Source organism: Streptomyces sp. NPDC006235, from assembly GCF_040613735.1.
Classification (GTDB): Bacteria; Actinomycetota; Actinomycetes; order Streptomycetales; family Streptomycetaceae; genus Streptomyces.
This window is the reverse complement of the sequence record NZ_JBEXSR010000003.1, coordinates 226497-340253: the sequence shown is the minus strand read 5'-3', so window position 1 is coordinate 340253 and position 113757 is coordinate 226497. Positions and strand designations below refer to the sequence as shown.

Genomic DNA, 113757 nt, shown 5'->3' with positions numbered 1-113757 from the left:
CGGTGTCGCCGCCGGCGACGGAGAAGGCGAACGGGAAGTTCGAGGCCGAGTAGACGGCGACGACACCCAGGGGCACCTTGTAGCGGCGCAGGTCCGGGATGGGCGGGGTCGCGGTGTCGTCGGGGTGGTTGATGACGACGTCGAGGAAGGCGCCCTCGTCGACGATGTCGGCGAAGGCCCGCAGCTGGTAGCAGGTGCGGGCGAGCTCGCCGGTCAGCCGGACCGGGCCGAGCGCGGTCTCGGCGTCGGCGGTCTCGACGAGACCGTCCTTGGCCGCCTGAAGCTCCTCGGCGGCGCTGCGCAGGAAGGCCGCGCGCACGGTACGGTCCGCGAGTGAGCCGCGCGCCTCGTGCGCGGCACGGACGGCGGCGTCCACCTCCTGGGCTGTGGCCTCCACCGCAACCTGTTCACGCTGCTTCCCGGTTCGGGGGTCGACACTCCAGACTGGTGCTGCTGCCACCGCGGGTCCCTCCACACATGTAATGCCGCAGTACTGGGTCATCCACCAGGGGCGTTCGATATACTGAACGCTGTCTCTGATGATGAATATGCTGTGGAGACTATTTCCCGTCGAACGAAGGGGTCAAGGGCGATGTCGGCTGGCGAGACGGGCGGCGGGGCGCAGGTCAAGTCCGCGGTACGAACGGTTGAACTGCTCGAATACTTCGCCGGGCGTCCCGGTATGCACTCGCTCGCGGCGGTCCAGGAGGCCGTCGGATACCCCAAGTCGAGTCTCTACATGCTGCTGCGCACGCTCGTCGAGCTGGGCTGGGTGGAGACGGACGCGACGGGCACGCGGTACGGCATCGGGGTGCGTGCCCTGCTGGTCGGCACGTCGTACATCGACGGCGACGAGGTCGTGGCGGCGGCCCGCCCGACGCTGGACCGGCTCTCGGACGACACGACCGAGACGATCCACCTGGCCCGCCTCGACGGCACGAACGTCGTCTATCTCGCCACCCGCCAGTCGCAGCACTACCTGCGTCCCTTCACCCGGGTCGGCCGCCGCCTGCCCGCGCACTCCACGTCCCTCGGCAAGGCGCTGCTGAGCACCTACTCCGACGAGCAGGTCCGCAAGATGCTCCCGGAGACGCTGCCCGCGCTGACCGAGAACACGATCACCGACCGCGAGAAGCTCATCGAGGAGCTGCACCAGGTCCGGGAGCAGGGCTTCGCCGTGGACCGCGAGGAGAACACGCTGGGGCTGCGTTGCTTCGGCGTGGCGATCCCGTACCGCACTCCGGCGCGGGACGCGATCAGCTGCTCGGTTCCGGTGGCCCGGCTGACCCCGGCGCACGAACAGCTGGTGAAGGACGCACTGTTCGACGCGCGGGACCGGCTGACACTGGCCACCCGTAGGCTCTGAGGCATGAACGTCGAGCTGCGCGCGGTCCACGACAGCGATCTGCCGGTCTTCTTCCGGCAGATGAACGACCCCGAGGCGCTCCACATGGCGGCCTTCGTCCCCAAGGATCCGGCCGACCGGGACGCCTTCGACGCCCACTGGGCCAAGATCCGGTCCTCGTCCGACGTGGTGCGGACCGTCCTGGCCGACGGCGACGTGGTCGGCAGCGCGGCGGTGTACGGCGTGGCGGGCGAACGCGAGGTGACGTACTGGGTCGACCGCGCGTACTGGGGGAAGGGCATCGCCACGGCGGCCCTGCGGTCGCTGCTGACGGCGGTGCCCGAGCGCCCCTTGTACGCACGGGCCGCGTCGGACAACGCGGGCTCGCTGCGCGTGCTGGAGAAGTGCGGGTTCCGTGCGGTCGCCTCGGCCCGGGGGTACGCGCAGGCCCGGGGCGCCGAGATCGACGAGACCGTGCTGATCCTGGAGGGCTGAGCCGCCCTCCCCCGTCCGGCGGAGACGGATCGTCATCGTGCAGGAGGTGGCGGGAGCCTGTCCTGCGGGAGCCTGATCGCATGCCTCAGTCGATCGCTTCCCGCCCCGCCGCCGGTCTCAGCCGCCCCCGGCGACTCCTCCGTGCCGTCGCCGTCCTCTCCTGCGTGCCGTACCTCGGGCTCAAGGCCGCCTGGATCGCCGGGAGTCACCTCGGCATTCCGGAGGGGAGCGGGCTGCTCGACGACCGGGTGGGCATGGCGGTGATCAACGGTCTCTCCGTCGTGCTGGACAGCGCGGTGATCGTGCTGGCGCTGGTACTGACCCGGCCGTGGGGGCTGCGGGTGCCCGCGTGGCTCCTGGCCTTCCCCGTCTGGGTCGCCACCGGGCTGCTCGCGCCGATCATGGCCGGGTTCCCGGCGCAGCTGGCGGTGAGGGCGTTCGGTGGAGGGGGCGGGGAGTCCCCGGGGCAGGACGCCTTCCTGGACGAGTGGGTGTTCTCCGTCGTGTACTCGGGTTTCATCCTCCAAGGGCTCGCCCTCGGCGGCCTCTTCGTGCTCTACGCCCGCGACCGCTGGGGGCATCTGTGGCGCGGACGCGTGTGGGAACTGCCCGTGGGGGTCGCGGGGCCGGCCCACCGGGCCCTCGCCGTCGCGGCCGGTGTGCTCGCCCTGCTGCCGCTCGCCCTCCACGCGCTGTGGGCCTGCGGCGGCACCACCGGGCTCAGCGAGGGCCGGGCGGCGGACCGGGGCGCGGACGTCCACGTCCTGAAAGCGGTGTTCGTGGTGTTCCTCCTCGCCGCCGTCGGCGGCGGCTTCCTGCTGGCCTTCCGGCGGGGCCGGGCGCTGCCCGTGGCGGTGCCGCTCGGCCTGGCCTGGGTCGGCTCGGGCGCCGTGGCCTGCTGGGGCGGCTGGCTGTCGCTCGCCTCCCTCGGCGGCGCCGAGGACATCGCCGACCGCCCGACGCCGCTGATGAGCCTCGCCTACGCTGGTCAGATGCTCGTCGGCTTCCTCGTCGCCGCCATCGGCGTCTACTACTTCGCGGAGCGCTCGGCCAGGGCCGCGCGGCCGACGGCGTGAGACGGGCCGCCCGGTCGCTGTTCGGCCCGCGGGCCCGCCTGCGCTGGGTGCATCTGATCCTCGGCGGCGCGCTCGCCATGCCGTACGTCCTGGTCGGGTCGGTGATCATCGGTCCGGCCACCGGCGGCACGGACGTCTTCGGGTCCTTTCCGCTCCAGCTCGCCTCCTTCGGCGTGGGCCTGCCGCTCGCCGCCGTGACGTCCCTGTTCCCGCTGACCCGGCCGCTGGAGGCCGCCGCCGTGCGCTGGCTGTGCGGTGTCGACACGGACCGGCTCGCCTTCGGGCCGGCCCGGACGCGGGGTGAGAAGGGCCGTACGGCGGGCTGGTTCACCCTGCATCTCGGGCTCGGCGGGATCATCGCCGGGATGTCGCTGGCCGTGCCGCCGTTCGCCGTCGTGCTGATCGTGCTGCCGGTCGTCGCGGGACTGCGCGGCAACCGGCTCGGGCTTCCCGAAGTCCTCGACCACACCTGGGCGTTGGCGCTCGCGCCGGTCGCGGGCGTGGCGATGCTCGTCGCCCTGGCGGGGTGCGCGGCCGGCGGCGGCGCGCTGCTGGCCCGCTGGGCGCCGACGTTGCTCGGCCCGTCTCCCGAGGGCCGGCTCGCGGCTGCCGAGGCACGCGCCGCCGATCTGGCCGTACGCAACCGGCTGGCGCGGGAGCTGCACGACTCCGTCGGCCACGCGCTCAGCGCGGTCGGCCTCCAGGCGAGCGCGGCGCGCCGCGTCCTCGACTCCGACCCGGAGTTCGTCCGCGAGGCCCTCGCCGCGATCGAGGACACGACCCGGCGCACCGTCGGCGAACTCGACGCCGTACTGGGCGTGCTGCGCGAGGGCGACGCCCCCGGTACGGCCCCGGCGCCGACGCTCGCGGCCGACCTCGACGGGCTGCTGCGTCGCACCCGGGCGGGCGGACAGCGCGTGACGGCCACGGTCGGCACCGACCTGGAGGTGCTGCCCGCGCTGCTGTCCCGGGAGGCCTACCGGATCGTGCAGGAGGGGCTGAGCAACGCCCTCAGGCACGCGGGCGACCGGGTCGCCGTGGACGTGCGGATCGCGGTGACGGGCGGAGCGCTGGAGATCACCGTGGAGAACCCGGTGGCCGGCCCCGCCACCCTCACCGATCCCGCGTCCTCCCGCCCCGGCGGCGGCCACGGGCTGCGCGGCATCGCGGACCGGGTCAGGCTGCTGGGCGGGACCATGACGGCCGGACCGGCCACCGGTTCCTCCGGACCGGCCGGGGAGAGCTGGTGGTTGCACGTACGTCTGCCGATGAAAGGACCCGTATGACCCTCCCCGCCCCCATCCGTGTCGTCCTCGCCGACGACGAGCGCATGGTCCGCACCGCGCTGCGCGCCATCCTCTCCGCCGAGCCGAACCTGGAGGTGGTGGGCGAGGCAGCCACCGGCGCGGAGGCGGTGTCCGTCGTCCGGGACCTGCGGCCGGACGTCGTCCTCATGGACGTCCGGATGCCGGAGGTCGACGGGATCCGCGCCACCGAGCAGATCCTCGCCACCCTGGACGAGCCGCCCCGGATCATCGTCGTGACGACCTTCGAGAACGACTCCTACGTCTACGACGCGCTGCGCGCCGGAGCCGCCGGGTTCCTGCTGAAGCGGGCGGACGCCGACGCGCTCGTGCAGGCGGTCCGGCTGGTGGCGCGCAGCGACAGCCTGCTGTTCCCGGCGGCCGTCCGCACGCTCGCCACGGAGCACGCACGCGCGCACCCGGCGCCGCCGGAGTGGGTGGCGAGGCTCACGGGACGCGAGCGGGAGGTACTGCGGCACATGGCGGAGGGGCTGACCAACGCGGAGATCGCCCGCCGCATGGGGGTCGGCCCCGCCACGGTGAAGTCGCACGTGGCGGCGGTGCTGGCCAAGACGGGCACCCGGGACCGCACGCAGGCGGTCATCGCGGCGTACGAGGCGCGCTTTCTGAACGCCGGATGAGAAATCGGGACGGGTGGGAACGATCCGCCCCACCTGGCTCGTCCTCCTGTTCGGGATGAACAAGACGATCAGGCGCGCGTCGGTCTTCACGCTGCTGCTGGTGTTCGCTCTGCTGGTCAGGGCGACCTGGGTGCAGTTCTACGAGGGCCAGGCGCTCGCAGACGACAAGGACAACCGGCGGAACGCGATCGAGACGTACTCGGCGCCGCTCGGGAACATCATCGTGGGCGGCCGGTCGGTCACCGGCTCGGCGCCGACGAAGACGGGCGACCTCAAGTACAAGCGCACGTACACGGACGGCGAGTTGTACGCGGCGGTGACGGGCTTCGCCTCACAGGCGTACGCGCCGACCCAGCTGGAGGGCATCTACACCGACCTCCTGAACGGCACGGACAGCCGTCTGAAGTCTGTGATGGACACCCTCACCAACCAGCGGGCCGACCCGGGCAACGTGGTCACGACGATCGACCCGGACGTGCAGAAGGCGGCGTACGACGCGCTCGGCGACAAGAAGGGCGGGGCCGTCGCCATCGACCCGAAGACGGGGAAGATCCTCGCGGTCGTGTCGACCCCCTCGTACGACCCCTCGTCACTGACCGACGCCAACACGGCGGGGGCGGCCTGGAAGAAGCTCACGGCCGACCCGGAGAAGCCGATGGTCAACCGGGCGCTGCGGCAGCCGCTGCCGCCGGGTTCGACGTTCAAGCTGGTCGTGGCGGCGGCGGCGCTGGAGGACGGGCTGTACTCGTCGGTGGACGAGAAGACGGCCAGCCCCGACCCGTACACGCTGCCGGGCACCACCCGGGACCTGTCGAACGAGAACCCGAACGCGCCCTGCACGAACGCCACGATCCGTACGGCGCTGGAGTACTCGTGCAACAACGTCTTCGCGAAGATGGCCGTCCAGCTGGGCCAGGACAAGGTGAAGGCGATGGCCGAGAAGTTCGGCTTCAACGACGACAAGCTGGATGTACCGGTGCGGGCCTACACGAGCGTGTACCCCTCGGACATGTACCCGTCGCAGACGGCCCTGACGGGCATCGGCCAGTTCGACGTCACGGCGACGCCCCTGCAGATGGCCATGGTGTCGGCGGCCATAGCCAACGGCGGCAAGCTGGTCTCGCCGCATATGGTTTCGCAGATCACCAACAGTGGTGGTGATGTGTTGCAGGACTACGACGACGACGCGGGCTCGAAGGAGATCGTCTCCTCCTCGACGGCCGAGCAGCTGCAGTCGGCGATGCAGACGGTCGTGGAGAAGGGCACGGGCACGAACGCCCAGGTGCCGGGCGCGACGGTCGGCGGCAAGACGGGTACGGCGCAGCACGGCGAGAACAACAGCCAGGTGCCGTACGCCTGGTTCACCTCGTACGGGAAGTCCGACTCGTCGGGCAAGGAGGTCGCCGTGGCGGTCGTCGTCGAGCAGTCGAACGCGGCCCGCTCGGAGGTCAGCGGCAACGGCCTGGCGGCGCCGGTCGCGAAGGCGATGATGGAAGCGGCGCTCAAGGACTGAACCCCAGGTGCCGACAATCCGTCTGTAGAGACGAGAAGGGCCGCCCCCCTCCCCCCGGGGGCGGCCCTTCTTGCTACTTGGCGCCCAGGAGCTGCTCGATCGGGTCGATCGCGAAATACACGAGGAACAGCGCCGAGGTCCCCCACAGCAGCCAGTGGACCTCCTTGGCCTTGCCGAGCACGGTCTTGATGACGACGTAGGCGAGGAAGCCGGCGCCGATGCCGTTGGTGATGGAGTAGGTGAACGGCATCACGGCGATGGTGAGGAACGCGGGGATGGCGATGTCGTAGCGGTCCCAGTCGATGTGCTTGACCTGGGTCATCATCAGGAAGCCGACGGCGACCAGGGCGGGGGCGGCCGCCTGGAGCGGGACGATGGTGAGCAGCGGGGTCAGGAACAGCGCGAGGCCGAACAGGCCGCCGGTGACGAGGTTGGAGAAGCCGGTGCGCGAGCCCTCGCCGACGCCGGCGGCGGACTCGATGTAGGAGGTCGCCGAGGAGGCCGAGGCCGCGCCGCCCGCGACGGCCGCGGCGCCGTCGATCAGCAGCACCCGGCCGAGGTTCGGGACCTTGCCCTCCTCGTCGAGCAGGCCCGCCTCGGCGCTGATGCCGACGACCGTGCCCATGGTGTCGAAGAAGTCCGACAGGATCAGCGTGAAGATCAGCAGGACGACGGTGATGACGCCGACGCCGGGGGCGCTGAAGGCGCCGAACAGGTCGAAGTCGCCGATGAGGCCGAAGTCGGGGGCGTCGACGAGCTGGTCGGGCCAAGAGGGTGTGGTCAGGCCCCAGGTCTTGATGTCGGCTATGGAGTTGATCACTATCGCCAGCGCCGTCATGGTGACGATGCTGATCAGGATGGCGCCCTTGACCTTGCGGGCGAGCAGGCCGATCGTCAGCAGAACGCCGAGGCAGAAGACGAGAATCGGCCAGCCGGTGAGCGTTCCCGTGCCGCCCAGCTGCACCGGCACGGTGGTGTTCGCGGCGTCCGGGATGCGGCTGACGAACCCGGCGTCGACGAAGCCGATGAAGGCGATGAACAGGCCGATGCCGACGCTGATCGCCTGCTTGAGCGGCTGGGGTATGGCGTGCATGACGGCCTCGCGCAGGCCGGTCACCACCAGCACGCAGATCAGCAGGCCTTCGAGGACGATGAGGCCCATCGCGTCGTCCCAGCTCATCAGCGGGGCGATCTGGAAGGCGACCACGGCGTTCAGGCCGAGTCCGGCGGCGAGGGCGAGGGGCAGATTGCCGCCGACGCCCATGATGATCGTCATGACGGCGGCCACCAGGGCGGTGGCGGTGGTGAGCTGGACGGCGTCCAGCTGATGCCCGAACTTGTCCTGCGCGCTGCCCAGGATGATGGGATTCAGGACAAGGATGTAGGCCATCGTGAAGAACGTGGCGAAGCCGCCGCGTATCTCACGGCCGAAGGTGGATCCCCGATCGGAGATCTTGAAGAACCGGTCGACGCTGTTCACCGCCGGTGGTGCGGCGTCGGGCCGGTCGGCCACCTTCTGCGATTCGGACATGGCGAGTGCTCCTTGATGCCTGGGTGATCGGTGTGCGGATGCTGGCTGGATTGTTCCCGCGTTGAACCACGTTCAGGTTTTCTTCGTGTTACGGAATCAGAGTCCGGCCTGCCATACGCCGTTCGAAGCTCCGTACGAACCGTCCTGAGAACGCTGCTACGCTTCCCGATCTCGTCCGGACCTCCCCCGGATGATCACATGTCATCTACATGACACTCACCGGCACCCCAGCCCGGAGTGCCCGAAGCCGCTGCGAGGAGAGGTCGCCCGTGGGCACAGTCGTCGACGACGCCGCCTCCGTGGAGTTCCACGCCTTCTTCGAGCGTCACTACGCCGAACTGTCCCGCCTGGCCTATCTGCTGACGGGCGAGTCGGACACCGCCGACGATCTGGCGGCGGACGCGTTGCTGGCGCTGTGGCACCGCTGGGACCGGGTGCGCGCGGCCGACCATCCGGCGGCGTACGCGCGCGGCGTGGTCACCAACCTGGCCCGCACCCGGATCCGCAGCGCCGTGCGCGAGCGGCGTCGCATCGCCCTGTTCTGGTCGCAGCGCGAGGAGAACACCGAGAACCCGGACGTCGCGGGCGTCGTCGACGTCCAGGAGGCGCTGCGCAGACTGCCGTTCCGCAAGCGGGCCTGTGTGGTGCTGCGGCACGCCTTCGACCTCTCGGAGAAGGACACCGCGCTCGCCCTCGGCGTCTCGGTGGGTACGGTGAAGAGCCAGACCTCCAAGGGAATGGCCGAACTCCAGCGGTTGCTGGGCACACAGGGACTACCGCAGCGGATGCACGCGGCGGTGGGCGCTCCCCGTTGCTCGCCGGTCGTGGAAGGCTTGCGGGCGCGCACCGGTGAGGGCGGAGGAAGGGACCGATGACGATGCGGCGGGACGTGCACGAGGAGCTGCGCGCCCGGCTGCACGAGGCGGCCGGGACGCACCAGCCCGACCGGGAGCAGATCCTGGCCCGGGTCGAGCGCGGCATGGCCGGTCCGGCCGGTGCCGGCCACCGGGCGACGCGTCCGCCGGTGTTCGGGTGGATGCGGGTGGCCGGTGCGACGGCCGCGGTGGCGGGTGTGCTGGCGGTGGGCGGCTACGCGGTCGCGTCCGCGGTGAAGGAGGAGACCACCGCCCCGCAGCAGCAGGACGTGGCGACCTCCCCGACGCCCACGCCGTCGCCGGAGGCGACGAGCCGGGCCCCCGCGCCGCCGGTGGACCCCACGCCGTCGGCCCCGCCGGAGCGCCGCGAGTCCGCTCCGCCGCCCTCGCGGACGCCGAGCACCTCCGTCACCGGGCGCCCGCCGGCCGCCACCGAGGACGGGCCGCTGTGGTCGGACGGCTCGGTCGACCCGCACAGCAACGACTTCTGGGCGCAGAGCAACGTCACGATCAAGACGCGCGAGGAACTGACCGCGCTGACCGTGCGGTTGAGCGTCGCCCAGACCGGCGGGGTCTCCGACGCGGGCGCCTGGCGGTCGCTGCCCGAGCAGGACTTCACGCTCACGGTCGGCGAGCGGGACGGCTTCCTGGTCTACACCTGGACCCTGAAGGAGGGCCGCAAGGTCCCGGCGGGCGAGTGGGTGTTCGCGGGCCAGTTCGACCACGAGCGCGGCGGCCGTGACGCCGGCGCCGACCGCTACGCGGTGGCGGCCTCCGCGGGTTCGGAGCGGCTGTCCGTGGGCGGCGGTTTCGCGGCCGTGGACGACGCCGACGACGACTCGTGAAAAAATTCTGAAGACGCGGCAACCCTTTCCTCGCGGGTGGCGACCACCAGGCGCAAGATTCACCCCCCCATGAGGAATCGGTACATGACTGCACCAGCAGAACAGCGCGTCCGCCACCGTCGCCGGGTCACCAAGCGGCGGGCGGCGATCGCCGGGTTAGCCGCCTTCGGCATCACGGGAGCGGCGGTCGTCACCACGTCGATGCTGTCCACGGCGGGCGCCGCGACCCCCTGGCCCACCGACAAGGGCAAGTCGCCCGTGTCCAAGACCATCCCCGTCTCCGGCGTCCACGACGGCGGGATGAAGATGTTCTACGGCACCGGCGCGCTCGGCGGCGACAGCCAGGACGAGGGCCAGGACCCCATCTTCGAGCTGGCCGACGGCGCGGTGCTCAAGAACGTCATCATCGGCACCCCGGCCGCGGACGGCGTGCACTGCAAGGGCAGTTGCACGCTGCAGAACGTGTGGTGGACGGACGTCGGCGAGGACGCGGCCAGCTTCAAGGGCAAGTCGTCCTCGGCCGTGTACAAGGTGATCGGCGGCGGCGCGAAGAACGCCGACGACAAGGTGCTGCAGTTCAACGGCGCCGGTACGCTGAACGTGTCGGGCTTCCAGGTGCAGAACGCCGGGAAGCTGGTGCGCTCCTGCGGCAACTGCAAGACGCAGTACAAGCGCACGGTCGTGCTGAACGACATCGACGTGACGGCGCCGATGAACTCGATCGTCGGCGTGAACGCCAACTACGGCGACACGGCCACGCTGTCGAAGATCCGCATCCACGGCGACAGCAAGAAGAAGATCAAGACGTGTGTGCGCTTCGAGGGCAACAACACGGGCAAGGAGCCCAAGGAGCTGACCCCGCCCGGCCCGGACGGCAAGACCTGCAAGTTCAAGGCCTCGGACATCAGCTACCAGTGATGCCGCAGCACGTGTGAACTCCGGCCGGCCCTGATCCCCCCTTGGGCCGGCCGGATGCCGGGTGTCCGGGCCCCCAGCCGGACGTCCCGGCACCCCCGGCCCTCCGGAGCCCCCCTCCGGACGGCCGACAGCCGCCCCCGCCGGTGCGAACCGGCGGGGGCGGCGTCGTACCTGCCTGGGCACCCTCTTGAATTGATGCGCCTATCGCATGGACAGATCTCGGTTTGATGCTGGACACGGATCCCGTGGTGCTCCGAAACTCTCGCGTAACACCTCGGCCCGCCCCCCCAGCACGATGACCGAGACGAGGACTCATGAGAGCGATCCCCAGACGTACGGTGCTCGCCGTCACCGCGGGCGCGGTCGCGGCGCCGGCCGTGAGCACATCGGCCACGGCAGCTCCGCTCGAAGTGCGGCAAGCCGTCTCAGGTCCCGACCCGGTCCTGCGGACGGACCTCCTCACGCAGGTGACGCCGAGGAACAACTGGCTGGTGACAGCGGTCTCCCTCCAGTACGCGCACCGCATCGACCTACGCGGCGGGACGGTACCGCCCACCGCCTTCCAGGTGCGGGCCACCGTGGGCGGACGGACAGCGGCCCGTACGGTGACCCGGGTTTACACCGACACCTCCGGCCGCCTCATCATCGAGCTCGATCCGAACGACGCCAACGCGAGGGCGGTCGGCACCACCGATCCCCTTCCGCTCGACCGCGCCTACTCCGTCAGACAGGTGGCGGACGTGCGTACCCCGGCGGGTGAAACGGTCCTTCAGGCCGGTCCGTTCGCGCACCGCAACGACGACGTCATCACGCCCGTGGCCGACGACTTCACCGCCGGTTCCTTCACCGACTCCGCGGGCTTCGAACTGGACTTCCGGCTGTACCAGCCCGCGGGATTCCTGCGGAACCCGCGGACCCGCACCCGGTACCCGCTCGTCGTCACCTTGCACGGCGGTGGCGAGGTCGCGGACAACAACATGACCCAGCTCACGTCCAACCGGGTCGCGGTCACGTTCGCCACACCGGAACGACAGCGCCGCAACCCCGCGTTCGTCCTCTCTCCGCAGATCCCCCTGCCGCGTCCCATGGACGGACCCGACGGCACGGACTGGACCGACGCGAAGGTGCAGGCCGCGCTGAGCGAACTCATCGACACCTTCGTGCGCGAGCACGCGGGCCACGTGGACACCGGCCGGCTCTATCTGGTCGGCCTGTCCTCGGGCGGTCGCGGCATCTACAGCCTGCTGGCCAAGCGGCCCGACGTGTTCGCGGCCGCCCTGCCCACGGCAGGCTGGGGCGAGGCGGCCGCCATGGAGAGGATCACGCACATCCCGATCTGGGCCGACCACTCGGTCGACGACCCGGTCGTCCCCTACCGGGAGGGCCGGTTCGGCAACCCCGGCACCTGGACCCTGATGAACGCACTGGAGACCGCCGGTGCGCGGGTCACCCGTGGGGAGTGGGCCAACGACCTGCCGAAGAGGGAGTTCGAGGCCCGGTCGCGGGCCCTCCTGCGGCAGGCCCGGGCCACGCGCAGCCATGTGCTGTTCACGAGCTACACAGCCGGAACGACACCGGTGAACCCGCACCTGTCATGGGCCCAGACGTACGAGAACGACGTGGTCATCGACTGGCTCTTCGCACAGTCCCGCTAGCCGGCGGCTCTCATCGACCCCGGAGGTAGAGCAATGCGTCCCCGCAGTCGTTCCACCCGCACCAGCGCGCCGCTACGGACCCGCTCCCGTCCCATGACGGCGCTGATCGCGCTGGCGACCACGATCGGCTTGGCGCTGACCCTGCTGACGGCCACCGCCGCTCCGGCCACCGCCGCTCCGGCGACCGCCGCCGACATCCCGTCCCCGACGACCGCCGCCCTGGAGGCCGCCGACGGGCCGCTGGCCACCGCCACCTACACCGTTCCCCGCCCGAGCGGGTACGGCTCGGGCATGGTCACGTATCCCAGGGCCAGGGGCTCGTACCCGGGCGTCGTGCTGATGCCGGGCTACCAGGGCACCCAGGAGAACCTGCGGTGGCTTGCACCCCGCCTCGCTTCCTGGGGCTTCGTGGTCATCAACGTCGGAACGAAGACACTCACCGACGATCCCGAATCGCGCGGGCGCCAGATCAGCGCCGCCGGCACCCAGTTGCTCGCGCTCGGCAAGGCCCCCCGCACCCCGCTGTCGGGGAAGCTCAACGGCACCCTGGGCGCGGCCGGTCACTCGATGGGCGGCGGTGGCGTCATGGCGGCCCTCCGGGACGACCCCCGGTTCCGGGCGGGCGTGCCGACGGCCCCGTACCACCCGAACGGGAACTTCTCCTCGGTCACCGAGCCCACCTTCTTCCTGACCTGTCAGAGCGACCCCGTCGCCCACGGCGACACCTTCGCGGTGCCCTGGTACAACTCCATGTCCCGGGCCGAGAAGCTCTACATCGAGGTCCCCGGCGACCATCTGTGCCCGATGACGGGCTACGGCGACAAGGCCAAGCAGGGCAAGTGGATCGTGTCGTTCTTCAGCCTCTGGCTGCGTGCCGACACCCGCTTCGGCCCGTTCCTGTGCGGTCCGGCTCGTGAGGCCGACAAGAACGACACCTCCCTGGTCACCCGCTGGATGGACACCTGCCGGTGACCCGCCGGTGACCAGCCGGAGGGACATGCCCTAGTCCATCGTCGACCCGATGGTCGTGGAGCCGGTCGTCAGGAACGTCGTCGCGGGGAGGGCGCCGTCCGCCCCGCGCGCGGCGTACGCGCTGTTCGCGTCCGTCGACTTCAAGGGCGGGGTGGGAATGCCGCTGTCCCAGTTGTTGCCGACGGAGACGGCCGCGGAGCCCAGCTTCGCGGGGCCGCCCTTGTCGCTCACGGCGAGGTTCTTGCCGAGGCGGGCCTTGCCGGTGGCGAAGGAGAAGCCGTTGTGGGCGTTGGCGTACGCGGTGTTGCGGTTCAGGGCGATGGCGCCGGTGTTGGAGTTCCCGGTGAAGCCGTGCAGCGTGTTGTCCCAGGCGGCGTTGTTGGTGACGACGTGGGCGACGGAGGCTCCGCCGCCACCCAGTTCGAAGCCGTTGCCGTTGCCCTCGAAGGCCGGGTCGCTCCAGCGGTTCTCGCCGTTGCCGAAGGCCCAGGAGTGCTCGACGGTGACCGGTGAGGAGAACTGCCACAGGTCGAGGCCGTCGTCGGAGTTGTCGTACAGCCGGGCGCCGGTGATCCTGTTGCCCGTGCCGGAGCCGAACTTGACGGCGATGCCGTCGGCGTTCTGGCCGTGGCCGGCCGGGTCGTAGTTGCCGTGGCTGTCCAGGTTCTGCACGAGGTTGCCGGTGGTGCCGTCGCCGCGCAGGGTGAAGCCGGAGTCGCCGTTGTCCGCGGTGACGAGGTTCCTGAAGACGCCGCCGGCCGAGGAGGTGGCGACGAAGCCCTGGGCCGGGGAGTTGACGAAGGCGAGGTTCTCCACGGTCCAGTAGTCGCCGTGGATGCCGGCCAGCCAGGAGCCGTCGGGCAGCTTCGAGCCGTCGATCCGGACCTTCTCGGCGCCGTGCGCCCGCAGCGTGATGCGGGCGGAACTCGTGCCGTTCGCCGTGGACTTGAGGGTCGCGGCCGGATGGTAGGTGCCGCCGCGGACCTGGATGACCGTACCGGCGGTGGCGTTCTTCACGGCCGCTTCGAGCTGGGCCGTGGTGGAGACGGTGACCGTCGACGAGGCGGCCTGCGCGCCGCCGCCCGAGAGCCCGAGATAGAAGCCGCCCGCCCCCGAGGCGCAGACCACCGCGGCGGCGATGGCGAGCGTGCGGGTCTTGCGGTGGCGTCCGGTGCTGAGCAGCACGGAGCGTTCCTTTCCTAGGCGATGGGGACGGAAACGGTGCGCGAGGGGCCCGCTCCGGACCGTTTCCGACCAGCAGTCGCCGCTGCGCGCCGAAAGGGTTGCCGCCGTCACGTGCACGGGCGTGCCCGCATCCCCGAAAGTTTCGGAACCACCGGCCTCATGCACACCCGTTGACGACCTGTCCCCGTCCGGTGAAACTCCGAAGGCCGCCTATCCAACAGAATCCCCCAGACTCCGACAGGAAGTGTCATGCGCCCCCGCACGCTCCTGCTTCCGTTCGTGGCCCTGACCGGCCTCCTCCTGACCCTTCTCACGGCGCCACCGGGCGCCGCGGACTCCGGAGCACCACCCGTGAAGCACTCCAAGTACGCCGGCTATCTCTTCGCCTACTTCACGGGCGAGGGCACCGCCGACGGCGAGCAGATCCGTTACGCCCTCAGCCGGGGCAACGACGCGCTGCACTGGCGTGAGCTGAACGCCGGCAAGCCGGTCCTGACGTCGACGATCGGCGAGAAGGGCCTGCGCGACCCGTTCGTGATCCGCTCCCCCAAGGGCGACAAGTTCTTCCTGATCGCCACCGACCTGCGCATGTACCAGAACTCCAGCGGCAGCTGGGACCAGGTGCAGCGGCACGGCAGCAAGTCGATCATGGTCTGGGAGTCCACCGACCTGGTCCACTGGACCGACCAGCGCCTGGTGAGGGTCTCCCCGGACAACGCGGGCAACACCTGGGCCCCGGAGGCCTACTGGGACGACGAGCTCGGTCAGTACGTCGTCTTCTGGGCGTCGAAGCTGTACGCCGACGACGACCCGGAGCACAAGGGCGACACGTACAACAAGATGATGTACGCGACGACCAAGGACTTCCGCACCTTCAGCGAGCCGAAGATCTGGAACGACCCGGGATACTCGGTGATCGACTCCACGGTCGTGAAGTACAAGGACGAGTACTACCGCTACACCAAGGACGAGCGCGACCCCAGCTCCTCCAGCCCCTGCTCCAAGTTCATCACCGGTGAGAAGTCGACGTCCCTGACCTCGACGAAGTACGACTTCGTGGCCGACTGCATCGGCAAGGGCGCGATGGATCGCGGCGAGGGCCCGACGGTGTTCAAGTCGAACACCGAGAAGAAGTGGTACCTGTTCATCGACGAGTACGGCGGCCGCGGCTACGTCCCGTTCGAGACCACCGACCTCGCCTCCGGCAAGTGGACGCCGTCCGCCGACTACCAGCTCCCGGCGAGCCCGCGGCACGGCACGGTGCTCCCGGTGACGCAGAGGGAGTACGACCGGCTGCTGGCGGCCTACCCGTCCACCCCCGCCTCCGTGGTGGACGCGACGGCCAAGCACCAGAAGGGCTACTCCATCGTCACCGACAGCGCCTCGAAGGTCGTGCTGCCCATGGAGCCCGACGCCGATCTGCGGGGCCTCGCCCCGAAGCTGTGGGTCGGTGAGGGTGCCACGCTGAGCCCGAAGTCCGGCACCCGGCGCGACTTCCGCACGCCGCAGAAGTACACCGTGACGGCGGCCGACGGCACCAAGCGCACCTGGACGGTCGAGGCGGTCCGCACCCGCAGCCCCATGCTGCCCGGCCTGAACGCCGACCCGGACGTGCACTACCTCAACGGCAGATACTGGATCTACCCCACGACGGACGGCTTCCAGGGCTGGAGCGGCACCAAGTTCAAGGCGTACTCGTCGAAGGACCTGGTCCACTGGAAGGACCACGGCGTCATCCTCGACCTCGGGCCCGACGTGACCTGGGCCGACAAGTACGCCTGGGCGCCCGCGATCGCCGAGCGGAACGGCAAGTACTACTTCTACTTCTGCGCCGAGCAGCAGATCGGCGTGGCGGTGGCCGACTCCCCCGCCGGCCCCTTCAAGGACGCGCTCGGCAAGCCGCTGGTCGCCAAGGGCGGATCGCTGAAGGGCCAGATGATCGACCCGTCGGTCTTCACGGACGACGACGGCCAGGCCTACCTGTACTGGGGCAACGGCCACGGGTACGTCGCGCCGCTCAACGACGACATGGTGTCGTTCGACGCGTCGAAGGTGCAGGACATCACCCCGGACAACTTCCGCGAGGGCTCCTTCGTGATCAAGCGGAAGGGCACGTACTACTTCATGTGGTCGGAGGACGACACCCGCAGCGAGAACTACCACGTGGCGTACGCGACGGGTCCGTCCCCGCTCGGCCCGTGGACCAAGCGCGGGACGATCCTCGAGAAGCGGCCCGAGTACGGCATCCTCGGCACCGGTCACCACTCGGTGGTGAACACCCCGGGCACCGACGACTGGTACATGGTCTACCACCGCTTCGCCCTCAACGGCCCCGGCAGGCCGGGCGGCGACGGCATGCACCGGGAGACCACCATCGACCGCATGGAGTTCACGGCCGACGGCGGCATCAAGCCGGTGGTGCCGACCCTGGAGGGCATCAAGCCGGCACGGCGATGAGCCTCACAGGACGTCGTCGAGCCAGTTGAAGACCTCGTCCTGCATCTCGTGGGTGAAGACGTGGCCGTGCTCCGGCCACGTCTTCGTCCGCATCCGGTCCTCGGCGTGGCGTGACCGCCAGACGGCACGCAGCTTGTCGTACGCGACCCGTACGCCCTCGGCCGGGAACAGCGTGTCGAGCCCGCCGTTGAGGAACAGCATCGGCCGGGGCGCGGCGATGCTCGCCACGTCGGGGATGTCGAGGTGCCGAGCGAGACCCGGGTGCAGCATGTAGTACGCCGACTGCCCGCGCAGCGTGTTGTTGCCGGGCACCATCATTTCTTTCAGCCCGGTCATCCAGCACACGCTCGCGGCGGCCGCGATGTGGTCGCTGAGGGCGGCGGTCTGCCAGGCGCGGTAGGCGCCCATGGAGAAGCCGACGGCCGCGACCCGCCGGGCATCCACCCGGTCGAGTCCCGCCAGGAAGGCGGCGGCCCGCTGATCCTCCCGTGCCATGAGCCCGGCGAGCGAGGAGCCTAGGTTGTAGAAGTTGGCGGCGAGGGCCTGCTGCTGTTCGTAGGCGAGCGGCCCGCGGTCGCCCCAGCCGAGCGCGTCCAGGCACAGCACCACATAGCCGCGCCGCGCCAGTTCGTCACCGACGAACCGTCCGCTGAAGTACTTGTCCGCCCAGGCCCGGGCGGAGGCCAGACGCGTGTCGTCGTACCAGGGACGGACGAGTTTCTCCTTCCCGATGTCGAACCTGGCACCGTGGTCGTGCAGGAGCAGCACGGCGGGGAAGGGGCCCCTGCCGTGCGGGGTGAGCAGGGCGCCGCGCACGCGTTCGTATCGGGTGAGGGAGACGGTGACCAACTCCCTCGTATATCCCTCCCCTTGGGCACGACCACCGCTCTCCGGTGCGTACGGCGTCCCGTCCTGCCGCTCGACGAGCAGGTGCTCTTCGACCCTGGCCCGGGCGGCACGCCGCCAGGCGCGGAAGTCGCGGACCGGGGATCGTCCCCAGGCGAGCGGGAAGGTGAGGGCGTCCTTCAGTGCCGGGTGGAAGTCGGGCAGCGGGCCGTCCACGACCGCCGCATCCGCCCCGCTCACCGCTGCCCCGGCCAGCAGCGCCGTGCTCGCCCCGACCACGAACGTCCGCCGGCCGAGCGGCTCATGGGTGCCCATACGACCTCCCTGTTCCGGCGTGCCGCAGCACGTACCCCTCCACCGCCGACGGGGACGTCAGGGCGCGGTAGTCGTACACGTCGGCGGGATCCCAGCCGACGTCGGTCCCGAGGCCGAGACCGCTCGCCACGGCGTTGAGCCGGGCGGGCCGGCCGTTGAACCAGGAGCCTGTGTCGCGGAACCGTTCGCCCCCGTAGTCCGCGAGGGCGAGCGACGGCCGTCCCCCGGGATACCGGAAGACGTTGCGCTCGGAGAAGATCGCGGACTCCACGCCCACGCCCAGGGCGTAGAGAGGTGCCTGCCCCCGGTGGACGTTGTTGACGACGTGCACCTGCCCGAAGCGGACCCGCGGGGCGCGCTGCACGATGCCGCTGAACAGGTTGCGGACGAAGGTCACCTTGAGGTGCCCCCGGTCCCGGTCGCCGCGCCCGTCACCCGACCCGATCAGGATCGCCTTGTCGTGGTCCTCGAACCGGCTGTCGGAGACGGTGACGAAGTCGGAGCCGTCCTCGATGTCCAGCAGTCCGTCGTGCCGTTGCACGCGCTCGCCGTGGAAACCGAGGGGCGCCTCGCGGTCGGGGAACCGGCCGTCGGTGAAGGTGCAGTGGTCGATCCAGATGTTCCTGCCGGTGATCACGGTGAGGGCGTCGAAGCGGGCGTTCCAGCTGCCGTGCGTGCCGTCGTCCGGGGACCAGGAGGTGAAGTGGTCGACGGGTGCCTCCAAGTGCAGGTTCCGCACGACGATGTCGCTGCCGGTGTTGACCGTCAGGAACACCCCGAGCAGCCGGGCGTCGCGGCCCACGCCGACGAGGGTCGTGTTGCTCGGCACGGTGAGCTGGATCTGCGCCTTCTCCCTGTTCGACCCGGTCTGGCGCAACTGCCGCTGCTGCTTGCAGTGGTCGAAGCGGGTGTCGGACCAGACGGCGCCGTCCTCGCCGAAGCAGGACATGTACTTGAGGAGGTCGTATCCGGGCGCGTAGTCCTGCTCGCCGAGCAGGGAACCGTCGTCGCTCTCGTGGCCGTTGATGTCGCCGACGACCCGGACCACCTTGGGCGCGGTGGGATCGCCGTCGTTCGCCAGGGCGGTCTTGAGTTCGGCGCGGGTGTCCACCGTCCAGATCCTGCCGCCCGCCCCGCCGCTGGTGCCGGAGCCGGCCGAGGCCCAGCCGACGGGGGCGCGTTCGGCGGCGGAGGCCGGTGAGGCCGGCCAGAGCAGGCAGAGACCGAGGAGGAGTACGGCGGCCCTACGCATAAGGCCGCCAGTCGCCGAGGTAGGTCTCCCTGGTGTGCAGCGCGGCCTGCGCGCGGCCGAGCCGGGGCCGGTTCTCCGGCACGGAGACGGCGGCGCCCGGCCCGGTGTTGCGGTACTCGGCGAACCGCATCGACTGCCAGGGGTAGGCCTCGCGCATGTCGGTGTACGGGGCCACCGCGTCGATGCCCGGCCCGATCCGGGTCTCCCGCACCATCAGCGACGGCCAGGCCGTGGTCTCGTACGACGGCACCCAGGGCCGGGCCAGCTTGTAGGCACCGTCCTCGGCGCCGGAGGTGATGCGGCAGCGGACGGCGAGGATGCCGTAGGGGTTCGCCCGGGCCGTGGAGGGCGCGAAGACCATGCCCTTCGGGGTGAAGTCCACATCCCGTGCCAGCGTGCGGAAGTGGCACTGCTCGAACACGGCGGTCGCCCGCCCGAAGACGAAGTCGACGTCGCCCTCGATGTAGCAGTGCCGGAAGTACTGCCGGTCGAAGGTATCCAGAGCGCCGGTGTCGACGAAGAGGGTGTCCTGGTGGGCCAGGAGCCGGACGTTCTCGAAGCGGGTGCGGTCGCCGTACGTGTACGCCGCGACCGCCTGGGTGCCGGTGATGTCGGGATGGTCGGCGCGCAGCCAGTCGTTGGCCAGGGTCAGGTCGCGGACGGTCAGCCCGGGGGCCGCCGAGGTGAAGGTGGCGGAGCCGGCCGTGCCGTAGGTGCCCGAGCCGTCAGGCCTGGGTGTGCCGTTGGCGTTGTCGTACACGATGACGACGTCCCGCGGGTCCCGGGTGGCCCCCCTGAGGGTCAGGCCGGTCTTTTCCGCCGGGACGCCGACGACCTCGCGGTACGTCCCCGGGTGCACGACGACGGTCCAGCCGGGGCCGTCCACGGCGTCCACGGCGGTCTGCACGGACTCGCCGGGGCGGACGTGCAGGACCCGGCGACGGGCGAGTGCGGCGAAGGCGGGTGCGGCTCCGGTGGCGACGAGGCCGCCGGCGAATCCGGTGAGCAGGGTGCGCCGGTGCACTCAGCACGCCTCCTTCCACGGCTCCCAGTCGCCGAGCCAGGCGGCGCGGGTCGCCGACCGGGCCTGCCGGGAGGTGAGCTGGGGCCGGTTGGCGGGGACGGAGATGTCCGCGCCCGGTCCGGTGTTGCGGTACTCGGCGAAGCGCTGGGCCTGCCACGGATAGGAGTCCGACATGTTGGCGTAGGGCGCGACCGCGTCGATGCCCGGACCGAGCCAGGTGTCCCGGACGGTGAGCATGGGACGGGCGGTGGTGTCGGAGCTGGGCACCCAGGGGCGGGCGAGCTTGTAGGAGCCGTCGGGAGCCTCGCTGTCGACGCGGCTCCTGGTCACCAGGTACCCGAGCGGGTTGGCGGCGGCCGTCGACGGGGCGAAGACGAAGCCGTACGGGGCCGAAGACAGGTCGGTCCGGTCCAGGGTCCGGAAGCGGCACTGCTCGAAGACGGCGGTCGCCCGCCCGAAGACGAAGTCGACGTCGCCCTCGGCGTAGCAGTGGGCGAAGTACTGGCGGGCGAAGGCGCCCAGCGCCATCGAGTCGGCGTACAGGGTGTCCTGGTGGCCGAGGAACCGGCAGTGGTGGAAGGCGGACCGGTCGCCCTGGACCTTGAGGGCGACGGCCTGGGTGCCGGTGACGCCGGGGTGGTCGGCGCGCAGCCAGTCGTTGGCGAAGGTGATCCAGCGGGCGGTGAAGCCGTCGGCCTGCACGGTGGCGGTGGCGGAGCCGGTGGTGCCGTAGGTGCCGCCGCCGGGCTTGGGCGTCCCGGCCGCGTTGTCGTACACGATGACGACGTCACGGGGGTTCTCGCTCGCCCCGATCCAGGTCATCCCGGTACGGCCGGGGTCGACGGCGACGGTCTGCCGGTAGACGCCCGGGGCGATGACGAGGGTGTGTCCGCTGCCGGTCGCGGCGGCCACGGCGTCCCGGACGGTGGTGAAGTCACCGGCGCCGCCCGGGTGGACGTACACGGTCTTCGGATCGCGGCGCGCGACCGGTGAGCCGTACCGGCCGAACGGGCGCGGCCGGGTGCCGGCGGCCCGCGCGGGGACGGCGGCGAGGCCGACGGCGGCACCCGCTGCGGCGCTCGTGGCGAGGAACGTCCGGCGGGAGAGGGAGACATGGGGCTGCGAGAGCATACGGCTGCTCCTTCGCGGTGCGGCTGGTGCGGGGTTCTTGCCAGTGGGGAAAAGGCCGGGGCGGGGATGCGATGCGGTCCGCCCCGGCCGGTTCACGTGCCGGTCAGGGCCGGATCAGGTCAGCACACGCGGCCTGCGCCCGAGCGGGCGTCGACGATGCCCGGGACCGCCTTCGCCGGGTCGACGCCGGCCCGCAGCGTCGGCGTCCAGCCGGCGCCCGACTGGAGCGTCTCCCCGGGGATCTCCGCGTTGTGCACGGCGATCAGGTCGACGGCCTTGCCGTTGACGACGTTCGCGTTCGCGGTGACCGGCGCCTCGTTCCACTTCTTGAGGATCTTCGCCGGGCTGGTGCCCGGTGCCAGCGTGAACGCGTTGTGCTCGGCGACGAGCCGGGACTCCTTGCCGATGCCGTAGACGTAGCCCCACTTCTGGCCCTTGGTGACCACGAAGTGGTTGTTGTACGAGTCGACCTGCCCGAACCGCACCCGCGGCGCCCGCTCGACGATGCCCTCGAAGCGGTTGTGGTGCAGCGTGACCTTCAGCTTGCCCGTGTCGTCGGCGGTGGCGCTGTCGCTGTTGCCGATGAGCATGGTCTTGTCGTGGTCCTTGAACGAGTTCCAGGACACGGTGACGTGGTTCGAGCCGCGCACGACGTCGAGCAGCCCGTCGTGCTGCTGGTAGGTCTTGCCGAAGTACGACGGCAGGGAACTGTCGGGGTAGCGGCCGTCGGTCAGGGTGTTGTGGTCGACCCACACATGCGTGGAGCCGTAGACGACCACCCCGTCGTACTCGCTGTTCCAGGCGCCGGTCTTGTTGTCGTCGGTCGGGTCCCACTGCGGGAAGCAGTCGACCGGGGCCTCGATGGTCAGGTTCCGGACGATGACGTTGTCGACGCCCTTGATCTGGAGGCTGCCGCCGAGGATCCCGGAGTTCTTGCCCACGCCGATGATGGTGGTGTTGGCGGGGACGATCGCCTTGATGGTCTTGTCCTGCTGGGCGGCGGACGCGGCCCGCAGGTCCTCCTGCTCACCGCTGACCGGCTTGTCGTGTCCCCAGACGGCGGGGTCGTAGGCGGCGAGGTACTTCTGGAAGTCGTACCCCTCGGCCTCGAACGCCTCGCAGCCCTGGGAGACGGCGTCGATCATCCCCTTCACCTTGATGATCCTGGGCGCGGTCCCGCCGTCCTTCAGGGCGGCCCGGAACTGCTCCCAGGTGGTGACGGTGTAGACGTGCGCGGCATCGGCCGCGGCACCACCCGTGGTACCGGTGCCGTACGCGCCCCACCCGTCGTTGGCCCCGAGCGTCTGGCGGGCCACGTCCCGGGGCCCGGCCTGCGCGGCGGTACCGCTGACGGACAGCACGAGCGCGGCGCACCCGACCACCGCGGCGACCTTCACTCCGCTCACTCTGGCATGATCATGACACTTCCGAACGTTCATGGTGCGGCTCTCTTTCCGTCTGCTTGGGGTGTGTTACGCGGCGGCCTGCGGCCAGGTGATCCACGACTCGGGAATCGGCTCGTCCAGCCGGCGCACATCGCGCGGCCCGAGCACCCTGGTCCGGAGCAGCTCCCTGGCCACGAGCCGGGCCACGGCGATCGCGCCCGGCGGATTGAAGTGCGTGTTGTCCTGCTCGGTGGCGGTCCAGTTGAAGTACTTCTTCGTCTCCTCGACCCCGAGCTCCTGCCACAGGGCGAGCGACAGCGCCTGTACATCGAGCAGCGCGACCCGCTCCTCGGCGGCCAGAGCCCGCATGGCCGCCGGGTACTCGCCGTGCGTCGTCACGGCCTTCCCAGCGCCGTCGAACCTCCGCCGCTCCACGGACGTGGCGAACACGGGCCGCGCCCCACGGGCCCGGGCCCCCTCGACGTACATCCGCAGATGGTCCCGGTACGTCGTCCAGGGCTCGGTGTAGCGAGTGGGGTCCTCCGCCTTCTGGTCGTTGTGACCGAACTGGATGAGGAGGAAATCGCCGGGTCGAATGGCGGAAAGAATGACCTCCAGCCGCCCTTCGTCGACGAAGCTCTTGGAACTACGCCCGTTCACCGCATGGTTGGCGACCGCCAGCTCCTTACGGAGAAAGAACGGAAGCGCCATACCCCACCCGGTCTCGGGCGCGGCGTTCGCGTACTTCTGCGCTGCGGTGGAGTCACCGGCGATGTAGAGGGTGCGATTGCGGCTACCGGCAGCTTGTGCCGTACCGCTTACAGAGAGCGCGAGCGGCACCGAGGCGACAGCGGCAACGGCGACCTGTCTGCGACTGAGAGACATCAGAGAAACTCCCTAGGGGCGCGGGGCTGTATCGATTTGCGGCTCCGCCGCGTGGGCGCGACAAGCCAGGGACGGCCCGCACCCTGCGAACCACGGGCCGTCCCACGGCGAAACCCAGCAACAATCAACCCTTCTGCTGGTCCCACTCCTCCTGAGCCGCATTCAGCTGATCGGCCAACGTGTCCAGAAATTCCTTCGCGCTCATCTTCCCGAGCAGCACCTTCTGGAAGTTCGGCTCGTTGTCGGCCTTGGAGATCGTGTTCCAGTCCGGCAGGTAGTACGGCAACTGCACAATCGTCGTCGACCCGTCCGACAACGCGTCAGCGGCCAGCTTCGTGGGCTCGGCCTTCGAAATCCACGCATCCTTCGCCGCGTCCAAGTTCGACGGCACCTGCCCAGCCGACTCGTTGAACTTCGAGTTCTCCGCCTTGGACGTGGCGAACTCGATGAACTTCCAGGCGGCGGCCTTGTTCTTGGAGCTCTTGAACAGCCCCATTCCGTCGACCGGGTTGGAGACCTGGACCCGCTTCCCGCCGGGCCCGGTCGGCTGCGGAATACCGCGGAACTTGTCCACCCCGAGCGCCTTCACATGGTCCTGGTACGACCCGAGGTTGTGGTTCAGCATCCCGATCGTGCCGGAGTCCCACTGCGCGACCATCTTCGTGAAGTCGTTGTTGAGGTCGGCCGCGGGGGTGACCTTCTTGTACAGCGCCGCGTACTTCTCCAGCGCCGCCACGTTCTTGGGGTCGTTGACGGTGGTCTTCTCACCGCTGGAGTCCCAGAACGAGGTGATCCCGGACTGCCCGTACATCGCATCCAGCGCCTGGGCGATGGAACCGGCGCCACCACGGATGGTGTAGCCGAACTCGTTCTTGCCCTTGTTCGTGAGCTTGTTCGCGGCCTCGAAGAACCGGTCCCACGTCGTCGGCTCCTGGAGCCCCGCCTTCTTGAACAGGTCGGTGCGGTAGTACAGCACACCGTTGTTCGCGGAGGTCGGGATCGAGTACAGCTTGTCGTCGCCGCCGCCGGCCGCCTTCAGCGACTCGACCATGTCCTCGTTGAGCTTGCCGTTGAGCGAGGACTTCTCCAGCCGCTCGTCCAGCGGCTCCAGCGCGCCCTGTGCGGCGAACCCCGCGAGCATCGCCGCGCCGACACCGCCGACGTCCGGCAGACCGCCGCCCTGGAGGGCGGTGTCGACCTTGGACTGGTACTCGGTGGAGGCGATCCCGACGTACTCGACCTTGATGTCCGGGTTGGCCTTCTCGAAGTCGGCGATGATCGCCTTCCAGGCCTCGGTGCGGACACCGCCGTTGTTGTCCCAGAAGACGATCTTGCCCTTGCCGCTGCCGTCGGCGCCCTTGTCGCCGCCCGCCCCGCTGCCGTCGTCGCCGCAGGCGGTGACGGTCAGCGCGAGTACGGCCCCCAGGGCGACGGCCGTGGCGGCGCGCCTGCTTCTGCGATTGCTGATCTTCATTGGTCGGCTCTCTTCTTCTGGATCCAGCGGAACTTGAAGGTGTGGGGGGTCAGTGGCGGGCGTGGGGTGCCCAGTCGTCCGTGCCCCTGAGGTAGGCGGCCACGGTGTGGGGCCGCGCCTCCTGGTCGCTCAGCTGCGGACGGTCGGCGGTGACCGTCGCGCCCGGGCCGTGGTTGCGGTACTCGGCGAACCGCGCGTCCTTCCACGAGAACCCGCCCATGTCGGTCCACGGCGAGGACTTGATCGCGGCCGGCAGCGCGGTGTCCCGGATCAGCACCTGCGCGATCGCGTCCGGCTCGCCGCCCGGGTGCCAGGGCCGGCCCAGGTGGAAGGTGCCGGCAGGGGCGTCGCTGACGATCTTCGACCGGGTGATCAGGAACCCGTACGGGTTGCCCTTCCAGGTCGAAGCCGCCGTGATGTAGCCGTTGTTCGTGTCCGAGCCCCGGCTCAGCGCCCGGATCACCGACCGTTCGATCACCGTGGTGGCCCGGCCGTAGATGAAGTCGACGTCGCCCTCGATGTAGGAGTCGCGGACGTAGACCCGGCTGAGGGTGGTCAGCTTGGGGCTGTCGGTCATCAGGGTGTCCTGGTTGCCCAGGAAGGCGGTGTCCTCGAAGACGATCCGGTCGCCGGTCGTCTTCATCGCGAGCGCCTGCTCGCCCTTCAACTCGTGTGCGGCCTCGTCGAAGTCGTTGCTGAAGGTGAGGTTGCGGGCCGTCACGTCGTTCGCGGCGATCCGGACGGTGGCGCTGCCCGTCGAACCCCCGTACTCGGCGGGCGTGTCGAAGACGATGACGGTGTCGGAGCGGTCCTGTCCAGTCCCCCGCAGCACGAGGTTCGGCTTGCTCGCGGGGATGAACACCTTCTCGCGGTAGGTGCCCGGCGCGACGGCGATCTCGACGGCGGTGTCGTTGCCGTCGGGCACCGCGTCCACGGCCGCCTGCACCGACGGGTAGTCGCCCGGGACGTGCAGGACGACCGGGCCGCCGATCCGCTTCTGCGGCCCGGAGAACCGCTTCACCAGCGCGGGCACGGCGGCGGCCGGGTCGAGCCGGTAGGCGTAGAACGCGCCCGGGTCGAACGCGGTGCCCCACGCGTCGTGCCGGCCCGTGGTGTTCCGCAGGACCGACCCGCGCTGTACCAGCTCGGCGGTGGCGTCGGCCTGGTAGGGGTGCTGGACGCCGTCGTAGAAGCTGTTCTCGATGACCATCTTCGTCCGGCCGCGCGACCAGTTGCCGTACGTCCACACGGGGTCGCCGTCGGACAGCTGCGAGGACAGGTAGTTGTTGTAGAGGTGGGCGTAGGCGACGTTGTCGGCGGACGGGTTGCGCTGCTTGGTGGCGCGGAACCAGTTGTGGTCGACGGTGATCTGCGTCTTGACGTTCGGGGTCCAGCCGATGCCGAAGGTCTTGTTGTTGTCCGTGAACTGGTTGTAGGAGACGGTGACGTACTCGCTGTCCTTGCGGATGTCGAGCTGGCCGTCGCAGATCCGCGAGAAGCGGATGTGGTCGATCCACACATGGTGGGCGGTGTCGAGGCGGATGCCGTCGTAGTCGGTGTCCTTGCAGTCCCAGTTGCCCTCGATGGCCGTGTCGCGGATGGCGAGGTTGCGGATGATCACGTTGTGCGTGCCGGGGTCGAGGGTGAAGCCGCCGTGCACGATCTCGGCGGTGTCGCTCACGCCGATGATGGTCTTGTCGGAGGCGACGGGTATCTCCGTGCCGAAGGGGTCCATGTCCAGGGAGCCCTTGACGCGGATGACGTACGGCTCCTCGGCCGCCGCGTACTTGGTGAGGGCGGCCTGGTCGGTGACGGTGACGACCTTGCCGCCCGCACCGCCGGTGGTGCCGCCGGCGAGGGAGGCGAAGCCGTGCGGCCGGTCGGTCCAGCGGTCGGCGGCGGGCCCGGTCTTCCGGGACTGCGGGGCGGCCTGTGCGTCCCCGAGTGTCCCGAGGCTCAGCGCGGCGACGAGGCCGAGCACGGCGGCCACGACCTTGCCGTGTCCCGGTCTCGACAAGCGCTTGCTACGGAGGTGCGTCATTGCGGCTCCCAACAGGCTTACGGCTGAGGTGCGTTACGAGGCGCTGATCCGGAACTGGGTGAACGTGGCGGCGCCGGCGTGTCCCTGACCGGCGGGCGCGAGGGCGACGAGGCCGAGCAGGGCGCCGACCCAGCGCCACGGGGTGGCGGTGAAGACCGGGCCCGACGGCCGGAAGCCGTCGCCGACGTCGGCCGAGAAGCGGCAGCGGGCACCCGCGCCGATCTCGATCCGCAGCCGGGCCCGGCCCTCGGGCGCGAGCCGCGGGTGGGCGGCGTCGCGTTCGGCCTCCGCGACCGCCTCGGCGAACCGGTGCACGAGGTGCGCGGTCCCGTCCGCGCCCCGCTGGAGCCCGATCCAGCCGAACGCGTCCCCGAGGACCGCGAGTCCGGCCCGGGCCCCGGGCTCGTCGCTGTCGAGCCGCAGGTCCACCTCGACCGTGCAGGGCGTGCCGGGCAGCCGCTGGGTGAGCACGTTCGGCAGCTTGCGCAGGTCGTGCGCGTCGGCCGAACGGACGCAGGTCAGCCGGAGCCCGTCCCCGGAGTGCTGGGTGGCCCAGCCGTCGCCCGGGTTGGCGGTCCACTGCCACTGGCGGCCGTACCGTCCGCCGGGGAAGTCGTCGTCGGTGGCGGGCGCGGCCGGCGGCTGCGGCGGCAGGTCCGGCTTCTCGTGTACGGCGACGGGGGCGCCGTCGTCCCCGAGCACCGGCCAGCCGTCCGGGCCCCAGCGCATCGGCTGGAGGTGGACGACCCGGCCGTAGGCGCCGCGCTGCTGGAAGTGCAGGAACCAGTCCTCGCCCGAGGCGGTGCGCACCCAGCCGCCCTGGTGGGGGCCGTTGACGTCGGTGTCCTTCTGCTCCAGGACGATCCGCTCCTCGTACGGCCCGAAGAAGCCGCGTGAGCGGAAGGCGCCCTGCCAGCCTGTCTCCACTCCTCCGGCGGGGGCGAAGATCCAGAACCAACCGTCGTGCCGGTAGAGCTTGGGACCTTCGAGGGTGAACCAGCCGGGGATGCGGTCGCCGTCGACGATCACCTTGCCCTCGTCGAGGAGTTCGGTGCCGTCGGGGCGCATCCGGTGGCCGGTGAGGCGGTTCTTGATGCCGGAGCGGGACTTGGCCCAGGCGTGGACCAGATAGGCCTCGCCGGTGTCCTCGTCCCACAGGGGGCAGGGGTCGATCAGGCCCTTGCCGGCCTTCAGCAGGTGCGGGCGGGTCCAGGGGCCTCTGATCTCGGGGGCGTTGACCTGGAAGATGCCCTGGTCAGGGTCGCCCCAGAAGATCCAGAAGCGTTCGTCGTGATACCGGAGGGACGGGGCCCAGACGCCGCAGTCGTGGCGGGGGCGCTCGAACTCCTCCGCCGGTTCCAGGCGTTCGAGGGCGTGGCCGACCAGTGTCCAGTTCACCAGGTCGCGGGAGTGGAGTAAGGGCAGCCCGGGGGCGCGGCCGAAGCTGGAGGCGGTCAGGTAGAAGTCGTCGCCGACGCGGACGACGTCCGGGTCAGACCAGTCGGCGTCCAGGACCGGGTTGCGGTAGGTCTCGCTGGTCACGGGCTCACCGCCTTGCGGACGAGGGCCGCCGCGGCGTCCCGGTCGAGACGGCCGTCGGCGACGACGGTGACGACCCGGCGGACGACGGTCTCGCCCGGCGGGATGGGCAGCCGCTCGGCGTGTGCCAGCGAGGAGCCGACACCCGGGTACTCCTCGGTGCGCACGAACCACGGGTCGCGGCGGGTCTGTTCGGTGGCGCCGACGAAGACCAGCGTCCAGGTGCCGCCCCGCAGGGCGAGCCAGTCGGCGGGCCGGCCGTGGACCTGCTCCTCCCCCTCGGCCTCGGCCGAGAAGACCTCCGGCGCGGAGGACTCCTTGCGGGCCCGCCAGAAGAAGCCGCCGTAGGCCGCGCCCGGTCGCCCGTTGGTCGCGGGGCTGCCGATCGACAGAGGGTCCTTGGTGACGTTGGTGAGGGAGAAGGTGAGGTCCAGCGCCCAGGCCTGGTCGGTGAGTTCGGTGGCCGCGACCGTACGGCGCTCGCGCAGCAGCTCACCGCCCGCCGCCACCCAGCGCAGCTCCTCCACGAAGCCGTCCGGGTCACGCAGCTGGAACGCGACGTGCCGCTGGGAGCCGTGGTTGTCCAGCTCGGTCGGGCCCTGGTCGCGGACGTAGGTGCGCCCGCCCCAGAAGTTGAACCCCTCGACGTCGGGAACGGCGACACCGACGCCGAGGTGGTGTGCGTGGTCGGCGGGGGTCAGCTCGGTGACCGCCGTGCCGGCCAGGGTGGTGACGGGGTGCAGATACGGGCGCGGGGAGAGCCGGGCCGGCAGCTCGGGCCGGGTGACGTACCGGCCGACCGGCCGTCCCGCGACACGCAGCACCGCGGTGTCGTTGCTGCTGGTCATCTGGTGCTCACCTCTTTCGACAGGTGCTCCGCGTTCAGCGCCCAGGGGGCGCCCAGCTCGGAGTAGAGGGAGAGGGTGTCGGCGGCGGCCGCGACGAGCCCGTCGACGCCGGGGACCACCCGGCGGTTCTCGCCGGGGATCCGGTGCCAGGCGGTGTCCGGCAGGGGCGCCGGGTCGGGCGCCGTGCGGATGGCCTCCACGACCTTCATGAAGGCGCCGGTCTCCTCCGGCGGGACCAGCAGGTCGGCGCCGGTGGTGAGGTGCGCGACGAGGTTCTCCAGCAGGTCGGTGCGGCCGTGCTCGAACTCCTGCGGGCCGTGCCCCGCGCGCTGGAGCAGCACGCGGTCCTGCTTGTACCAGAAGGTGATCCGGCCGGTGCTGCCGTGCACCAGGACGTACGGCTCGTCCGCCCGCTCGGCGCACAGGGTCGCGGCGACGGTGACCGGGTGGCCCTGCGCGGTGGTGATCCGGACGCAGGAGGTGTCGTCGGACTCGATGGCGTTGGCGCGCAGCAGTTCCGTCTCGATGCCGGTGACGTCCTCGGCGCGGGTGCTGCCGCCGAGGGCGAGGGCGGTCGCGACGGCGTGGGCGAGCGGGTTGGTCAGCGCTCCGTCGATCACGTCGACGCCGTTCAGCCGCCGCTTGCCCGCCCAGGGCGCCCGCCGGAAGTAGTCCTCGTTCCGCACCCAGGCACCGGCCCCGCCGAGCCCGACCAGTCGGCCGATCGCCCCCTCGGCGATCAGCTCCCGGATGGCGGGCACGGCGTGCGAGCCCAGCGACTGGAAGCCGATCTGGCAGACGACCCCGGCCGCGGCGACCCCATCGGCCATGCGGCGGAACTCCACGTAGGAGGGGGCGGGCGGCTTCTCCAGCAACACGTGCACGCCCCGCTCGGCCGCCGTGAGCGCGAGGTCGGTGTGGGTGGGGATCGGCGTGCAGATCACGGCGATCCGGGCGCCGGTGGAGTCCAGCAGGGCGCCGAAGTCGGCGGACTGCTCGGGCGTGCCCAGGCCGTCGAGCTCCTGATCGGTCAGCGGCGTCAGTTCGCAGACGCCGGCCAGCCGGACGAGGCCCTGCTTCTGGAGGCGGCGGATGTTCTCGACGTGCCAGCGGCCGTGGCCCCGGGCGCCGGCGAGGACGACAGGCAGAGGTGTCTTCATGGAGTCGATCATGCTTCCGGTCACGGGATCCTCCCCGCACCCGCGCCGCGGGCCACGGCCCGGTCGGCCGCGGCGGCGCTGTCGATCCGCCCGTGCAGGGCGGGCGTCCAGCCGACGTCGCCCGTCAGGTCGCGCTCACTGCCCGAGTTGTAGGCGTTGTAGATCATGAGCAGGTCAACCGGGAAGCCGTTGAAGAGCGTGCCGCTCTGGTGCAGGGCGCTGCCGTTCCAGCTCTTGACCAGGTCGGCGACCTCGACATGGCCGGGGGCGTGGAAGGCGTTGTTCTCGGCGTAGATCCTCGACTCGGTGGAGACGCCGAGGGAGTAGCGGTAGTCGTCGCCGGTGATCTCGTAGCGGTTGTTGTAGAGGTGCACTTGGCCGAAACGGACCCTCGGGGCGCGCTGGACGACCGACTCGAACTGGTTGTGGTGGAGGGTGACCCGGAGCTTTCCGCGGTCGCCGGTGGCGGTGTCGCCGTTGCCGATGAGCATCGCCTTGTCGTGGTCGGCGAACCGGCTCCAGGAGACGGTGACCAGGTCGGAGCCGTTCGTGATGTCCAGCAGTCCGTCGTGGCGGAGGTAGTTGCGGGCGAAGTGAGTGGGCTCCTCGGCGTCGGGGTGGCCCTTGTCGCTCAACGTCACATGGTCGACCCACACATGGGTCGCGCCGGCCAGCCAGATCGTGTCGTACGCCGTCTTCCAGTCACCGAGGCCGCCGGTGTTGGGCTGCCAGACGGGGAAGCAGTCGTAGGCGTCGCGGATGTCGAGGTTGCGGATGATCACATTGTCCGCGTTCCGCACCTGGAGGCTCGCGCCCTTCAGCACGGCCGCGTCGCCGAGCCCGACGATCGTGGTGTTGGAGCCGACGGGCAGCACGACCCGCTCGGCCTGCCGGGCGGCGGAGGACTGGCGGGCCTCCTCCTGCGGGCCACTGGGCTTGGCGGCGCCCCAGGTGCGGGGGTCGTAGGCGGCGAGGTACTTCTTCAGGCTGTAGCCGCCGGTGGCGTAGTCGGAGCAGTCGAGCCGGTCGCCGTCGTCGTCGGTGTTGGCGTCGATGGTCCCGGCGACCTTGATGATCTTCGGGGTGTCGCTGCCGCCGTCGAGGGCGCGGACGAGTTCCGCGCGGTTCTTGACGGTGTGGACGTGGTCGGCGTCGGCGGCCGCGCCTCCGGTGGTGCCTCCACCCGCGGAGGCCCAGCCGTCGTTCGCGGGCAGGGTGTCGCGGCTGATGTCGCGGTCGTCGGCATGGGCGCGGTCCTCGGCGTGGGCGGGGACGCAGAGCACGCCCACCAGCCCTGCCGCTATGGCGAGTCGGCGCAGTCTCATCCCTTCACCGCCCCCGCGCTGAACCCGGTGATCAGCCACTTCTGGATGAAGGCGAACACGAGCACGACCGGCACGGCCGCGATGATGCCGCCCGCGGCGAGGGCGCCCAGGTCGACGCTGTCCGCGCTCATCAGGGTGTTCAGGCCGACCGGGATGGTCTGCTTGTCCTGGTTGTTGAGGAACATCAGGGCGAACAGGAAGTGGTTCCAGGAGTGCACGAAGGCGAAGGAGCCGACGGCGATCAGGCCCGGCCGCAGCAGCGGCAGCACCACGATCCGGAAGGCCGTCATACGGTTGCAGCCATCCACCCACGCCGCCTCCTCCAGGGAGTACGGCACGTTCTTGATGAAGTTGCTGATCAGGATCATCGACAGCGGCAGCTGGAAGACCGTCTCGGCGAGGATGACGCTGCCGAGGCTGTTGATCATCTGGAGTTCGGCGAAGATCTCGAACAGCGGGACCAGCAGCAGCGCGCCCGGCACGAACTGGGAGCACAGCAGGGCCAGCATGAACGCCCGCTTGATCTTGAAGTCGAACCGGGCGAGGGCGTAGCCGCCGGCCAGGGCGACGAGGGTCGTCATGACCAGGGTGGCGACGCCGACGAGGACGCTGTTGGCGAAGTAGGTGCCGAAGCTGCGCTCCGTCCAGACCTTCTCGAAGTGGTCGAAGGTCATCGGCCAGGGCACCAGCGAGGTCGAGCCGGCCGGGCGCAGGGCGAACAGCAGGATCCAGTAGAAGGGGATGAGGGTGAAGACCAGGTAGATCCCCAGCGGCAGGTAGATCTGCCAGCGGGGGGCCTCGTCCCAGGCGCGCTTCCCCTTGGCGGGGCGCGGCGGTTCGGGGGCCATGGACACCGGAGCGGGCGCCGCCTTGGTGGCTTCCTTGACGCTCACTTGCTCTCGCCTCCGAACTTGCTCAGCCGCAGATAGACCATCGAGCAGAAGAGCAGGATCACGAACGCGACCGTGGTCAGGGCGGACGCGTAGCCGAAGTTGTGGGCGTCGACCGAGGTGTTGGCGATGTAGAGCGGGAGGGTCGTGGTCTCCCCCGCCGGACCGCCGCCGGTCAGTGTGTAGAGCAGGTCGACGTTGTTGAACTCCCAGACCGCGCGCAGCAGCGTGGACAGGATGATGGCGTCCTTCAGATGGGGCAGCGTGATGTGCCAGAACTGCTTGAGACGGCTGGCCCCGTCGACCTCGGCGGCCTCGTAGAGGTCCTTCGAGACGGACTGGAGGTCGGCGAGGATGAGGATCGCGAAGAACGGCACCCCGCGCCACAGGTCGGCGACGATCGCCGCCGGGAACACCGTGGAGGTGTCCGACAGCCAGCTGGTCCCGTAGGAGCCGATGCCCATGTCCGCGAGGTAACGGGTGATGCCCGTCTGGGAGTTGTAGAGCAGCACCCAGATCGCGGAGGTGAGCACGCCGGAGACGGCCCACGGGGAGAAGACCATCGCGCGGCCCAGGCCCCGGCCCACGAAGGTCTGGTTGACGATGAGGGCCAGCGCGAGACCGAACAGCAGCTGGAGGCCGACCTCGACGAAGACCCACTTGGCGCTGAAGACGAGGGTGTCCCAGAAGACCGGGTCCTCGGTGAAGGCGTGGACGAAGTTGTCGAAGCCCGCGTATCCGTTCCGCCAGGGCTTGGTGGGGTTGTAGTTCTGCAGGCTGTAGTAGAAGACGCTGATGACCGGGTAGGCGATGAAGCCCAGCATGAGCAGGGCGGCCGGTGCGATCAGCAGGTACGGGAGTTTGCGCGGGGTGGCGGAGGCACGGCGCCGCCGGGGTGGCGCGGGCGGTTTCGCCACGGCTGCGGCTTGGGCCATGACTGTTCTCCGTTCTCAGTACGTCGTGGTACGTCGTGCGTCGGTGCGTGCGCGGGAAGCGCTTTCTTCCCGGGCAGGGTCGTGCCGGGGTCGTGCTGAGGAGCAAAGGTGGTGCCGGGGTGGTGCGGTGGTTCAGCCCGCGTACGGGTCCTGCACCTTGCCCGTGCGGGCCAGGAACTCGAAGTCGCAGCCGGTGTCGGCCTGCGTGATCTGCTCGTTGTAGAGCGCGCCGTAGCCGCGCTCGTACCGGGTGGGCGGCGGCGTCCAGTCCGCCCTGCGCCGCTCCAACTCCTCGTCGTCCACGTGGAGATGAAGCGTGCGCGCCTCGACGTCGAGGGTGATGGGGTCGCCGGTACAAACGAGGGCGAGCGGTCCGCCCACGTACGACTCGGGAGCGACGTGCAGCACGCAGGCGCCGTAACTCGTGCCGCTCATCCGGGCGTCGGAGATGCGGACCATGTCCCGCACGCCCTGCTTGAGCAGGTAGTCGGGCAGCGGCAGCATCCCGTACTCGGGCATGCCCGGGCCTCCCTTGGGACCGGCGTTGCGCAGCACGAGCACGTGGTCGGGGGTGATGCCGAGCGACGGGTCGTTGATGGTGCGCTGCATGGTCTTGTAGTCGTCGAAGACGACGGCGGGCCCGGTGTGCTTGAGCAGGTGCGGCTCGGCCGAGATGTGCTTGATGACGGCGCCGTTCGGGCAGAGGTTGCCGCGCAGCACGGCGACCCCGCCCTCGGCGGCGACCGGGTTGTCCCGGGTCCGGATGACGTCGTCGTTGTGCACCTGCGCGCCGGCGAGCTGCTCTGCGAGGGTGCCGTTGACGGTGGGCCGGTTCAGGTGCAGCAGGTCGGTGATCCGCGAGAGGAAGGCGGGCAGGCCTCCGGCGAAGTGGAAGTCCTCCATGAGGTACGTCTGTCCGCCGGGCCGGACGTTGGCGAGCACCGGCACGGTGCGGGCGATGCGGTCGAAGTCGTCGAGGGTGAGCTCGACGCGGCAGCGACCCGCCATCGCGATCAGGTGGATGACGGCGTTGGTGGAGCCACCGAGCCCCAGCACCGTGGTGACGGCGTCCTCGAAGGCCTCGCGGGTGAGGATCCGGGACGGCTTGAGCGCCGTCCAGGCGAGCTCCACGGCACGGCGCCCGGAGGCGGCGGCCATCCGCTCGTGCCCAGAGTCCACGGCCGGGATCGAGGAGGCGCCCGGCAGCGTCATACCGAGGGCTTCCGCCGCCGCGGTCATCGTCGACGCGGTCCCCATGGTCATGCAGTGACCGGGGGAACGCGCCAAGCCACCCTGCAGCTCCCGCAGTTCGCAGTCGGTCAGATTGCCCGCGCGATGCTCGTCCCAGTACTTCCACATGTCGGTGCCGGACCCGAGGGTCTCACCGCGCCAGTGGCCCGGCAGCATCGGCCCCGCGGGCACGAAGAGGGCCGGTACGTCGGCCGAGGCCGCGCCCATGAGCAGCGCGGGCGTCGACTTGTCGCAGCCGCCGAGCAGCACCGCCGCGTCGACCGGGTACGACCGCAGCAGTTCCTCCGTCTCCATCGCGAGCAGGTTGCGGTAGAGCATCGGGGTCGGCTTCTGGTACGTCTCGGAGAGTGTGGCGACCGGGAACTCCAGCGGGAAACCGCCGGCCTGCCACACACCCCGCTTGACCGCCTCGGCGCGCTCGCGCAGATGGACATGGCAGGGGTTGATGTCGGACCAGGTGTTCAGGACGGCGATCACCGGGCGGCCCAGGTACTCCTCCGCCTCATAACCGAGCTGCCGCATACGGGCGTTGTGCGACCAGGTGCGCAACTGACCCTCGGCGCCGTACCACTGGTGGCTTCTGAGGTCCTCGGGGGACAGCCGGCCGGTCATATCGACCACCCGGCGGCGATCGCGGCGACCTCGGCCCGCTCGCCCTCGGGCAGTTGCCTGCTCGGCGGGCGGACCTCGCGGCGGCACAGGCCGAGGGAGGCGAGGGCCTCCTTGACGACGGTGACGTTGTTGGCGGAACCGCTGTCGGCCCGCAGCTCCTCGAAGCGGCGGATCTGCTCCCAGACCTTCATCGCGGCCGGGTAGTCGCCGGAGCGCAGCGCCTCGATCATGTTCAGGGAGACGGCCGGGGCGACGTTGACCAGCCCGGAGGTGAAGCCGGTGGCGCCCGCGGAGAAGTAGGAGGGCGCGTAGGGCTCGGCGAGGCCGGCCACCCACACGAACCGTTCCAGCCCGGCGTCGCGGGCGAAGGCGGCGAACCTGGCGGCGTCCGGGACGGCGTACTTCACGCCGATGACGTTGGGGCAGGCGTCGGCGAGTTCGGCGAGCCGGGCACCGGGGAGCTGCGCGTTGCGGATGTACGGGACGACGCCCAGCTCCGGCACGGCCTGCGCGATGGCCCGGTGGTAGTCGACCCAGCCGGCCTGGGAGACGTACGGGTGGACGGGCTGGTGGACCATCACCATCTGGGCGCCGAGGTCACGGGCGTGCCGGGCGGAGGCGACGGCGGTCGGGACGTCGTGCCCGACACCGACCAGGACGACGGCCCGCTCCCCGGCCTCGTCGATCGTCAACTCGGTGACGAGCCGACGCTCTTCGGGGGTGAGGGCGTAGAACTCGCCGGTGTTGCCGTTCGGGGTGAGGGTGGTGATGCCGCCGTCGAGCAGGCGGCGCAGCAGGGCCCGGTAGGTGTCCTGCTCGACGGAGCCGTCCTCGGCGAACGGCGTCACCGGGATCGCCACCACGTCGGCCAGGGCCGCCCGCTGGGTCTCGAACGCCACGCTGCTCATTCCTGACCTTCCTGTTCCAGTTCCGCCTGGGGGAAAGCACGCTGCACGAAGGACGCGATGTGGGAGTGCAGGGCGCGGGCCGCGCCGTCGGCGTCGCCGTCCAGGGCGAGCCGCAGGATCTCGCGGTGCTCGCCGGCTTCCCGCTCCCAGGAGGGCGAGGCGGCCCACGCGACGGCGGAGACGAGGGCGGCCTGGTCGCGGACCTCGTCGAGCATCCGGCCGAGCAGCGGGTTGCCGCACGGCAGGTACAGGGCGCGGTGGAACTCCCGGTTGGCCAGGGAGCGTTCGGCGGTGTCGGTGGCGGCGTCGGCCCGGGTCAGCGCGGAGCGGGCGGCCTCCAGGGAAGCCCCGCGGTGCACGGCCCGCTTCAGCGCCTCGGGCTCCAGCAGCAGCCGGACGTCGTAGACCTCGCGCGCCATGTCCGCGTCCACCATGCGCACCGTGACGCCCTTGTACTGGTTCATCACGACCAGTCCGGTCCCGGCGAGGGTCTTGAGCGCCTCGCGCACCGGGGTCTTCGACACCCCGAACTGTGCGGCGAGTTCGGTCTCGACCAGCGCCTGGCCGGGCGTCAGCTGCCCGGTGAGGATGCGGTGTTTGATCCCTTCCAGCACGTACTGCGTGCGGGAGGGGATCGGCGTGGGCACAGAGGTCATGCGCGCCTCTCGGATCTCGCGTCCCTGGGGGATCGCGTATCGGATCTCGCGTATCGCGTCTCATATATGACGTACGAAGTACGACGCGATGACGGTAGGAGGGCGCGGTTGTTTCGTCAATGCTTCTGACGCAAGAAGCAGCAATCGCTTTCTACGACCTGGGTGTCCACCCCGGATCCCGCCCGCTCAGCCCCACCGCCCGCTCGAGCAGGGGCGCGTCCGGCCGGACGGGGACGACGGGGCCGAAGATCTCGCCCCGGCTGGGGTCGTCGACCGACGCGGCGAGGAAGTCGTGGCAGACCTGGAGCGCGGCCGGGTCGGGGGTGTACGCCTGGCCGGTCGCACGGGCCAGGTCCCAGCCGTGGATCACCAGCTCGTCGGTGGCGACGAGCCCCGCGATCTCGCCGGGCAGGTCCACGCCTCCGGCCCGGGTCATGCCGGTCCACGCGGCCGGGTCGCGCCAGGCCTCGGCCAGTTCGGCGAGGATCTTGGGCAGCTCCTCGCGCCAGCCGGGCCCGAGGTCCGGCAGGGCGGAGTCCGGGCTGGTGTCGGTCGTGACGCCCAGGTCCTTGCGGCCGGCGTCGCGGAAGGCGACGGTCAGCCCGACCAGGTGGCCCAGCAGGTGGCGCACCGTGTACTCCGGGCAGGGCGTCGGGGCCGCAAGGTGCTCGTCGGTGACGCCGTCGGCCAGGCGGGCCAGGACCGCCGTCTGCGGGCCGAGGTCGAGGGGCGGGGTGGTGTCGGTCATCCGCTGTTCCTCCTGGTTTTGTTTCCTGGGAGGTAGACCGACGGCGACCGCGGAACTCATCGCCCGGCCGCCCGTTTTCTACGGCACGTGCCCGATCCCCGCTCGCGGGCCTTAGAACCACGATGACCAGGCATGACGAACAGAACGGCCTGGCCCGTGGTGCGTGTCCTGCGCGACCGCGACGCGGGGCTCTGCCTCTCCGGCGTGGTGGTCTCCGGCTTCGGCACCTCGGCGCTGTGGCTGGCGTGCGGCGTGTGGGTGAAGGACCTCACCGGCTCGGACGGCCTGGCCGCGCTGTGCCTGCTCGCCATGTGGCTGCCGACCCTGGCCGGACCGCTGCTGGGCACGCTCGCCGACCGGGGCCGCCGCAAACCCCTGCTGATCGGCGTGAACCTGCTCCTGGGGGCCCTCCTGCTCACCCTCGTGGGCGTCGACTCCCCGGGCGATTTGTGGCTGCTGTACGCGGTGCTGTTCGTGTACGGCGCTGCCGGCGTCGTCCACGACGCGGCCGAGTCGGCGCTGGTGGCGACCGCCGTCGACCCGTCCCTGCTCGGCGACTTCAACGGCCTGCGGATGACGGCCACGGAGGGTATGAAGCTCCTGGCCCCGCTGGCGGGCGCGGGCCTGTACGCGGCGTACGGCGGTGCGAGCGTCGCCCTCCTGGACGCGGCGACGTTCGTCCTGGCCACGGGCGTGTACGCGCTGCTGCGGGTGGAGGAGGAGAAGCCCGCGCCGCCCACGGGCGGCCGCCGGGAGCGGACCGCCGAGGGCGTCCGCCATCTGTGGGCGCACCCTCTGCTGCGTCCCCTGGTGCTGGCGGGCGGCGCCACCATGCTGTGCGCCGGCCTGAACGGGTCGATGGTCTACGCCGTCGTCGACGACCTCGGGCGCTCCCCCGCGTACGCCGGTGTGCTGTACGCCGTACAGGGCGCTGGGTCGGTCGTGGTCGGCCTGTGCTCCGGCACCGCCCTGCGCCGCCTGGGCGAGCGGCGCTTCGCGGCGTACGGCATCGCCCTGCTGGCTTTCGCGGTGGCCCTGCGGGCGGTGCCGTCCGACCCTGTGGCGCTGGTGTGCAGCGCGGCGATCGGCGCGGGGCTGCCCGCGGTGCTGATCGCCACGCTGACCTCCGTGCAGCGCGAGACGCCGGATGCGCTGCTGGGCCGGGTCACCGCCACCGCTCACACGCTGGTGTACACACCGAACGTGGCCGGGCTGGCCGCCGGGGCGGCCCTGGTCGAGCTGGTGAGCCACCGGCCGGTGCTGGTGGCCCTGGACGTGGCCCTGCTGGTGACGGCGGTGCCGCTGTTTCAGCGCCGGGCGAGAGCGGAGCGGACCGTCTCCAGGTCGCCGTCGGACGCCAACCCGGCGTGATAGAGCCGCAGTTCGGTGGCGCCGAGCCGCCGGGCCTCGGCCGCGTCGGCGGCGAGCGTGCCGGGGCTGCCGCCCATGCCGGAGACCACGGTGAAGTTGGCGGCGATGACCGCGCCCGCCTTGCCCTGCCGGGCGAACGGCGTCAGGATGCCGGTGCCGCCCGCGCAGGGCACGACCACCCCGTCGGCGACGGACAGGACGTGCGCCGGGTCGACCCCCGGGTTGGCACCGACGTGGTAGGACACCGGATCCGCGTGCAGCAGCACCTGGAAGCCGTCGGGCGCGGCCGCCCGGACCGCCGCCACGGCCTCTTCCTGGAGCGTGCGGGCAGTCGTGTCGCGGTACGCGCGCGTGGTGTTCGCGAGCGTCTCGCCGAGGAGCTTCTCGACGCCCGTCCAGCCGCCGTCGGAGGGCGTCACCCCCTGCCACACCGGCTCCAGCGCGGTCCGTACGGCGGCGGCCAGTTCCTCGGCGTCCAGGCCGTGCCGGCCGTAGCCCTCCTGGCAGGACGGGCAGAAGCACAGCGCCATCAGGTACTGCCCGGCGTCGCCGAGGCCGACGCCGCCGGTCTTGTCGTGGGCGTGCAGGTGCTGCAGGCCGTACCAGCCCAGGGACTCCAGCTCGGTACCGCGCGCCCCGGGCCGTACGGCCGCCTCCGCCGCCAGGTCGGTCAGGTACGCGCGGGTGGCGGGCTGCGCGATGCAGGGCGCCCAGGGGTAGCGGTCACCGTAGGCGTTGACGACGGAGGTGTCGGGGTGCTCGGCGCCCAGGCGGGAGTTGTGCGCGAGGACGACCCAGGTGTGCACCTCCAGGCCGGCGTCCGTAAGCGCGGCGGCGGCTTCACCGAAGGCATCCCCGGGGGCCCAGTCACCAGCCGGGTAGGGGCGCAGCTCCCGCCCGTTCCAGCGGTCGCCCGCCGGGTACAGCACGGCGGCGTGCTCGGCGGTGACGATGCGGTGGCGCGGGTGGCGGGGCGTGAGCGCGCGCGTGGAGTGGTAGGCGGCGGCGAGCGTCACCTGCTCCATTCCCAGCGCGGCGATCCGCGCGGGCGCCTCCGGGTCCCCGTTGACATCCCAGGGGTAGACGAATGCCGACGCCTTCACTTGGCCTCCTCAAGCAGCGCGTAGCCGCGCTCGATCACTTCGGCGAGCTGCTTGACATGATCCCCGGTCGGCTCGTGCAGCGGGGGCCGCACCTCCCCCACGTCCAGTCCGCGCAGCCGGACGCCGGCCTTGACGAGGGCGACGGCGTAGCCGCGGCCCTGAGCGCGCAGCTCGACGAAGGGGCGGTAGAAGCCGTCCAGCAGCTTCTCCACCACGCTGTCGTCGCCGCTGCGGAGCGCCTGGTGGAAGGCGAGGGCGATCTCCGGTGCGAAGCAGAACACGGCGGACGAGTAGAGCGTGACGCCGAGGGCGCGGTAGGCGAGCTGGGTCTGCTCGGCCGTCGGCAGGCCGTTGAAGTAGAGGAAGTCACCGGGGACCTCGCCGCGCACGGCGCTGATGACGCGCTGCATGAGGTCGAGGTCGCCGAGCCCGTCCTTGAGGCCGATGATCCCGTCGGTACGGGCCAGTGCGACGACGGTCTCCGGCGTGAAGACGGCGTTGTCCCGCTGGTAGACGATGACCGGCAGGGGGGTCGCGGCGGCGATCTCCCGGTAGTGGCGCAGCAGGCCCTCCTGCCCGGCGACGACGAGGTACGGCGGCATGGCGAGCAGCCCGTCCGCCCCGGCCGACTCGGCGAGCCGGGCGTAGCGCACGGCGAGCGCGGTGCCGTACCCGGCGCCCGCGACGACCGGCACGCGCCCCTCGGTCGCCTCGACGGCCACCCGTACGCAGGCCTCGAACTCCTCGGGCGTGAGCGCGTGGAACTCGCCGGTGCCGCAGCAGGCGAACACGGCAGCGGCTCCGGCCTCGACCCCACGGCGCACGTGCGTGCGGTAGGTGTCGAGGTCCACGGAGCCGTCGGGGCCGTAGGCGGTGACCGGGAAGAACAGCGGTCCGCTGGGGATGCCGAGTCGGGCGGCGAGAGGGGCTGACGTCACGAGCTCTCCCGGTTCCATATTCATGATTGCCGTCTACATTTCTGAACGACTCCACGCTAAGGCGCCGCCTCGACGCCGGTCAAGCGCGCGAACCCGCCACGCACCAGCGGATTCACTCTTTCCGCGGCATACTTGACGGGCTCAGCCCCAGATCCTTAGCGTGTCCACGCATATGAATGCCGTGCACCCACCTGCACGAATACCGTGCACTGATCTGCACGGTGGGAGATTCAAGGAGACCGAGGATGCCCGCTCCCCGCACCGTCCTGCTCACCGGCGCCGCCGGTGGCCTCGGCACCCTGATGCGGGAGCTGCTCCCGGACTACGGCTACGAGCTGCGCCTGCTCGACCTGCGCCCGATCGAGGGCGCGCCGGACGCGATCACCGCCGACCTCGCCGACCGGGACGCCGTGCGTGAGGCGGTCCGCGGCGTCGACGCGATCATCCACCTCGCGGGCATCTCCCTGGAAGCCCCGTTCGAGAAGATCCTCAAGGCGAACATCGAGGGCACCTACCACCTCTACGAGGCCGCCCGCGAGGAGGGCGTCGGCCGGATCGTCTTCGCCTCCTCCAACCACGCCGTCGGCTACACCCCGCGCCCCCAGGGCGACGACCCCCTGATCCCGGTCGACACCCCCCGCCGCCCGGACACCTTCTACGGCCTGTCCAAGTGCTTCGGTGAGGACCTCGCGCAGCTCTACTGGGACAAGCACGGCCTGGAGACGGTCTCGGTGCGGATCGGCTCCTGCTTCCCCGAGCCGACCAGCGTGCGCATGCTCTCGGTGTGGATGAGCCCCGCCGACGGCGCCCGTCTCTTCCACGCGGCCCTGACCGCCGAGCACGTCGGCCACACGGTCGTCCACGGCTCTTCCGCCAACACCCGGCTGTGGTGGGACCTCACCACAGCCCGGGCGCTCGGCTACGAGCCGCAGGACGACTCCGAGCCGTGGGCCGAGAAGCTCATCGCCGAGCAGGGCGAGCTGGACCCGGAGAACGAGGCGCACGCCTACCTCGGCGGCCACTTCGCGACGGACCCGCCGATCTGGCCGTACTGACCGGAAAGAGTCGTCGCGAGAGGGCGGGCGGGCAGGAAACGGGCACGGCCCGGCTCCAGTCGGGCAGCGCCCTCAGGGGCGCGGGGAACTGCGCGATCAGCCACGACGCACCTGCGGACGGCCACGATCCCTCTCCGGCCCGCGGCGCAGCCCCAAGACCGAACGGGCACACCCGGGCACGAACACTTCCGCAACAGACCTGGTCCCCGTAGAGCACCCGCTGTAGAACTTCCCCCATGGCCCGGCCGAGGGCCCGAACGGGCAGCACAGCAGGAAGGCGGGTGACGGCCATGACCAGAACCGCGGAAGAACGCCAGCGCGAAATCGTCCGTGCAGCCCGCGCGAGCGGTTCCGTCGACGTCACCGCCCTCGCCGCCGAACTCGGCGTCGCCAAGGAGACCGTCCGGCGGGACCTGCGCGTCCTGGAGGACCACGGCCTGCTCCGCCGCACCCATGGCGGCGCCTACCCGGTGGAGAGCGCCGGCTTCGAGACGACGCTCGCCTTCCGCGCCACCAGCCACGTCCCCGAGAAACGCCGCATCGCGACCGCCGCCGCCGAACTGCTCGGCGACGCCGAGACCGTCTTCGTCGACGAGGGCTTCACCCCCCAGCTCATCGCCGAGGCACTCCCCCGGGACCGGCCGCTGACCGTGGTCACCGCGTCCCTCCCGGTCGCCGGCGCCCTCGCCGGGACCGACACCGTGTCCGTCCTCCTGCTCGGCGGCCGGGTCCGCTCCGGCACCCTCGCCACCGTCGACCACTGGACGACGAAGATGCTGGCCGGTTTCGTGGTCGACCTCGCGTACATCGGCGCCAACGGCATCTCCCGCGAACACGGCCTCACCACCCCCGACCCGGCCGTCAGCGAGGTCAAGACGCAGGCGATCCGGGCCGCCCGCCGCACGGTCTTCGCGGGCGTGCACACCAAGTTCGGAGCGGTCAGCTTCTGCCGGTTCGCCGAGGTCGGCGCGCTGGAGACGATCGTGACGAGCACCCTGCTGCCCGCGGCCGAGGCCCATCGCTACTCACTGCTCGGACCGCAGGTCATCCGAGTCTGACCCACCGATCCCCGTCCCCAGGGCTCAGCCACGCCCTGCCATGCCCCTTATATCCCCATACATCCAGGAGCGATCCATGCGAACCCAGAGCCGACGACGGCCACCGCGAGCCACGCTCGCCATGGCCGCCGCAGGGACGCTGCTCGCCCCGCTGCTCTCCGGCTGCTGGGTCGGCGCGGGCGGGGCCGGATCCGGCGGCGACGCCATCAACGTCCTGATGGTCAACAACCCCCAGATGGTCGAGCTCCAGAAGCTCACCCGCGCCCACTTCACCAAAGAGACCGGTATCAAGGTCAACTTCACCGTCCTGCCCGAGAACGACGTCCGCGACAAGATCAGCCAGGACTTCGCCAACCAGGCCGGCCAGTACGACGTCGCCACGCTGTCCAACTACGAGATACCGATCTACGCCCGCAACGGCTGGCTGCACGAGATGAACGGCTATGTGGCCAAGGACCCGGCCTACGACGAGCAGGACATCCTGAAGCCGATGCGCCAGTCCCTCACCGGCGGCGACGGCAAGCTCTACGGCCAGCCCTTCTACGGCGAGTCCTCGTTCCTGATGTACCGCAAGGACGTGTTCGAGAAGAAGGGCCTGACGATGCCCGCGCACCCCACCTGGCAGCAGGTGGCGGACCTCGCGGCGAAGGCGGACGGCGCCGAACCGGGCATGAAGGGCATCTGCCTGCGCGGCCTGCCCGGCTGGGGCGAGGTGATGGCCCCCCTGACCACCGTCGTGAACACCTTCGGCGGCACCTGGTTCGACAAGGACTGGAAGGCGCGGCTGGACTCCCCCGAGTTCGAGAAGGCGACGAAGTTCTACGTCGACCTGGTCCGCGAGCACGGCGAGTCCGGCGCCGCCCAGGCCGGTTTCGCCGAGTGCCTGAACAACATGACCCAGGGCAAGGTCGCCATGTGGTACGACGCCACCTCCGCGGCCGGATCCCTGGAGGCGGCGAACTCCCCGGTCAAGGGCAAGGTCGGCTACGCCCCCGCCCCCGTCGAGAAGACGAAGTCCTCCGGCTGGCTCTACACCTGGGCCTGGGGCATCCAGAAGGCCTCCCGCAACTCCGACGACGCCTGGAAGTTCGTCTCCTGGGCGTCCGGCAAGAAGTACGAGCAGCTGGTCGGCGATCAGATCGGCTGGTCCAACGTCCCGGCCGGCAAGCGGGCGTCGACCTACGCCAACGCCGACTACCGCAAGGAGGCCGCCGCCTTCCAGGAGATGACCAAGGAGGCCATCGAGGGGGCCCGGCCCAACGATCCCGGCGTGCAGCCGCGGCCCGCGCCCGGCATCCAGTTCGTCGGCATCCCCGAGTTCACCGACCTCGGCACCAAGGTCTCGCAGGAGATCAGCGCGGCCATCGCCGGACGCCAGTCCGTCGAGTCGGCCCTGAAGAAGTCGCAGGCGCTCGCCGAGAAGATCTCCGAGGAGTACGAGGGACGATGACCGCCATGACCACGGCCCCCGTGGCCGCTCCCGAGACACCCACCCCGGTCCGCCGGCCCTCCGCCCGGCTGCGCGCCTGGGCCACCCGCGCCCCGCTGCTCCCCGCCCTGATCTTCATGATCGTCGTGACCCAGCTGCCCTTCGTGGCCACGCTGGTGATCTCCTTCTTCGACTGGAACTCCCTCTATCCCGACGCCCGCCGCTTCACGGGCCTCGGCAACTACCAGGAGGTCCTCACCGACGCGGACCTGCGCCAGTCGGTGTGGACGACCGTCCTGCTGACGGTGGCGGTGGTCCTGGCCAGCCTGGTGCTGGGACTCGTCCTCGCCCTGCTCCTGGACCGGAAGTTCCGCGGCCGGGGCATCGTACGGACGCTGCTGATCGCACCCTTCCTGGTGGTACCGGTCGCGGCGGCCCTGCTCTGGAAACATGTGCTCTACAACCCCGAATACGGCCTGTTCAATGGGTTGTTGCACTATGTGGGCGGCCCACAGCCCGACTGGATCTCCCACACGCCGCTGCTCGCGGTCGAGGCGTCGCTCGTCTGGCAGTGGACGCCGTTCATGATGCTGATCCTGCTGGCCGGCCTGCAGAGCCGCGACCACGAGCAGATCGAGGCGGCCCGGGTCGACGGCGCGAGCGACTGGCAGATCTTCGTCCACCTGACGCTCCCGCATCTGCGCCGCTACCTCGAACTGGGCGCCCTGCTGGGCTCGATCTACATCGTCCAGAACTTCGACGCCGTCTTCACGATCACATCCGGCGGCCTGGGCACCGCCAACCTCCCCTACACCGTCTACCAGAGCTTCTACCAGGCCCATGAGAACGGCCTCGCCTCGGCCGCGGGCGTCCTGGTGGTCATCGGCTCGATCGTCATCGCGACCTTCGCCCTGCGCGTGGTGTCGTCCCTGTTCCGCGAGGAGGTGTCCCGCGCATGAGCACGAACGCCCTGCGTGTCCGCCGTGTCCGTGGCAAAGGTGCGGGCCTTGGCCTGCTGGCCTGGCTGCTCGGCGTCGCGTTCTTCCTGCCCATCGCGTGGATGGCGCTGACGTCCTTCCACTCCGAGCAGGACGCGGCGACCAACCCGCCGTCCTTCGCCGCCGCCCTGACCCTGGACGGCTACCGCGAGTTCTTCGGCGCGGGCGGCGGCGCGAGCCCCTGGCCGGCGCTGATCAACTCCACGGTCGCGTCCGTGGCCTCGACCCTGCTGGTCCTGCTGCTGGCCTTCCCGGCGGCGTACGCGCTGTCGATCAACCGCGTCCGCAAGTGGACGGACGTGCTGTTCTTCTTCCTCTCCACGAAGATGCTGCCGGCGGTCGCGGGCCTGCTCCCGATCTACCTCTTCGCCAAGAACGCCGGGATGCTCGACAACATCTGGCTGCTGGTCATCCTCTACACCTCCATGAACCTGCCGATCGCGGTCTGGATGATGCAGTCGTTCCTCGCCGAGATCCCGGTCGCGGTGATCGAGGCGGCGAAGGTGGACGGGGCCCGGCTGCCCACCATCCTGGCGCGCGTGGTCGCCCCGATCTCCCTCCCCGGTATCGCCGCCACCGCCCTGATCTGCTTCATCTTCAGCTGGAACGAGCTGCTGTTCGCCCGGGTGCTCACGGGTGTGGTCGCCGAGACCGCCCCCGTCTTCCTGACCGGCTTCATCACCAGCCAGGGCCTGTTCCTGGCGAAGGTGTGCGCCGCGTCGCTCGTCATCTCCCTGCCGGTGCTCGCCGCGGGGTTCGCCGCCCAGGACAAGCTGGTCCAGGGCCTGTCGTTGGGAGCCGTCAAATGAAGGCCGCCGTCATCGAGTCCGTGGGCAAGGCCGTCGTCGCCGAGGTCCCGGACCCGACGCCAGGGCCGCGCGAGGTCGTCGTCGAGGTCGCGGCCTGCGGGCTGTGCGGCACGGACCTGCACATCCTCCAGGGCGAGTTCGCCCCCAAGCTGCCGATCGTGCCCGGGCACGAGTTCGCGGGCGAGGTGGTCGGGGTCGGCACCCAGGTCACGGAACTCTCGGTCGGCGACAGGGTCGCGGTCGACCCCTCCCTCTACTGCTACGAGTGCCGCTACTGCCGCACCGGCCACAACAACCTCTGCGAACGCTGGGCGGCGATCGGCGTCACGACGGCCGGAGGCGCGGCGAAGTACGCCCTCGCCCCGGTGGCGAACTGCGTGAAGCTCCCCGAGCACGTCCGCACGCAGGACGCGGCCCTGGTGGAGCCGCTGTCCTGCGCGGTACGCGGTTACGACGTGCTCCGCTCCCGCCTCGGCGCGCACGTCCTGATCTACGGCTCCGGCACGATGGGCCTGATGATGCTGGAGCTGGCCAAGCGCACGGGCGCGGCGAGCGTGGACGTCGTCGACGTGAACCCGGCCCGCCTGGAGACCGCCCGCCGCCTCGGCGTCTCGGCGTCGGCCGCGAGCCCGGACGAACTCGACCGCCCTCAGGGCTGGGACCTGGTCGTCGACGCCACGGGCAACGCGGCGGCGATCCAGGACGGCCTGGACCGGGTGGCGAAGGCCGGCACGTTCCTGCAGTTCGGCGTGGCCGACTACGCGACCCGCGTGACGATCGACCCGTACCGCATCTACAACCAGGAGATCACCATCACCGGCTCGATGGCGGTGCTGCACAGCTTCGAGCGCGCGGCCGAGCTGTTCGCGGGCGGGGTCCTCGACCCCGACATCTTCATCAGCGACCGCATCCCGCTGGAGCGGTACCCGCAGGCGCTGGAGCAGTTCGCGTCAGGGGTCGGCCGCAAGATCGTGGTCGTGCCGTAGGGAACGCCTGCTGCGGGCGGGGCAGGAGAAGGACCGCCGCGGGCGGGGGCAGGCGAAATTCGGTGGGCGCCTGCCCCCCGCCCCGTACGCTCGCGGCATGCCACGACCCCACGGATTCGCTTACGAGCAGCACCCGGGCGGAACCGTCCGCATCACCCACCACGGCCGCCCCGCCACCACGCTGAACGGCCCTCGGGCCGCCCAGTTCCTCGCCGAGGTGGAGACCTCCGACCCGCAGCTCGTCATGGCCCGCTGGACCGGCAACTACAAGCGGGGCAACGAACGCACCGCCCGGGACCACCCCCGCAATCGCCGCTGACCCGATTGGCCCCAAGGTAAGGGAACGGCAAAACCACCTCGCTCGTTCACGGGGCATGACAGCTATGACCCCCGGCTCGAACATCCCCCTGTCCGCCGCCCGCGTGACGGTGGACGTCGCCGCCCCGGTGCGGCTCGACGTATCGGGCCTGCTGCTCACCGCCGACGGCAAGGTGCGCTCCGACGACGACTTCATCTTCTACAACCAGCCTTCGGGCGCGGGCGTGACGTACCGCTCGGGCGGCGGCACCGCGCCCGACGCGATCGTGGTCGACACGGCGGCCGTGCCGCCCGGCATCGAGAAGATCGTCGTCACGGCCAGCCCGGACGCCGCGGGCCAGACCTTCCGGGGCATCGAACCGACCGCCACGATCCGCAACGCGGACGACAACTCCGTCCTGGCGTCCTTCACGCCCCCGCAGCTCGGTGACGAGACGGCCCTGGTGATCGTGGAGATCTACCTGCGCAACGGCCAGTGGAAGGCCCGGGCCGTCGGCCAGGGCTACGCCAACGGCCTCGCGGGCATCGCCACGGACTTCGGAGTCACGGTGGAGGAACCGGCCGCGGCAGCCCCGGCCCAGCCGGTGCCCCCGCCGCCGGCCCCGGCGCAGCCGCCGGTGGCTCCCCCGGCCCCGTCCGTCACCCCGCCCGCGGCGCCCCCCGCCCCGGCCACGCCTCCGCCGCCCGCGCCCGGCGCCGGGAAGATCAACCTCGACAAGGGCCGCGTCAGCCTCCAGAAGAACCAGACCGTCTCCCTGATCAAGGGCGGCCGCCCCCTGCTCTCCCAGGTCAAGATGGGCCTCGGCTGGGAGCCGGCGTACCGGGGCAAGGACATCGACCTGGACGCCTCGGTCATCGCCTACGGCCCGCAGCGCAACCACATCGACAGCTGCTACTTCGGCAAGCTGTCCATCGTCGGCGGCGCGATCAAGCACTCCGGCGACAACCTCACGGGTGAGGGCGGCGGTGACGACGAGGTGATCGTGGTCGACCTCGGCCGCCTCCCGCAGGAGGTCACCGGCCTGGTCTTCACGGTCAACTCCTTCTCCGGCCAGAAGTTCACGGAGGTCGCCAAGGCCTACTGCCGCCTCCTGGACGCCTCGACCGGCGAGGAACTGGTCCGCTTCGACCTCACCAGCGCCGAGCCGCAGACCGGCGTGATGATGGCCAAGCTGATCCGCCAGTTCTCCGGCGAGTGGGAGATGACGGCGATCGGCGACTTCGTGAAGTCCCGCACGGTCAGGGGAATGGTGAAGCCGGCGGCCCAGTCTCTGTAGCCACACAGTCTCTGCAGCCAGGGGCCGGAGCCGGCATCTGCCGAAGCTAGTGGGCCGGCTGCTGGACATGCACCCTGCCGAGGAAGTCCCGCACCAGAGCGACGACTTCCTCCAGGTGGGTCTCCAGCAGCCAGTGCCCGCCGTCGAGCAGGTGCAGCTCGGCGTCCGGCAGGTCACGCAGATAGGCACGTGCGGCGCCCTCGGGCATGTAGCCGTCCTGAGGGCCCCAGGCGATCAGTGTCGGGGGGCGGTGCTCCCGCAGATACGCCTGGTACTTCGGGAACCAGTCGAGGTTCTCCCGCAGGCCCTCCATCAGCCCGGCCATGATCTCGCGGCGCTGCGGGGAGGCCAGCAGCGGCCAGGACAGCTTCCACAGGTCGGGGCTGACCCGTTCGACGAGCCGCTCGTCGAGTTCGCCGACGAACTCGTCGCGCAGCCCCTCCTCGGTCACCGCCGCCAGCAGCCGCGCCCGCCCTTCGGGCGTCGGGTGATCCCAGTACTCCCGGAGCGGGCCGTACTTCGGGCCGAGCTCGTCCTCGTAGATGTCCCCGTTCTGGATGATGAGCGCGGCGACCCGCTCAGGTGCACGCATCGCCAGCCGCAGCCCGATCTGCGAGCCGTAGTCGTGCAGGTAGAGGGCGTACCGCCGGAGCCTCAGCGCGCTGGTGAACCGCTCCAGGAAGCCGGCGTACCCGTCGAAGGTGTACGAGAAGCCGGCCGGGTCCGGGGTGTCGCTGTAGCCGAAGCCGGGGAAGTCGGGCGCGATGAGCCGCCACCGGTCGGCCAGGGCCGGCATGAAGGCGCGGAACTGGAACGAGGAGGACGGATAGCCGTGCGGCAGCAGTACGGCGGGAGCGTCGGGGGGACCGGCCTCACGGTAGAAGACGCGTGTCCCGTCGACGTCCGCGTACCGGTGTGCCGTCCTGCGGGCCGGGCTGTCGATCGTTCTCGCCACCTGTGTCGGTCGGGCAGGAGAGAGCCGGAGTACCCGCGGAACTCCTGAAGAAACCGACGGCACCGCGCCGGTCAGCGGGCCCTCAGCTCCGCGCCGAAGGCCGCAGCCCCTCCGTCAGCAGCGCCAGATACCGCCGGATGTGCCCGCCCTCCCCGTCCGCCAGCTCCGCCGCCGTCGACACGCCGTGAGCCAGTCGCAGGACGTCGATCGGGTCGACGTCCCGCCGGAGCGTGCCCTCCTCCTGTGCCGCCCGGACCAGGCGCCCCGCCGCGCTTCTCACCGAGTCACCGCAGGCCGTGGCCACGGTCGAGCCGCTCTGCGTGACGGCCGGGCCCAGCAGGGCCCGCAGGCCGCGCATCCGGACCATCCCGGCGCCGAGTTCGTACAGCCACTCCCCCAGCGCCTCACCCGGCGGCAGTTCCGCCGCGAGCTCGTCGGCCCGGGCCGCGATCGCCTCGACACGGTCGAGGTACACGGCTTCCAGCAGCGCGTGCCGGGTCGGGAAATGCCGGTACAGCGTGCCGGAGCCGACCCCGGCCCGCTTGGCGATGTCGTCGAGCGACGCGCCCTCCCCGTGCTCGGCAAAGGCCTCCACGGCCACGTTCAGCAACCGCTCGTAGTTGCGCCGAGCATCCGCCCGCATGGTCCTGACCTGCGCCATGCAGCCACTCCTCACGAACCGGGGAAACCTCTCCGTACGCTAAACCGCGGCGTCCGCAGCGCCAATGTAGTCACCGCCACGGCGCTGGGGGCTTCTCAAGCTCAGTACACCTCGCTGCCCGGAGAGGACGTCACCGCGCAGATCGTCGCCGATTTGGCTGCCCAGGTTCTGAGCCTGGATGACCGGCTCAAGCGCGTCGACCGCCGGATCCGCGAGACATTTCGCACCCATCCCAAGGCCAAGATCATCCCATCGTTGCCCGGTATGGGCCCGATCCTCGGCGCAGAGTTCGTCGTAGCCGCCGGTGACCTGTCGACCTACCCGGACACAGGCCATCCGGCCTCCGCGGCGGGGCTGGTGCCAGTGCCGAGGGACTCGGCTCGTCGGACCGTCAACCTGCACCGGCCCAAGCGCTATGGCCGACGTCTCCGCAACAGGGACTTCTACCTCAAGAAGCGCGGTGAGGGCTGCAAGCACATGCAGGCCGTTATCGCGCTCGCCCGCCGGCGCGCCAGTGTCCTGTGGGCCCTCCTACGCGACAACCGAGCCTTCCCGCCTCTAGGGTCTGTCTGTCTCGCAGACCAGTGCGGTGGCGAGCGGCCGTCCGCGTGGATGCATCGCAAGGCGGCGGAGGAACGCTCGCCAGGGGATCCTCTGGGCGGCGACGCCAGCTCAGCGAGTCCCTCGCAAGCGGGAGGTGCCGCGCGGGGGAAGGCGACTTCGCAGCCGGCGTCCCGGGCGACGGTCAGGGGCAGGGCTTCGATGCCAGGCAGGCTGGTCGACGATCACCAGCACTGCCTACGTCCAGGCCGAGGAAGACGCCCACGTCGTCGATGTCGTGCAACCCATTCTCCCGAACCGGGTTCGTGCGGGGCCGGCCAGGGCAATGGCACCGTACGCGCATCCACGTTATGCAGACCTGCCGCCCGCAAACGGCCCGGCGTTGCACCAGGCCAGGCGGTAGTCAGACCTCTCATCCGCGTCTGCGACGGCGCCTCTCGGGCCCGGTGACACCACCCCCCAGGTCATCCGCTCGACAGGGGGGAACAGCCATGCCGGGCCCGGAGGCCGACAGCCCTCTTGCAGGACCGCAAAGAAGATGACGGCGGGCGCGCACAGCCCGCGGTGATCTACGAGACAGACCCTGGGGCGGTCAGGCCGTGATCAGCTTGGCGATCCGCAGCCCGTGCTCGGCGGCCTGCTCGTGTCCCGTCTTCATCGACTCCTCGGCCAGCCCCCGCAGGTGCGCCATCTCCGGGTTCCAGAACGCGTGCGTCAGCTCCGCCTCGGCGATCTGCAGGTCGAGGCCGAAGACGTCGGCCAGGATCCTGCGCAGGTAGGGCGTGGCGTAATCCCAGCCCTCCCTGGGGGAGCCTGGCCCGTAGCCGCCGCCTCGGCTCAGCGTCAGGAGCGCCGGCTTGCCCTGGAGCGGCCGGTCACCGTGTATCCCCACCTGGGGGTGCTTCAGGATCAGATCGATCCAGGTCTTGACCTGTTCCGGGACGTTCCAGTTGTACATCGGCACCGCGAACAGGAACGCGTCGGCCTCGAGCAGTTCCGCGCCGAGACGGTCGAGGAACTCGCGTGCCTCGTCCGGGGCCGGTGCGGCCGGGTTGACGGTTTCGTGGGCGAGCACCGTCCACGCGTCCCCGGGCAGCGGCTGGACCCCGAGGTCGCGCCGGGTCACGACGCCGCCCGGGTGCTCGGCGAGCCACGCCTGCTCGGCGGTGTCGGCGAGGGCGCGGCTCACCGATCCTTCGGTACGGATGCTCGCGTCGAGACGGAACAGATGCATGGTGCGGTACCTCCAACATAGTTCTGCTGCGATGCAGATAGTATGCATGGCAGAACATCTGTGGGCAAGAAAAGTGGCCCTGCTGATAATCCGGCATGACGTGGGCGCCGGAGGCTGGCGGCGAACGCCAGTCGGATCCGAGGGAGCCGGGCGCGTCCCCACAGGCGTCCCCGGCGGCCCCCGCGGCCACCAAGTCCTCGCCGCCGTTTCTCGAAACGGCGGCGAGGTCAGGGGCGTGGCGCGATGAACGGGACCGTCGTCCGGCGCTGCGCTCGCCGCCATCGGCAGCGAGGACCGCACCGTTGACGCAGCTGCTCGAAGGTCCGAGGAGAAGGCAGACGGCATCGGCGATTTCGTCGAGTCCCCAGCGCGCCCTCGCGCGTTCGTCCCATCGAGCACGGCCGTGTGCCGCCGAACTTCGCCACCGGTCCCTCGACCGGCAGGAACGGAGCCCGCATATTGACGGCGACCTGCCGATCGAAACTCGCAGCGTCAGTGTGCGTCGCCGGGACGAACTCGTAGATGCCGGCGCTGTGCACCAGGATGTCCACGTCGCCGACGCCAGCAGCAAGCTGCTGAACCTGGTCGGAATCCGCCAAGTCGGCGGCCACGCAGCGAGCGACACCACCGTCAGCCTGGATCGCCTGCACAACGGCGTCGCCCCGGCTGCCGTCCCTGCCGTGCAGGACGACGGACGCTCCTCGTCGGGCAAGGCCCCCGGCGATCGCCCGCCCGATCCCGGACGCCCCCCCCCCGCAGCCGGGGCGTTTCACCCTGTCACCCCGTTACTGACGGCCATGCCACGCCCCCTTGCCATAGTCGGGCCGCGACCCCGCCACCCGCTGCGTCATCGCGGAGCTGGACCACCCCGCCTTCCCAGAGCGCTACGCAAGACAGATGTTCTGTGATAAAGACTATCTGTCATCGCGCGGAAAGGTGCTACGATGACGTGATGTCCTCTGATCCCCGCGACCGAGCGAGCAGCAGTGCCAAGTGCCTCGCCTTGGACAACGACCTGGTTTGGGCCATTCGCATGATCTCGGGGGCGCTCCGGCGCGCTGCAGCCGACGCCTCGGAGACGCTGCCCGGAGGATCACGCGCCTACTTGGTGCTCATGGCATTGGCGGAGGCCGAGGACAAACCCCCCACGCAACTCGAACTGGCCGGCCAGGTCGGTCTCGACCGAACGGTGATGACCTACCTTCTCGACGACCTCGAGGGGCAGGGTCTGCTGTCGCGACGCCCGAATCCGCAGGACCGGCGAGCTCGCCACGTGATCCTGACGGACGAAGGCCGATCGCAACTGCAGCGCATGCGAACTGATGTCGCGGCCGCTGAAGCGCGGCTGCTTGTTGAGTTGAGCGAAGAACAGCGGGCCCAGTTTCGAGACCTCCTGACCCGGGTTGCGCTCACCGCTCAGCGGGGCACTGTCAAAAACTGAGGTACGTGCTGTTCCTCTCTGGAGACGTACGGGGATCACGCCCGTCCAGGTGGGGGTGCCGGTGGCGCTCCCACTTCCAGCGTCGGCGCCGGCGTCCCCCCTGTGTCGAGCGGGGGCATTCAGCCCCCGCCGGGTCAAGAACTATCGAAGACGGTTCGGCACTCATCCTTGCGACAGGCGGCGGAATTCGGTGGGCGTCATGCTTACGCGCTGCCGAAAAAATGCATGAAACGCGGTCGCGTGACTAAAACGGGCACGCCCCGCGCTGACGCGCCTGTTGGGACAGTAAACGCCGGGGGCTGAACCGTAACCGCTCTACCTACAACTGCGGGAAGCACTTCGGCAAGGGCTACGCGACGTCAGCTGGATACGCGCGGGAATGCGACGAGTACCCGATGACAATACGACGATCAGCGGGATGACACTCATCAGCGCGCCGGCCATCACCAGCGAGTAGTCGGGCTTCCGCTGGTGAGGGAAGGGAAGACAACGATGTCGGCGGGCGCGTGGTGGTGGGGCCGACGGTGTGGCGGTGGGGGTTTCACGACCTCGTGAACGTTCACGTGAGCGTTGCCGTCGAGTATCGAGGCGCCCGAAAACCGGTGTCAAGGGAGCTGCACGAACGGTCCGCCCGGCCCCGCTCGGGTGGGTCAGGCGGATGCGCGGACCCACCAAGGCCAGGCAGGTCAGGCGAAGGCACGGACCACCAAGGCCGGGCAGGTCAGGCGGAGGCGCGGACCACCAGCTCGGGCACCACCCACGCGTCCGCGCCCCGCAGCGGCTCCTCACCCGCGCACAGCCGGGCCACCTGCTCCACGGCCAGCCGTCCCAGCTGCCGCTTGTCGATGTGCAGGGTGGTCAGGGCGGGCTCCACCAGCTCACCCAGGGAGAGGCCGTCGAAGCCCAGCACCGCCAGGTCGTCCGGAACACTCCGGCCATGGCGGCGGGCGGTGCGCATCGCCCCGACCGCGATCAGGTCGTTGAAGCCGAAGACCGCGGTGATCTCGGGCCGCGCCGCCAGGAGCCGTTCCATGCCGGCCTCGCCACCAGCGACGCTGTGCTCCGGGCACACCACGACCCACTCCTCGTCGACCGGCAGTCCGAGCCGCCGCACCTGCTCCAGGAAGGCCAGCCTGCGCGGGCCGGGGCCATGCACGCCGTCCAGCATGCCGATCCTGCGGTGCCCCGCGCGGAACAGGTGGTCCAGGCCCTGCTCGACTCCGGTGGCGGCGTCGATGCCCACGGCCGCGAACCGGGTCTGCTGCGGGCCGCGCTCCAGCAGCACCAGCGGCACGCCTCCGAGGTGCTTGGTGAGGACGTCGTCCGGGTCCTTGAAGTAGCCCACGACCGCGTCCGCCTGGTGGGAGAGCACGTCGAGCGCCTGCCGCTCCCTGGCCTCGTCGATCCGGGAGTCCCACACGACCACTTGCCAGCCGCGCTGCTCCGCCGCCTCCAGCACCCCGGCGGCCACCTCGGGGAAGAAGGGGTTCCGCAGGTCCGGGATGACCAGGCCCGCCGTCACCGCGCCCTTCTGGACGAGTCCGCGCGCGAAACGGCTGGGCCGGTAGTCCAGGAGCCGGGCCGCCTCCAGGACCCGTTCCTTGGTGGCCGGGTCGATCTCACCCTTGTCGTTGACCGCCCGGGAGACCGTCTGCCGTGACACCCCGGCCAGTCGTGCGACGTCGTGGATCGTGGCCCGGCGCCGGGCACCGCCGGGCCGCTCGGCACCCGGCTCCGCCCGCTGATCGTCGGTCCACATGCTGAGCACTTTATCCGGCCGGGGACCCCGCCCGGCAGGGGCGACCGCGCGGGCCCCTCAGGCATCGAGCTCGGTGAACAGTGTCAGCTGGAGGGCGCCCGGGGCCTCGAGTCGGGAGTTCAGGGAGTTCCAGGGGGTGCGGGTGGGCTCGGCGACCACCTCGGCTCCGGCGGCGGCCAGCTTCGCCGTGACGGCGACGGAATCGTCCACCTGGAAGGCGACCCGGACGCGCCCGGCCACCCGCCGCCCCACCTCGACCTCGTCGATGAAGGCGGCGTGGTTCGGGTCGGTCAGCTCCAGCGTGGCCCGCCCGGCCTCCAGGATCGTGACCCGCCCGTCCTGCGACGCGAACGCGCCCTGCTCGGTCAGGCCGAGCACGTCCCGGTAGAAGTGCAGCGCGGCGTCGTAGTCGTCCGCGGTCACGACCAGGCGGAGTTCTCGCACGGCTGGTTCGTCGGGCATGGGGGGGCTCCTTCGAAGGCTCGGTCAACCGCTGACAACCCACGTGCCGGCCGGGTGATTCCCGCGGAGGACCGCGCCCCGTCAGGGGCGCGGGGAACTGGGCGACCAACCACGACGCACCCGCAGCCTTCCACCACCGCACCCCGGCAGACGAGAAGCCCGGCCCAGCCGGCGCAGCGCTACGACGAAGCTCCCCACACTCACTGATCAGAACAGCGCGCTGTACGCGTTCAGCGCCGGCTGTCCGCCGAGGTGGGCATAGAGGACTGTGGAATCGCGGCCGATCTCGCCCCGGGAGACGAGGTCGATCATCCCGGCCATGGACTTCCCCTCGTAGACGGGATCGGTGACCATCCCCTCCGTCCGGGCCGCGAGCCGCATCGCCGCCAGGGTGGACTCGTCGGGGATGCCGTACGTGCCCGCGTGGTACCGCTCGTCGAGCTCGACGTCGGACTCCGTCACCTCACGCTTGAGGCCGATGAGCTGCCCGGTGCTGTGCGCGATCCGGGCGACCTGCCCACGGGTCGCGGCGGGTTTCGCCGAGGCGTCGATGCCGAGCACGCGCCGGGGCCGCCCGCCCGCCTCCTCCAGCGCGGCGAACCCGGTGACCATGCCGGCCTGGGTGGAGCCGGTCACCGAGCACACGACCACGGTGTCGAAGAAGACACCCAGCTCACGCTCCTGCTCGGCGACCTCGTACGCCCACCCGGCGAAACCCAGGCCGCCGAGCGGATGGTCGGAAGCCCCGGCCGGGATGGCGTACGGCTTGCCGCCCGCCTCCTCGACCTCCCTGAGGGTCTGCTCCCAGCTCTCCTTGAACCCGATCCCGAACCCGGCCTTCACCAGCCGTACGTCGGCTCCGGCGAGGCGGCTGAGCAGGATGTTGCCGACCTTGTCGTACACGGCGTCGGGCCAGTCCACCCAACTCTCCTGCACCAGCACACACGTGAGCCCGGCCCGGGCGGCGACCGCCGCGACCTGGCGGGTGTGGTTGGACTGCACCCCGCCGATCGACACGAGCGTGTCGCAGCCCTTCGCGAGCGCGTCGGCGACCAGATACTCCAGCTTGCGGGTCTTGTTGCCGCCGTAGGCGACACCGGAGTTGCAGTCCTCTCGCTTGGCCCAGAGGGCGGCGCCGCCGAGGTGCGCGGTGAGCCGCTCCAGGGGATGGACGGGCGAGGGCCCGAAGAGCAGGGGGTAACGCTCGTACGAGGCAAGGGACGGGGAAGGGGACAGGGAGGGGGAAGGGGACGGGGAAAGGGACATGGGTCCTCCCGGGTCGGGACGGGATGGCGATCGGTCTCAGTCGGCGAGTTCTTCGAGCCCGCGCCAGATCTCCGCCGTGACGCGGACCGCCTCGGCCACGTCACCGGCCGCGCAGGCCTCGATCAGCCGCTCGTGCAGCCCGGCCGAACGGCAACTGCCGCCCTCGCCGAAGCGCTGTCGCTCCAGGCGGCGGATGAGCGGCGTGTAGCGGGCGACGGTCGCGGCGGCGGCGCGGTTGCCGCTCCCCCGGACGAGGACGTCGTGCAGCGCGTCGTCGGCGCGCAGGGCCCCGTCCATGTCTCCGGTGCGGACGGCGGCGGCGAACCGCTGGTTGGCGGCACGCATCGCCTCGATGTCCGCGGCACCCAGCCGGGGCACGGCGACCCGCGTCGCGAGCTCGTGCATGGCGCCGACCACGGCGGCGGCGTCCCTGACGTCGGAGGCCACGAGCGGGGTCACCCGCGTGTAGCTCTGCGGCTTGCTCTCCAGCAGCCCCTCGTCCACCAGCCGGGAGAACGCCTCCCGTACCGGCGCCCGGGACAGCCCCAGCCGCTCCGCGAGCTCGGCGTCCCGCACCACCGCACCAGGTTTGATCTCCCCGGCCACGATGGCGTCCCGGATCGCCTCGTACGCTCGGTCCCTGAGCAGGGTCCGGGGCACGGGCCGGATGGCCTCCATAACTGAAATGTTAGATGTCAGCCTCCGTGAGAACAAGCCCCCGGAAGAGATCGTGGCCCGCACTCCCCTCGCGGTGCGGGCCACGGCTCCTCAGACCGCCCAGGGTCAGTCAGACCGCCCAGGGCCAGTCGGCGTCCCGCGAGGCCTCGATCAGCGGAACCATCCGGAAAGCCGCGTCCGTCAGTCCTCCGAAGGTGTGCCGGTTCCCGGTGCCCGACGGGCCGTGGCCCGCCCGGTACCCGGCGAGATTCCAGGTGTAGACCGGCACGTCGGCCGGGACCTGCTCGGTCGGGTCACCCCGGTGGTGGTGCGTGTACTGCTCGTCGGTGACGATCAGCACCCGGTCGTGCTTCCGGTAGTGCCGGCGCACCGCCTCGGTGGTGTCGGTGCCGCCCAAGTCGCCGAAGCGGCCGAGGATCTTCAGCACCGACTCGCCCTTGCGGAACTTCACGCGGTCGCTCGTCGAGCCGAACTCGACCAGGTCGGCGCGCTCCGCCCGCAGCGCGAGCGCCGTACCGAAGATCGCGGCGGCGTCGGCGCGGTTGAGCTCCGAGCGGTCGGACAGCCGCGACCAGAACATCGAGCCCGAGCGGTCCACGAGCACCAGCGTCCGGCCGGGCAGCGCGGGCACGTTGGCCAGCGAGTGGCCGAGCGCCCGCTCCAGCGCGTACGACCAGCGCAGTGACGGCGCGTGCTGGTACGCGGCGAGGTACCGGAAGGGGAACTGCCGCGAGCGCGCGACCTCGGCCGGGTCGCTGATCCGCGCGGCGACCCGCTCGGCGACCTCGTCGGACACCCCGGCCTCGTCGAAGTTCCGCAGGTTGCGCACGAGCGCCATGGTGCCCATGGACGGGATCACGGCCTCCCAGGCCGCCTTGTCCATCGGCCCCTGGAGCCAGCCCGCCAGCGTCTCCCACGTCATCCCGGCCGCGGCCAGTCGCTCGGCGCCGCCCTCGGCGGTCACGACCGCGCGCCGCTCCGCCACCGGCAGCGCCATCAGCTCGCGGTGCGCGGTGAGGACACGGTCCGACGCGGGCGGCACCGCGGTGTCGGGGTGGTGCCGCCGGTCGAGGGCGTAGCGGAACAGCTCGCCCTGCCAGGGCTTGTCCGGGTCCGGGGCGGCGTGCACGAGGTTGAGGACGTCGCCGAAGCGGTAGCCCTTGGAGGCGGTGTCGTACTTCAGCAGCGCCTTGCCGTGGTAGAGCCGGCGCACGGCGTCGGCGATGCCGCGCTTGACCGGCTTGGGCACGTTACGGCCGTACGTCGCCGTCCAGTACGCGAGCAGTTCGCCGGGCTCGTCGGGCCTCTGAAGCACGGAGGCGACGACCTGCCGGCCGGTCGGGCCGCCGGTCGCGCCCGCGTCCAGGCGGGCCTTGACGTACTCGGCGGCGCCGACGACGGAGGCCGTCCGCAGGTTGCCCTCGCCGCGCAGCCAGCCGAGCAGGCCGGCCGTCCACGCCGGGTCGGTGACGGCGAGCTCGCGCACGAGCTTCGCGAAGCGGTCGTCGCGGTCGGCGCCGGTCTCGTAGAAGGTCTGCTGGGAAACGAAGTTGGACACGGCGAGCAGGAAGAGCTCCGAGCGTGCGTCACGCTCGCGGCCCCGGCCGCCCTCGTAGGTGCGCAGCACCCGCCCGGTGGAGGTCACACGGGAGACGGGACGTGCCCGCGCCGCCTTGCTGTTGAATCGCGCCATGATGAATTCCCCCGAATTCTTTACAGGTTCCCGAATGCTTGAGAGGTTTCCGGGGGAAGCGCGCATGAGAAAGGTGAGCGCCCGAGGACAGAAGTCGGCGACGGACTTATCCGGATGCTCTGCCGATTGAGCTACAGCGACCCGAAGTCGCTGACGGGATTCGAACCCGCGACATTCCGATCAAATGAAGTAACCGCTGCCTGCGCACCGGGCACCCACCCCATGCTGCGCCTCCCGAGATCAAGTCGGCGGCGGCGTCGGATTCTTTGGAAGAGAAGTAGCCGCTGCCATCGCACCGGGAGGTGCGTGACGTTGTGATCTCACTGTAGGAGGCGCAGCGCGGGCACTGCGAGTGAATTAATTACCGCTTCTGCCGCTTCCACGGGCCGGTGATGGCGAGCAGGATGCCCGGGTTCTGGATGTTGGCGTAAAGGGTCTTGCCGTCGGGCGAGAAGGTGACACCGGCGAACTCGCTGTACTCCGGCTCCTCTTCGGTACCGACGTTCAGGTCGTTGCGGGCGATCGGGTACGTGCGGCCGCTCTCGGTGGCGCCGAAGAGGTGCGAGACGCCCTCGCCGTCCTCGGCCAGGACGATGCCGCCGTAAGGGGAGACGGTGATGTTGTCGGGACCGTCGAACGCGCCGTCCCGGGACGGGTCGGGGTTCACACCGAGCAGCACCTTCAGTGTCAGCGTCCGGCGCTTGGGGTCGTAGAACCAGACCTGCCCGTCATGCTGGGCGGGGCTCTCCTCACGGGCGTACGAGGAGACGATGTAGGCGCCCCCGTCGCCCCACCACATGCCCTCCAGCTTGCGGGCGCGGGTGACCTCGTCGGCGGCGAACTGCTTGCGCACGGGGGTCGTACGGGCGTCACGGTCGGGCACGTCCACCCAGTCGACGCCGTAGACGGTGCCGGTCTTCGTGGCGCGGGACAGGTCGTCGACGAACTTCCCGCCCGAGTCGAAGCACTTGGGCGCCTGGAGGACACCGGCGTCGTCGGCGAGCTCACGGAACTTTCCGGGTCCGTACGCGAAGCCCTTGGGCGGGGTCCAGCGGAAGAAGAGGCCGTTGGGGCCCGCGGCGTCCTCGGTGAGGTAGGCGTGGCCGCGCTTGGGATCGATGACGACGGCCTCGTGGTCGTAGCGGCCGAAGAACTTCAGCGGCTTGGGGTTCCGGTTGGCGCGCCGGTCGCTCGGGTCGACCTCGAACACGTAGCCGTGGTCCTTGGTCATGCCGTTGACGCCGGCCCTGTCGGAGTTCTCCTCGCAGGTGAGCCAGGTGCCCCACGGCGTACTGCCACCGGCGCAGTTGGTGGAGGTGCCCGCGATGCCGACCCACTCGGCGACCCGTCCGTCGGGGCGTATCTCGACGACCGTGCAGCCACCGGCGGCGGCCGGGTCGTAGACGAGGCCCTCGGTGAGCGGCACCGGGTACTTCCAGTTGGCGCGCGGGCCCTTCAGCTCGTGGTTGTTGACGAGCAGGGTGGTGCCGCGGGGGCCGTCGAAGGTGGCTGTGCCGTCGTGGTTGGACGGCGTGAACTCGCCGGATTCCAGCTTGGTCTTACCGCTGTGGGTGATGATGCGGTAGGTGAAGCCCTCGGGCAGGGCGAGGATTCCCTCGGGGTCCGGTACGAGCGGCCCGTAGCCGACCCCGTGCCGGGTGTCCGCCGCGCCCTCCGCACTGTCGGTGTCGTAGGACGCGAGGGCGTTCGGCGCCGTGGCGAGGGCGCCGGCGCTGCCCGCCAGCGCGACACCGGCACCGGTGATCGCGGAGTTTCTGGCGAAGTCCCTGCGGGTGAGCGACATGGTGTCTCCTGAGACGGGGGGTTGCCGTGGAGGGTGGCGGACCTCGTTCGGCAACACCGTCCCGCTCATCCATGAACGCCGGTTGAACACCGCCCTAAGGGGCGCGGGGAACTGCGCGACCAGCCACAACGCACCCGCACCCGCACCCGCACCCGCACCCGCAATACGAACTCAGCCCCCCTGCTGCGACCGCGCCTTGAACGCAGCCTTCCGCGCCTCCTTCGCAACCTTCTTGTCCGGATGCAACCGCCCCATCGCCTCCAGCACATCAGCCGTAGCGGGATGATCCACCCGCCAGACAGCCTCGAAGAACCCACCGTGCTGCCGCGCAAGCCCCTCGACCAACGCCCGCAACTCCTCGGAGTTCCCCTCGGCGGCCAGCTGAGCGGCCACCGTATCGATGGTCAGCCAATAGACCATCGCCTCCGACGGCGCGGGCACATCAGCCGCACCGTGCTCGGTGAGCCACACCCGGGCGAGCCCGCCCAGCTCGGCGTCATCGAGCACCTCCCGCAACGCCGGCTCGGCCGAAGCACCCACCAGCGACAGGGCCTGCTGACACCGCAACCGCCGCAACGGCGCCCCGGCATCCGCGCCCCGCGCCGCGGCCAGCAGCTCGCGTGCCGCGGCGAGCGCTTCCCGCCGCTGGAGCCACTGCTCCGTCTCGGCCTGCGCAGCACCCGGCGGGAACGCCGCCGTGCCGTCGAGCAGCGCGTCGGCTCCCTTGTCCGCGAGGTCCCCGACGGCCGGCGCCTCGAACCCGGCCTCCAGCAGCCGGGCCCGCAGGCCGTACAGCCCGAGCGGGGTGAGCCGGACCATGCCGTACCGGGAGACGTCGGTGTCGTCGACGGGAGCGGCGGGCTCCTCGTCGGCCTCGGCCATGAGCGCCTCGTCGACGGGCTGGTAGGCCACGAGGCCCACCGGCTCCAGCATCCGGAACTGGTCGTCCAGCCGCATCATCGCGTCGGACACCTGCTCGAGGACGTCGTTGGTCGGCTCGCCCATGTCGCTGGGCACGATCACCGACGCGGCCAGCGCGGGCAGCGGCACGGGTGCCTCGGCGGGCGTGTCCTCGCCGGCGGTCAGCACGTAGAGGTTGCCGAGCACGCCGTCGAGGAACTCGGCCTCGGCCTCCGGGTCCCAGTCGAGGGCGGAGAGGTCGACCTCGCCGTCCTCGGCGACGAGACCGTCCAGGTCGGGCACGCTCGCGTCGGCGAGCACCGTCTCCAGGGCCGCGAGCCACACCGCGAGCACGTCCTGCGGCGAGCCGCCGGTGAGCAGCGCGAGGTCCTCGCCCGCCGTGACGGTGCCCTCCTCCTCGTCGACGATCTCGACGAGCCCGGTGTCCACGGCCACGCGCCACGCCTCACTGGCGTCGGCGGCGGCGTCGTCCCCGCTCAGGCCGAGCACCTCGGCGGCCGCGGGCAACTGCTCGTCGACGAGCCCTCCCCCGGCGTCGACCCGGGTCTGAGGCCCGGCCCAGCGGGCCAGCCGGGCGGCACGGGACAGCAACGGCGTGGACAGCGCGTCGCGCGCCAGCTCCGCTTCGGAAGTCAGCCGCACCGGCGGCAGGGGGGAGCTGTCTGACATCGGCTGTTTCTCCTAGCGGCGCCTCATACGACTCAGCCGCTCAGCCTAGACGGATTTACACCCATGCCGCCTACTTCATGTCCCCGTCAGGTGTTGTACATGGCCGAAACCTTGACAAGTGCCCTGAGCAGGCTGGAGATTGACGCGCGTAGAAGTCGGCGGACACCTGTTCACCGGGCCAGCCCCACAGGCCTGCCGGTCCACCGGATTCTACGCGCGTCACACCGCCCGCCCCACAGGTAGCGGCAGACAGTCCACGCTCCACCCTCGTCCCGGCGCCCTGTCACGTCCCCGGAGGGATTCCCGTTGCCGAGCAAGTCGTCCGCGCGCCTCGCCGCGCTCACCGTCGCCGCCGTGTGTTCCGCGGCATCCACGATCGTCCTCACCACACCCGCCCACGCGGACTCGGTCCGCATCCACGACATCCAGGGCAGCACCCGGATATCGCCGTACGCCGGTCAGCAGGTCACGGACGTGGCCGGAATCGTCACCGGCATCCGGACCTACGGCTCGTCGCGCGGCTTCTGGGTCCAGGACCCGAACCCGGACGCCGACCCGGCGACCAGCGAAGGCGTCTTCGTCTTCACCAGCTCCGCTCCGAAGGGGGTCGCCGTCGGTGACTCCGTCACGGTCAGCGGCACGGTCTCGGAGTACGTCCCCGGCGGCACCGCCTCCGGCAACCAGTCGCTGACGGAGATCACCAAGCCGACGACCACGGTCGTCTCCAGCGGCAACCAGCTCCCCGCCACCACGACGATCGACGCGAAGTCGGTCCCCGCCGCCTACGCGCCGGCCGGCGACACCACGGCGAACGGCTCGATCAACGCCCTCCCCCTCAAGCCCTCGAAGTACGCCCTCGACCACTACGAGGCACTGGAGGGCATGACCGTCCGCGTCACCGACACCCGGGTCGTGGGCGCCACCGACCCGTACACCGAACTCTGGGTGACGGTGAAGCCGCACGAGAACCGCAACCGCCACGGCGGCACGGTCTACGGCTCCTACGACGCCCAGAACACCGGCCGCCTGCAGATCCAGTCCCTCGGCGCGACGGCGGACTTCCCGAAGGCGAACGTCGGCGACACCCTCGCCGGCACGACGGCGGGCCCGCTGGACTACAACCAGTTCGGCGGCTACACCCTGGTCGCGAGCGAACTCGGCACGCTCAAGTCCGCGGGCCTGAAGCGCGAGACGACGCGCAAGCAGCGCTCCTCCGAACTCGCGGTCGCCACCTACAACGTCGAGAACCTCGACCCGACCGACGACACCTTCGCCGAGCACGCGTCCGCGATCGTGAACAACCTGAAGTCACCGGACATCGTGTCCCTGGAGGAGATCCAGGACAACAACGGCGCGAAGAACGACGGTACGGTCGCCGCCGATCAGACGATGACCAAGCTGATCGACGCGATCGTCGCGGCCGGCGGCCCGAAGTACGACTGGCGCTCGATCGACCCGGCCGACGACACGGACGGCGGCGAGCCCGGCGGCAACATCCGCCAGGCGTTCCTGTTCAACCCGGAGCGGGTCTCTTTCACGGACCGCGCGGGCGGCGACGCCACGACGGCGACCGGCGTGACGAAGATCCGCGGCAAGGCGCACCTGACGCTCAGCCCCGGCCGGATCGCCCCCGCCGACGAGGCCTGGAAGAACAGCCGCAAGCCGCTGGCCGGCGAGTTCGCCTTCCGCGGCCGGACGGTCTTCGTGATCGCCAACCACTTCAACTCCAAGGGCGGCGACCAGGGCCTGACCTCCCAGTACCAGCCGCCGGCCCGCAGCTCCGAGACCCAGCGCCACCGGCAGGCCACGCTGGTGAACGCCTTCGTCAAGGACATCCTCGACACCCAGAAGAACGCGGACGTCATCGCCCTGGGCGACATCAACGACTTCGAGTTCTCGCAGACCGCGAAGCTGCTCGAAGGCCGCGGCGAACTCTGGTCGGCGATCAAATCGCTCCCCCGCAGCGAGCGTTACTCCTACGTCTACCAGGGCAACAGCCAGGTCCTCGACCAGATCCTGATCAGCCCGTCGATCCGCCGCGACTGCGACTTCGCATACGACAGCGTGCACGTCAACGCGGAGTTCAACGACCAGATCAGCGACCACGACCCGCAGGTCCTGCGCTTCCGCCCGTAACCCCGGCCAGGGGCCGGCTGGACCTTCGGTGCAGCCGGCCCCTCACCCGGGGATGAGCCCCAGGGCATGCCGATACCGGCTCCCGCTCACCCCCTGCACCCCCGGGTACGTCCGCACCCGCTCCCACGTGTCGGTCCCGGGCGCCGCCAAGGACATGTCGTAGGCCTGGTCGCTCTCCCACTCGGCGTAGTTCAGCACGTGCCCGCCGTCGGTACTCAGATGGAAATGGGCGGAGATCAGCCCGGCGTCCCCCTCCGGGTCGTCAGCCAGGGCCTTGAGCACGAGATCGACCCACTCCTCGCGCCGCTCCCCGGCCGCTTCCTCGAAGTCGATCCGCACGGTGACGATCAGTCCCGGCGTCCGCACGTCCCCGACGTTCCGCTCCCGGCTGCGACACCGCCGGTACCGCCCGAGCCCCACCCGCTCGATCCCCGGCACGGCGGTGTCGATCTCGTCGACCCGCTCCTGCCGATGCGTCTTGACGAATGCCTCGTAGGCCTGCTCGTGGCTCCACTGCGAGTGGTGCATCAGCGTGGACCCGTCGTGTCCCGCGTACACGTGGTACCCCAGCAGATCGCCGGCGGGCCACGGCCGCCGCTCCCACGTCCGCGCGATCGCCTCAACGGTCTGCTGCTGCCGCTCCGGGGTACCGACTCGCCAGGTACTGAAGAAGGGAGCACCGATCCGGGGGTCGGTGAGGTCGGGGGGCTGCTCGGTTCGACGGCTCATTGAACACTCCAGTCGTATGCGCCGGTTGCTGCGCACCCCACCTTTCAACCTCGACCAAGCTTGAGGTCAAGCGAGGGTTGCTGCGCAGCCCGGCGGGCTACCGCTGGAGTCGGGTGGGTCCGCAGCCCGGCGGAGCGGGGTGCCGCTGCGCCCACCCGTGCCGCCTGGGGGCACCTCCCAGGCCCTTAAGGCACTGGGGGAGGCACGACTGCCCGCAGCTGAGTGCGCCCGCACCCGCGCACGCACGGAAGGGGACGTGCCGGGGGGTTGTCCGCCCGCAGCGGTTGGCGCGTCAACGGGGAGTTAGTTGGTTCGCAAGCCCGTCGCGCCGTTCCGAGGACGGACACGCCCCGGCGCGGCCCCGACCCACCACCCGGCGTCAGGCGCCCGCGCCCCCACCCCGCTCAGCGATGCACAAGACGCCAGACAGGCCCGTGCGCGGCCTGCTGCCGACGCCGCAGCACCCCGACCGTCACCACCACAGCCCCCGCAGCCGCCCCGGCGACCAGCACCGGCTTGGGATGCTTCACCCCGGCCCGGACAACGCCCCGCACCGGCCGAGGCCCCGCATGCGTCACATGCGTCGCCTTGTCGTGCACCGTGTGACCGGCCTGCGCGGCGCTGCTCCGCAACTGCACCGTCATCGCCCCGGCCTTGTCCCGGAGATCGGCCGCCCGCGCCCGCGCACGCCCCTTCACATCCGCCTTCCCCGCCAGCTCTTCCACCGTGTTCCCGAGCTCACCACGGGTCCGCTCGATCTGCTGCCGCAGCTCATCGGGCCCCTTGGCCCCACCCGTCGCGTCCGTCATCGATGCGCCCTTTCCCTGATCTCCTCCACGTCCGCCCTGACACTGCCGAGAGCCTCCTCAGGCGTGGGAGGCGTGGCCCGGCGCAACTGCGCCCGGCCGGCAGCGCCCAGCACGGCCGCGATCACGAACAGCACCCCCGTCACGATGAGTGCGGCAGCCCAGACGGGCAGCACCAGCGAGAGGGCAGCGACCCCCGTCCCGGCCAGCGCGAGCAGCCCGGCGTAGGCGACGGCGCCCGCCGCACCGAGCAGCCCACCGCCACGCCCCGCACGCCGCCCCTTCTCGGCCAGCTCCTCCTTAGCCAGAGCCACTTCCTGCCGCACGAGCCGGGAGAGCTGCTCCGCGGCCTGTGAGACGAGCTCGCCCACGGAGTGGCGCTCGTCGTGCACGGCCCGATGATCGATGGTCCCCGTCACGGTGTTCCGCCTCCTCTCGAAGTAGGAACCCCCGAGTACCCGGCCCGTCACCCGCTACCCCTGCAGCGCTAGCCCGCAGCGCCGCCCCGCAGACGGCCTGCCTGGCTTCCCTGAAGCCGACGGCGCCGGAAAGCACAAAGCACCCCTACCGGAAAGCACTCCTACCGAATACCGGGTAGCAGAATTAACTGGAGCTACACAGTCACGCTGCCGACACTACTCACATGACGCCCCCCTTCGGCCGCGCCCTGTGCGCGATGATCACCCCGTTCACGACGTCCGGCGCCCTGGACCTCGACGGTGCCCAGCGCCTCGCCGCCCACCTGGTCGCACAGGGCTGCGACGGCCTCGTCCTGTCCGGCACGACGGGCGAGTCACCGACCACCACGGACGCCGAGAAGTCGGCCCTGATCGCAGCCGTCCGCGAGGCCGTGGCCGACCGGGCGTCGATCGTCGCGGGCATCGGCACACCCGACACCCGCCACACCGTCGACCTGGCCAGGGAGGCGGAAAAGGCGGGCGCGGACGGCCTGTTGGTCGTGGCGCCGTACTACAGCAGACCCCCGCAGGACGCGATCGAGGCCCACTTCCGCGAGATCGCCGACGCCAGTGAGCTCCCGCTCATGCTCTACGACATCCCGAACCGCACCGGCGTCCGGGTCGAACCGGAGACGATCCTCCGTCTCTCGGCACACCCCAGGATCGTCGCGGTCAAGGACTGCTCCTACGACTTCCTGGCCGCCCAGAAGGTGCTGGCCCGCGCGGACCTGGCGTACTACGCGGGCTGCGACGAGCACAACCTCGCCCTGTACGCGGTGGGCGGGGCAGGTTACGTCAGCACGGTGTCGAACGTGGTCCCCGCCCGGCTGCGAGCGGTGCTGGACGCGTTCGACGCGGGCGACACGGCACAGGCGGCCCGCCTCCAGCAGCAGGCCACCCCCCTCATCGAGGCGATCATGTCGGCGGGCCTGCCAGGCACGGTGACGACGAAGGCGCTGCTCACCGCCCTGGACCTCCCCGCGGGCCCGGTCCGCGCCCCGCTCCGGCCGGCCGGCCCCGCCACGACCGACGCCCTGGTCACGCTCCACGCGGACCTCACCCGGACCTGATCACCGCTCCGCGAACACCGGCTCCCACCGCCCCTTGGTGTTGTCCTTGGGCGACCGGAAATCACTGAGCGGGGTCGTCTTCTCGCCGCCGATGTGCACCAGTACCAGCCGCTGGCGGTACTCGTTCCCGTCCGGCCCGATGTCCCAGGCGACGAGCGAGTCCCCGTCCGCCCAGGCGAGCAGCTGCTGCCCGCGTACCTCGCGCTGCTTCCCGGTGCGCGCGTCGAGCACGAAGGAGGACGTTTTCCACTTCTGCCCCGCGAACGGGCCGGCGACGAGCTGCCCGTCCGGCGACACGCCCGCCTCGACGGACCAGTCCCGGTACCGTTCCAGCGCGGGCGCGGGGACTTGCTTGCCGGTGAAGTCGTGGAACGTCTTGCCGGGTTCGCTGGGCATACCCGACCAGACGAGACGGCCGTCGCGGGTGAACGCGAAGTCCTGGCGCGAGTTGATGAACACCTCGGGATTGTGCGCAGTCCCGCCGATCTCCACCCCCGCCCAGGAACTGCTTCCGGAGGCCACGTCGATGACGTGGAACCCGGTCCGGTCCGACTCCATGAAGGGGGCGTCCCAGCCCTCCGACCCGTCGATCTTCACCCGGCGGTCGGGGTTCTTGCTGTACGTCGTCGCGACGAGCTTCCTGCCGTCGGTGGAGAACTCCACCCCCGCCACCGGCCGGTCGACCGGGATCCACCGCTTGACCTGACCGCTCGCCAGGTCGAGCAGACCGATGCGCGGCACGGGCAGGTTTCGTTCGAGGACGGCGGCGGTCGTCATCCCGGGAGCGACGGCGACGTACGACCACCGGTCGTCCTTCACGTACTTGTTGGTCTTCGGGTTCAGCAGCCAGTACGTGCGCTGGGAGACGGCACGGTCGGCGGACTGCTCGACGATCGACCTGGTGAAGTACGCGGCCAGGGCGACCCGGCCGGCGGCGATCAGGTCACGCGGGGGCGACTGGTCCGGACGGGCGGTGACGCTGGTCTGCTCCACGCCGCCCGAGGGACGTACGTCCTGCTTGCCCGAGTCCAGCATCGGCACGGCCACGGCGACGGCGACCACGGCGGCGGCCGCCGCGGCGGCGGAGGCGAGCCGGCGACTGCGGCGGCGCCGGCGGACCGCGAGCACCCGGTCGGCGAAGCCCGGCGCCACGGGCGGCTGCCCCTCGGCCTGGTCGCGCAGCGCGTCGCGCACGAGTTCGTCGACGTTCACTGACGCACCTCCACGGGCGAGTAGTCACGGGACGGCCGCTCATCCGCGGCGGCCGGGCCCAGGGCGGCCAGTTCGGGCGCGAGAGCGCGCAGCCGGGCCAGGGAGCGATGGGTGGCGGACCGCACGGTGCCGACGGAGCACCCCAGGATGCGGGCCACTTCCGCCTCGGGCAGATCCTCGAAGTAGCGCAGCACGAGCACGGTGCGCTGCCGCGCGGTCAGCCGGGCCAGCGCGCCCCGCATCAGCAGCCGCAGCTCGGCCGCGCCGGAGGCGTCCGGGGCGGCCGTGGTCTCCGGCGGTTCGGCGACACTCAGTTCGCGCCTCGGCCACTTCAGCCGCCAGCGGCTGACCTGCTGGCGGTAGAGGATCTGCCGGACGTACGCCTCGGGTTCGTCGATCCGGTGCCAGCGGCCCGCCGCCTTGATCAGCGCGTTCTGGAGCAGATCCTCGCCCGCGTGCCGGTCGCCGCCGCTCAGCAGGACCGCGGTCTTCAGCAGCGTGGACGACCTGTTCGCCACGAATTCCCGGAAGCTCTCCTGCGCTTCGGCATCCATCGTCACCTTCGCCTTCCCCCGGGGCGGACCCACTGCCCGCCCCCGTATCCCTTGTGACGCGCGCGGGAGCCTCCCGCTATGCCACCCGCCGGACACGAAAAACGGGCCGGGGCCCGTACCGCACGTGTGCGCGGTACGGGCCCCGGCCCGTGGAACTGCCGGCTCAGTTCCAGGCGTACCCGTCACCGAACAGCAGCGTGTGCTCCAGCACGTCCTCCGCCGGGTCGTCGACCTGACCGACGTTGACGTTGATCAGACCGACCCGATGGCCGTTGTGCGATCCCGTATTGGTCTCGTCGGCGTACGCGGCGCCCGCCGGCCACCAGCACACCACCAGCCCTGCGACGGCCCCCGCCAGCAAGCGCGCCACGCCCCGTCCCCGCTCGTTCCTCATACCCCGGTCCTCGCTTCATCGCTTCGGCTTCTGACAGGACACAACGCCCGTTCATCGGACCCTGCGCCCACCCGTTCATCTGCCAAAACCACTACGAGGTCACGCGGAGTACCTCGTACGGGGGTGATCAGTTGTGGCTGTGCAGGATCTCGTTCAGCCCGCCCCACACCGCGTTGTTCGGCCGGGCCTCGACGGTGCCGGTGACCGAGTTGCGGCGGAAGAGGATGTTGGAGGCGCCGGACAGCTCGCGGGCCTTGACGATCTGGCCGTCGGGCATGGTGACGCGGGTGCCGGCGGTGATGTACAGGCCGGCCTCCACGACGCACTCGTCGCCGAGGGCGATGCCGACGCCCGCCTCGGCGCCGACCAGGCAGCGCTCGCCGATGGAGATGATGACGTTGCCGCCGCCGGACAGGGTGCCCATGGTCGAGGCGCCGCCGCCGATGTCCGAGCCGTCGCCGATGACGACACCCGCCGAGATACGGCCCTCGACCATCGACGTGCCGAGCGTGCCGGCGTTGAAGTTGACGAAGCCCTCGTGCATGACGGTGGTGCCCTCGGCGAGGTGAGCGCCGAGGCGGACCCGGTCGGCGTCGGCGATCCGCACGCCCTTGGGGGCCACGTAGTCCGTCATCCGCGGGAACTTGTCGACGGAGGTCACCTGGAGGTGCAGGCCCTCGGCGCGGGCGTTCAGCCGGACCTTCTCGAGGTCGTCGACGGCGACCGGGCCGAGCGAGGTCCAGGCGACGTTGGCGAGGAAGCCGAAGATGCCGTCCAGGCTCTGGCCGTGCGGCTTGACCAGGCGGTGGGAGAGCAGGTGCAGACGCAGGTAGACGTCGTGCGCGTCGATCGGCTTCTCGTCGAGCGAGGCGATGACCGTGCGGACCGCGACCACTTCGACGCCCCGGCGGGCGTCCGGGCCGATCGCCGCGGTGGCACCGCCGCCGAGCAGCTCGGCGGCCTGCTCGGCGGAGAGCCGCTCGGTGCCGGACGGGCCGGGCGCGTCGGCCAGCTCGGGCGCGGGGAACCAGGTGTCGAGGACGGTGCCGTCGGCGGCGATCGTGGCGAGCCCGGCGGCCACGGCGCCGGTTGAGCGAGGAGCAGTCGTGTCGGTCATGAGGGCAACCTAACCGGCGGACAGCGGTCGATGCGAACCCGTGCGGGGGCGTCTCACGTGCCGGGCGGTACGTCCCGCCGCTGGTCGACGGCACGTGCCGGGCGGTACGTCCCGCCCCTGGTCGGCGGCGCGCGGCGACGGCCCCGTCGCGCCCGGACGCCGGGCGGCCCGGCGGCGACCGCGGCCGACATCGGATCGTCCCGGCGCTCCCTCACTCGCACGAGCATCACTCGCGGCCCCACTCACCCGCCCCTGACACGCGCGCCCCACTCACGCGCCCCTGACTCGCTGGCCCCACTCACGCCTGACTCGCGCGCCGCACTCACCCGCCCCCAACTCACGCGCCCTCGCCTCGCGTCGCCCCCGCGACAACCCGCCCCAGCACCTCCCGGGCGTACGCCTCGTCATAGGGCACCCCGGTCAGCAGCACCTGAAGGCAGATGCCGTCGACGACCGCCACCAGCGCCCGCGCGGTCACCGGATCCGTACGCCGGGACAGCAGCTCGGCGACGCCTTCGGCCCACTCGGCGGCGACGGGCCGCAGGGCGGGCCGGCGCAGGGCGGCGAGGTACAGCTCGTACTCCAGCTCGACGCCCGTGCGGTCACCCGCGAGCCACTCCCCCATCCAGCCGGCCAGCTCGGCCGCCAGGTCGGTCCGGGGGTCCTCGAGACCGCCCCGCCCGGCGACGACCTTGGCGAAGCCCTCGTTGGCCTGCCGCAGCGCGGCCACCAGCAGCTCGTCGAGGGTCTTGAAGTGGTACGTCGTCGAGCCGAGCGGCACATCGGCCTCGGCGGCGGCCGTGCGGTGGCTCAGCCCGGCGATGCCCTTCGCCCCGACGACCCTGATCGCCGCGTCGATGATCCGCTGCCGCCGCTCGGGGTCGTAGCGCCGGGGCATCAGTGGGCACCTCCCAGGTTCAGCACCACGACCCCGACGATGATCAGCGCGATCCCGGCGGCTTTGGCGACGGTCATCCCCTCCCCGAGGAACACGAACCCGATGGCGGCGATGGCTGCGGTGCCGATGCCGGCCCAGATGGCGTAGGCCGTTCCGACGGAGACAGTCTTCAGCGTCTGCGCGAGCAGCGCGAAGGAGACGAGGTAGCCGAGGAGTGTCAGCAGCGAGGGTCCCAGCCTGCTGAAGCCCTCGCTGTACTTCATGGCGGTCGTCGCGCCCACTTCGGCGGCGATGGCCCCGGCCAACAGCAGATAACCCATGTGTACGAGCGTACACAACATCTGTACACCCGTACGCAACGGGGGAAGAGATACCGCTTTCAACAAACGCCCCCCAGAGATCCCACTGGTCCACTACGGTGTCACCCGATCACACACCGGGCCACCACAACTGCGCCGCCGTCAAGGGTGCCCGCCGGAGGAAAACTCGCATGTCAGAAGAGAAGTCCCGGCCCCCAGTGGACCGCCCGTGGGAGAGCGGCTGGGCCCCGGACACCACCCGGGCACCGGGAACGCGACGGCTGTGGCTGGCAGCGGCCCTCGCCCTGGCCACCGTCAGCGCGTGCGTGACGGCGATCGCGGTGATGGACAGCCGGACCGGCGAGCCGACCCCGTCGGCGGCGCAGCCGACGACCCTCAGCAGTTCGGCGCCGGGCGGCCTGATCTCCTTCGCGACGCCCTCCAAGGCGGGGAAAGCGCCCGCCCAGCACCACAAGCGCCCGTCCCCCACGCCCACCCGAAGCACATCGCCCCACCCCGACGCCAGTCCGGAGCCGCACACGAAGGCGCCGAAGCCCCCGGCGTCCCACCGGTCCACCCCGTCGGCGAAGCCCCCGGCGGCGAAGCCCGGGACCTCGATACGCTCCGTCAACTACCCCGAGCGCTACTGGCAGACCAGCGGCGGCTACGTCACCCTCGCCCCGGCCGGCTCGGCCTCGGCCCGCCGCAACGCCACCTTCGAACGGGTGGCGGGCCTGGCCGACTCCTCCTGCTACTCCTTCACCACGGCCGACGGCTCCTACCTCCGCCACCGCAACTTCGTCCTGGGCGCGGAGCGCAACGACGGCTCGTCCCTCTTCCGCAAGGACGCCACCTTCTGCCCCCGCCCCGCGAGCTATGCGGGCGCGATCATGCTGGAGTCGGTGAACTACCCGGGCCGCTTCCTCCGCCACCGCAACTTCCAACTCCGCCTCGAGCCGTACCAGTACGACGGCCTGTACCGCGCGGACTCGGCGTTCCGGCTGGTGGCCGGGCTGGACTGAGACACGCGAAGGGGCGGCACCCCGGGAGGGTGCCGCCCCTTCGTCAGTCAGTGAACCCCGGACGAGGAACTCGGACAGGGATCTCAGAGGGGGATCTCAGACGTTGAACCCGAGCGCCCGAAGCTGCTCCCGCCCATCGTCCGTAATCTTGTCGGGGCCCCACGGCGGCATCCAGACCCAGTTGATGCGCAACTCGTTGACCAGGCCGTCCGTGGCGGACTTCGCCTGGTCCTCGATGACGTCCGTCAGCGGGCAGGCCGCGGAGGTCAGGGTCATGTCGACGGTCGCGATGTTCGACTCGTCGACGTGAATGCCGTAGATCAGGCCGAGGTTGACGACGTCGATGCCCAGTTCGGGGTCGACGACGTCCATCAGGGCCTCACGGAGTTCTTCCTCCGAGGCCGGCTTCATCTCCACGGTCTCGCTCATGCCGTCGTCTCCTTCTCGGCGTCGGCGCCGCCCAGCACCTGGGCCGTCGCGTCCTTCCAGGCCATCCAGCTCAGCAGGGCGCACTTGACCCGGGCCGGGTACTTGGACACCCCGGCGAACGCGACCGCGTCCTCCAGGATGTCCTCCATCGCGTCGTCGGGTTCGAGCTTCCCCTTCGACTGCATCAGCTCCAGGAAGGTCTCCTGGATCTTCCGCGCGTCGGAGAACTCCTTGCCGACGAGGAGTTCGTTCAGTACGGAGGCCGAGGCCTGGCTGATCGAGCAGCCCTGGCCCTCGTACGAGACGTCCTCGATCTTCGTCCCGTCGTACTTCACGCGCAGGGTGATCTCGTCACCGCACGTCGGGTTGACGTGGTGCACCTCGGCGTCGCCATCCCGCAAGCCCCGCCCGTGCGGGTTCTTGTAGTGGTCCAGGATGACTTCCTGGTACATGGAGTCCAGTTTCACCGTTCAGCACGCCCTTCAGCCGAAGAAGTTCCGTACGTGCTCCAAGCCGTCGACCAGCGCGTCGATCTCGGCCGGCGTGGAGTACAGATAGAGCGACGCTCGCGTGGTCGCAGGAATTCCGTAACGCAGGCAGACCGGCCGCGCGCAGTGGTGGCCGACCCGGACCGCGATGCCCTCCTCGTCGAGGACCTGGCCCACGTCGTGCGGGTGGATGTCCCCGAGGGTGAAGGAGATCGCCGCGCCGCGCTCCTCGGCCGTCGTCGGGCCGATGATGCGCAGGTCGGGGACCTCCAGCAGCCGCTTCACGGCGTACTCGGTGAGCGCGTGCTCGTGGGCGAGGATCTTGTCCATGCCGATCGAGTTGAGGTAGTCGATCGCCGCGCCGAGACCGACCGCCTGGGCGACCGGCGGGGTGCCCGCCTCGAACTTGTGGGGCGCCGGGGCGTAGGTCGAGGAGTGCATCGACACCGTCTCGATCATCTCCCCACCGCCGAGGAAGGGCGGCAGGTCCTCCAGGAGCTCCTGGCGACCCCACAGGACGCCGATACCAGTAGGACCGCACATCTTGTGGCCGGTGAAGGCCACGAAGTCGGCCTGCAGGGCCTGCACGTCCAGCGGCATGTGCGGCGCGGCCTGCGAGGCGTCGATGCAGACCAGCGCACCCACCTGCTGGGCGCGGCGCACGATCGCCTCGACCGGGTTCTGGGTGCCCAGGATGTTGGAGACCAGCACGAAGGAGACGATCTTCGTCTTCTCGGTGATGACCTCGTCGATGTTGGACAGGTCCAGGCGGCCGTCGTCGGTCAGGCCGAACCACTTCAGCTTCGCGCCCGTGCGCTGCGCGAGCAGCTGCCACGGCACGATGTTGGAGTGGTGCTCCATCTCCGTGATGACGATCTCGGTGTCGGAGTCCACGCGGTAGGGCTCGTCGGCCCAGCCCAGCATGTTCGCCACGAGGTTGAGCGACTCGGAGGCGTTCTTGGTGAAGATCACCTCGTCGCGCGAGGGCGCGTTGATGAAGTCCGCGACCTTGTCGCGCGCGCCCTCGTACAGCGCCGTGGCCTCCTCGGCGAGGACGTGCACGCCACGATGGACGTTGGCGTTGTAGCGCTCGTAGTACTCACTGAGGGCGTCCAGCACCTGGCGCGGTTTCTGGCTGGTCGCCGCGTTGTCCAGATACACGAGCTTCTTACCGTCGTGGACCTGACGGTCCAGGATGGGGAAGTCCTTACGGATCGCCTCTGTGTCGAGGAGGCCCGGCAGCAATGTCACGCGGATGCGCCACCCTTCGTGTATGCCTCGTAGCCCTCGTTCTCCAGCTTGTCGGCGAGCTCGGCACCGCCGGACTCGACGATCCGGCCGCCGGAGAAGACGTGCACGTGGTCGGGCTTGATGTAGCGGAGGATGCGCGTGTAGTGCGTGATCAGCAGAGTGCCGACCTCGCCCGTCTCGCGGACTCGGTTCACACCCTCCGACACGACGCGCAGGGCGTCGACGTCCAGGCCGGAGTCGGTCTCGTCGAGGACCGCGATCTTCGGCTTGAGCAGCTCCAGCTGGAGGATCTCGTGGCGCTTCTTCTCGCCGCCGGAGAAGCCCTCGTTGACGTTGCGCTCGGCGAAGGCGGGGTCCATGTTGAGGCGCTCCATGGCCTCCTTGACCTCCTTCACCCAGGTGCGCAGCTTGGGCGCCTCGCCGCGGATGGCGGTCGCGGAGGTGCGCAGGAAGTTCGACACGGAGACACCCGGGACCTCGACCGGGTACTGCATCGCGAGGAACAGGCCGGCGCGTGCGCGCTCGTCGACGGACATCTCCAGGACGTCCTCGCCGTCGAGGGTGACGGTGCCGCCGGTGATCGTGTACTTCGGGTGTCCCGCGAGGGAGTAGGCGAGAGTCGACTTGCCCGAGCCGTTGGGGCCCATGATGGCGTGCGTCTCGCCCTGCTTCACGGTGAGGTCGACACCCTTGAGGATTTCCTTCGTGCCGTTCTCGACCTCGACGGTGACGTGCAGGTCTCGGATTTCAAGCGTTGCCATGGGTGCCTCAGGACTCCTGGGTGAGGGAGACGAGCACGTCGTCCCCTTCGATCTTTACGGGGTATACGGGGACGGGGCGCGTCGCGGGAAGGGCGTCGGGCTTGCCGGAGCGGAGATCGAAGCGCGAGCCGTGCAGCCAGCACTCGATGTGGCAGTCGTCGACCTCGCCCTCCGACAGGGAGACGTTCGCGTGCGAGCAGATGTCGTGGATCGCGAACACCTCGCCCTCGGTCTGCACGATGGACACGGGCGTGCCGTCGAGTTCCACCCGCTTCGGGGTGTCCTCCTCCAGCTCGCCCAGTCCGCAGGCGCGTACGAAGGTCATGCGACCGCCGCCTCCAGCTCCTCCTCGATCTTGGCGATCAGGCGCTCCTCGATGTCGGGGAGGCCGATCTGCTGGACCAGCTCGGCGAAGAAGCCGCGGACCACGAGACGGCGGGCCTCGTGCTCCGGGATGCCTCGGGCCATGAGGTAGAAGAGCTGCTCGTCGTCGAAGCGGCCGGTCGCCGAGGCGTGGCCGGCGCCGACGATCTCGCCGGTCTCGATCTCGAGGTTCGGTACGGAGTCCACGCGCGCCCCGTCCGTGAGGACCAGGTTGCGGTTCATCTCGTACGTGTCCGTGCCCTCGGCCGCGGCCTCGATGAGCACGTCGCCGATCCACACAGCGTGCGCGTCGTCGCCCTGGAGCGCGCCCTTGTACACGGCGTTCGACTTGCAGTGCGGGACGTTGTGGTCGACCAGGAGGCGGTGCTCCTGGTGCTGGCCCTGGTCGGTGAAGTACAGGCCGAACAGCTCGGCCTCGCCGCCGGGCCCGGCGTAGCGGACGCGCGGGTGCAGCCGGACGACGTCGCCGCCGAAGGTGACGACGACCGACTTGAAGGAGGCGTCGCGGCCGACGAGCGCGTTGTGCTGGGCGACGTGGACGGCCTTGTCGTCCCAGTCCTGGACGCTGACGACGGTCAGCTTGGCGCCGTCGCCCAGGAGGTAGTCGACGTTGGCGGCGAGCACCGCGTCACCGGTGTGGTCGATGACCACGACCGCCTCGGCGAAGGCGCCCAGCTCGATCACCTGGTGGCCGAAGGCGGTGCCGCCCTGGCCGTGCACCGCGATGCGGATCGGCTCGGTGAGGACGGTCTCCTTCGGGACGGTCACGACCGAGGCCTTCTCGAACGCCGAGTAGGCCTGGGCGGCGACGCGGTCCACCGGGGTGCCCGCCTTGCCGAGCCGCGCGTCGTCGCGGCCGACGGTCTCGACGGTGACGCCCTCGGGGGCCTGGACGTCGACCTTCACGCCGGTGCCGTCGGCCACGGCGGTGCCGTCGTGCAGCCCGCGCAGGCGCTCCAGCGGGGTGAACCGCCACTCCTCCTCACGGCCGTGCGGAACGGGGAAGTCCGCCACGTCGAAGGAGGGGGGCGCGCTCATGCGGGTGGCGACGGTCGACTCGGCCGCTACCGCGATCGAGCCGGTGGTGGTAGAACCCACCGGGATGTTTTGAGCCTCAGCCATGGCTGTCGTAGTGCTCGCTTTCCGTTACGTAAGGGCTTGATGGGACTGCGGTGGGCGTCAGCCGACCGCGCCTTCCATCTGCAGCTCGATCAGCCGGTTGAGCTCCAGCGCGTACTCCATGGGGAGCTCCTTGGCGATGGGCTCGACGAAGCCGCGCACGATCATCGCCATCGCCTCGAACTCACTCAGACCGCGGCTCATCAGGTAGAAGAGCTGGTCCTCGGAGACCTTGGAGACGGTGGCCTCGTGGCCCATGGACACGTCGTCCTCGCGGACGTCCACGTAGGGGTAGGTGTCCGAGCGGGAGATCGTGTCGACCAGCAGCGCGTCACAGAGCACGTTCGACTTGGAGCCCGCAGCGCCCTCGCCGATCTCGATGAGACCGCGGTAGGACGTACGGCCGCCACCGCGCGCGACGGACTTCGACACGATGTTGGACGACGTGTTCGGCGCCATGTGGACCATCTTGGCGCCCGCGTCCTGGTGCTGGCCCTCGCCGGCGAAGGCGATGGACAGCGTCTCGCCCTTGGCGTGCTCGCCCATCAGGTAGACGGCCGGGTACTTCATCGTCACCTTGGAGCCGATGTTGCCGTCGACCCACTCCATGGTCGCGCCCTCGTAGGCCACGGCGCGCTTGGTGACCAGGTTGTAGACGTTGTTCGACCAGTTCTGGATGGTCGTGTAGCGGCAGCGGGCGTTCTTCTTGACGATGATCTCGACGACCGCGGAGTGCAGCGAGTCCGACTTGTAGATCGGGGCGGTGCAGCCCTCGACGTAGTGCACGTAGGCACCCTCGTCGACGATGATCAGCGTCCGCTCGAACTGGCCCATGTTCTCCGTGTTGATACGGAAGTAGGCCTGGAGCGGGATCTCCACGTGGACGCCCGGCGGCACGTAGATGAAGGAGCCGCCCGACCACACGGCGGAGTTCAACGACGCGAACTTGTTGTCGCCGACGGGAATGACGGTCCCGAAGTACTCCTTGAAGAGCTCCGGGTGCTCCTTCAGGGCCGTGTCGGTGTCGAGGAAGATGACGCCCTGCTCCTCCAGGTCCTCGCGGATCTGGTGGTAGACGACCTCCGACTCGTACTGCGCGGCGACACCGGCGACGAGGCGGTTCTTCTCGGCCTCGGGGATGCCCAGCTTGTCGTACGTGTTCTTGATGTCCTCGGGCAGGTCCTCCCAGGAGGCCGCCTGCTTCTCCGTGGAGCGCACGAAGTACTTGATGTTGTCGAAGTCGATCCCCGACAGGTCCGAGCCCCAGCTCGGCATGGGCTTCTTCTCGAACAGGCGCAGGCCCTTGAGGCGGAGCTTGGTCATCCACTCCGGCTCGTTCTTCTTGGCGGAGATGTCGCGGACGACGTCCTCGTTGATGCCGCGCTTGGCAGAGGCGCCGGCCGTGTCGGAGTCGGCCCAGCCGTATTCGTACTTGCCCAGGCCCTCGAGCTCAGGGTGGGCAGTCTCCGTGGGGAGAGTCATGCGGGGTTCCTCCCGGCCGTGCTTGCAGATGCGTTGTGGGAAATCTTGGGGATGAACGTCGTGCAGACGCCGTCGCCGTGCGCGATGGTGGCGAGCCGCTGTACGTGTGTACCGAGCAACTCGGCGAAAAATTCCGTCTCCGCCTCGCACAACTGCGGGAACTGCTCGGCGACGTGGGCGACCGGGCAGTGGTGCTGACAGAGCTGCTCACCCTTCTGAGGGTGGGGCGCACTGCGCGCCGTAGCAGCGTACCCGTCCGCGCTCAGCGCCTTGGCCAGCGCTTGTGTCCGCTGCTCGGGCGCGGCGGCCTCGACCGCCTCGCGGTACGCGCCCGCCTGCGCGGCGATCCTGGCGCGGGCGAAGGCGGCGATCGCCTCGTTCCCGCCCTCGCGGTCGGCGATCCAGCGCAGCGCGTCCGCCGCCAGCTTGTCGTACGACTGGTCGAAGGCGTCCCGGCCGCAGTCGGTCAGGGCGAACACCTTGGCCGGCCGGCCGCGGGTGCGCGCGCCGTAGACCCGCTGCTCGCGCGCCTCGACGACACCGTCGCCCGCGAGGGCGTCGAGGTGCCGGCGTACGGCCGCCTGGGTGAGACCCAGCCGCTCGGCGAGCTCGGCGACGGTCGACGGGCCGTGGTCCAGGATGGACCGCGCGACTCGGTTGCGGGTGGACCGCTCCCCGGTCGCGAGTTCCTCCTGCGGGGACCCCGTGGGGTTCTCCCGAGCCTCGCCGACGTTTTTCACAACGCCATTGTTGCGTAATTCATCGGGGGCGGGCAAGCGGCGTCCGGCCACCCCGGGGGTGCCCTGCGTCACTTAGGTAAAGCTAACCTGACCTGCGGAAACGATCTCTGATCGATCAAACCGGTGGCATGCCGATGCCGCTTCGGGGACACTCCCGAACCATGTCCACACCCCCTCCGACCGGCCCTCTTGTCACCCGGGACACCCTGCGCACGCAGCTGTCCGAGCTGGGTGTGCGCCCCGGCGAGACCCTCCTCGCGCACTCCTCGCTCAGCTCCCTCGGCTGGGTCAACGGCGGCGCCGTCGCGGTGGTGCAGGGACTGCTCGACGCGCTCGGCCCTCAGGGCACGCTGGTGGTTCCGACCCAGACCGGCGACCTCTCCGACCCGGCCCTGTGGGGCAACCCGCCCGTGCCCCCGGACTGGTGGGAGACCATCCGCGCCACGATGCCCGCCTACGACCCCCGGATCACGCCCACGCGCGGGGTCGGCGTCGTCCCGGAGACCGTGCGCACCTGGCCCGGTGCGCTGCGCAGCGCCCATCCGCAGACCTCGTTCGCGGCGGTCGGCCCGCGCGCGGCGGAGGTGATCGAGGGGCACGCGCCCGACTGCCGGCTGGGCGAGCGCAGCCCGCTCGCGAAGCTGGAGGCCATGGGCGCCCGGGTCCTGCTGCTCGGCGCCGGCTACGCCTCCTGCACCAGCTTCCACCTCGCCGAGTACCGGATACCGTCCCCGCGCGTCGCCGTGGGCCGGCCGGGACTCGAGGGCTGGGAGACCGTGACGGAGGTGTCCATCAGTTCGGACCGTTTCGACGAGCTGGGCTACGACTTCGAGCGGGACCGTCCCGTCGTACGCGGAAAGGTCGGGGCGGCCGAGGCACGGCTGTTCCCGGTGGCGGACGCGGTGGCCTACGCCGAACAGTGGCTGGCGGTCCACCGGCCCCGCGAGGAGGAGTTCCTGCACCCGCCGGTCTGAGGCCCCGCGCACGAACCTAGACTCTGGACCCATGCGAAGTGAGCCCGTGGTCCAGGTCCAGGCCCTGGTGAAGCGGTACGGCACGAAGACCGCGGTGGACGGGCTGGACCTGGTGGCCCGGGAGGGTGTGACCGCCGTGCTCGGCCCCAACGGGGCGGGCAAGACGACCACGGTCGAGACCTGCGAGGGGTACCGGAAGCCGGACTCCGGCACGGTGCGCGTCCTGGGCCTCGACCCGGTCGGCCAGTCCCGTGACCTGCGGCCCCGCATCGGCGTGATGCTCCAGTCCGGCGGCGTCTACTCGGGCTCCCGCGCCGACGAGATGCTCCGCCACGTGGCCAAGCTGCACGCCCATCCCCTGGACGTGGACGCGCTGATCGAACGCCTCGGGCTCGGCTCCTGCGGCCGTACGGCGTACCGGCGGCTGTCGGGCGGGCAGCAGCAGCGGCTCGCGCTGGCGATGGCTGTGGTCGGGCGCCCCGAGCTGGTGTTCCTGGACGAGCCGACCGCCGGGCTCGACCCGCAGGCCCGGCGCGCCACCTGGGACCTGGTCCGGGACCTGCGCGACGACGGCGTCTCCGTGATCCTCACCACCCACTACATGGACGAGGCCGAGCAGCTCGCCGACGACGTGGCGATCATCGACGCGGGCCGGGTCATCGCCCAGGGCTCCCCGGAGGAGCTGTGCCGCGGCGGCGCCGAGAACACGCTCCGCTTCTCCGGCCGCCCCGGGCTGGACGTCGGCTCGCTGCTGAAGGCCCTGCCCGCCGATTGCTCGGCCGCCGAGCTGACGCCGGGTTCCTACCGCGTCGTCGGCAAGGTCGACCCTCAGCTGCTCGCGACGGTCACCTCCTGGTGCGCCCAGCACGGCGTGATGCCGGAGAAGATCTCGGTGGAGCGGCACACCCTGGAGGACGTCTTCCTGGAGCTCACGGGTAAGGAGCTGCGTTCGTGACCGCCACCGGCACCTATGCGCCGAAGCCGGGGGCCGCGCCCCTGACCCGCATGATCGCGGCCCAGGCCGCGCTCGAGACGAAGATGCTGCTGCGCAACGGCGAGCAGCTGCTGCTGACCGTCGTCATCCCTGCCTTGCTCCTGGTGCTCTTCAGCACCGTCGACATCGTCGACACGGGCGCCGGCGAGGCCGTCGACTTCCTCGCCCCCGGCATCCTCGCGCTCGCGGTGATGTCGACGGCGTTCACCGGGCAGGCGATCGCGACCGGCTTCGAGCGCCGCTACGGAGTCCTGAAGCGGCTCGCCTCCTCGCCCCTGCCGCGCTGGGGCCTGATGACCGCGAAGACGCTGTCCGTGCTGGTCACCGAGGTGCTCCAGGTGATCCTTCTGACGGTGATCGCCTTCGCGCTCGGCTGGTCGCCGCACGGCAACCCGTTCGCCGTCCTGCTGCTCCTGGTCCTCGGTACGGCTGCCTTCTCAGGCCTCGGGCTGCTGATGGCCGGGACGCTGAAGGCCGAGGCGACGCTCGCCGCCGCCAACCTGGTGTTCCTGCTGCTGCTCGTCGGCGGCGGGGTCATCGTGCCGCTCGACAAGTTCCCCCCGGCCGCGCAGGATCTGCTCGGCCTGCTGCCCATCTCGGCCCTGTCCGACGGCCTGCGGGACGTGCTCCGGCACGGGGCCGGGATGCCCTGGGCCGACCTGGGGATCCTGGGTGTCTGGGCGGTGGTGGGGCTGGCGGCGGCCGGACGGTTCTTCCGCTGGGAATGAGCGTTGGAGCAAGCCATGACCGACCCTCGTGAAAGCGTGCACAAGCGGCGTCCTACGATGGGTCGCGTGCCAAAAGTGACCCGTGCCGACGCCAGGGCGGCCCTGCGCAACCCGCTCGCCTTCATCGCCGAGCGCTGGACCCCGGAACCCCGGACGGTCCAGCGCGCGGCCCTCTCCGCCATCGTCATGTCGGTGCTCATCGTGGTCACCGGCGGAGCCGTTCGGCTGACCGGCTCGGGCCTGGGCTGCCCGACCTGGCCCAAGTGCACCGCCGACTCACTCACCGCGACCAGCGCGATGGGCTTCCACGGCGCCATCGAGTTCGGCAACCGCATGCTGACGTACGTGCTGTGCGCCGCCGTCGGCTGGGCGATCATCGCCGCGCGCTCGCAGAAGCCGTACCGGCGCGGCCTGACCCGGCTGGGCTGGGTGCAGTTCTGGATCGTGATGAGCAACGCGGTGCTCGGCGGCATCGTGGTGCTGGTCGGTCTCAACCCGTACACGGTCGCGGCCCACTTCGTCGCGACGTCCGCGCTGATCGCGGTGGCGACGGTGATGTGGCAGCGCACCCGTGAGGGCGACGCTCCGCCGCGCCCGCTGGTCGGCAAGGCCGTGCAGCAGCTGGTCTGGTTCCTGGTCGCCGCCGCCGTGCTGCTCATCCTGGTCGGCACGGTGGTCACCGGCGCGGGTCCGCACGCGGGCGACTCCAGCGAGGTCGAGCGGATGCCGGTCGACTGGGAGACGGTGAGCAAGCTGCACGCCGTGCTGGCGTGGATCGTGGTGACGCTGACGTTCGCCCTGTGGTTCGTCCTCAAGGCGGTCGACGCCCCCAGGAGCCCACTGAACCGCACCCGCGAACTGTTCCTGATCCTGCTCGCGCAGGGCGTCATCGGTTACGTCCAGTACTTCACGGACCTGCCCGAGGTCCTGGTCGGCCTGCACATGTTCGGCTCGGCCATGATGTGGATCTGGGTGCTGCGGGTGGTGCTGTCACTGCGCGAACGGCCGGAGGCGGCTGTGGACGTACCCGGTCCCGCCGCCGAGGCCTCCCTGACGAAGGCCTAGAGGCCAAGACCAGGGTTCAGTCGAGCCCGTACACCCGCCGCGCGTTCCCCGACGCCAGCATCCCCGCCACCCGCTGCGCGTCGGCCAGGGACCATGCGCCCTCGGCGACCCAGGTGCCGAGCACCCGGCCGAGCGCCTCGCGGAACAGCCGGGCCCCCACCACGTGCAGCTCGGGCAGTCCCTGGGCGCCGGTGGAGAAGAGGATCTTGCCGAAGGGCGCCAGCTCCAGGATCTCCGCGAGGACGGTCGCGGCGCGGGCGCCGGTGCGGACCAGGGCCGCGCCGGAATCGACGTAGACATGCGGGAAGACACCGGCCAGGTGGGCGGCCTGCCGGTGGTACGGGTAGCCGTGCAGCAGGACGAGGTCCGTACCCAGACCGGCCGTGGCCCGTACGAAGTCGGTCAGCAGCACCGGATCCGTACGGTCGATCCGCAGGCCCGGCGCGCCGAGCCCCGCGTGCAGCTGGAGCGGCAGCCCCGAGGCGACGGCGCTCCACAGCAGGTGCCGCAGCAGTACCGGGTCGCTGAGTTCCCCGCCGACCTCGCGCCCCGCGATCCAGCGGCCGGCGGCCCCCCGCACATCCCCCGGCCCGGGCGGCTCGGGCGCCAGCGCGAGGCCGTGCCGTACGCCCGCGACCGAGGTGAAGGCGACGGCGTGCGCGGCGGCGGCGTGCACGGACTCGGCGAGGTTGGCGAGGAAGGACTCGACGGTCCCGGAGGTGTCGGCGACCTGCTCGGCGAGCAGCTCCAGCCGGACGATCTCGCGGGCCTCGGCGGCTCCTGCGGAGGCCAGTTCGCCGGGTTCGGTCAGATCACCGGGCAGGCCCGTGTCGACCAGGTACGTCGTGATGCCGCTGCCGCGCAGGAGCCGGCGGGCCGAGTCCAAGACGCCCAGTTCGCGGCGGCGGGCCAGGTAGCGGGCGGGCGTGCAGTGCGGTTCGAGGCCGAGCAGTGGTGGGCACCAGCGCCGCACGGCGAAGCCGGTCTGGGTGTCGAAGAGGGTGGTGCCGGGGGCGGGTGGGCCCTCCGTGCGGGAGAGGTGGGCCTCGAAGGTGCCGAGGCCCAACTCCGTGCGGAGTACTCCGTGGCAGTACTGGTCCACTAGGGACGGCGTTTCGATCATCCGGGCTCCCCGGTGTGGACCCTGTTGTTCCTGAGGGTCTTAACGGGTGAACCGGGTTGAGGTCGCGGTCCCGGGGTGGGGTGCCTGTGTTGTTCGGCGGGTGCGGGTGGTGTGTGGCTGGTCGCGCAGTTCCCCGCGCCCCTGAAGAGGGTCAGTTGTTCTTGGGGCCGCCTACTTGGATCCCAGCCATGCGTGACCACTCGTAGCGGCCCGTTTTCACCTTCGCCGCGAATTCGCCGTCGAAGGACTCGTGGGTCGTGATGCCCGACTTCTCCACGGCCTTCTCGGCGATCTCGTACGAGGGGGCCACCAGGTCGCCCCAGTTGCCGTCCTCGCCGACCAGGACGATGCGGGCGCCGCGGTCGCCGAGGTAGGCGACCTGGCCCTCCGCGCCGCCGTGGGCCTTGGAGAAGGAGCTGATCTGCTTGGCCAGCCGGGCCGCCTTGCGCTCGGCCTTCGGGTCAACCTGCTGCGTCTCTGCCATGACCAGGATGCTACTCACGAGTAGATCGACTGGCGAGAGCAGGCCCCTGTGACGTACGTCAGCGGTGCGTCAGCGCAGGAACGGGTCGACCGCGACGGCCACGAACAGCAGCGAGACGTAGGTGATCGACCAGTGGAACAGGCGCATCTCCTTCAGCTTCGCGCCCGTCACCTCCGCCTTCGCGCGGTTCTGCAGGCCGTGCGCCTCCCAGAGCCAGAAGCCGCCCGCCAGCAGGGCGACCGACGTGTAGAACCAGCCGGTGTAGCCGAGCGGGGTCAGCAGCAGCGAGACGGCGACCATGACCCAGCTGTAGATCACGATCTGCTTGGCGACGACCTTGTTGGAGGCGACCACCGGCAGCATGGGCACGCCCACGCGCGCGTAGTCCTCCTTGACCTTCATGGACAGCGGCCAGTAGTGCGGCGGCGTCCAGAAGAACATGACGAGGAACAGGATGATCGGGGCCCACGACATGGAGTTCGTGACCGAGGACCAGCCGATCAGCACGGGCAGGCAGCCGGCGATACCGCCCCACACGATGTTCTGCGAGGTGCGGCGCTTGAGGATCATCGTGTAGACGACGACGTAGAAGAGGAGCGCGCCGAGGGAGAGCCAGGCGCTCAGCCAGTTCACCGTGAGGCCGAACAGCAGCGTCGAGGCGATCGCCAGGGTGATGCCGAAGGCGAGGCACTCGCGCGGGCTGACCATGCCGGTGACCAGCGGCCGCTGCGAGGTGCGGTCCATCAGCGCGTCGATGTCGCGGTCGATGTACATGTTGAGCGCGTTGGCGCCGCCCGCGGACATGTAACCGCCGACGCAGGTCAGCAGCACCAGCGTCAGGTCGGGCACACCCTGCTGCGCCAGGAACATCACCGGGACGGTGGTGATGAGCAGCAGCTCGATGATCCGCGGCTTGGTGAGAGCCACGAACCCCTTGACACGGGCCCCGAACGGCCGGTGGGCCGGGCTCTGGTCCGTCCCGATCATCCCCGCTGGACGGGATTCAACGGCCGTCACGCACACCCCTACAGAGACATCCCAGCAAGCCTCACCCGTGTGAAGTACCGGTAAAGGCTCGCGCGTACCACGCCACTTTAGACGTTGCCCAGAGTCGGACATTCGCGGGGGTCGGCTCGTGTTGGAGGGCGGCTCCGGAAGGGCGTGCGGAAGCTCGATTGAGCACCCGGATGAGCGGCTCCGTATTCACCTGTCGAATGGGATACGGCCCAGTCAGGAAGCGGATCGAAACGTGTCCCGGCACTCTGGAGTGACTCGAAAGAACGCACGTCCCACGGGGGTAGGCTCGGCTGCGGCCGGTGGACGCCCCGATACACCGGCATCCGACATGTGGAGAGGAGCCCTGACCCAGGGTGAGCACCAAGCCGACCACAACAGACCTCGAGTGGACCGAGTTGGACCAGCGGGCCGTCGACACCGCGCGTGTCCTGGCCGCCGATGCCGTACAGAAGGTCGGTAACGGCCATCCGGGTACGGCGATGAGTCTCGCGCCTGCCGCCTACACCCTCTTCCAGAAGGTGATGCGGCACGACCCGGCGGACGCCGACTGGGTCGGGCGGGACCGCTTCGTGCTGTCCGCCGGCCACTCGTCCCTGACCCTCTACACCCAGCTGTACCTGGCCGGTTTCGGCCTGGAGCTGGACGACCTGAAGTCCTTCCGCACCTGGGGTTCGAAGACGCCGGGTCACCCCGAGTACGGGCACACCACCGGTGTGGAGACGACGACCGGCCCGCTCGGACAGGGTGTCGCCAACGCGGTGGGCATGGCGATGGCCGCCCGCTACGAGCGTGGTCTGTTCGACCCGGAGGCCCCCGAGGGCGAATCCCCCTTCGACCACTTCGTCTACTGCATCGCCGGTGACGGCTGCCTCCAGGAGGGCATCTCCTCCGAGGCCTCGTCGCTCGCGGGCCACCAGAAGCTCGGCAACCTGATCCTGCTGTGGGACGACAACCACATCTCGATCGAGGGCGACACCGAGACGGCCGTCTCCGAGGACACCGTCAAGCGGTACGAGGCCTACGGCTGGCACGTGCAGCGCGTGGAGCCGCAGGAGAACGGCGACCTGGACCCGGCCGCGATCTACGAGGCGATCCAGAAGGCCAAGGCCGTCACGGACCGACCGTCGTTCATCGCGATGCGCTCGATCATCGCCTGGCCGGCCCCGAACGCGCAGAACACCGAGGCCGCGCACGGCTCGGCGCTGGGCGAGGACGAGGTCGCCGCGACCAAGCGGGTGCTGGGCTTCGACCCGGAGCAGAGCTTCGAGGTCGCCGACGAGGTCATCACGCACACCCGCAAGGCGCTGGAGCGGGGCCAGGCGGCCCGCGCGGTGTGGGAGAAGGCCTACCAGCAGTGGCGGGACAACAACCCCGAGCGCGCCGCCGAGTACGACCGCGTGGCCAAGGGTGAGCTGCCCACGGGCTGGGAGGAGAAGATCCCGGTCTTCGAGGTCGGCAAGGGCGTGGCCACGCGTGCCGCCTCCGGCAAGGTCCTCCAGGCGCTCGGCGCGGTGATCCCGGAGCTGTGGGGCGGCTCGGCCGACCTGGCGGGCTCCAACAACACCACGATCGACAAGACCAGCTCCTTCCTCCCGGCGGACAACCCGCTGCCGGAGGCGGACCCGTACGGCCGCACGATCCACTTCGGTATCCGCGAGCACGCGATGGCCGCCGAGATGAACGGCATCGCGCTGCACGGCAACACCCGGATCTACGGCGGCACGTTCCTGGTCTTCTCCGACTACATGCGCAACGCGGTGCGGCTGTCGGCGCTGATGCACGTGCCGGTGACGTACGTGTGGACGCACGACTCCATCGGCCTCGGTGAGGACGGCCCGACCCACCAGCCGGTCGAGCACCTGGCGTCGCTGCGCGCCATCCCGGGCCTGAACATCGTGCGCCCGGCGGACGCCAACGAGACGGCCATCGCCTGGCGCGAGATCCTCAAGCGCTGGACGAAGGAGTTCGGCAAGGGCCAGCCGCACGGGCTGGCGCTGACCCGTCAGGGCGTGCCGACGTACGAGCCCAACGACGATGCCGCCAAGGGCGGTTACGTCCTGTTCGAGGCCGACGGCGGCGAGCCCGAGGTCATCCTGATCGCCACCGGCTCGGAGGTGCACGTCGCCGTCGAGGCGCGCGAGCAGCTCCAGGGCGCCGGCGTGCCCACCCGTGTGGTTTCCATGCCGTCGGTGGAGTGGTTCGAGCAGCAGGACCAGGGGTACCGGGACAGCGTTCTGCCGCCGTCCGTCACGGCTCGCGTCGCGGTGGAGGCCGGGATCGGCCTGACGTGGCACAAGTACGTCGGGGACGCCGGCCGCATCGTTTCCCTGGAGCACTTCGGTGCTTCGGCCGACGGCAAGGTCCTTTTCCGTGAGTTCGGCTTCACTGCCGAGAACGTTGCCACCGCCGCGCGGGAATCGATCGCCGCAGCTCAGCGCTGACGCTTATATACGACACGTAGGAGATGGAATTTCCATGACAGACGCACTCAAGCGCCTCTCCGAGGAAGGCGTCGCGATCTGGCTGGACGACCTGTCGCGCAAGCGGATCACGTCCGGCAACCTCGCCGAGCTGCTCGACCAGCAGCACGTCGTGGGCGTCACGACCAACCCGACGATCTTCCAGAAGGCGATCTCCGAGGGCGACGGCTACGACCAGCAGCTCTCCGACCTCGCTGCCCGCAAGGTCACCGTCGAAGAGGCCATCCGGATGATCACGACGGCGGACGTCCGCGACGCCGCCGACATCCTGCGTCCGGTCTTCGACGCCACCGGCGGCCAGGACGGCCGGGTCTCGATCGAGGTCGACCCGCGCCTGGCGCACAACACCAAGGCGACGGTCGCCGAGGCCAAGCAGCTCGCCTGGCTGGTGGACCGGCCCAACACGCTCATCAAGATCCCGGCGACCGAGGCGGGTATCCCGGCCATCGCCGAGACCATCGGCCTGGGCATCAGCGTCAACGTCACGCTGATCTTCTCGCTGGAGCGCTACCGCCTGGTCATGGACGCGTTCCTGACCGGCCTGGAGAAGGCCAAGGAGCGCGGCCTGGACCTGTCGCAGATCCACTCGGTGGCGTCGTTCTTCGTCTCCCGCGTGGACACCGAGATCGACAAGCGGATCGACGCGCTCGGCACCGACGAGGCCAAGGCGCTGCGCGGCAAGGCCGCCATCGCCAACGCCCGTCTCGCCTACCAGGCGTACGAGGAGGTCTTCTCCTCGGACCGCTGGAACGCGCTGGAGCGCGAGGGCGCCAACAAGCAGCGTCCGCTGTGGGCCTCCACCGGCGTGAAGGACAAGGCGTACAAGGACACCATGTACGTCACCGAGCTGGTCGCGCCGAACACGGTGAACACCATGCCGGAGGCGACCCTGTTCGCCACCGAGGAGCACGGCGAGATCACCGGCAACACCGTCGCCGGCACCTACGAGCAGGCCCGCGCGGATCTCGACGCGGTCGAGCGGCTCGGGATCAAGTACGACGACGTGGTCCGGCTGCTGGAGGAGGAGGGCGTCGAGAAGTTCGAGGCGTCCTGGACCGACCTGCTGAAGTCGACCGAGGCCGAGCTTCAGCGCCTCGCCCCTTCGGAGGGCTGAACAGGTGTCGAGCAGCAACCCGCTGCGTGACCCCGCGGACCGACGGCTCCCGCGTATCGCGGGGCCGTCGGGCCTGGTCATCTTCGGCGTCACGGGCGACCTGTCCCGCAAGAAGCTCATGCCCGCCGTGTACGACCTCGCCAACCGGGGTCTGCTGCCGCCGGGCTTCTCGCTCGTGGGCTTCGCGCGCCGCGAATGGGCGCACGAGGACTTCGCCCAGGAGGTCCACGACGCGGTCAAGGAGCACGCCCGCACGCCCTTCCGCGAAGAGGTCTGGCAGCAGCTCATCCAGGGCATGCGCTTCGTGCAGGGCACGTTCGACGACGACGACGCGTTCGAGCGGCTGCGCTCCACGATCGAGGAACTCGACAAGGCACAGGGCACGGGCGGCAATTTTGCCTTCTACCTGTCCGTGCCGCCGAAGTCCTTCCCGGTGGTCATCCAGCAGCTGAAGAAGCACGGGCTGGCCGACCAGAAGGGCGGCTCCTGGCGGCGCGCGGTCATCGAGAAGCCGTTCGGGCACGACCTGAAGTCGGCCGAGGAGCTCAACAAGGTCGTCCACGAGGTCTTCGCCCCGGACCAGGTCTTCCGCATCGACCACTACCTGGGCAAGGAGACCGTCCAGAACATCCTGGCGCTGCGCTTCGCCAACACGATGTTCGAGCCGATCTGGAACCGGTCCCTCGTGGACCACGTGCAGATCACCATGGCCGAGGACATCGGCATCGGCGGCCGGGCCGGGTACTACGACGGCATCGGCGCCGCCCGTGACGTCATCCAGAACCACCTGCTCCAGCTCCTGGCGCTCACCGCCATGGAGGAGCCGGCCTCCTTCGACGCGGACGCGCTGGCCGCCGAGAAGACCAAGGTGCTCGGCGCGGTGAAGCTGCCCAAGGACATGGGCCGGGACACCGTGCGCGGCCAGTACGCGGCCGGGTGGCAGGGCGGCACGAAGGTGCGCGGCTATCTGGAGGAGGACGGCATCAACGCCTCCTCGAAGACCGACACCTACGCCGCGATCAAGCTGGAGATCGACAACCGCCGCTGGGCGGGCGTCCCCTTCTACCTGCGCACCGGCAAGCGCCTGGGCCGCCGTGTCACGGAGATCGCGGTCGTCTTCCAGCGGGCCCCGCACTCCCCCTTCGACAGCACGGCCACCGAGGAGCTGGGCTCCAACGCGATCGTCATCCGCGTCCAGCCGGACGAGGGCGTCACGGTCCGCTTCGGCTCGAAGGTGCCGGGCACGTCGATGGAGATCCGCGACGTGTCGATGGACTTCGCGTACGGCGAGTCCTTCACGGAGTCCAGCCCGGAGGCGTACGAGCGTCTCATCCTGGACGTCCTCCTCGGAGACTCGAACCTCTTCCCGCGTACCGAGGAGGTCGAGCTGTCCTGGAAGATCCTCGACCCGATCGAGGAGTACTGGGACACCAACGGCAAGCCCGCGCAGTACCCGGCCGGTACCTGGGGGCCCGTCGAGGCGGACGAAATGCTCGAGCGACACGGACGGAGCTGGCGCCGGCCATGAAGATAGACCTCACGGACACCACGGCCAGCAAGATCAACAAGGCGCTGGTGCAGGGCCGCCGGGCGATCGGCACCCCGGCGGTCGGGATGGTGCTCACGCTGGTCATCGTGACCGACGAGGAGAACGCCTACGACGCGCTGAAGGCCGCGAGCGACGCCTCGCACGAGCATCCCTCGCGCACGCTCGTGGTCATCAAGCGCGTCTCCCGCTCGCCCCGCGACCGTACGCAGTCCCGCCTGGACGCGGAGGTCCGGGTCGGCGCCGACGCCGGCACCGGCGAGACGGTCGTGCTCCGGCTCTACGGCGAGGTCGCCGACCACGCCCAGTCGGTGGTGCTGCCGCTGCTGCTGCCGGACGCCCCGGTGGTGGTGTGGTGGCCGGTGAACGCGCCGCTCGACCCGGCGAAGGACCCCCTGGGTGCCCTCGCCCAGCGCCGCGTCACCGACACCTACGCCTCCGAGCAGCCGGTACGGGACCTGGCCACCCGGTCGGGCACCTACACCCCCGGCGACACGGACCTGTCCTGGACCCGCATCACGCCCTGGCGTTCCATGCTGGCGGCCGCTCTCGACCAGGTCACCTGCGAGGTCAGGGCCGTGGAGGTGGAGGGCGAGGAGTTCAACCCGAGCTGCGAGCTGCTGGCGATGTGGCTCGCGGACCGGCTGGACGTCCCCGTGAAGCGCTCACTGTCCGGCGGCCCCGGTCTGACGGCGGTCCGCATGGACACCAGCTGCGGCGCGATCACCCTGGACCGTGCCGACGGGTCCCTCGCGACGCTCTCCATCGAGGGCCAGCCGGCCCGTGGTGTGGCGCTCAAGCGCCGGGACACGGCCGAGCTGATCGCGGAGGAGCTGCGGCGTCTGGACCCGGACGACACGTACGCGTCGGCGCTGCGGTACGGCGTGGACCGGCTGAAGGCGTCCTGGTCGGCTCCGGCGACGGAAGAGCCGGAGGCCAAAAAGGGAGAGCCGGTGGCCAAAGGGGAGCCCAAAAGTGACGGCCGGGGGCGGCTCGCCCTCCCCGCTCCCGTCGAAACGGCTGCGAAAGCTCCCGCTGCGGAAGCGACGGCGCAGGCACCGGTGAAGCAGGAACCGCCCCAGTTGGAACCGGTACGGAAGGCGACGACGAAGTGAGCACGGCACCGCAGCTGGTCGTCCACCGCGACAAGGAGCTGATGGCCCAGGCCGCGGCGGCCCGGCTGATCACCAGGATCGTGGACGCGCAGGCCTCCCGGGGTTCGGCGTCCGTGGTCCTGACGGGCGGCCGCAACGGAAACGGCCTGCTGGCCGCCCTGGCCGCGGCGCCCGCCCGGGACGCGATCGACTGGAGCCGGCTCGACCTCTGGTGGGGTGACGAGCGGTACCTGCCCGAGGGCGACCCGGAGCGCAACGTCACGCAGGCGCGTGAGGCACTGCTGGACTCGGTGCCGCTCGATCCGAAGCGGGTGCACGCGATGCCCGCGTCGGACGGTCCCTACGGTGACGACGTGGACGCGGCGGCGGCCTCGTACGCGGAGGAACTGGCGCGGGCGGCGGGCCCGGAGAACCACGGGCCCGTCCCCACGTTCGACGTGCTGATGCTGGGCGTCGGCCCGGACACGCACGTGGCGTCCCTGTTCCCGGAGCTGCCGGCGGTGCGGGAAGCCGACCGTACGGTCGTCGGGGTCCACGGCGCGCCCAAGCCGCCGCCGACGCGGGTGACGCTGACGTTGCCGGCGATTCGTGCGGCGCGGGAGGTGTGGCTCCTGGCGGCGGGCGAGGACAAGGCCCAGGCCGCGGCGATCGCGCTCTCGGGCGCGGGGGAGATCCAGGCACCGGCGGCCGGGGCGTACGGCCGCGGTCGGACACTGTGGCTGCTGGACGCGGCGGCGGCTTCCCAACTGCCGCGTTCCCTGTATCCGCCGGCTTCGGCTTAGGGCGCCCAGGGGGCTCCGCCCCCTGGACCCCCATGCCTTCGCCCCCCGGTTGCCCCCATCAAGGGCAGTTTCGAGTGGCGGGTGGGCATAGGCGAGGGTCCAGGGGGCGGAGCCCCCTGGTGCTGCGGCTACTTGACCGACCCGGCCATGACCCCCTGCACAAAGTGCCTCTGGAACGCGAAGAACACGACGACAGGCACGACCAGGGACACGAACGCCCCGGGCGCCAGGACGTCGATGTTGCTGCCGAACTGCCGTATCTGGGACTGGAGTTCCACCGTCAGCGGCTGTGAGGAACTGTCCGCGAACAGCAGCGCCACCAGCATGTCGTTCCACACCCACAGGAACTGGAAGATGGCCAGGGAGGCGATCGCCGGCCGCCCCACGGGCAGCACGAGCCGCGTGAAGATACGCCATTCGCTGCCGCCGTCCATCCGAGCCGCCTCCAGCATCTCCTTCGGCATCTCGGCGAAGTAGTTCCGCAACAGGAACACCGCGAACGGCAGGCCGTAGGCCACGTGGAAGAGGACGACCCCGGGAATCGTGCCGAACAGGCCCAGCTGCCCGAAGAGTTTGGCGACCGGCAGCAGCCCGATCTGCACGGGCACCACCAGCAGCGCGACCACGACCAGGAAGACCGCCTCCCGCCCGGGGAAGTCCAGCCACGCGAACGCGTAGCCGGCGAGCGCCGCGATCACCACGACCAGCACCGTCGTCGGCACCGAAATCAGCACCGTGTTCCAGAACGCCTGCGTGATGCCGGAGTTCTGCAACAGCGAGGAGTAGTTGTCGAAGGACAGCTGCCCGGGGCTGGAGAACACCGTCCACCAGCCGCCCTTCGCCGTGTCCTCGGCGGACCGCAGCGAGGACAGGAACAGCCCGGCCAGCGGCGTCATCCACACCAGGCCGATCACCACGAGGAAGGCCTGGACGACCCCGTTGCCCAACCCGCGCCGCACCGCGTTCATCGCTGACTCCTTCGGAAACGGCGGACGTTGAACACCATGGCCGGGACCACCAGCAGCAGGAGCAGCACTCCGAGCGCGCTGCCGAGCCCCTGGTTGTTGCCGCCGCCGAACGACACCAGCCACATCTGCGTCGCGAGGACGGTCGCGTCCTCCTGCACGGGCCCGGGCGCGATGATGTAGACGAGGTCGAAGACCTTCATCACGTTGATGACCAGGGTGACGAAGACGACGGTGAGGACCGGGGCCAGCAGCGGCACCGTGATCCGCCGGAAGATCTGCCACTCGTTCGCGCCGTCGATCCGCGCCGCCTCCAGCGCGTCACGCGGCAGCGTGGACAGGCCGGCCCCGATCAGCACCATGGCGAAGCCGGTCCAGATCCACAGGTAGGCCCCGATGATCGCCGGTGTGACGAGCGCCGGTCCGAGCCAGGAGACGCCTTCGTAGGGCGGGGCGAAGTTGGACGCCGGCAGTTTCACCTCGTAGGAGCCCGGTGCGAGGCCCTCGAAGCGGAAGGAGCCGTCGGAGGCGGTGGTCGCCGTGGCGGCCGTCTTCCCGTCGCGTACCGCCTCGACCTTCATCTGCGGAAGTCCGCTCTCCCGCCGGTCCACCTTGCCCTGTTCCCCTCCCCCGCCGGGCGTGAAGTCCAGGTAGACCACTCCGCGCAGTTCGTCGGGGGCGGCCTTCCGTCCCGCTGCCGCGTACGCGGGTTCCGTCCCGCCCGGCAGGTCGTCGGGCAGCACCCCGACCAGACCCAGCGTCACCGCGTCGCCCGGGGACACGCTCGAACTGGTGCGGTACGAACCGTCCTTGTCCTTCGTCAGGCCCTGCCCGTCCCGCGCCCGGGCCGTCGGGTACGAGGACTCGGCCTTGAAGGCGTCGTGGACGGAGACGACCGCGGCGTTCAGGACGCCCTTGTCCGGGTCCTCGTCGTAGGCGAGCCGGAAGATGATGCCGGCGGCGAGGAAGGAGACCGCCATCGGCATGAAGAGGAGCAGCTTGAAGGCGGTGGCCCAGCGGACCTTCTCCACCAGGACGGCCAGGATGAGCCCGAGTCCGGTCAGCAGGGCCGGGGCCACGACGACCCAGATGGCCGTGTTGCGGACGGCCGTGAGGGTCGCCGGGTCGCGGAACATCTCGGTGTAGTTCTCGCCGCCGACGAAGGTCGTCCCGGAGGCGTCGAAGAAGCTCCGGCCGATGCTGAACAGCACGGGGTAGACGACGAGCGCGCCGAGCAGCAGCAGGGCGGGCAGCACGAACAGCAGGGCGATGATCTTGCCGCGCCGCCGCAGCCGCCGGGTGCGGTCGGCGATCGTGTCGGGCGGTGGGGGGTTCGTCTCCTTGACGAGGGTCGCTGTCATGGCGGATCAGTCCTGGTACGCCTTGGCCGCCGCGGCCTCCAGCTTCGCCGCGGTGCCCTTCGGGTCCGACGGGTCGCGCAGGAAGTCCTGGAGCAGCTTCCACTCGCCGGTGCCCTTGGTGCCGCCGAAGGCCGCCGGGGCCTGGTCGGACATGTCGAAGCGCACCGAGTCCCCGGCGTCGACGAGGGACTTGGCGGTGGCGCGGGTGACGTCGTCGCCGTAGGAGGCGAGGTCGAGCTTCTTGTTCGGGGAGAGGAAGCCGCCGGCCTCCGCCCACACGGCCGAGGCCTCGGGGGTCGCCAGGTACTCCAGGAGGGCCTGGGCCGCCTTCTGGTTCTTGCCGTCCTTCAGGACGACGGCCGCGTCACCGCCGCTGACGACCGGTGCCTCGCCGCCGGCGACCGCCGGGAACGGGAAGAAGTTCGCGTCCTCGCCGACCTTCTTGCCGAACTGGTCCTTGGCGACACCGGCGACGAAGTCACCCTCGTAGACCATGCCGGCCTCGGGCTTCGGGCCGAACACCTTCTCCACCGAGCCGGGGAAGTCGGTGTTCAGGGCGCCCTTCTGGCCGCCGGCGATGAGCTGCTTGTCCTTGAAGAGCTTGCCGAGCGTGGTGAGGGCGTCGACGACGGAGGCGTCGGTCCACTTCAGCTTGTGCGCGGCGAGGGCGTCGTACTTCTCGGGTCCGGCCTGGGAGAGGTAGACGTTCTCGAACCAGTCGGTGAGGGTCCAGCCGTCCTGCCCGGCGACGGAGAACGCGGCGAGGCCGGAGTCGGACACGGTCTGTCCGGCCTTGAGCATCTCGTCGTAGGTCTTCGGGGGCTTCACACCGGCCTGGGCGAGGGCGTCGGGGCTGTACCAGACGGTCGACTTGTGGGCGGCCTTGAAGTACAGGCCGTAGAGGGTGCCGTCGACGCTGCCGTACTCCTTCCACACGGGGGCGTAGCCGGCGTCGACGGCCTGCTCGGTCTTCTTGGAGAGCGGCTTGAGCCAGCCCTTCTGCGCGAACTGCTTGAGCACGCCGACCTGCGGGACCATCACGACGTCGGGGGCGTTGCCGCCCTCGATCTTGCTGCCGACGACGGTGGAGACGTTGTCGCCGGTGGACGTGAACTGCGTCTTGGCGCCGGTCTTCTCGGTGAAGGCGTCCAGCACCTTCTGGAAGTTCTTCTGCTCGGTGCCGGACCAGACACCGGCCACGGTGATCGTCTGGCCGCTGAGCGCCTTGTCGCCGCCGCCTGCGGAGACGGGTCCGCCGCCGCAGGCGGTCGCGCCGAGCGCCAGGACGAGGGCGGTGCAGCCGGTGAGCAGGGTGGTACGTCGTCGCATCATCGTTGATGTCCCTTCGGGGAATTGACCTGCGAGGTTGACTTGCGGGGCGGTCAGGAACGGATCCACCAGGCGGCCGTCGAGCCGGAGAGCACTCCGGGCGGGCAGGGGCCGCTGGCGAGCAGGGGGGTGCCGGAGACCGGCGCGGGGGTGGGGGCCGTACCGAAGTTGACGGCGCACACCAGGTCGTCGCCGCGGGTGAAGGCCAGGACGCCGGGCGGGGAGTCCAGCCAGCGCAGCGTGCCCTCGCCCAACTGGGGCAGGGCGGCGCGCAGTTGGAGGCCGTCGCGGTACAGGTGCCAGAAGGAGCGGGTGTCGGCGAGGGCCCGGTCGGTGGCGTACTCGGCGAAGTACTCCGGCTGGGGCAGCCACGGCTTGGCGCTCTCCACGCCCGGGGTGAAGCCGAACGGCGAGGCCTGCCCCGACCAGGGCAGCGGCACCCGGCAGCCGTCGCGGATGCGGGCCCTGTTGCCGGTGCGGCGGAAGATCGGGTCGGTGAGCACGTCGTCGGGCAGGTCCACGACCTCGGGCAGGCCGAGCTCCTCGCCCTGGTAGATGTACGCGGCTCCGGGCAGTGCCAGCATCAGCAGCGCGGCGGCACGGGCGCGGGCGGCGCCGAGTCCGCTGCCCTCGGTGGCGGGTTCGCCGTAGCGGGTGACGGTGCGGACCTGGTCGTGGTTGTTGAGGACCCAGGTGACGGTCGAGCCGGTGCCGGCGATGTCCTGCATGGCCTCGGAGATGACCTTCTGGAAGGCGTCCGGGTCCCAGGGGGCGCTGAGCAGGTCGAAGAAGAAGGCCTGGTGGAGTTCGTCCGGGCGGACGTACTGGGCGTGCTCGCGGGCGGTCGGGACGGAGACCTCGCCGACGAGGAGGCGTTCGCAGCCGTCGCGCTCGGTGTACTCCTCGCATATGGAGCGCCAGCGCCGCCACACCTCGTGCACCTCGGGCTGGTTCCAGGCGAGCGGGTTGACCGAGTCGCGGGTGCGGGCGTCGGCCTCCGGGTCGTCCGAGTCGGGCAGCTCCGGGTGCTTGAAGAGCCCGGCGGCGACGTCGATGCGGAAGCCGTCGATGCCCCGGTCCAGCCAGAAGCGGAGGATCCGGTCGAACTCGGCGGCGATCTCGGGGTTGCGCCAGTTCCAGTCGGGCTGCTCGGGCGCGAACATGTGCAGGTACCACTGGCCGGGCCGGCCGTCCGGCTCGGTCACGCGGCTCCAGGCGGGGCCGCCGAACATGGAGTGCCAGTTGTTGGGCGGCTCGGCACCGTCCGGGCCGCGGCCGTCGGCGAAGTGGAAGCGGGCGCGGGCCGGGCTGCCGGGCGGGGCCGCGAGGGCCTCACGGAACCAGGGGTGCTCGCTGGAGCAGTGGTTCGGGACGATGTCGAGCAGCACCTTGATGCCGAGCCGCCGCGCGGCCCCGACCAGCAGGTCGAACTCGTCGAGGTCGCCGAAGAGCGGGTCGACGTCGCAGTAGTCGGCCACGTCGTAGCCGTGGTCGTGCTGCGGCGAGGGATAGAAGGGGCTCAGCCAGATCCCGTCGACGCCGAGCTTCTTCAGGTAGGGCAGTCCGGCCCGGGCCCCGGCGAGATCGCCGATGCCGTCGCCAGTGCTGTCCAGGAAGCTGCGGACGTACACCTGATAGATCACTGCGTCACGCCACCAGTGGTGCCTGTTCAACCCATCGACCTGTCTCTGAGGAGGGCAGCGGTTATGCATGCATGTTAAGTAGGCGTGTCGAGAGGGTGTCAATGAAAAGGCAGAAGCTACCGCGGAGTTGAGGTGGCGGAATCCGGTTCATCTCGGACATATCTCACCTAGATGAGACGTCCGCGTTACCTAACAAGTAAGTAGAAGGCTCGCCGATTGCGCTAGCGGCGTGAGATGGCGGCGAGCTCGCGGGCCAGCCGGCGCACCGCCGCCGTGGGCGTCTCGTGACCGGACATCGCGTCGTGCACGACCGCCTGCACGACCAGACTGACCTGGTCGTAGCGCGGGCTCTTGGGGCGCGGGGCGGCCGTGCGCACGCTCTCGCGCAGGGTCGGCAGGTACGGGAACCTGCGGATGAGCGCGGGATCCTCGTAGAGATCGGCCCGGACGGGCGGCAGCGCGCCGCGCGTGAGGACCTGGCGCTGGACGCGCTCGCTGGTGAGGTACGCGATCAGGCGGGCGGCCGAGTCGGGGTGCCGGGCGTGCGCACTGACGGCCAGGTTGGAGCCGCCGAGGACGCTCGTCCCCGGCCCGTCCGGTCCCGGCAGGGGGACGGCGCCGACCTTCCCGGCGACCTCGGAGCCCGGGGCGGAGGCGCCGACGTAGGCGTACGGCCAGTTCCGCAGGAAGAGCAGCCGGCCGTCCTGGAAGGCCTGCTTGGACTCCTCCTCCTTGTACGTCAGCGCTTCCTTCGGGATCCAGCCCTCGCGCACGCCGCGCGCCAGGAAGCCGATGCCCTCGCGGGCCGCCGCCGAGTCGACGGTGACGCGCTCGCCCTCGTCACCGAGGATCGAGCCGCCCGCCGAGTAGACGGCTTCGGCCGCGTTGACGGTGAGGCCCTCGTACGGGAGGAACTGCCCGGCGTAGCCGTCGAGGCCGTACTTCGGGGCGATGGTCTTCGCGTACCGCTCCAGCTCCGCCCAGGTGCGCGGCGGCTCCACGCCCTCCTTCGCGAGGACGTCCTTGCGGTACAGGAGCAGGCCGGCGTTGGTGACGTACGGGACGGCGTACAGCTGTCCGTCGTAGGTCGCCGTGTCCACGACCGGCGGGAGGAAGGTCTTCAGCGGGAAGCGGTCGCGGGGCAGCGGCCGGATCCAGCCCGCCGCGGCGAACTCCGAGGTCCAGTTGACGTCGATGTTGAGCACGTCGAACCGGCTGCGGTCGCCGTCGCGCAGGTCGGTGGCCATCTGGGCCTGGGTCTCGTCGGCGGAGTCCGGCAGCTCGACGAGGGTCACTTTTTCGCCCGGGTGGGTGCGGTTCCAGCCCTCCAGCAGAGGACCGAGGTAGCCGGTAAGGTCTCCGGCGGTGGCGAGGGTGAGCGGTCCGCGGCCGCCGCCGGCGGGCTCGCCCGCCTGCGCTCCGGCGGCGACGTAACCGGTCAGGACCACGACGAGAACGAGAAGGCCCCTACCCGCGGCATGGATCCACCGCATAGGTTCCTCCCTGTACACCGGCGACGGGCACCTTCGCCCGGAACAGAGGCCATGTATACCTGTTAGGTATGGGCGATACTAGGGCCTGGAGCACATTGGACCGGACAGGAGGACTGCACGCGTGCGCCTGCCCCTCCTGGCCCTCCTCGCCCGCGGACCCGCCCATGGCTACGAGCTCAAGCAGGACCTTGAGCAACTGCTGGGCTCCGCGTACCCTCAGCCGAATGTCGGCCAGATCTATGTGACCCTCGGCCGCCTCGAGAAGTCGGGACTGATCGAGGGCGAGGACGTGGCGCAGTCCAGCCGGCCCAACAAAAAGGTCTACCACCTCACCGAAGCCGGGCGGGAGGCGCTGCGCGCCTGGTTCGAGGAGCCCGAGGACGAGCCGCGGGTACGGGACGAGTTCTTCATGAAGCTGGCGCTCGCCCCGCAGACCGGGCTCGCCGACCAGATCTCCCTGATCAACCACCAGCGGCGCCAGTACCTGAACACCATGCGGCAGCTGTCGAAGCTGGCCGCGGCCGAAGACCGCGACAACCGCATCGCCCACCTGCTGATCGAGGGCGCGATGCTGCACCTGCAAGCCGATCTCGACTGGCTGGAGCGGTGCCAGGAAGAGCTGGAGGAGCTGGAGTGAGCGACGACCGTCCCGCTCCTGTGCTGCGCGCCGAGGGGCTGGTGAAGACGCACCACGGCGAGGGCGCGCCCGCCCATGCCGTGCGCGGGGTCGACCTGTGCGTACGGCCCGGCGAGTTCGTGGCGATCACCGGTCCGTCCGGCGCCGGGAAGTCGACACTGCTGCATCTGCTCGGCGGCCTCCAGCGGCCGGACGCGGGCAGGATCTGGCTCGACGGCGAGTCCACCGACACCTACAGCGAGGCCCGCTGGGCGGTGGAGCGCCGCAAGCGGATCGGGATCGTCTTCCAGTTCTTCAACCTCGTGTCCAACCTGTCCGTCGCCGACAACGTGGAGCTGCCCGCCCTGCTCGCCGGGACCTCGCCGAAGCGGGCCCGGGCCGAGCGGGAGCAGCTGCTGGCCGAGCTGGGCCTGACGGGCAAGGAGCGCAGCATGCCGGGCGAGCTGTCCGGCGGCGAGCAGCAGCGGGTCGCCCTGGCCCGGGCGCTGGTCAACCATCCCCCGCTGCTGCTGGCCGACGAGCCCGCGGGCAGCCTCGACAGCAAGGGCACCCGCGAGGTGATGCGCCTGCTGACCCGCTTCCACCAGCGCGGCCAGACGATCCTGCTGGTCACGCATGACGCGCGGCTGGCGAGCGCCGCGGACCGGGTGATCAGCTTCTTCGACGGCCGTATCGCCGACGACGCGGAACTCGACGGCGGCACACCGCCGCGCCGCTCCGGCATATCCGGTGTGCTGGAACTCAGGGACTGACATGCGGGTGAAGGACTGACATGCGGGTGTACGACCGCTGCCCGGTGTCCGGGCCGAGGGGCTGAGGCCCGTGCGAGCCACCCTGCGCTGGGCGCACTCCGATCTGCGCACGCACCGCGGCGAGGCGCTGTTCCTCGTCCTCGCCACGGCGGGCATCGTCGCCTCCCTGCTGCTGGCCACGGCCCTGTTCGGGTACGCCACCAACCCCTGGCAGCGCGTGTTCACGCAGTCGCACGGCGCGCACGTGTGGCTGCACACCGACACCACGGCCGACACCGGGAAGCTGGCCGAACTGGACGGTGTCGACTCCGTCGCCGGCCCGTACCCCACCGCCGCCACGACCGTCTCCTCACGCGGCAGCCGCGCCGCCGTGGAGCTGCGCGCCACTGCGCAGCGGCCGTCCGTCGGCCGCCCGCCGCTCGTCTCCGGCCACTGGCTGGACCCCGCGACCCCGAACGGTGTGGTCCTGGAGAGCCGCCTCGCCCGCGCCCTGCTGGCCGAGCCCGGCGACACCCTCACCGTGCCCGGCACGGCCCGGGAACTGACCGTCGTGGGCCTCGCCGACAGCGCCGAGCCGCGCTACCGGCCCGGTGAACAGCCCGGCCTGGTGTGGGCGCTGCCGTCGGCCGTGCCGGATCCCGGCGGTCAGGTGATCGGACTGCGGCTGACGGATCCCGGCGACACGTCCTACGTCGTCCAGCGTGCCGTGACCGTCCTGGGCGCCGGGGTGATCGGGGAGGTGTCCACCTGGCAGCAGGCCCGGGCCGAGGCCCAGGGCGACAACCGGCTCCTCGGCCAGGTGCTGGGCCTGTTCGGGCTGGGCGCGCTGGTCGCCGCCGGGCTCGCCGTGCACGGGGCGATCGGCACCCGTATCCGCGGCCACCTGCGGGACCTCTCCGTCCTGAAGGCCATCGGCTTCACCCCCGGCCAGGTGGTCCGCATCTTCCTGCTCCAGCACCTCGCCTACGCCCTCCTCGGCGCTGTGGCCGCCGCCGCGCTGGCCGAGGCCCTGGGCAGCCGGATCCCTGGTCGGCTCGGGGACGCGGTCGGCGTGTGGCAGGGGCTGCCCGGCCACACCGTGGCCCTGTTCGTGATCCCAGCGGGCGCGGTGCTGTTCATCGGCGCGACCACCGGCCTGGCCGCCTGGCGGGCGGGCCGCGTCCCGCCGGTCCCGGTGCAGCGGCCCGCGGCGGCGCTCGGCGGGCGGCTGACCGGAGCGAACACGGGCCGGGCGTTCGGACGACCGAGCCCTGCGGCGGCTACGCCTTGCAGGCAGCAGACCGGGACGACGAGCCAAGCGTTGCGACCGCAGCCCCCAGCGGCTCCGCCGGGCGGACAGCCGACCGGAACAACGAGCCAAGCCCCCGGACCGCACCCCGCGGCGGCCACGCCTCTCGGGCGGCTGGCCGACGGCCTGCGCCGAGTCCTCGTACTGCGGCCCACACCGGCCGCACCCGACCGGCAGCCGACCGGGACAGCGGCCCAAGCCCTCCATCCGCAGCCCACACCGGAACCGCCTGTCGGGCGGCCGACCGGGCCAACGGGCCACGGCATCCACCCGCAGCCCGCAGCGGCTCCGCCCGGCGGGCGGCCGGTCGGCGGCCTCCGCCGCGCCCTCAGGTTGCGGCCCGCGGCCCCCCGTGCCGGTCAGCTCTCCGACCTGGCGCGCCGCGCCCTCGGGGCGGGGATTCCGCCCGCGTTGGTGCTCGGCTGGCACAAGGCGTTCACCCGCCGGCCCCGGTCCCTCGCCACCGTCTCCCGCCTCACCCTGCCGCTGCTGCTGATCGTCGTGGCGATGAGCGCGTGGACCACCATCGACCGCTTCCACAGCACGCCCGAGCAGGTCGGCCTGCCGACCGCCCTCAGCGTCCGCGCCGACGCCGGCCTGAGCGAACGGCAGGCCCGGGCCCTCCTGGAACGCGACCCGGACGTGGCCGCTGCCTACCCCGGCGTCGAGACGGCCGCCCTGGTTCCGGGCCAGACGGCGACCATCGCCCTGCGCGGCCTCGGCACCGACCAGGACCCCTACCCGTACACCCTGGCCGAGGGCCGCCCCGCCCGCGGTGCCGACGAGGCCGTGGCCGGGCAGGGACTGCTCGACCTGCTGGACGTGCGCGTCGGCGACTGGGTGCGGATGACCGTCGGGGACCAGCCGCAGATCCTGCACATCGTGGGCCGCAGCGTCGAGCCTGAGAACGCCGGACGGGTCATCTCCACGTCCCTCGACACCCTCCGCGCGAACGACCCCGGGCTCCGCCCCACCCTCTACGAGCTGCGTCTGGATCCCGGTGCCGGCCCCCGGGAGGTCGCCGACCGGCTGGCCACGGCCGGGCGCGGACACCTGGACGTGCACACCGTCACCAACCCCGCCGACGGGCTCTCCCCGCTGCGCGCCGTCATCGCCGGGCTGATCGCCGTCCTCGCTCTCATCGGGCTGATCGAGCTGCTGACCGCGATCGGTGGCACCGTCCGCGAAAGCGAACGGGACCTGCTCGCGCTGAAGGCCATCGGCCTGTCCCCCCGGCAGATCACGGCCATCACGGTCACGGCCACCGGCTGCACGGCACTGGCGGCCGTAGTCGCCGCCACCGCCCTCGGCCTACCGCTCGCCCACTGGCTGATCGACGCCCAGGGCCGGTCGAGCGGCATAGGCGCCGGCATCGCCCAGGGGCCGTCCGCCCCGCTGATGCTGCTGCTCGGTGCGGCGGCGGTACTCTGCGCGGCCGCCCTGGCCGCCGTACCCGCGGCCCGCGCGGCCCGCCGCCGGCTCGCGGACACGCTGAGCGCGGTCGCCTGACGCCCTGGCCCCCTCCGGGGGTCAGCTCCCGTAGGGGTGCCCCGAGTTGTACGGCGGCTGTGGGTGCGGGTGCGGGGCGTACGGGTGCTGCCCGCCCGGCGCGTAGGGCTGGCCGTACGGGTTCCCCTGCGGCGGCAGGTACGGCGACCCCGCCGGAGGCATCCCCGGGGGCATCCCCGGAGGGATCGGCGGGACCGGCCCGGGTGCGGGAGCCGGTGCCGGAGTCGCCGGATGGGCCTTCAGCCGGATCCCGTACCGCCGCTTGAGCCGCCCCATCTCCAGCAGCGCGATGGCGGTGACCGTCACCGGAGCACCCAGGATGAAGACGATCCCCAGGGTGAGGCTCAGCCCGTGCAGATCACCGGTGACGAGGTCCGGGACGGCCACCAGCCAGCTGGTCACCATGGCGAGCAGCGGCGGCAGACAGCGGTGCGTGGCGGCCGTGCCGAAGAAGTTGCCCGAGACCCGAACCGCCCCGTAGGCCGTGAAGATGAGCATCCACATCATCGTCAGGCCGACCCCGATGATCACGGCCGCGTTCGCCGACCCGTTCACGGTCTGCACCAGCCCGAGCAGAGCGGCCACGCACCCGACGAACAGCAGGAGCAGCAACAGGGAGTTGAGCAGCGGCACCCGCAGCTGCCGCACCGTGCCGCCCCGGCGCCAGACCCAGAGCATCACCCCGACCGTCAGCGGAGTGAGGAAGAGCAGGACGACGGAGGCCGTCATCGCGTTCTCCAGCAGCTCCGTGAAGTCGAAGCCGCCCTCGACGAAGGTGAAGACGCCGAGGGACGCGACCGCCCCGGCGATGACCCGGAACTTCTTCAGCCGCTCCACGGACGGATCGAGCGGCTGCGGTATCCACGCGGGATGGAACACCGCCCGGGCCACGTCCTGGGGCTTCAGGACGGACCGGACCGTCAGCGTGCCGCCTGTCCAACCTCCGCGTGTGCGTGCCACTTCGCGCTCCCCCGAGCACTCGCCGTGATGATCGACGCGGAGTCTACGGGAAGCGGAAGGGGCGCCGCCGGGCGGCGGGCGGACGACGCGCTGCCGTCCGCCCACCGCCCGGTCCTCGTCACTGCCGGCCGCGCAACTCCCGGTACGTGGCGACCAGGGCCTTGGTGGACGCGTCCAGGCCCTCGACCTCCGCGCCCTCGGTCAGCGCGGGCTCGACCCGCTTGGCGAGGACCTTGCCCAGCTCCACGCCCCACTGGTCGAAGGAGTCGATGTTCCACACCGCGCCCTGCACGAACACCTTGTGCTCGTAGAGAGCGACCAGCTGGCCGAGGACGGACGGCGTCAGCTCGGGCGCCAGGATGGTGGTCGTCGGGTGGTTGCCCTTGAACGTCTTGTGCGGCACCAGCTCCTCCGGCACACCCTCGGCCCGCACCTCCTCCGGAGTCTTGCCGAAGGCCAGGGCCTGCGTCTGCGCGAAGAAGTTGGCCATCAGCAGGTCATGCTGCGCCTTGAGCCGGTCACCCAGTTCACCGACCGGCCGCGCGAAGCCGATGAAGTCCGCCGGGATCAGCTTCGTGCCCTGGTGGATGAGCTGGTAGTAGGCGTGCTGCCCGTTGGTGCCCGGCGTACCCCACACCACCGGGCCGGTCTGCCACTCCACCTCACGCCCGTCCCGGTCGACGTACTTGCCGTTGGACTCCATGTCGAGCTGCTGGAGGTAGGCGGTGAACTTGGACAGGTAGTGGCTGTACGGCAGCACGGCGTGCGACTGGGCGTCGTGGAAGTTGCCGTACCAGATGCCCAGGAGGCCCAGCAGCAGCGGCACGTTGGACTCGGCGGGCGCGGTCCGGAAGTGCTCGTCGACGATCCGGAAACCGTCGAGCATCTCCCGGAAGTTGTCCGGGCCGATGGCGATCATCAGGGCCAGGCCGATCGCGGAGTCGTACGAGTAACGGCCTCCGACCCAGTCCCAGAACTCGAACATGTTGGCCGTGTCGATACCGAATTCGGCGACCTTCTCGGCGTTCGTCGACAGGGCGACGAAGTGCCTGGCGACGGCGGCCTGGTCACCGAGCGCGTCCAGCAGCCAGCCGCGCGCGGACGTGGCGTTGGTGACCGTCTCGATGGTGGTGAAGGTCTTGGAGGCGATGACGAACAGCGTCTCCGCGGGGTCCAGGTCCCGCACCGCCTCGTGCAGGTCGGCCCCGTCCACGTTCGACACGAAACGCACGGTCAGGGAGCGGTCCGTGAAGGCGCGCAGCACCTCGTACGCCATCGCGGGACCCAGATCGGAGCCGCCGATGCCGACGTTGACCACGTTGCGGATCCGCTTGCCGGTGTGGCCGGTCCACTCCCCGGAGCGCACCCGGTTCGCGAAGTCGGCCATCTTGTCGAGCACCGCGTGCACGCCCGGCACCACGTTCTCGCCGTCGACCTCGATCACCGCGTCCCGCGGGGCGCGCAGCGCGGTGTGCAGCACGGCCCGGTTCTCCGTGGTGTTGATCTTCTCGCCGCGGAACATGGCGTCCCGCAGCCCGAACACGTCTGTGGCGGCGGCCAGTTCGCGCAGCAGCCGCAGGGTGTCGTCGGTGACGAGGTGCTTGGAGTAGTCGACGTACAGGTCGCCGACCCGGAGGGTGTACGCGGTGCCGCGGCCGGAGTCGGCGGCGAACAGCTCGCGCAGCTGGACATCGCCCAGCTCCTCGCGATGCTTGGCCAGTGCCGTCCACTCGGGCGTCTGGTTGAGCCTGGTACGGCCGTCTGCGTTCATCTCGGGCTTCAGCCTTCTTTCCTGTCCTGCCTGCGTACCTTGCCCCGCTGCCGGTCCCAACTTAATTGATCAGCGCGTGACATCGGCTGCCGTGGCACCGTCGCCCGGCTCGACAACATCTACGTTCACGTTGAGCGCGGGTATCAGCGCGATGACGGAGAGGACGAAGAAGGCGGCTGTCAGCAGGGGCGGGGTGTTCGGCCCCCAGGCGGTGGCGACGGCCCCGCCCAGCAGGGCGCCGAGGGGCACGCCGGCGCAGGCCAGGGTGCGGAAGGCCGAGCTGACCCGGCCCAGGAGCTCGGCGGGGCTGCGCTCCTGCATCAGGGTCGTGGTGTTGACGTTCCACACCATGCCCATGAGCCCGAAGACGGCGAGCGCGCCCACGAGCACGGTCAGGCTGCGCACGGTGCCCATGACGACGAGGGCCGCGGTCTGCACCGCGCCGGCGAGCAGCACGGACCGCAGCCGGCCGAGACGCCTGACCAGCCGGCCGTTGACCACTCCCCCGGCCAGGCTGCCGAGTGTGAAGGCCGCTCCCGCCGCCGCGTATCCCGCGGGGCCCGCGCCGAGCCAGTCGGTGACGAGGACGACCAGCAGGGCGACCTGGGCGCCCATGCCGATGTTGCACAGGGCGGTCGCGGCGCACAGGCCGCGCAGGGCGCGGTCGCGCCACAGGGTGCGCAGACCTTCCACGATCTCGCGGCGCAGCGTGCTGCCCGACGGTCGCGGCGCGCGGTCGGACTCGGCGGCGGGCAGCGAGGCCACCAGCGCGGCGGCCACCAGGAACGTCACGGCGTCGGCCGCGAAGGGCACGGCGGCCCCGGCGGCCAGCAGCAGCGGCACGACGGGCCCGCCCAGCAGACCGCCCGCGATGCGCTGGCCGGTCAGCAGCCGGGCGTTGGCGCTGCCGAGGGCGTCCCGGTCGACCAGGGCGGGCAGCAGGGCCGTGGCGGCATTGTCGAAGAGGGTCTGGAGGGTGGTCAGGGCGAAGGCCAGCACGATGAGCAGGCCGATCGAGGCGTGACCGAGAGCGACGGCCACCGCGAAGGCGGCGACCAGCAGCCCACGTAACGCATCCACCCTCCACATGGCCCGCCGCTGGTCCACGCGGTCGGCGACGGCCCCGCCGAGCAGGCCGAAGACGATCCAGGGCAGATAGCCGCAGGCCGTGACGGAGGCGATGAGCAGCGGCTCGTCGGTCAGCGTGACGGCGAGCAGGGGCATCGCGGCCGTACGCAGCGCGTCACCGAAACTGGACAGCACGGCGGCGCTCCACAGCCGTCCGAACCCCCCGTGCCACGCGGGCGCGCGCACGCTTCCCACCTCGACCGTCGCCACTGTCCCCCCTCACGGTTCGCCCGATGCACAAACCGTAGAGGGCACCACTGACAATCGGTCCGCGAGAGGCGTCCGCCGGTGCGGAAAGCAGCTCCGGCCGGGCACCCGCTGGTGCCCGGCCGGTCTCGACTTCTAGATCTCGCCCCGCAGTTTGGCGAGCGCCTCGGCGAGGATCGCCTCGCCGTCCGCGTCGCTGCGGCGCTCCCGCACGTACGCCAGGTGCGTCTTGTAGGGCTCGGTGCGCGGCGGGTCCGGCGGGTTGTCCCGGTCCTGGCCGGCCGGGAATCCGCAGCGGGGACAGTCCCAGGTTTCGGGCACCTGCGCGTCGCTGGCGAAGCTCGGCTGGGTCTCGTGTCCGTTGGAGCACCAGAAGGAGATGCGCAGCCGCGGCGCGGACTCGCCGCGCTCGGCCTCGCCCATCGGCCCCGCCCCGACCCGGCTTCCCCGGATCGCGTTGCCACTTGCCACGGTCGTAACTCCCTGCGTGATGGTGCCGCGAAGCGAGTCGGCGTTCCGCTTCGCTGCGAGCGCCTCAGTCTACGTAAGGCCCAACGCGCGTCCAGTGATTGGAGTTACAACCCTCACACCTAGACGCAAGCCCCATGATAGGCCGCGCTGTGCCGCGCGTACCGAACATGGGGCGTTACGTACGTATTGCCTGCGTACGCAGTGGCTGCGGGATGCGGGCCGGTCAGTTGTTCACCTTCATCAGGATGCCGAGCACGATGATGCACGCGAACCAGAGCAGACCGACCACGACGGTGATCCGGTCGAGGTTGCGTTCGGCGACCGAGGAGCCGCCGACGGAGGACTGCATGCCGCCACCGAACATGTCGGAGAGACCGCCGCCCTTGCCCTTGTGCATCAGCACCAGCAGCATCATCAGCAGGCTGAAGACGATCAGGGCGATCGAGAACCCCAAAACCACGGCTGGACCAACTTCCTCGGATTCGATGGACGACGCGGGGTCCAGCACAGTGCTGGACCCCGCAAGGGTACGACGGATCGCGTCTACCGCATACTCACTGGTCGCGGAACCGCACGATCTTGACGAACTCGTCGGCGTCCAGCGAGGCGCCGCCGACCAGGGCGCCGTCGATGTCGGCCTGCGCCATGATCTCGGCGACGTTGCCCGACTTCACGGAGCCGCCGTACTGGATGCGGACCTTGTCGGCCACGTCCTGCGAGTACAGCTCGGCGATCTTGCCGCGGATCGCCGCGCAGACCTCCTGGGCGTCCTCGGCGCCGCAGACCTTGCCGGTGCCGATGGCCCAGACGGGCTCGTAGGCGATCACGACGGTCTCGGCCTGCTCGGCGGGGAGATCCTTCAGACCGCCCTCGACCTGGGCGAGGGTGTGGGAGACGTGGTTACCCGCCTCGCGGACCTCCAGCTCCTCGCCGACGCACAGGATGGGGGTCAGGCCGTGCTTGTAGGCGGCCTTGACCTTGGCGTTCACCAGCTCGTCGGTCTCGGCGTGGTACTGGCGGCGCTCGCTGTGGCCGATGGCGACGAACGTGCACTTCAGCTTGGCCAGCATGGGGCCGGAGATCTCGCCGGTGTAGGCACCGCCGTCGTGTGCCGAGATGTCCTGGGCGCCGTACTTGATCTTGAGCTTGTCGCCGTCGACCAGGGTCTGTACGGAGCGCAGGTCGGTGAAGGGCGGCAGGACGGCGACCTCGACGGCCTCGTAGTCCTTGTCGGCCAGGGCGAAGGCGAGTTTCTGGACGTGGGCGATGGCCTCGAGGTGGTTGAGGTTCATCTTCCAGTTGCCCGCCATCAGCGGCGTGCGCGTACTCATAAGGGGTCAGTCCTCCAGTGCGGCGAGGCCGGGGAGCGTCTTGCCCTCGAGGTATTCGAGGGAGGCGCCGCCACCGGTCGAGATGTGGCCGAATGCCGTCTCGTCGAAGCCGAGGGTGCGCACTGCGGCGGCGGAGTCTCCGCCGCCGACCACGGTGAAGCCCTTGGATTCGACGAGGGCCTGGGCGACCGCCTTGGTGCCCTCGGCGTAGTCGGGGTGCTCGAAGACGCCCATGGGTCCGTTCCAGAAGACGGTGGCGGCGTCGGCGAGCTTGGACGCGTACAGCTTGCGGGTCTCGGGCCCGATGTCGAGGCCCATCTGGTCGGCCGGGATGGCGTCCGCGGCGACGGTCGTGGGGTGGGCGGGAGCCTTGGTCTTCAGGTCCGGGAACTCGGTGGCGCTCAGCGCGTCGACGGGCACGACCAGCTCGACGCCGGTCTTCTCGGCCCGCTCGACGTACTCCTGGACGGCCGCGATCTGGTCCTCCTGGAGGAGGGAACCGCCGACCTCGTAGCCCTTGGCCTTGAGGAAGGTGTAGGCCATGCCGCCACCGATGAGGATGCGGTCGGCCTTGCCGAGCAGCTGGTCGATGACGGCGAGCTTGTCGGAGACCTTGGCGCCGCCGAGGGCGACGACGTAGGGCCGCTGGAGGTCCTCCGTCAGCTTCTTCAGGACGGCGACCTCCTTGGCGATGAGGTAGCCGGCCGCGTGCGGCAGCCGGGCCGGGAGGTCGTAGACGGAGGCGTGCTTGCGGTGCACGGCGCCGAAGCCGTCGCCGACGTAGAGGTCAGCGAGGGCGGCGAGCTGGTCGGCGAAGGCGCCGCGCTCGGCGTCGTCCTTGCTGGTCTCCCCGGCGTTGAAGCGCAGGTTCTCGACGACCGCGACCTGGCCGTCGGTGAGGGCGGCGACGGTGGCCCGGGCCGACTCGCCGACCGTGTCGGTGGCGAACGGGACGTCCGTGCCGAGGAGTTCACCGAGGCGCGCGGCGGCCGGGGCGAGGGAGAAGGCCGGGTCCGGGGCGCCCTTGGGGCGGCCCAGGTGCGAGGCGACGACCACCCGGGCACCCGCGTCGGCGAGGGCCTTGACCGTGGGCACCACGGCGCGGATCCGGCCGTCGTCGGTGATGGTCGTACCGTCCAGCGGCACGTTCAGGTCGGCGCGGACGAAGACCCGCTTGCCGGATACCCCTTCGGAGAGGAGTTCGTCGATCGTCTTCATGAGGGGACTCCTGGAAGAGCTCGTGATCGCTCGAAAGCGCTCGTGATCGAACAGCTCTGATCTGTACGTGAGTCAGGGCTCGGACAGCGCATTCTCGCGCTGCCCGAGCCCTGTTCTCACATGGACGTGCCTGCTCTGTTGATCAGAGCTGGTTGCCGACGAAGACCGTCAGGTCGACGAGGCGGTTGGAGTAGCCCCACTCGTTGTCGTACCAGCCGATGACCTTCACGTTCTTGCCCTCCTGGACCATGGTCAGGGAGGAGTCGAAGGTGCAGGACGCCGGGGCGTTGACGATGTCGGACGAGACGATCGGGTCCTCCGTGTACTCGAGGATGCCCTTCAGCTCGCCCTCGGCCGCCTTCTGGAAGGCGGCGTTGACCTCTTCCTTGGTGACCTCGCGGCCGAGCTCGAGGACCAGGTCGGTGACCGAACCGGTCGGGACCGGGACGCGCATGGCCATGCCGTCCAGCTTGCCCTTGAGCTGCGGGAGGACCAGCGCGGTGGCCTTGGCGGCACCCGTGGTGGTCGGGATGATGTTCTCGGCGGCGGCACGGGCGCGGCGCAGATCCTTGTGCGGGAAGTCCAGGATGCGCTGGTCGTTCGTGTACGCGTGCACCGTCGTCATCAGGCCCTTGACGATGCCGAAGTTCTCGTCGAGAACCTTGGCCATCGGCGCCACACAGTTGGTGGTGCAGGAGGCGTTGGAGATGACGTGGTGGTTCGCCGGGTCGTAGCTGTCCTGGTTGACGCCCATCACGATGGTGACGTCCTCGTCCTTGGCCGGAGCCGAGATGAGGACCTTCTTGGCGCCGCCGGCGATGTGCTTCTCGGCGTCGGCCTTCTTGGTGAAGATGCCGGTCGACTCGATGACGATGTCGACGCCCAGCTCGCCCCACGGGATGTCGGCGGGGTTGCGCTCGGCGAGGACCTTGATGGTCTTGTCGCCGACGGTGATGGTGTCCTCGGTGTGCGAGACCTCCTGCTTGAGGCGGCCGAGGATGGTGTCGTACTTCAGCAGGTGAGCGGTGGTCGCGGTGTCACCCAGGTCGTTGACAGCCACGATCTCGATGTCTGCACCCTGCTCCAGCAGCGCGCGGAAGTAGTTACGACCGATGCGGCCGAAGCCGTTGATGCCTACGCGGATCGTCACGAACCGATCTCCTCGTTGGTACGCCGGCCATGAAGAGCCGGCGAGCTCTGTTTGGGATGTCCCCGACCGCCTACGACCCTACCTCCCTGAGGCTGCGGTGGTGACATCCAGATGCCCCATACACGGCAGGGCGGTCCGTACCGGCCAGTAGGGGTACGGACCGCCCGCCACCGAGAGCGAGATCACTCGATTTCGCTACCCGGTGTGGTGCCTGTTGACGGAGAGTTCCCAGCGCCTGTGGGGTCACACGTCCGGATCACACGTCGAGGGAGGTGAGCGCCTTCCTCATC

General features: G+C 70.6%; 106 protein-coding genes and 1 pseudogene (2 of these 107 running past the window's edge). 38 read left to right on the top strand and 69 right to left on the bottom strand.

Annotated features, from left to right (window positions below):
* Nucleotides 1-460 carry the start of an aldehyde dehydrogenase (NADP(+)) gene (locus ABZ192_RS05645; protein WP_356923240.1) on the bottom strand. 1070 nt of this gene lie to the left of the window's left edge, so only the first 460 of its 1530 coding nucleotides appear in the window; its start codon is at nt 458-460; the stop codon falls past the left edge of the window.
* Between the two features lie 132 nt (nt 461-592).
* On the opposite strand from ABZ192_RS05645, the gene ABZ192_RS05640 reads away from it, so the two are divergent.
* The 6 genes from ABZ192_RS05640 to ABZ192_RS05615 all read left to right on the top strand — a co-directional run bounded on the left by ABZ192_RS05640 (nt 593) and on the right by ABZ192_RS05615 (nt 6374).
* On the top strand, nt 593-1366 hold the full coding sequence (locus ABZ192_RS05640; protein WP_010037854.1) for an IclR family transcriptional regulator: 774 nt from the start codon (nt 593-595) through the stop codon (nt 1364-1366).
* A gap of 3 nt (nt 1367-1369) precedes the next feature.
* A complete protein-coding gene (locus tag ABZ192_RS05635; protein ID WP_356923239.1) occupies nt 1370-1840 on the top strand; it encodes a GNAT family N-acetyltransferase in 471 nt (156 codons plus the stop codon).
* Nucleotides 1841-1920: 80 nt separating this feature from the next.
* Nucleotides 1921-2916, top strand: coding sequence for a hypothetical protein (locus ABZ192_RS05630; protein ID WP_356923238.1), 996 nt, complete (start codon nt 1921-1923; stop codon nt 2914-2916).
* The gene (locus ABZ192_RS05625; RefSeq protein ID WP_356923237.1) at nt 2913-4202 is read left to right on the top strand and encodes a histidine kinase; all 1290 of its coding nucleotides are present in this window, start codon (nt 2913-2915) and stop codon (nt 4200-4202) included. The genes ABZ192_RS05630 and ABZ192_RS05625 overlap by 4 nt, the downstream gene beginning before the upstream one ends.
* Nucleotides 4199-4861, top strand: a complete 663-nt coding sequence (locus ABZ192_RS05620) for a response regulator transcription factor (RefSeq protein ID WP_356923236.1) — start codon at nt 4199-4201, stop codon at nt 4859-4861. The genes ABZ192_RS05625 and ABZ192_RS05620 overlap by 4 nt, the downstream gene beginning before the upstream one ends.
* A 55-nt stretch (nt 4862-4916) precedes the next feature.
* Complete coding sequence (locus ABZ192_RS05615) at nt 4917-6374, top strand: penicillin-binding transpeptidase domain-containing protein (RefSeq protein WP_356923326.1); 1458 nt, start codon at nt 4917-4919, stop codon at nt 6372-6374.
* Nucleotides 6375-6447: 73 nt separating this feature from the next.
* Here ABZ192_RS05615 and ABZ192_RS05610 read toward each other — a convergent pair whose 3' ends face one another.
* Nucleotides 6448-7905 (bottom strand): NCS2 family permease, encoded by a 1458-nt coding sequence (locus ABZ192_RS05610; RefSeq protein WP_356923235.1) that lies wholly within the window; start codon nt 7903-7905, stop codon nt 6448-6450.
* Nucleotides 7906-8174: 269 nt separating this feature from the next.
* Between ABZ192_RS05610 and ABZ192_RS05605 the strand changes: the two genes are divergently transcribed.
* From ABZ192_RS05605 to ABZ192_RS05585, 5 genes are all read left to right on the top strand, one after another.
* Nucleotides 8175-8780 (top strand): SigE family RNA polymerase sigma factor, encoded by a 606-nt coding sequence (locus ABZ192_RS05605; protein ID WP_356923234.1) that lies wholly within the window; start codon nt 8175-8177, stop codon nt 8778-8780.
* Nucleotides 8777-9625 carry a hypothetical protein gene (locus tag ABZ192_RS05600; RefSeq protein WP_356923233.1) on the top strand — a complete coding sequence of 283 codons (849 nt, stop codon included), beginning with the start codon at nt 8777-8779 and terminating at the stop codon, nt 9623-9625. The genes ABZ192_RS05605 and ABZ192_RS05600 overlap by 4 nt, the downstream gene beginning before the upstream one ends.
* A gap of 84 nt (nt 9626-9709) precedes the next feature.
* Nucleotides 9710-10543 carry a pectate lyase gene (locus ABZ192_RS05595; protein ID WP_356923232.1) on the top strand — a complete coding sequence of 278 codons (834 nt, stop codon included), beginning with the start codon at nt 9710-9712 and terminating at the stop codon, nt 10541-10543.
* Between the two features lie 314 nt (nt 10544-10857).
* Nucleotides 10858-12198, top strand: a complete 1341-nt coding sequence (locus ABZ192_RS05590) for a PHB depolymerase family esterase (RefSeq protein ID WP_356923231.1) — start codon at nt 10858-10860, stop codon at nt 12196-12198.
* 93 nt (nt 12199-12291) lie between these two features.
* Nucleotides 12292-13170, top strand: a complete 879-nt coding sequence (locus tag ABZ192_RS05585; RefSeq protein WP_356923230.1) for a triacylglycerol lipase — start codon at nt 12292-12294, stop codon at nt 13168-13170.
* 30 nt (nt 13171-13200) lie between these two features.
* Here ABZ192_RS05585 and ABZ192_RS05580 read toward each other — a convergent pair whose 3' ends face one another.
* Nucleotides 13201-14355: a right-handed parallel beta-helix repeat-containing protein gene (locus ABZ192_RS05580; protein WP_356923229.1), complete on the bottom strand. Its 1155-nt coding sequence runs from the start codon at nt 14353-14355 to the stop codon at nt 13201-13203.
* 249 nt (nt 14356-14604) lie between these two features.
* Between ABZ192_RS05580 and ABZ192_RS05575 the strand changes: the two genes are divergently transcribed.
* The gene (locus tag ABZ192_RS05575) at nt 14605-16812 is read left to right on the top strand and encodes a family 43 glycosylhydrolase (protein WP_356923228.1); all 2208 of its coding nucleotides are present in this window, start codon (nt 14605-14607) and stop codon (nt 16810-16812) included.
* A gap of 3 nt (nt 16813-16815) precedes the next feature.
* On the opposite strand, the gene ABZ192_RS05570 is transcribed toward ABZ192_RS05575, so the two are convergent.
* The 18 genes from ABZ192_RS05570 to ABZ192_RS05485 form a co-directional block, all read right to left on the bottom strand.
* On the bottom strand, nt 16816-17973 hold the full coding sequence (locus tag ABZ192_RS05570) for a dienelactone hydrolase family protein (RefSeq protein ID WP_356923227.1): 1158 nt from the start codon (nt 17971-17973) through the stop codon (nt 16816-16818).
* The gene (locus ABZ192_RS05565; RefSeq protein WP_356923226.1) at nt 17960-19225 is read right to left on the bottom strand and encodes a pectate lyase; all 1266 of its coding nucleotides are present in this window, start codon (nt 19223-19225) and stop codon (nt 17960-17962) included. Before ABZ192_RS05565 ends, ABZ192_RS05570 begins: the two co-directional genes overlap by 14 nt.
* Nucleotides 19218-20249, bottom strand: coding sequence for a pectinesterase family protein (locus ABZ192_RS05560; RefSeq protein WP_356923225.1), 1032 nt, complete (start codon nt 20247-20249; stop codon nt 19218-19220). The genes ABZ192_RS05565 and ABZ192_RS05560 overlap by 8 nt, the downstream gene beginning before the upstream one ends.
* Complete coding sequence (locus ABZ192_RS05555) at nt 20250-21380, bottom strand: pectinesterase family protein (protein ID WP_356923224.1); 1131 nt, start codon at nt 21378-21380, stop codon at nt 20250-20252.
* Between the two features lie 119 nt (nt 21381-21499).
* On the bottom strand, nt 21500-22819 hold the full coding sequence (locus ABZ192_RS05550; protein WP_356923223.1) for a polysaccharide lyase family 1 protein: 1320 nt from the start codon (nt 22817-22819) through the stop codon (nt 21500-21502).
* A 33-nt stretch (nt 22820-22852) separates the two neighbouring features.
* Nucleotides 22853-23650: a rhamnogalacturonan acetylesterase gene (locus ABZ192_RS05545; protein WP_356923222.1), complete on the bottom strand. Its 798-nt coding sequence runs from the start codon at nt 23648-23650 to the stop codon at nt 22853-22855.
* Between the two features lie 124 nt (nt 23651-23774).
* Nucleotides 23775-25124 carry a sugar ABC transporter substrate-binding protein gene (locus tag ABZ192_RS05540; protein ID WP_356923221.1) on the bottom strand — a complete coding sequence of 450 codons (1350 nt, stop codon included), beginning with the start codon at nt 25122-25124 and terminating at the stop codon, nt 23775-23777.
* A 49-nt stretch (nt 25125-25173) separates the two neighbouring features.
* On the bottom strand, nt 25174-27165 hold the full coding sequence (locus tag ABZ192_RS05535; protein ID WP_356923220.1) for a pectinesterase family protein: 1992 nt from the start codon (nt 27163-27165) through the stop codon (nt 25174-25176).
* A 33-nt stretch (nt 27166-27198) separates the two neighbouring features.
* Nucleotides 27199-28707 (bottom strand): family 43 glycosylhydrolase, encoded by a 1509-nt coding sequence (locus ABZ192_RS05530; RefSeq protein ID WP_356923219.1) that lies wholly within the window; start codon nt 28705-28707, stop codon nt 27199-27201.
* Entirely contained in the window at nt 28704-29552 is an 849-nt protein-coding gene (locus ABZ192_RS05525; protein ID WP_356923218.1) for a PmoA family protein, read from the bottom strand. The genes ABZ192_RS05530 and ABZ192_RS05525 overlap by 4 nt, the downstream gene beginning before the upstream one ends.
* Entirely contained in the window at nt 29549-30724 is a 1176-nt protein-coding gene (locus tag ABZ192_RS05520; protein ID WP_356923325.1) for a Gfo/Idh/MocA family oxidoreductase, read from the bottom strand. The genes ABZ192_RS05525 and ABZ192_RS05520 overlap by 4 nt, the downstream gene beginning before the upstream one ends.
* An 8-nt stretch (nt 30725-30732) precedes the next feature.
* Nucleotides 30733-32037, bottom strand: a complete 1305-nt coding sequence (locus ABZ192_RS05515; protein WP_356923217.1) for a polysaccharide lyase family 1 protein — start codon at nt 32035-32037, stop codon at nt 30733-30735.
* Entirely contained in the window at nt 32034-32930 is an 897-nt protein-coding gene (locus ABZ192_RS05510; protein WP_356923216.1) for a carbohydrate ABC transporter permease, read from the bottom strand. The genes ABZ192_RS05515 and ABZ192_RS05510 overlap by 4 nt, the downstream gene beginning before the upstream one ends.
* Entirely contained in the window at nt 32927-33862 is a 936-nt protein-coding gene (locus ABZ192_RS05505; RefSeq protein ID WP_356923215.1) for a sugar ABC transporter permease, read from the bottom strand. Before ABZ192_RS05505 ends, ABZ192_RS05510 begins: the two co-directional genes overlap by 4 nt.
* A 132-nt stretch (nt 33863-33994) precedes the next feature.
* Complete coding sequence (araD, locus tag ABZ192_RS05500; protein WP_356923214.1) at nt 33995-35725, bottom strand: L-arabinonate dehydratase; 1731 nt, start codon at nt 35723-35725, stop codon at nt 33995-33997.
* Nucleotides 35722-36633, bottom strand: a complete 912-nt coding sequence (locus tag ABZ192_RS05495; protein WP_356923213.1) for a dihydrodipicolinate synthase family protein — start codon at nt 36631-36633, stop codon at nt 35722-35724. The genes araD and ABZ192_RS05495 overlap by 4 nt, the downstream gene beginning before the upstream one ends.
* Nucleotides 36630-37289: a GntR family transcriptional regulator gene (locus ABZ192_RS05490; RefSeq protein ID WP_279546672.1), complete on the bottom strand. Its 660-nt coding sequence runs from the start codon at nt 37287-37289 to the stop codon at nt 36630-36632. Before ABZ192_RS05490 ends, ABZ192_RS05495 begins: the two co-directional genes overlap by 4 nt.
* A gap of 151 nt (nt 37290-37440) precedes the next feature.
* Nucleotides 37441-38037 (bottom strand): TIGR03086 family metal-binding protein, encoded by a 597-nt coding sequence (locus ABZ192_RS05485; protein ID WP_356923212.1) that lies wholly within the window; start codon nt 38035-38037, stop codon nt 37441-37443.
* Between the two features lie 132 nt (nt 38038-38169).
* Here ABZ192_RS05485 and ABZ192_RS05480 point away from each other — a divergent pair, with 132 nt between their 5' ends.
* Entirely contained in the window at nt 38170-39408 is a 1239-nt protein-coding gene (locus tag ABZ192_RS05480; protein WP_356923211.1) for an MFS transporter, read from the top strand.
* Here ABZ192_RS05480 and ABZ192_RS05475 read toward each other — a convergent pair.
* Both ABZ192_RS05475 and ABZ192_RS05470 read right to left on the bottom strand, forming a co-directional pair.
* Complete coding sequence (locus ABZ192_RS05475; RefSeq protein WP_356923210.1) at nt 39345-40511, bottom strand: hypothetical protein; 1167 nt, start codon at nt 40509-40511, stop codon at nt 39345-39347. The two genes, ABZ192_RS05480 and ABZ192_RS05475, sit on opposite strands and share 64 nt — an antisense overlap.
* Nucleotides 40508-41449: a 5-dehydro-4-deoxyglucarate dehydratase gene (locus ABZ192_RS05470; RefSeq protein WP_356923209.1), complete on the bottom strand. Its 942-nt coding sequence runs from the start codon at nt 41447-41449 to the stop codon at nt 40508-40510. The genes ABZ192_RS05475 and ABZ192_RS05470 overlap by 4 nt, the downstream gene beginning before the upstream one ends.
* Nucleotides 41450-41694: 245 nt before the next feature.
* Here ABZ192_RS05470 and ABZ192_RS05465 point away from each other — a divergent pair, with 245 nt between their 5' ends.
* The 8 genes from ABZ192_RS05465 (at nt 41695) to ABZ192_RS05430 (ending at nt 49379) form a co-directional block, all read left to right on the top strand.
* Nucleotides 41695-42504 (top strand): NAD(P)-dependent oxidoreductase, encoded by an 810-nt coding sequence (locus tag ABZ192_RS05465; RefSeq protein ID WP_356923208.1) that lies wholly within the window; start codon nt 41695-41697, stop codon nt 42502-42504.
* Between the two features lie 290 nt (nt 42505-42794).
* Entirely contained in the window at nt 42795-43562 is a 768-nt protein-coding gene (locus tag ABZ192_RS05460) for a DeoR/GlpR family DNA-binding transcription regulator (RefSeq protein ID WP_356923207.1), read from the top strand.
* Between the two features lie 76 nt (nt 43563-43638).
* Nucleotides 43639-45012, top strand: a complete 1374-nt coding sequence (locus tag ABZ192_RS05455) for a sugar ABC transporter substrate-binding protein (protein WP_356923206.1) — start codon at nt 43639-43641, stop codon at nt 45010-45012.
* A complete protein-coding gene (locus ABZ192_RS05450; RefSeq protein ID WP_356923205.1) occupies nt 45009-45950 on the top strand; it encodes a sugar ABC transporter permease in 942 nt (313 codons plus the stop codon). The genes ABZ192_RS05455 and ABZ192_RS05450 overlap by 4 nt, the downstream gene beginning before the upstream one ends.
* On the top strand, nt 45947-46798 hold the full coding sequence (locus tag ABZ192_RS05445) for a carbohydrate ABC transporter permease (protein WP_354739251.1): 852 nt from the start codon (nt 45947-45949) through the stop codon (nt 46796-46798). Before ABZ192_RS05450 ends, ABZ192_RS05445 begins: the two co-directional genes overlap by 4 nt.
* Nucleotides 46795-47784, top strand: a complete 990-nt coding sequence (locus ABZ192_RS05440; RefSeq protein WP_356923204.1) for a zinc-dependent alcohol dehydrogenase family protein — start codon at nt 46795-46797, stop codon at nt 47782-47784. Before ABZ192_RS05445 ends, ABZ192_RS05440 begins: the two co-directional genes overlap by 4 nt.
* Before the next feature lie 97 nt (nt 47785-47881).
* A complete protein-coding gene (locus tag ABZ192_RS05435; RefSeq protein WP_356923203.1) occupies nt 47882-48103 on the top strand; it encodes a hypothetical protein in 222 nt (73 codons plus the stop codon).
* A gap of 64 nt (nt 48104-48167) precedes the next feature.
* Entirely contained in the window at nt 48168-49379 is a 1212-nt protein-coding gene (locus tag ABZ192_RS05430; RefSeq protein WP_356923324.1) for a TerD family protein, read from the top strand.
* Between the two features lie 46 nt (nt 49380-49425).
* Here the strand turns inward: ABZ192_RS05430 and ABZ192_RS05425 are convergent, their stop codons facing one another.
* Complete coding sequence (locus tag ABZ192_RS05425) at nt 49426-50334, bottom strand: alpha/beta hydrolase (protein ID WP_356923202.1); 909 nt, start codon at nt 50332-50334, stop codon at nt 49426-49428.
* An 82-nt stretch (nt 50335-50416) separates the two neighbouring features.
* Complete coding sequence (locus ABZ192_RS05420; protein WP_356923201.1) at nt 50417-50995, bottom strand: helix-turn-helix domain-containing protein; 579 nt, start codon at nt 50993-50995, stop codon at nt 50417-50419.
* Nucleotides 50996-51040: 45 nt separating this feature from the next.
* On the opposite strand from ABZ192_RS05420, the pseudogene ABZ192_RS05415 reads away from it, so the two are divergent.
* Nucleotides 51041-51547: pseudogene (locus ABZ192_RS05415) on the top strand (transposase); the annotation flags it as partial.
* Between the two features lie 601 nt (nt 51548-52148).
* On the opposite strand, the gene ABZ192_RS05410 reads toward ABZ192_RS05415, so the two are convergent.
* Both ABZ192_RS05410 and ABZ192_RS05405 read right to left on the bottom strand, forming a co-directional pair.
* Nucleotides 52149-52790 carry an NAD(P)H-dependent oxidoreductase gene (locus ABZ192_RS05410; protein ID WP_356923200.1) on the bottom strand — a complete coding sequence of 214 codons (642 nt, stop codon included), beginning with the start codon at nt 52788-52790 and terminating at the stop codon, nt 52149-52151.
* Between the two features lie 227 nt (nt 52791-53017).
* A complete protein-coding gene (locus tag ABZ192_RS05405; protein ID WP_356923199.1) occupies nt 53018-53563 on the bottom strand; it encodes an SDR family NAD(P)-dependent oxidoreductase in 546 nt (181 codons plus the stop codon).
* 179 nt (nt 53564-53742) lie between these two features.
* Here ABZ192_RS05405 and ABZ192_RS05400 point away from each other — a divergent pair, with 179 nt between their 5' ends.
* Entirely contained in the window at nt 53743-54231 is a 489-nt protein-coding gene (locus ABZ192_RS05400; RefSeq protein ID WP_356923198.1) for a MarR family transcriptional regulator, read from the top strand.
* A gap of 721 nt (nt 54232-54952) precedes the next feature.
* On the opposite strand, the gene ABZ192_RS05395 is transcribed toward ABZ192_RS05400, so the two are convergent.
* The 7 genes from ABZ192_RS05395 to ABZ192_RS05365 all read right to left on the bottom strand — a co-directional run bounded on the left by ABZ192_RS05395 (nt 54953) and on the right by ABZ192_RS05365 (nt 63483).
* A complete protein-coding gene (locus ABZ192_RS05395; RefSeq protein WP_356923197.1) occupies nt 54953-55990 on the bottom strand; it encodes a LacI family DNA-binding transcriptional regulator in 1038 nt (345 codons plus the stop codon).
* A 57-nt stretch (nt 55991-56047) separates the two neighbouring features.
* Nucleotides 56048-56452 carry a VOC family protein gene (locus tag ABZ192_RS05390; protein WP_356923196.1) on the bottom strand — a complete coding sequence of 135 codons (405 nt, stop codon included), beginning with the start codon at nt 56450-56452 and terminating at the stop codon, nt 56048-56050.
* Nucleotides 56453-56659: 207 nt separating this feature from the next.
* Nucleotides 56660-57718, bottom strand: coding sequence for a 1-aminocyclopropane-1-carboxylate deaminase (locus ABZ192_RS05385; RefSeq protein ID WP_356923195.1), 1059 nt, complete (start codon nt 57716-57718; stop codon nt 56660-56662).
* 36 nt (nt 57719-57754) lie between these two features.
* A complete protein-coding gene (locus ABZ192_RS05380) occupies nt 57755-58396 on the bottom strand; it encodes a GntR family transcriptional regulator (RefSeq protein WP_356923194.1) in 642 nt (213 codons plus the stop codon).
* Between the two features lie 109 nt (nt 58397-58505).
* Complete coding sequence (locus tag ABZ192_RS05375; protein WP_356923193.1) at nt 58506-60089, bottom strand: TROVE domain-containing protein; 1584 nt, start codon at nt 60087-60089, stop codon at nt 58506-58508.
* Nucleotides 60090-60450: 361 nt separating this feature from the next.
* Entirely contained in the window at nt 60451-61893 is a 1443-nt protein-coding gene (locus ABZ192_RS05370) for an alkaline phosphatase PhoX (RefSeq protein WP_356923192.1), read from the bottom strand.
* Nucleotides 61894-62064: 171 nt separating this feature from the next.
* On the bottom strand, nt 62065-63483 hold the full coding sequence (locus ABZ192_RS05365; RefSeq protein WP_356923191.1) for a hypothetical protein: 1419 nt from the start codon (nt 63481-63483) through the stop codon (nt 62065-62067).
* A gap of 306 nt (nt 63484-63789) precedes the next feature.
* Between ABZ192_RS05365 and ABZ192_RS05360 the strand changes: the two genes are divergently transcribed.
* Entirely contained in the window at nt 63790-65619 is a 1830-nt protein-coding gene (locus tag ABZ192_RS05360; RefSeq protein WP_356923190.1) for an endonuclease/exonuclease/phosphatase family protein, read from the top strand.
* 42 nt (nt 65620-65661) lie between these two features.
* Here ABZ192_RS05360 and ABZ192_RS05355 read toward each other — a convergent pair whose 3' ends face one another.
* From ABZ192_RS05355 to ABZ192_RS05345, 3 genes are all read right to left on the bottom strand, one after another.
* Nucleotides 65662-66348, bottom strand: a complete 687-nt coding sequence (locus tag ABZ192_RS05355) for an antibiotic biosynthesis monooxygenase (protein ID WP_356923189.1) — start codon at nt 66346-66348, stop codon at nt 65662-65664.
* A 404-nt stretch (nt 66349-66752) separates the two neighbouring features.
* Entirely contained in the window at nt 66753-67157 is a 405-nt protein-coding gene (locus ABZ192_RS05350; RefSeq protein WP_356923188.1) for a DUF3618 domain-containing protein, read from the bottom strand.
* Nucleotides 67154-67573 carry a phage holin family protein gene (locus tag ABZ192_RS05345; RefSeq protein WP_356923187.1) on the bottom strand — a complete coding sequence of 140 codons (420 nt, stop codon included), beginning with the start codon at nt 67571-67573 and terminating at the stop codon, nt 67154-67156. Before ABZ192_RS05345 ends, ABZ192_RS05350 begins: the two co-directional genes overlap by 4 nt.
* A gap of 224 nt (nt 67574-67797) precedes the next feature.
* Between ABZ192_RS05345 and dapA the strand changes: the two genes are divergently transcribed.
* On the top strand, nt 67798-68682 hold the full coding sequence (gene dapA / locus ABZ192_RS05340) for a 4-hydroxy-tetrahydrodipicolinate synthase (protein ID WP_356923186.1): 885 nt from the start codon (nt 67798-67800) through the stop codon (nt 68680-68682).
* Here dapA and ABZ192_RS05335 read toward each other — a convergent pair whose 3' ends face one another.
* The 7 genes from ABZ192_RS05335 to ABZ192_RS05305 all read right to left on the bottom strand — a co-directional run bounded on the left by ABZ192_RS05335 (nt 68683) and on the right by ABZ192_RS05305 (nt 73177).
* Nucleotides 68683-69894, bottom strand: coding sequence for a WD40 repeat domain-containing protein (locus tag ABZ192_RS05335; RefSeq protein WP_356923185.1), 1212 nt, complete (start codon nt 69892-69894; stop codon nt 68683-68685).
* On the bottom strand, nt 69891-70448 hold the full coding sequence (locus tag ABZ192_RS05330) for a SigE family RNA polymerase sigma factor (RefSeq protein ID WP_356923184.1): 558 nt from the start codon (nt 70446-70448) through the stop codon (nt 69891-69893). The genes ABZ192_RS05335 and ABZ192_RS05330 overlap by 4 nt, the downstream gene beginning before the upstream one ends.
* Before the next feature lie 163 nt (nt 70449-70611).
* A complete protein-coding gene (locus ABZ192_RS05325) occupies nt 70612-70842 on the bottom strand; it encodes a hypothetical protein (protein WP_356923183.1) in 231 nt (76 codons plus the stop codon).
* Between the two features lie 127 nt (nt 70843-70969).
* The gene (dapD, locus tag ABZ192_RS05320; protein ID WP_356923182.1) at nt 70970-71959 is read right to left on the bottom strand and encodes a 2,3,4,5-tetrahydropyridine-2,6-dicarboxylate N-succinyltransferase; all 990 of its coding nucleotides are present in this window, start codon (nt 71957-71959) and stop codon (nt 70970-70972) included.
* A 53-nt stretch (nt 71960-72012) separates the two neighbouring features.
* A complete protein-coding gene (locus tag ABZ192_RS05315) occupies nt 72013-72174 on the bottom strand; it encodes a hypothetical protein (protein WP_356923181.1) in 162 nt (53 codons plus the stop codon).
* 122 nt (nt 72175-72296) lie between these two features.
* Entirely contained in the window at nt 72297-72857 is a 561-nt protein-coding gene (locus tag ABZ192_RS05310; RefSeq protein WP_356923180.1) for a TetR family transcriptional regulator, read from the bottom strand.
* Entirely contained in the window at nt 72857-73177 is a 321-nt protein-coding gene (locus ABZ192_RS05305; RefSeq protein ID WP_356923179.1) for a multidrug efflux SMR transporter, read from the bottom strand. The genes ABZ192_RS05310 and ABZ192_RS05305 overlap by 1 nt, the downstream gene beginning before the upstream one ends.
* A gap of 170 nt (nt 73178-73347) precedes the next feature.
* On the opposite strand from ABZ192_RS05305, the gene ABZ192_RS05300 reads away from it, so the two are divergent.
* On the top strand, nt 73348-74178 hold the full coding sequence (locus ABZ192_RS05300; protein ID WP_356923178.1) for an AbfB domain-containing protein: 831 nt from the start codon (nt 73348-73350) through the stop codon (nt 74176-74178).
* Nucleotides 74179-74274: 96 nt separating this feature from the next.
* Here ABZ192_RS05300 and ABZ192_RS05295 read toward each other — a convergent pair whose 3' ends face one another.
* Genes ABZ192_RS05295 through ABZ192_RS05260 form a run of 8 tightly spaced genes read right to left on the bottom strand, consistent with a single transcriptional unit; the run spans nt 74275 to nt 80832 of the window.
* Nucleotides 74275-74607, bottom strand: a complete 333-nt coding sequence (locus tag ABZ192_RS05295) for a metal-sulfur cluster assembly factor (RefSeq protein WP_010039749.1) — start codon at nt 74605-74607, stop codon at nt 74275-74277.
* A complete protein-coding gene (gene sufU, locus ABZ192_RS05290; protein ID WP_086561392.1) occupies nt 74604-75074 on the bottom strand; it encodes a Fe-S cluster assembly sulfur transfer protein SufU in 471 nt (156 codons plus the stop codon). The genes ABZ192_RS05295 and sufU overlap by 4 nt, the downstream gene beginning before the upstream one ends.
* Nucleotides 75075-75089: 15 nt before the next feature.
* Entirely contained in the window at nt 75090-76346 is a 1257-nt protein-coding gene (locus ABZ192_RS05285; protein ID WP_356923177.1) for a cysteine desulfurase, read from the bottom strand.
* Entirely contained in the window at nt 76343-77107 is a 765-nt protein-coding gene (sufC, locus tag ABZ192_RS05280) for a Fe-S cluster assembly ATPase SufC (RefSeq protein ID WP_354739202.1), read from the bottom strand. Before sufC ends, ABZ192_RS05285 begins: the two co-directional genes overlap by 4 nt.
* Before the next feature lie 7 nt (nt 77108-77114).
* Nucleotides 77115-77432 carry a non-heme iron oxygenase ferredoxin subunit gene (locus ABZ192_RS05275; protein WP_020273986.1) on the bottom strand — a complete coding sequence of 106 codons (318 nt, stop codon included), beginning with the start codon at nt 77430-77432 and terminating at the stop codon, nt 77115-77117.
* Nucleotides 77429-78613 (bottom strand): Fe-S cluster assembly protein SufD, encoded by a 1185-nt coding sequence (sufD, locus tag ABZ192_RS05270; RefSeq protein ID WP_356923176.1) that lies wholly within the window; start codon nt 78611-78613, stop codon nt 77429-77431. The genes ABZ192_RS05275 and sufD overlap by 4 nt, the downstream gene beginning before the upstream one ends.
* Before the next feature lie 57 nt (nt 78614-78670).
* Nucleotides 78671-80092 carry a Fe-S cluster assembly protein SufB gene (sufB, locus tag ABZ192_RS05265; protein ID WP_356923175.1) on the bottom strand — a complete coding sequence of 474 codons (1422 nt, stop codon included), beginning with the start codon at nt 80090-80092 and terminating at the stop codon, nt 78671-78673.
* A complete protein-coding gene (locus tag ABZ192_RS05260; protein WP_279546939.1) occupies nt 80089-80832 on the bottom strand; it encodes an ArsR family transcriptional regulator in 744 nt (247 codons plus the stop codon). Before ABZ192_RS05260 ends, sufB begins: the two co-directional genes overlap by 4 nt.
* Nucleotides 80833-80993: 161 nt before the next feature.
* Between ABZ192_RS05260 and ABZ192_RS05255 the strand changes: the two genes are divergently transcribed.
* The 4 genes from ABZ192_RS05255 to ABZ192_RS05240 are packed head-to-tail and all read left to right on the top strand — an operon-like array spanning nt 80994 to nt 84593.
* Nucleotides 80994-81806 carry an AAC(3) family N-acetyltransferase gene (locus ABZ192_RS05255; protein ID WP_356923174.1) on the top strand — a complete coding sequence of 271 codons (813 nt, stop codon included), beginning with the start codon at nt 80994-80996 and terminating at the stop codon, nt 81804-81806.
* 31 nt (nt 81807-81837) lie between these two features.
* A complete protein-coding gene (locus ABZ192_RS05250; protein WP_356923173.1) occupies nt 81838-82761 on the top strand; it encodes an ABC transporter ATP-binding protein in 924 nt (307 codons plus the stop codon).
* Between the two features lie 50 nt (nt 82762-82811).
* Entirely contained in the window at nt 82812-83528 is a 717-nt protein-coding gene (locus tag ABZ192_RS05245; protein WP_356923323.1) for an ABC transporter permease, read from the top strand.
* A gap of 57 nt (nt 83529-83585) precedes the next feature.
* Entirely contained in the window at nt 83586-84593 is a 1008-nt protein-coding gene (locus tag ABZ192_RS05240; protein WP_356923322.1) for a COX15/CtaA family protein, read from the top strand.
* 16 nt (nt 84594-84609) lie between these two features.
* Here the strand turns inward: ABZ192_RS05240 and ABZ192_RS05235 are convergent, their stop codons facing one another.
* From ABZ192_RS05235 to ABZ192_RS05225, 3 genes are all read right to left on the bottom strand, one after another.
* The gene (locus tag ABZ192_RS05235) at nt 84610-85716 is read right to left on the bottom strand and encodes an amidohydrolase family protein (RefSeq protein WP_356923172.1); all 1107 of its coding nucleotides are present in this window, start codon (nt 85714-85716) and stop codon (nt 84610-84612) included.
* Between the two features lie 151 nt (nt 85717-85867).
* Nucleotides 85868-86200, bottom strand: coding sequence for a hypothetical protein (locus ABZ192_RS05230; RefSeq protein ID WP_356923171.1), 333 nt, complete (start codon nt 86198-86200; stop codon nt 85868-85870).
* Nucleotides 86201-86269: 69 nt separating this feature from the next.
* The gene (locus ABZ192_RS05225) at nt 86270-87187 is read right to left on the bottom strand and encodes a heme o synthase (protein WP_274815471.1); all 918 of its coding nucleotides are present in this window, start codon (nt 87185-87187) and stop codon (nt 86270-86272) included.
* A gap of 383 nt (nt 87188-87570) precedes the next feature.
* On the opposite strand from ABZ192_RS05225, the gene tkt reads away from it, so the two are divergent.
* The 5 genes from tkt to pgl are packed head-to-tail and all read left to right on the top strand — an operon-like array spanning nt 87571 to nt 94254.
* Nucleotides 87571-89658, top strand: coding sequence for a transketolase (tkt, locus tag ABZ192_RS05220; protein ID WP_356923170.1), 2088 nt, complete (start codon nt 87571-87573; stop codon nt 89656-89658).
* Between the two features lie 34 nt (nt 89659-89692).
* The gene (gene tal / locus ABZ192_RS05215) at nt 89693-90811 is read left to right on the top strand and encodes a transaldolase (RefSeq protein ID WP_355717112.1); all 1119 of its coding nucleotides are present in this window, start codon (nt 89693-89695) and stop codon (nt 90809-90811) included.
* A 4-nt stretch (nt 90812-90815) separates the two neighbouring features.
* Entirely contained in the window at nt 90816-92339 is a 1524-nt protein-coding gene (zwf, locus tag ABZ192_RS05210; RefSeq protein WP_356923169.1) for a glucose-6-phosphate dehydrogenase, read from the top strand.
* On the top strand, nt 92336-93472 hold the full coding sequence (gene opcA, locus ABZ192_RS05205) for a glucose-6-phosphate dehydrogenase assembly protein OpcA (protein ID WP_356923168.1): 1137 nt from the start codon (nt 92336-92338) through the stop codon (nt 93470-93472). Before zwf ends, opcA begins: the two co-directional genes overlap by 4 nt.
* Nucleotides 93469-94254 carry a 6-phosphogluconolactonase gene (pgl, locus tag ABZ192_RS05200; RefSeq protein WP_356923167.1) on the top strand — a complete coding sequence of 262 codons (786 nt, stop codon included), beginning with the start codon at nt 93469-93471 and terminating at the stop codon, nt 94252-94254. The genes opcA and pgl overlap by 4 nt, the downstream gene beginning before the upstream one ends.
* Nucleotides 94255-94382: 128 nt before the next feature.
* Here pgl and ABZ192_RS05195 read toward each other — a convergent pair whose 3' ends face one another.
* The 5 genes from ABZ192_RS05195 to ABZ192_RS05175 form a co-directional block, all read right to left on the bottom strand.
* Nucleotides 94383-95222, bottom strand: a complete 840-nt coding sequence (locus ABZ192_RS05195) for a carbohydrate ABC transporter permease (RefSeq protein WP_020273243.1) — start codon at nt 95220-95222, stop codon at nt 94383-94385.
* Complete coding sequence (locus ABZ192_RS05190) at nt 95219-96580, bottom strand: sugar ABC transporter permease (RefSeq protein WP_356923166.1); 1362 nt, start codon at nt 96578-96580, stop codon at nt 95219-95221. The genes ABZ192_RS05195 and ABZ192_RS05190 overlap by 4 nt, the downstream gene beginning before the upstream one ends.
* 6 nt (nt 96581-96586) lie before the next feature.
* Nucleotides 96587-97912 (bottom strand): ABC transporter substrate-binding protein, encoded by a 1326-nt coding sequence (locus ABZ192_RS05185; protein WP_356923165.1) that lies wholly within the window; start codon nt 97910-97912, stop codon nt 96587-96589.
* A 50-nt stretch (nt 97913-97962) separates the two neighbouring features.
* Complete coding sequence (locus ABZ192_RS05180; RefSeq protein WP_356923164.1) at nt 97963-99621, bottom strand: glycoside hydrolase family 13 protein; 1659 nt, start codon at nt 99619-99621, stop codon at nt 97963-97965.
* A gap of 152 nt (nt 99622-99773) precedes the next feature.
* Entirely contained in the window at nt 99774-101045 is a 1272-nt protein-coding gene (locus tag ABZ192_RS05175) for an ABC transporter substrate-binding protein (RefSeq protein WP_356923163.1), read from the bottom strand.
* A 121-nt stretch (nt 101046-101166) separates the two neighbouring features.
* Here ABZ192_RS05175 and ABZ192_RS05170 point away from each other — a divergent pair, with 121 nt between their 5' ends.
* The 3 genes from ABZ192_RS05170 (at nt 101167) to ABZ192_RS05160 (ending at nt 105231) form a co-directional block, all read left to right on the top strand.
* Nucleotides 101167-101682, top strand: coding sequence for a PadR family transcriptional regulator (locus ABZ192_RS05170; protein ID WP_356923162.1), 516 nt, complete (start codon nt 101167-101169; stop codon nt 101680-101682).
* Entirely contained in the window at nt 101679-102434 is a 756-nt protein-coding gene (locus ABZ192_RS05165) for an ABC transporter ATP-binding protein (RefSeq protein ID WP_356923161.1), read from the top strand. The genes ABZ192_RS05170 and ABZ192_RS05165 overlap by 4 nt, the downstream gene beginning before the upstream one ends.
* A gap of 70 nt (nt 102435-102504) precedes the next feature.
* Nucleotides 102505-105231 (top strand): FtsX-like permease family protein, encoded by a 2727-nt coding sequence (locus tag ABZ192_RS05160; protein WP_356923160.1) that lies wholly within the window; start codon nt 102505-102507, stop codon nt 105229-105231.
* Between the two features lie 21 nt (nt 105232-105252).
* Here the strand turns inward: ABZ192_RS05160 and ABZ192_RS05155 are convergent, their stop codons facing one another.
* The 9 genes from ABZ192_RS05155 to ABZ192_RS05115 form a co-directional block, all read right to left on the bottom strand.
* The gene (locus tag ABZ192_RS05155; protein WP_356923159.1) at nt 105253-106191 is read right to left on the bottom strand and encodes a hypothetical protein; all 939 of its coding nucleotides are present in this window, start codon (nt 106189-106191) and stop codon (nt 105253-105255) included.
* A gap of 118 nt (nt 106192-106309) precedes the next feature.
* The gene (gene pgi, locus ABZ192_RS05150; protein WP_356923158.1) at nt 106310-107962 is read right to left on the bottom strand and encodes a glucose-6-phosphate isomerase; all 1653 of its coding nucleotides are present in this window, start codon (nt 107960-107962) and stop codon (nt 106310-106312) included.
* A 69-nt stretch (nt 107963-108031) separates the two neighbouring features.
* On the bottom strand, nt 108032-109300 hold the full coding sequence (locus tag ABZ192_RS05145) for an MFS transporter (protein ID WP_356923157.1): 1269 nt from the start codon (nt 109298-109300) through the stop codon (nt 108032-108034).
* 132 nt (nt 109301-109432) lie between these two features.
* Nucleotides 109433-109768, bottom strand: coding sequence for an RNA polymerase-binding protein RbpA (locus ABZ192_RS05140; protein WP_003976875.1), 336 nt, complete (start codon nt 109766-109768; stop codon nt 109433-109435).
* 223 nt (nt 109769-109991) lie between these two features.
* The gene (gene secG / locus ABZ192_RS05135; protein WP_005477937.1) at nt 109992-110222 is read right to left on the bottom strand and encodes a preprotein translocase subunit SecG; all 231 of its coding nucleotides are present in this window, start codon (nt 110220-110222) and stop codon (nt 109992-109994) included.
* A 100-nt stretch (nt 110223-110322) separates the two neighbouring features.
* Nucleotides 110323-111099, bottom strand: a complete 777-nt coding sequence (gene tpiA / locus ABZ192_RS05130; protein WP_356923156.1) for a triose-phosphate isomerase — start codon at nt 111097-111099, stop codon at nt 110323-110325.
* 6 nt (nt 111100-111105) lie between these two features.
* Nucleotides 111106-112317 (bottom strand): phosphoglycerate kinase, encoded by a 1212-nt coding sequence (locus ABZ192_RS05125; protein ID WP_356923155.1) that lies wholly within the window; start codon nt 112315-112317, stop codon nt 111106-111108.
* Between the two features lie 142 nt (nt 112318-112459).
* Nucleotides 112460-113467, bottom strand: coding sequence for a type I glyceraldehyde-3-phosphate dehydrogenase (gene gap / locus ABZ192_RS05120; protein WP_086561720.1), 1008 nt, complete (start codon nt 113465-113467; stop codon nt 112460-112462).
* Between the two features lie 256 nt (nt 113468-113723).
* On the bottom strand, nt 113724-113757 hold the 3' end of the coding sequence (locus ABZ192_RS05115; RefSeq protein WP_356923154.1) for a M14 family zinc carboxypeptidase. The gene runs 2921 nt beyond the window's last position; 34 of the gene's 2955 nt are visible here — the last part of the coding sequence; its start codon lies off the right edge, out of view — the gene reads right to left on this strand; it ends in the stop codon at nt 113724-113726.

Bases quoted from the DNA above. Each gene is read 5' to 3' on its own strand.
- ABZ192_RS05185 (WP_356923165.1), bottom strand. From the start codon at position 97,912: ATGATGCGACGACGTACCACCCTGCTCACCGGCTGCACCGCCCTCGTC.
- tpiA (WP_356923156.1), bottom strand. From the start codon at position 111,099: ATGAGTACGCGCACGCCGCTGATGGCGGGCAACTGGAAGATGAACCTC.
- ABZ192_RS05570 (WP_356923227.1), bottom strand. From the start codon at position 17,973: ATGGGCACCCATGAGCCGCTCGGCCGGCGGACGTTCGTGGTCGGGGCG.
- ABZ192_RS05460 (WP_356923207.1), top strand. From the start codon at position 42,795: ATGACCAGAACCGCGGAAGAACGCCAGCGCGAAATCGTCCGTGCAGCC.
- ABZ192_RS05515 (WP_356923217.1), bottom strand. From the start codon at position 32,037: ATGAGACTGCGCCGACTCGCCATAGCGGCAGGGCTGGTGGGCGTGCTC.
- ABZ192_RS05445 (WP_354739251.1), top strand. From the start codon at position 45,947: ATGAGCACGAACGCCCTGCGTGTCCGCCGTGTCCGTGGCAAAGGTGCG.
- ABZ192_RS05370 (WP_356923192.1), bottom strand. From the start codon at position 61,893: ATGTCGCTCACCCGCAGGGACTTCGCCAGAAACTCCGCGATCACCGGT.
- ABZ192_RS05550 (WP_356923223.1), bottom strand. From the start codon at position 22,819: ATGAACGTTCGGAAGTGTCATGATCATGCCAGAGTGAGCGGAGTGAAG.
- ABZ192_RS05595 (WP_356923232.1), top strand. From the start codon at position 9,710: ATGACTGCACCAGCAGAACAGCGCGTCCGCCACCGTCGCCGGGTCACC.
- ABZ192_RS05355 (WP_356923189.1), bottom strand. From the start codon at position 66,348: ATGAGCCGTCGAACCGAGCAGCCCCCCGACCTCACCGACCCCCGGATC.
- ABZ192_RS05620 (WP_356923236.1), top strand. From the start codon at position 4,199: ATGACCCTCCCCGCCCCCATCCGTGTCGTCCTCGCCGACGACGAGCGC.
- ABZ192_RS05310 (WP_356923180.1), bottom strand. From the start codon at position 72,857: ATGCCCCGGCGCTACGACCCCGAGCGGCGGCAGCGGATCATCGACGCG.
- sufD (WP_356923176.1), bottom strand. From the start codon at position 78,613: ATGGCTGAGGCTCAAAACATCCCGGTGGGTTCTACCACCACCGGCTCG.
- ABZ192_RS05440 (WP_356923204.1), top strand. From the start codon at position 46,795: ATGAAGGCCGCCGTCATCGAGTCCGTGGGCAAGGCCGTCGTCGCCGAG.
- ABZ192_RS05545 (WP_356923222.1), bottom strand. From the start codon at position 23,650: ATGTCTCTCAGTCGCAGACAGGTCGCCGTTGCCGCTGTCGCCTCGGTG.
- ABZ192_RS05390 (WP_356923196.1), bottom strand. From the start codon at position 56,452: ATGCCCGACGAACCAGCCGTGCGAGAACTCCGCCTGGTCGTGACCGCG.
- ABZ192_RS05585 (WP_356923230.1), top strand. From the start codon at position 12,292: ATGACGGCGCTGATCGCGCTGGCGACCACGATCGGCTTGGCGCTGACC.
- ABZ192_RS05190 (WP_356923166.1), bottom strand. From the start codon at position 96,580: ATGACAGCGACCCTCGTCAAGGAGACGAACCCCCCACCGCCCGACACG.
- ABZ192_RS05305 (WP_356923179.1), bottom strand. From the start codon at position 73,177: ATGGGTTATCTGCTGTTGGCCGGGGCCATCGCCGCCGAAGTGGGCGCG.
- ABZ192_RS05255 (WP_356923174.1), top strand. From the start codon at position 80,994: ATGTCCACACCCCCTCCGACCGGCCCTCTTGTCACCCGGGACACCCTG.
- ABZ192_RS05325 (WP_356923183.1), bottom strand. From the start codon at position 70,842: ATGAGGAACGAGCGGGGACGGGGCGTGGCGCGCTTGCTGGCGGGGGCC.
- ABZ192_RS05365 (WP_356923191.1), bottom strand. From the start codon at position 63,483: ATGTCAGACAGCTCCCCCCTGCCGCCGGTGCGGCTGACTTCCGAAGCG.
- ABZ192_RS05600 (WP_356923233.1), top strand. From the start codon at position 8,777: ATGACGATGCGGCGGGACGTGCACGAGGAGCTGCGCGCCCGGCTGCAC.
- ABZ192_RS05245 (WP_356923323.1), top strand. From the start codon at position 82,812: ATGATCGCGGCCCAGGCCGCGCTCGAGACGAAGATGCTGCTGCGCAAC.
- ABZ192_RS05495 (WP_356923213.1), bottom strand. From the start codon at position 36,633: ATGAGCAGCGTGGCGTTCGAGACCCAGCGGGCGGCCCTGGCCGACGTG.
- ABZ192_RS05385 (WP_356923195.1), bottom strand. From the start codon at position 57,718: ATGTCCCTTTCCCCGTCCCCTTCCCCCTCCCTGTCCCCTTCCCCGTCC.
- ABZ192_RS05330 (WP_356923184.1), bottom strand. From the start codon at position 70,448: ATGGATGCCGAAGCGCAGGAGAGCTTCCGGGAATTCGTGGCGAACAGG.
- ABZ192_RS05195 (WP_020273243.1), bottom strand. From the start codon at position 95,222: ATGAACGCGGTGCGGCGCGGGTTGGGCAACGGGGTCGTCCAGGCCTTC.
- ABZ192_RS05565 (WP_356923226.1), bottom strand. From the start codon at position 19,225: ATGCGTAGGGCCGCCGTACTCCTCCTCGGTCTCTGCCTGCTCTGGCCG.
- ABZ192_RS05450 (WP_356923205.1), top strand. From the start codon at position 45,009: ATGACCGCCATGACCACGGCCCCCGTGGCCGCTCCCGAGACACCCACC.
- ABZ192_RS05300 (WP_356923178.1), top strand. From the start codon at position 73,348: ATGTCAGAAGAGAAGTCCCGGCCCCCAGTGGACCGCCCGTGGGAGAGC.
- araD (WP_356923214.1), bottom strand. From the start codon at position 35,725: ATGACCGGCCGGCTGTCCCCCGAGGACCTCAGAAGCCACCAGTGGTAC.
- ABZ192_RS05490 (WP_279546672.1), bottom strand. From the start codon at position 37,289: ATGACCTCTGTGCCCACGCCGATCCCCTCCCGCACGCAGTACGTGCTG.
- ABZ192_RS05230 (WP_356923171.1), bottom strand. From the start codon at position 86,200: ATGGCAGAGACGCAGCAGGTTGACCCGAAGGCCGAGCGCAAGGCGGCC.
- ABZ192_RS05635 (WP_356923239.1), top strand. From the start codon at position 1,370: ATGAACGTCGAGCTGCGCGCGGTCCACGACAGCGATCTGCCGGTCTTC.
- ABZ192_RS05430 (WP_356923324.1), top strand. From the start codon at position 48,168: ATGACCCCCGGCTCGAACATCCCCCTGTCCGCCGCCCGCGTGACGGTG.
- ABZ192_RS05175 (WP_356923163.1), bottom strand. From the start codon at position 101,045: ATGCGGTGGATCCATGCCGCGGGTAGGGGCCTTCTCGTTCTCGTCGTG.
- ABZ192_RS05400 (WP_356923198.1), top strand. From the start codon at position 53,743: ATGTCCTCTGATCCCCGCGACCGAGCGAGCAGCAGTGCCAAGTGCCTC.
- ABZ192_RS05615 (WP_356923326.1), top strand. From the start codon at position 4,917: ATGAACAAGACGATCAGGCGCGCGTCGGTCTTCACGCTGCTGCTGGTG.
- pgi (WP_356923158.1), bottom strand. From the start codon at position 107,962: ATGAACGCAGACGGCCGTACCAGGCTCAACCAGACGCCCGAGTGGACG.
- ABZ192_RS05395 (WP_356923197.1), bottom strand. From the start codon at position 55,990: ATGTGGACCGACGATCAGCGGGCGGAGCCGGGTGCCGAGCGGCCCGGC.
- dapD (WP_356923182.1), bottom strand. From the start codon at position 71,959: ATGACCGACACGACTGCTCCTCGCTCAACCGGCGCCGTGGCCGCCGGG.
- sufB (WP_356923175.1), bottom strand. From the start codon at position 80,092: ATGACTCTCCCCACGGAGACTGCCCACCCTGAGCTCGAGGGCCTGGGC.
- ABZ192_RS05465 (WP_356923208.1), top strand. From the start codon at position 41,695: ATGCCCGCTCCCCGCACCGTCCTGCTCACCGGCGCCGCCGGTGGCCTC.
- opcA (WP_356923168.1), top strand. From the start codon at position 92,336: ATGAAGATAGACCTCACGGACACCACGGCCAGCAAGATCAACAAGGCG.
- ABZ192_RS05640 (WP_010037854.1), top strand. From the start codon at position 593: ATGTCGGCTGGCGAGACGGGCGGCGGGGCGCAGGTCAAGTCCGCGGTA.
- ABZ192_RS05250 (WP_356923173.1), top strand. From the start codon at position 81,838: ATGCGAAGTGAGCCCGTGGTCCAGGTCCAGGCCCTGGTGAAGCGGTAC.
- ABZ192_RS05410 (WP_356923200.1), bottom strand. From the start codon at position 52,790: ATGCATCTGTTCCGTCTCGACGCGAGCATCCGTACCGAAGGATCGGTG.
- ABZ192_RS05350 (WP_356923188.1), bottom strand. From the start codon at position 67,157: ATGACGGACGCGACGGGTGGGGCCAAGGGGCCCGATGAGCTGCGGCAG.
- dapA (WP_356923186.1), top strand. From the start codon at position 67,798: ATGACGCCCCCCTTCGGCCGCGCCCTGTGCGCGATGATCACCCCGTTC.
- ABZ192_RS05485 (WP_356923212.1), bottom strand. From the start codon at position 38,037: ATGACCGACACCACCCCGCCCCTCGACCTCGGCCCGCAGACGGCGGTC.
- ABZ192_RS05125 (WP_356923155.1), bottom strand. From the start codon at position 112,317: ATGAAGACGATCGACGAACTCCTCTCCGAAGGGGTATCCGGCAAGCGG.
- ABZ192_RS05225 (WP_274815471.1), bottom strand. From the start codon at position 87,187: ATGATCGGGACGGACCAGAGCCCGGCCCACCGGCCGTTCGGGGCCCGT.
- ABZ192_RS05375 (WP_356923193.1), bottom strand. From the start codon at position 60,089: ATGGCGCGATTCAACAGCAAGGCGGCGCGGGCACGTCCCGTCTCCCGT.
- ABZ192_RS05455 (WP_356923206.1), top strand. From the start codon at position 43,639: ATGCGAACCCAGAGCCGACGACGGCCACCGCGAGCCACGCTCGCCATG.
- ABZ192_RS05590 (WP_356923231.1), top strand. From the start codon at position 10,858: ATGAGAGCGATCCCCAGACGTACGGTGCTCGCCGTCACCGCGGGCGCG.
- tal (WP_355717112.1), top strand. From the start codon at position 89,693: ATGACAGACGCACTCAAGCGCCTCTCCGAGGAAGGCGTCGCGATCTGG.
- ABZ192_RS05520 (WP_356923325.1), bottom strand. From the start codon at position 30,724: ATGATCGACTCCATGAAGACACCTCTGCCTGTCGTCCTCGCCGGCGCC.
- ABZ192_RS05610 (WP_356923235.1), bottom strand. From the start codon at position 7,905: ATGTCCGAATCGCAGAAGGTGGCCGACCGGCCCGACGCCGCACCACCG.
- ABZ192_RS05180 (WP_356923164.1), bottom strand. From the start codon at position 99,621: ATGCATAACCGCTGCCCTCCTCAGAGACAGGTCGATGGGTTGAACAGG.
- ABZ192_RS05420 (WP_356923201.1), bottom strand. From the start codon at position 50,995: ATGGCGCAGGTCAGGACCATGCGGGCGGATGCTCGGCGCAACTACGAG.
- sufC (WP_354739202.1), bottom strand. From the start codon at position 77,107: ATGGCAACGCTTGAAATCCGAGACCTGCACGTCACCGTCGAGGTCGAG.
- ABZ192_RS05555 (WP_356923224.1), bottom strand. From the start codon at position 21,380: ATGCTCTCGCAGCCCCATGTCTCCCTCTCCCGCCGGACGTTCCTCGCC.
- ABZ192_RS05240 (WP_356923322.1), top strand. From the start codon at position 83,586: ATGGGTCGCGTGCCAAAAGTGACCCGTGCCGACGCCAGGGCGGCCCTG.
- ABZ192_RS05540 (WP_356923221.1), bottom strand. From the start codon at position 25,124: ATGAAGATCAGCAATCGCAGAAGCAGGCGCGCCGCCACGGCCGTCGCC.
- ABZ192_RS05235 (WP_356923172.1), bottom strand. From the start codon at position 85,716: ATGATCGAAACGCCGTCCCTAGTGGACCAGTACTGCCACGGAGTACTC.
- ABZ192_RS05525 (WP_356923218.1), bottom strand. From the start codon at position 29,552: ATGACCAGCAGCAACGACACCGCGGTGCTGCGTGTCGCGGGACGGCCG.
- ABZ192_RS05630 (WP_356923238.1), top strand. From the start codon at position 1,921: ATGCCTCAGTCGATCGCTTCCCGCCCCGCCGCCGGTCTCAGCCGCCCC.
- ABZ192_RS05275 (WP_020273986.1), bottom strand. From the start codon at position 77,432: ATGACCTTCGTACGCGCCTGCGGACTGGGCGAGCTGGAGGAGGACACC.
- ABZ192_RS05435 (WP_356923203.1), top strand. From the start codon at position 47,882: ATGCCACGACCCCACGGATTCGCTTACGAGCAGCACCCGGGCGGAACC.
- ABZ192_RS05575 (WP_356923228.1), top strand. From the start codon at position 14,605: ATGCGCCCCCGCACGCTCCTGCTTCCGTTCGTGGCCCTGACCGGCCTC.
- ABZ192_RS05380 (WP_356923194.1), bottom strand. From the start codon at position 58,396: ATGGAGGCCATCCGGCCCGTGCCCCGGACCCTGCTCAGGGACCGAGCG.
- ABZ192_RS05295 (WP_010039749.1), bottom strand. From the start codon at position 74,607: ATGAGCGAGACCGTGGAGATGAAGCCGGCCTCGGAGGAAGAACTCCGT.
- ABZ192_RS05505 (WP_356923215.1), bottom strand. From the start codon at position 33,862: ATGGCCCAAGCCGCAGCCGTGGCGAAACCGCCCGCGCCACCCCGGCGG.
- ABZ192_RS05535 (WP_356923220.1), bottom strand. From the start codon at position 27,165: ATGACGCACCTCCGTAGCAAGCGCTTGTCGAGACCGGGACACGGCAAG.
- ABZ192_RS05480 (WP_356923211.1), top strand. From the start codon at position 38,170: ATGACGAACAGAACGGCCTGGCCCGTGGTGCGTGTCCTGCGCGACCGC.